Origin of the sequence: Clostridium sp. AF17-21AC (assembly GCF_003461365.1) — a bacterium.
Classification (GTDB): domain Bacteria; phylum Bacillota; class Clostridia; order Lachnospirales; family Lachnospiraceae; genus Coprococcus; species Coprococcus ammoniilyticus.
In genome coordinates this window covers 1-115,343 of the sequence record NZ_QTWY01000006.1, presented here as the reverse complement: position 1 = coordinate 115,343, position 115,343 = coordinate 1, and the positions used below count along the sequence as shown (strand labels likewise).

Genomic DNA, 115,343 nt, shown 5'->3' with positions numbered 1-115,343 from the left:
CGATATCATCATCGCTCATCAGATGCTCTTTTGCTTCTAATGCCTTATCAACACCCATTGCAATATCTGCTGACTGCTCATCAATTGCTGTGATAACACCACAGGTATCACAGTCAAATCCGTATTTTGCTCTGTCGTATCCAATCTCACGGATCGTCTCACGAACGATCTTCTGAATGTCTACATATGCTTTTGTTGTAATCTCACCCATTACAAGTACAAGACCTGTTGTGATCGATGTCTCGCAGGCAACACGGCTCATTGGATCCTGCTCCATCAATGCATCCAATACTGCATCGGAAATCTGGTCACAGATTTTATCCGGATGACCTTCTGTTACTGATTCTGATGTGAATAATAATTTTTCCATCATTTCCTCCTTGTATAAATACTATCTATAGTTACTGCTATGCGTATTCGTTCACATAGCTTTTGATTTTTCTTTTTTCAGACAAGTTATCCCCACCTGGTTTTATGCAAAAGAAAAATCCGCTCTGAGCGGATTGATAAAATCAAACCTCTCATTGTTCGACGTCTGCATATCACAGATTCGCTCAGGAAGGCACCTTCCATACAGGTCTTTCTTTCACCTGTTCCGGGGTTGCCATGGCTTCATAGTCCCTTATGACTCCACCATTCTGAATAAGAGCATTTATAAATATTTATTTGTATTCAAACTGCAATGCAGTTCTGAAACAGCTATACTCTAACTGATATATTTCCATAAGTCAATAGGTAATTTCTGTTTTGCGACAAAAATTCATTAAAGCTATCCTATAAAACCGCCTTGCTGAGCAGGTATAAGATGAGCAAATGTGCCGGATAGAACACATAAAATGTATATTTAAGAATTTTATCCTTCCGACCATACTCTCCGTTGTACAGACTGATTGGCAGGATTGCCAAAACTGCATAGAGCTGCCTTATTCCGTAAAACAGGAAATACAGCACTGCCGATACGATTGCAAACCCCATATTCTGACGCAGCTTCCAGCCAAACGGATAATGTCCGGTCACAAGACCGGCATTTCTGAATACTTGTTCCGCCGTGTCATCCTTGGTCGAATAATAAATTAATACGATCAGAAGAATGCCCGCCATTCCATAATCAAAATGCAGAGCCTCTGAAACTACCATAATGACAACAATTCCGATGACTGCGCCCATCTGATTCCATTTTGCGACTTTTCCAAGATAAAGCACAACCAGCCCCGCCGCAAGTGTAAAGAAAATATTCTGCTTCTGCAGATCAAATACCTGTCCGGTCGATGCCAGATCAAATGGAACTTCCGAAATCAGCGCAAACAAAAAAAGCCGGATAAAATATTTTCTGATATCCGACGTATGCCTGTACCCTTCTACCAACAGGAATGCGAATATAGGAAATGCGAGCCGTCCTACAGCCCGCATTATCCAGTTATTATTCATTAGAACAAGTCCTACATGGTCACATAACATAAATATGCATGCCAGAAGCTTTAACTGATTTGAATTTATCCCTGTCTCTGTCCTTTTATCCATGTTTTCCTTAAATTCTCTTACGAAGTGCCTTTGACAACCGATCCAGTTCCTCATTGTCTGACTGACCCGGAACCCATGTAACTGTAACCGTATCCTTAATGAATCTTGGCACAAGATGCATGTGAAAATGGAATACTGTCTGTCCTGCAGCAGCGCCATTGTTCTGAATAATGTTCAGTCCGTCAGGATTTAATTCCGCTTTCTGAGCCTTGGCAACCTCTGTCGCAATCGTAAAGATCTTTGAAGCAGTATCCGCGTCCATGCTATATATATCATCATAATGTTCTTTTGGTATAATTAAAGCATGACCTTTATTTGCAGGATTTACATCAAGTATTACTCTACATATGCTGTCTTCATAAACTGTTGCTGATGGTATCTCACCATTTGCAATCTTGCAAAAAATGCAATCGTCCTTACCCATAAAAGTTTCCTCCTTAATTGCTTTTTCCATTTTACTCCATTATGTGATATTTTACAAGCTTTATGTGGTTTGGAAGGTTGCATAAGCCTTCAGATCTTCCTCAACCCGTTGTTTGATTTCGTTTATAATCTCCTGACATTGTTTTTTCTTCATTCCTGCCTGCACTCCTACTATCAAAAGCTCCGTTTCTCCCGGATCTTGTCCATTTCCATCAACAGATGTTGTATGCTCACCATAATAGGTTGTGCTATACGTCAGATCATATGCCGGACTCAATCTCCATGTTTCTGATTCAGTATCATATACAAACGAAAAATCCTTTAAATGATCATCCCTGTTATGTGCAAATACATTAAAACACATTCTGCGAAACATATTTTCAACATCCATTTTATTATCTCGCGTCACTATTCTTGTTAATTTCATCAGGTCATGGTAGTCCAGACTTGGCTGGTTAAAATCAAGTTCTAACAACGCTGCCGCCGTTGCCATATGAACCTTGCTCCCATCCGTTTTTCTATCAAATCTCCGGGTTCCAAAGTATCCTGCATGTCGCTGCGATGGAAACAACCTTGTCTCACTCATAACGATTCCACATTTTTTTGCACAGACCGAATAATCATATTCCATTTGTCCAATATCTGCCCTGTCAACATGTGCTGGAAATTTTATGATCCAATCTTCCCCACGCATCTGGAAGACTATCTGCAAATATTCCAAACAGCCCGCCGAAATAATCTTTTTTCGGCACAAATACCTGCTTTTTCAACGGCAGCGAAAAAGGGCTGATTGAAAATCCATCTTCCAGCCATTCATCACTATATTCAAAAGCAGCTTTTCGGTCTGCTGTTAACACCATCGTTCCCACTAATCGATTCCCATAGCAAACCTGAAGCATCCTATCTTCTATTTGTCTCATTCATAACCTCCTGAATATCCTTGTACGGAACCCGTGTAAACAATTCCCGAAGCTCATCTGCTATATCCAGTGCAACCGCAATCCGCGTCAATCCCAACAGAGAGATCTGTCCGGTTTGCTCAAATCGTTTGATTGATCCATAGCTTACGCCACTTTGTTCCGCTAACTGCTGCTGTGACAACGATCTACGCTTCCGTATATTGCGAACTCTTTCTGCCAATTTCTTATCTAATTCATCCGGTGTCTCCCATACAAAAGGTTCCATGTATCTTTACCCCGCAAATTATTTATATAGATAATATTTTATCTATATATCCGTCATTTTTATTATAATTGATAATATATTATCCATATTTATTATATACTATTATCTTATCACTTTCAATTTATCTTTATTCAAAAAATGAAATGTACTTATAACCAGTCGAATAAAAATGAAACATATCATGTATTTTTCATGCCGATCCAACTGTCTATAAGCACATTTCATTAATAAATCATCTTATAAAATGTATTCTTTCTGTCATTTGTCTGTGGAAATTCTGTCCTTGCATGTCTGACTGCCCCGGGATCAATATCTGCGACACGCAGCTTCTCACTAACCCGGATCGATACATCCCGCCCAAGCCAGTCATATACATGAGAGCCCGGAATATAGTGAAGCCCATCTCCATCTCCAACCCGGTTGACTGCGATCACATATGCCTGATTCTCAATCGCCCTCGCCTTCAAGAGTGTTTCCCATTGTTCCGCCCTCGTTTCCGGCCAGTTTGCGATCACCATGATAACTTCATACTGATCTCTCATTGCAGAGAAAATCTCCGGGAAACGAAGGTCATAGCAGATATATCCGCCTATCCGGATATCCTTTACCTGTGCCTGTACAAGCTTTTCTCCTGCCCGATATACCTTATCCTCACCGCTATATGAAAATGGATGGATCTTCGCATAATCAAGCAACACATTTTCTCCATCCACAAGCACCAGCCGGTTCTCATAAACCGGTTCTTTCGTTTCATCATCCATCTTGTCGCTATCTGCCATAACCGCACGAATATACCCAAATGCCATCTGCATCTTATATTTTCTGCTGTTCTCCATAAAAAATGAAACACTGTCCGGGATGTTATCCGCATCCCAGCTTTCCGCATACAACCATGGCCGCATCGTGAATCCTGTCAGTGTCATCTCCGGAAATACCAGAAGCTCTACTCCATTTGCACTTGCTTCTTCCATAACTTCAAGGCAGCATTTCTTTGCTTCTTCCCTATTCTCAAATCCAATATCCAGTTCTGTAACGCCAACTCTAAGCATAGCCGCTGCCTCCTACCTGTTTTTCTTTATTATATTCTTATATAGTATATTTATATCTGCTTTTTTTCAACCCTTAAGCCTCCCATTCCAATTGTCAACCTTAATGTTTATTCTGTGGTTGACATTTGAGAATATACCATCTATAATGTTATCCAGTGGGTGCCATTTAATAGTTGACATTCAATTTGTTATCGGGAAGCGGATAGCTTAGCCCTGCTATCCGCTTCATATTTTTGTCAATCCCCCTTAACCTCATCCAATCAAGGGATGGCATCCATTGTACTTATATTATTTATTCAACAAGGAGAACACACATGAAAAACAAATTCACAACCGTGGAGATCACAATGATGGCTGTATTTGCAGCAATCTTATGCGTATCCGCATATTTAAGTATCCCAACTCCACTCCCAAATGCAGCACACATTACGTTACTGAACTTTATGATCATGCTCATTGCACTGGTATTTGAAGTTCGCGACTCAACGATCATCGTTGCTTTATGGATGATCCTCGGTGCAGTCGGCGTTCCGGTATTTATCGGCGGTGGCTCCGGTATCGGTTATCTGACAGGAGTATTCGGTGGATATACATTCTCATTTATTATCGTTACTATCTTTGCAGGTCTGACAAAGGGTAAGAAATATAATCGTATCCGTTATACGATCGTTGCTATTTTAACAGCAGCTCTCATTGATATCATCGGAATGTTATGGTGGAAATTCAACGGAAACTTAACCTGGAAAGTTGCTTTCCTTTCAGGCTTTGTTGCATTTATTCCATTAGATCTTGTAAAAGCTATCATCGCTGCACAGATTGTTCCATTATTCAAGAAGCTGATGCCGGAAGCAAATGCAAATACAGGTGCAAAGAAAGAAGCAGCATAAAAAAATATTATATAGTTATAAAACAAGCAGGAATCTTTAAAAGATTTCCTGCTTGTTTTTATTTTATAATAACTTAACCGCTGCCTCTGCAACTTCACGTTCAGTACCTGCTGCTAACAATTCATCCACGGTTGTATATTGCTTCTCTCTGGCAAGAAGAATCGCATTCGATAATGCATTGATTCCCCTTACTTCACCACGTTTTTCACCCTTTTTCGTTTCTTCCGCTGCCTTTTCTGTTACTTCCGCCACCGCTTCGGCTACCGCTTCTGCTACCGCTTCCCGTTTTATCTCTTCAATATCATCTGCCATTATCTCCCGTAATGTATCCTTCCAGTACATACCAACACGCTCCTTCCAGTTTTCTATCCTTTCTACATTCGCATTCGTCATCACCTGTATAACGGCCTCCGCAAGCTGCCTCTCCCGTTCCGGTAATTGTTCTGACTGCTTTACAACATTCTTGTATTGAGCTGGTGTCAGGCGTTTTGTCAAAGACCGCAGCCACACCTGTTCATTTTCAACCAATTGATCTGCAGCTATGATCTGCGTGTCAAACAGGCTTCTACTTATATAGTATATTCCTGCCTGCTTTTTTTCAACCTTAAAGCCGGATTTTTCACAAGATCGGATATAGCATAAATATCACAATTTACTTTCATTTGTGCTTATTTGTAACATTGATTTTCTTTCTTTTATTTGCTTGATAAATGGTTTGAACACCAGTTTTTTCTAACCCAAAATGCCTGTATATCATTTAGGAAATTCACTTTGTACTTTTTTTAATCAAATAATATTATCCTTAACAATTCTATGTCATTACAGAAAAACGATCCTCCGGAATAAATGGATTCTAGAAGATCGTTTCAATTACAGTATTCATATAGTCTGCATTTCTGCATAATATACAGATACTCAGGCTGTATAATTTTGGGTATATTATATTGCTCTTTCCGGCTTTTAGATTGCCTTGATCTTTACATTCTTGCTCAGTCCGCATTTACGGAAAAGCTTCTCATATGTACTAAGCTTGCTCTTTGGTACTTTGACTGTTGTCTTTGACGTAATACCGGCAAATGCATTCTTGTTCAGCGTTTTGGATGTAAGCTTCGTGGATTTGATCTTTAAAACCTTTAAATCCTTGCTGTTGGCAAAAGCATATGATCCAATTTCTTCAACCGATTCATCAAGGATAATGTACTTTAAATCCTCTGTACCAGCAAATGCCTTGGAGCCAATTGTTTTCACAGAATTACCAATTGTAATGGATTCACAAATATTTTCATCTTCACAATAGGAGTTCAACTCCTTAAATGCATTTTCCCCGATTGCTGTTACCTTATATGTTGTATTTCCAAATTTAAAACTTTTTTTAACTTTTTTTGATAACTCATCATAAGGTACGAATATATCCAATTTATAGTATACACATGTTACGGTTTCTTTCCCTTTCTTGCTTCCAGTGATGCGAAATACATAATATTCATATTTCCCATTATCAAATAAAGTAATATACTCGCCGATTTTCATCGGTTTTGTCTTCTTATTTTTTATTTTTATTGAACGATCTATCTCCTGATCATAATAAACACTAGTTTTTTTTACGCCCTCTGCTATAATAACTTCTGTTAGTTTATTTGAACTGCAATCAATACGATCACATAAAGGACTTGCACCAAAATCCAATTTTGTTAATTTATTGTGATAACAATCCACATTGCGTAATGACTTATTATAACTGGTATCCAGACTTGTCAGTTTGTTATATGAACACAACAGGTTAGAAAGCCATTCATTATATCTCAAATTCAGTTGTTTCAGATTATTGCGACTACAATCCAATTCAATCAGTCTTGTATTCTTGGTAACATCCAGCTTTGTCAGTTTATTATCGCTACATTTTAATAAACTTAATTTTTTATTTTTTGTCACATCTAATTTTGAAAGCTTATTAAACGAACAATTTAATACTATTAAATTTTGATTTTTGCTTATATTCAAGTCTGTAAGTTTATTGTCATAACAATCCAAATATTTTAACTTGGAATTTCTGCTAACATCCAGCTTCGTCAATTTATTGTCCCTACAAGACAAATATTCTAATTTGGAATTCTTGCTAACATCTAGCTTCGTTAGTTTATTGACGTCGCAATCTAATTTTACTAACTTCGTATTTTTGCTGACATCCAGCTTCGTTAGTTTATTGACAGCGCAATCTAATTTTACTAACTTTGTATTTTTGCTGACATCCAACGTCGTCAGTTTATTACCAGCACACTTCAATGTCTGTAACTCTGTAAATATATTGATACCGGTCAGACTTTTACATGTATAGCCATCTTCTTCACTCTCACTCAGATATATTGTCTTTACGCTCTTAATCTCTGACTTTGACAATACACCATCCTTATTCAAGTCGATATTCTCAGAAACATATTTCCGAAATCCTTTATCCGGGAAATTTGTTGAATTGATCTTCACATCCCCCTGAGCTGCATCAACTTTCCTCATTCCTGCATTACTAAATAACAGCGGTACTGCCACCAAGGTTGCCAGTCCTCCGGCAACCATCAGACGTTTTAATTTTGTCTGCAATGCCAATTTGTTCATTTGTTTCTTGTTTTTCATATTGTCTCTCCTTCCAATTTCTTCTTACTTCAGGTTGACACAAACGCAGAAAGACCCGGAACGGGATAATCTCCTATTATCCTGTTCCAGGTCTTTGACTGTCGTTCTATATTTATCGCATACAAAAAAGCGCTATTTAAGCGTGCTGTGCTGTGCTGTGCTGTGCTGTGCTGTGCTGTGCTGTGCTGTGCTGTGCTGTGCTGTGCTGTGCTGTGCTGTGCTGTGCTGTGCTTAAGCCTTTTCCTTTCTGCATCCTTTGTCAATCCCTTTCGCAAAAAATTTACGAATTAAGTGTAGCACACCAAATGGTGAATGACAATTGTTAAAAACATAGATTCTATATGACAGGTTTACTCAAAATGCATTTCATCCATATCCCGTTCCAATTTCAGTATATCCGGTTTTTTTAGATTGCCTTAACCTTTACATTCTTGCTTAGTCCGCACTTACGGAAAAGCTTCTTGTATTCGCTAAGTTTGCTCTTTGGTACTTTGACTGTTGTCTTTGAGGTGATACCGGCAAAAGCTTTCTTACTCAGCGTTTTGGATGTCAGTTCGGTGGATTTGACCGTCAGCGTCTTTAAGTTTTTAATACCTGTAAATGCACTTGAACCAATTTCAATAATTGATTTCTCAAGAGTAATGTTCTCTACTCTTGCATTTGCAAATGCATGAGAGCCAATACTCTTCAACTTCTTATTATAACAACCTAACTCAATACTTTCTCCCATATAATTAACACTCATATTCTGAAATGCATATGGTTCAATTGCCGTTATCATATATTTTTTATTTCCATATGTACAACTTGTTGTTCCTCCTTCAACCACATCCGGAGAATTGAGAGCTTTACCAAGCGGTCCTCTCTGATATACTAAGGTTGCTGTCCGGTTTCCGGCTTTTGTACTTGTAATACGACAAACTCTCATAACATCATCACCACAAGCACCAACATAATCTCCAACCTTTGCTTTTTTGAATTTTTTGTAGGTAATCTTTAAATTCTTGTCACCGTAAACGCGACGCAATGCCCCGTTGTTTCTGGCATCCAGCTTTGTAAGTTTATTATCTGTACAGGATAATTTCACAAGCCGTTTATTATTTTTAATATTCAGTTTTGTCAGCTTATTATTGGAACAGTCCAAATATATTAACTTGGCGTTCTTGCTGACATCCAGTTTTGTCAGCTTGTTATCGGAACAATCCAAAACAGCTAACTCGGTAAATACTCCAATACCCGTCAGATTTTTACATTTATAATATTTCGTTTTCCCATAAACGTCCTTAGGACTAATATATAATCTTATCTCAGTTACCTTCTTGATCTCTGCTTTTGACAATACACCATCTTTATTTCGGTCAATGTTCTTAGAAATATACTTCCGAAATTCTGCATCCGGGAAATTCGTTGAATTGATCTTCACATCCCCCTGTGCTGCATCAACTTTCCGCATACCCGGATTTCCCAATAACAGTGGTACTGCTACTAATGCTGCCAGTCCTCCGGCGATCAGCATACGTTTTACTTTTGTCTTTAATGCTGTTTTCTGCATTTGTTTTTTGTTTCTCATATTGTCTCTCCTTCCAATTTCTTCTTTTTACTCCGGGTTGACACAAGCGCAAAAAAGACCCGAAACAGGATAATTTTCCATTATCCTGTTCCAGGTCTTCTCAACTGCAGTTCTATAATTTACGGTATGCAAAAAAGCGCTATTTAAGTGTGCTGTGCTGTGCTGTGCTGTGCTGTGCTGTGCTGTGCTGTGCTGTGCTGTGCTGTGCTGTGCTGTGCTGTGCTGTGCTGTGCTGTGCTGTGCTGTGCTGTGCTGTGCTGTGCTGTGCTGTGCTGTGCTGTGCTGTGCTGTGCTGTGCTGTGCTGTGCTGTGCTGTGCTGTGCTGTGCTGTGCTGTGCTGTGCTGTGCTGTGCTGTGCTGTGCTGTGCTGTGCTGTGCTGTGCTGTGCTGTGCTGTGCTGTGCTGTGCTGTGCTGTGCTGTGCTGTGCTGTGCTGTGCTGTGCTGTGCTGTGCTGTGCTGTGCTGTGCTGTGCTGTGCTGTGCTGTGCTGTGCTGTGCTGTGCTGTGCTGTGCTGTGCTGTGCTGTGCTGTGCTGTGCTGTGCTGTGCTGTGCTGTGCTGTGCTGTGCTGTGCTGTGCTGTGCTGTGCTGTGCTGTGCTGTGCTGTGCTGTGCTGTGCTGTGCTGTGCTGTGCTGTGCTGTGCTGTGCTGTGCTGTGCTGTGCTGTGCTGTGCTGTGCTGTGCTGTGCTGTGCTGTGCTGTGCTGTGCTGTGCTGTGCTGTGCTGTGCTGTGCTGTGCTGTGCTGTGCTGTGCTGTGCTGTGCTGTGCTGTGCTGTGCTGTGCTGTGCTGTGCTGTGCTTAAGCCTTTTCCTTTCTGCATCCTTTGTCAATCCCTTTCGCAAAAAATTTACGAATTAAGTGTAGCACACCAAATGGTGAATGACAATTGTTAAAAATCACAGATTCTATGTGTTACAACAAATTAATACAACTCTACAGATTCCGGTGCAGCAGACGATGTTCTTTTCCGGCAAGAAAATGATCGTACAACTGGCGAACTGCCGGGTTCTCCTCGGAGAAACGGACATTGGAACTTGCGTCTGCATTGTACATACCTTCCATACGGCTCCGTCTGGTTCTTGGCCCTGCACCGGATGGCTGACCACCACCCATGATACATCCTCGTCTGCACGCCATAACCTCAACGAAATCATAGCTTGCTTCGCCGGATCGGATACGGTCAAGCAGCCGTCCTGCATTTGCAAGACCATGTACAACTGCGATCTTCACTTCTCTGCCATCTAACTCGATCGTTGCTTCCTTCGTTCCTTCAAATCCCCGGACACCTGTATAACTGATCTCACGGATCGTGTTATAGGATTTGTCCTCCGCAAGACGACGGAGCACCGCTTCCGTTACACCACCTGTCGTTCCGAAGATCTTGCCTGCACCGGAAGCCACGGAAAATGGTGCATCTGCGGATTCATTTTCCAGTTCGGTAAACTGCAGTCCCATCTGCTTGATCATCCGCACAACCTCTGTCGTTGTGATGACATAATCGGTATCCTGTCTACCATCCGTGAAATTATCCGGTCGGAGGATCTCTCCCTTCTTTGCTGTACAAGGCATGATCGATACAACCATCGTTCTCTTACCATCTTCTTTATCTTTCTCCGCAAAATAATCCTTGATCACTGCTGAGAACATTCCTTGTGGAGAACGGCAGGTTGACAGATTATCTGCAAATTCCGGATATTTTTCTTCACAATATTTGACCCATCCCGGACAGCAGGATGTGAATAACGGAAGCTTCTCATCCGATGCAAGACGCACCGCAAATTCTTTGGATTCCTCCATAACCGTAAGATCGGCGCCAAAACTTGTGTCAAATACCATGTCAAAGCCCATGATACGAAGTGCTGATACCAGCTTACCAAAACAGTTCTCGCCCTTTGGTATACCGAAGTTATCTCCAACTGCCACGCGGACTGCCGGTGCGATCTGTGCAACTACCCGGATGGACGGATCTTCGATCGCATCCCAGATATCGGTTACATTGGTACGGATCGAGATTGCTGCGGTCGGGCAGACAACTGCACATTGTCCGCATCCTACACAGTCTGTCTCTGCAAGCGGCTTGTCAAATGCCGGCTGTACCTTCATTTTCGAACCACGGAATGCAAAATCGATAACACCAAGTCCCTGAATCTCATCGCAGGTACGCACACAGTCACCGCATAGGATACATTTATTTGGATCCCGGACGATAGACGGTGAACTCATATCGATCTTTTCTTCTTTTTTATTATTCAGGAAACGAACCGCATGCACACCAACCTTATAGGCAAGTGACTGGAGCGCACACATGCCATTCTTCTGACAGGTCGTACAGTCTCTGCAATGAGAGGATAACAACAGCTCGATAATAAGCTTTCTGTACTGCTGCACTTTCTTTGTATTCGTATAGATCACCATGCCCGCTCTCGGTGTCTCGGAGCATGCCGCAAATATTTTTCCTCTGTCATCTTCTACCACGCACATACGACATGCGCCATAAATGGATAATTCTGAATGATAACAGAATGTCGGGATATCGATCCCCGCCTTTCGGATCAGAGACAGAACATTCTTCTCGCCCTCGATCGGCACTTTGATTGAATTGATCGTAATATAATCCATGTTCGTCTCCCTCCTTAATTCTCTGTATATACTGCATGGAACGCACAATTATCGATACATGCACCACACTTGATACATTTGGCTGTATCAATGACAAATGGTTTCCGGATCTCGCCTGTGATCGCACCAACCGGACAGTTTCTCGCACATTTGGAACAGCCCTTACATGCTTCCGGATCGATCTTATAGCGAACCAATGCTTTACAGTTTCCGGTTCTGCATCGTTTGTCAACCACATGCTCGATGTATTCCTGACGGAAATTCTTCAGCGTACTAAGTACCGGAAGGGCTGCGCTCTTACCAAGTCCACAAAGGGCTGTGTCGGTGATCGCCTGTCCCAGTTCCTCTAACAGATCCAGATCCTCTAACGTACCATTTCCGGCAACGATCCGCTCCAGGATCTCAAGCATCCGCTTGGTTCCTTCACGGCATGGAACGCATTTGCCGCAGCTCTCGTTCTGTGTAAAGTTCATAAAGAAACGGGCTACCTCAACCAGACAGGTATTCTCATCCATAACAACCAGTCCGCCCGAACCGATCATCGCTCCTTTACTCTTTAATGAATCAAAATCCAGACTGACCTCCAGATCATCCGTCACCAGACAGCCACCGGATGGTCCACCGATCTGAACTGCCTTTAATGGGATGTCATCCTTTAAACCACCGCCGATATCATACACGATCTCACGCAGCTTTGTTCCCATCGGTACCTCGATTAGTCCCGTATTCTTTACACTTCCGGTCAATGCAAATGCCTTTGTTCCCGGACTTTTCTCCGGTCCGATCGACTTGTACCAGTCTGCACCATTTAAAATGATCATGGACACATTTGCATAGGTTTCTACATTATTCAGAACCGTCGGCTTGGCAAATAAGCCCTGCTCTACGGTTCTCGGCGGCTTGGTTCTCGGCATTCCGCGCTGTCCCTCGATCGATGCCGTGAGCGCACTTCCTTCTCCGCAGACAAATGCTCCCGCACCACGATTGATATGTATATGGAAAGAGAAACCGGAGCCTAAGATATTCTCACCAAGGAAGCCAGCTTCCTCTGCCTGTGCGATCGCTGTCTTCAAACGGCTGACTGCCAGCGGATATTCTGCTCTTACATAGACATATCCCTCCTGCGCACCAACCGCATATGCAGCAATGATCATACCCTCTAACATCTTATGCGGATCGCCTTCCATCACGCTTCGATCCATAAACGCACCCGGATCTCCCTCATCACCATTGCAGACAACATATCGGATTTTCTCCGCCTGTCTGGCAACCTGCTGCCATTTGTATCCGGTCGGGAAACCACCGCCTCCACGTCCACGCAGATTGGAGTCACTGATGACCTGAATAACTTCCGGAGGCTCCATGGTAAATAACACCTTACGAAGTGCTTGATATCCACCGACCGCAAGATATTCATTGATATTTTCTGCATCGATATGTCCGCAGTTTTTCAGTACCAGTCTGGTCTGTTTCTTATAAAATGGAATTTCTTCCTGCTGTCTGTAGACAATACCATCCTTGTGATACATCAGACGCTCTACCGGTCTTCCATGCAAGATCGTCTCGTTGAAGATCTCCTCGCAGTCTTCTTCCTTTACTTTTATGTAGATATAATTATATGGCTCGATCCGCACAAGCGGCCCCATCTCGCAGAAACCATGACAGCCGCTTTTCTTCACGCCGACATGACAGGATTCTTTTATAACTGTATCCTCCGCCTCCGGGACAAATTCTACCTTCACGCCCTCCGACTGCTTCGCCATCTCGCAGAACCGATCGTATATTTTCTGAGAGCCACCCGCCAGACATCCGGTTCCTGCACAGACAAGGATCCTGTGCGAATCCGCATGCAACATCTCTTCTGCCTGTTTTACTGCTGCGTCAAGCTCCGATACATTTGTTATTCTATTCATCCGCACCCTCCTTCAATTCTGCTATCAATGCAGTTACCTTCTCCGGTGTCATAGCCGGATGAACAACATCGTTTACCGTCATGACCGGTGCGAGTCCGCATGCGCCAAGACATGATACTGTCTCTAATGTGAACATCATATCATCTGTTGTGTGTTTCTCTTTTGACAATCCAAGTTCTTTATACAATTGATTTAAGATATCCATGGATTTTCTGACATGGCATGCAGTTCCATCGCACACCTTAAGAATGAACTTTCCTTTTGCATCAAATGAAAAGTTCTCATAGAATGTTGCTACGCTATAAGCTTTTGCCTCTGTGATATTCAGTTTATCCGCCACATATCGTAATAATTCCGGCGGAAGATACTTATATTCGCTCTGAATATCCTGAATGATCGGGATCAGAAATCTTGGCTCTGTCCCATATGCAGCAATAATCTTATCAGCTTCATCGTAGTAAGACTGTTCCAACATATATTACCCTCCGTGCTTTGCCCCATTGTTGGGAATTTTTATCAAATACCTCGTATGTAAATGATAACATTTTTCAATAGCATTTGCACGAAGAATTTCTGCAGGTGGGCTGAAAGCTGACTGAAAAGAGGCTGAGTTGGAGGGCGGCTCGATCGCAAATGTCGAGATCCAGAAGATCCCATACGCTTTCCCGGGAGAACGTATGTCCTGCTACTCCTCCGATCTCATGCTGCGTCAGTATACAAGGGTGAAAAGCCTGAAAGGCAGTTCCTTCATCTACAAGGATCTAAAAACCGTTTACACGATCGTGATATATGAAAAAAGTCCGGATGCATGTCTGACTGATGCATTATCCGATATCTACCTGCACCACGGCAGAACTGTTTTTGATACCGGAATCGAACTGAAGCTTTTACAGGAATTCTATGTGGTTGCCCTTGACGTATTTAAAGAAAGTAAGTATGCTAAAGATATCAATGAACTAAATGCATGGCTGTCATTACTGACTGCCCAGTCGGTTGACGACCTTGCTGCACTGGTATCTGACTATCCATGGATGGAAACTATCTGCAAGGATATGTCTGAATATATGTATGATCCGGAGGAGGTGATCACCATGTTTTCAGAAGCACTTCGAATGTTAGATAAGAATACGGTTCACTATATGATCGATGAACTACAAAAGGAACGAGATGAAGCGGTTACGGCTTTGAACGAGAAAGAAAATGAAATGACTTTATTGATATCCGAAAAAGACGCTGAAATTGCTACAGTTCTTTCTGAAAAGAATGCGATGATTTCAACCTTATCTGAAAAGGATGCTGAGATTGCGGCTTTAAAAGCACAGCTTGCCGCCCTCAATAAATAAACTATTTTATAACAATAACACATGAAGCAAAAACGCCTTGCTGGCTATATCCATGGAATATACGATATTCCTTAGGTACAACCAGCAGGCGTTATTCTTTAAGCACACCCACCCATTTCCAGCTCTATGACTGACGACAAAGATAATCGTGCGAACCGATCAGAAAGTGGAACGCGTTTTAAACCACCTTCCACCAGCCATAGAGCCGGATACAGGCTTCCTACTCCTGCGCCAGGATAAAAAAATCACGAACCGTCTCCATTGACAAGTCAATATCTTCATCACTTACATAAGCATCCACGCAATAAAGCTCATCTCCCAGATCAGCTCCTGCATATACATGCTGATATTCTTTGTCTCCGCCGCTGTATTCCTCAACAATATATGACACCGACAACCCCTCTATATCCATCGTCTCAACTTCGGAACTATCCAGATGTCTGTTTGCATCAATATAATCCTCTACGCTGCCATACCATTCCTTACTGTATAAAGCACAGTTTACATCCACTCTTGTATCAACAGAATAAAAGCACTCTACTACATAATCCGTATCATCGTAGCCTTCATTTGCATAGAAACCATCCGGAACCTTATGCGTAACGGAAATGGATCCTAGCTGGATCGTGCTCTTTTCCTTGGTCTCCCCATAACTGGCGGACTTTGATCTGTTCTGAAGCTGGGCTTCAACATCATCCTGTGTAGAATCCGGCAGATCCGTCTTTTCTGCAGTAACGGAAATCGCTGCGAATATGTATAATATTTCCTCGTCTGTCAGTTCTGATGTCTCCAGCACGATCTGACCACCGATCCGGTAACCCACCTCCGGTGCAGCCGTATAAACAACAAACATCGAATCTCCGCTCATTTCACCCTTATAATATGCATAACGGGTTCCAAGAAGTTCCATTTCCTGAACCTCCTGTGTCACTGTGCCGCCTGCATCAACCAAAGCCTGTGACAACTCGTCAGGATTCTCCATCACTGTATCGTATGAACCATCTACGACTGCTATCTTCATCTGAAAGACATCTGTCACATAGATGACCACATCTATAGAATCTGCACATACCATGTCATAGATTCCCGGGACAGTAAACTGATATCCATCTTTTACAAATGTCATATCCGGCCGGTCTGCATCTATATCCTCTTCATCATCCAGTTCTTCACCAAATATATCAGAGGTGTCTTCTTCAGTATCTTCTATATCTTCTTCCGTATCCAGTTCAGAACTTTTTTCTTCAGTATCAACTACTATATCGTTGCGAAATTCATTATTTACCTTGATCTTTTCGTTGTTGCTGCTGTCATCCTGTTTACTCTTATACAGCATTACCCCAAAAACAACTGCTGCTGCAAAAAACAATACCGCCACAATAATCAAAGCAATAATGGGTCCCTTACTATTCTTGTTGTTTCCCATAGATAAACTCCTTATTCCTGTTTTTCCTTATAGTTATGGAACCCAACCCAGAAAATGATCGTAAAGATAAGGAAAAGAATGGATATGAACACCGGAAACAGAATTGTCTTGCTGTCATACTGAAATCTTGGTGAAGCTGCATGTGCATCCTCATACAGATAGCTGACATAATCACCCTCTTTTACACCCTTTGTATCAAGCCAGACTCTCTTTGTATGATAATTCGTATTCTCATCCCATGTAGTCACATCTGCAAGTGTATACTGTTCAATGATCCGATCTACACTCGCTACATCCTGCTGCTTGTCCTTTAGTGAGATAACATTTCTCCTTATCATCGTGATGCTGAATCCGATACATACCAGACATACGATCCCGCTGACCGCCATAGCCAGAAGAAAAAGCATCCGGTGTATGGTCAGGTCTGTGCTGGTTGTCTGTATCTTCTCAGAAACAGCAGCCTGCTCCTCCTCTTTTTCAATTACAGAGGTCTCTGCTTCTTCCTGCTCTGCACCTGCTTCAGCCGGTTCGGACTCCAGTCCCCGCACCAGATGATCCATGCTCACCCCATACAGATCTGCAAGCTGTACCATCTTATCGACATCCGGAAGTGTCTTATTTAACTCCCATTTTGATACCGACTGTCTGCTCACCTTCAGATACTCTGCCAGTTCTTCCTGCGTCATCCCCTTCTGCATTCGAAGCGCAAGCAGTCTCTCTCCTATCGATTCTTTCCAATCTTCTACCATATTTCTTTCCTCCAGATTTGTTCCTCCACCAACCTATCAGATTCTTCCTCTATATACCAGCAATTTAGGTATCCACTTTGGCAACCATGGGTTGCACCCCAGTATTTATCAGGCTTTCAGGCAATGTATCGGTATTTTTATCTTTACCTGTTAACTAACTTTGTTGTAGATGATAACACCTGCCTATGACATTTGCCAAGAAAGATTTACTGGCAAATATAGAATGCCGCCTGCATCACATACCGCTCATACTCCCCAAACCACTGTAAATTCTGGAAGTGCAACCACTGGTTGCCAAAATGGATATCCAAATAGCTGGCACGCAGCAAGATAATCTGATAAACTAATAGGCAAAGCATTATTAATAAGGAAACAGGAGGAGTCTATGAAGAAGTGTAAACATTTTATGGCTTTTGTAGCGGTTATACTTGTCTTTGCCATGACATTTTCAAATGTCAGCATTCAGGCAGACGCTGCAGCAACTGCAAAAGCCAAGAGCATCACGGTAAAAAATCTGCCGTCAAATACTCTTACACTTAAGAAGGGGAAGACATTTACCATCAAAACAAATGTCTCAAAAAAGAAGCTGAAATATGCTACAAGCAACAAGAAGGTTGTAACAGTAACAAAAAACGGAAAAATTAAGGCGATCAAAAAGGGAAAGGCAAATATCACCATTTCCCTGAAGTCAAATCCAAAGGTCAAAAAGGTTATCCATGTTACCGTAGGCAAACCGGTGGCAAAGGTTAAGCTGAATAAGACCAGCCTGATATTAATTAAAGGAAAATCCTCAACGCTCAAAGCAACAGTCACCCCGGCAAAACCAAGCAACAAAAAACTGATCTGGAAAAGCTCCAAGCCAAGTGTTGCAAAGGTCAGCACAACGGGAAAGATCACAGGAATAAAGGCCGGAACAGCAACCATCACAGTGACAGCAGCCGATGGTTCCGGAAAAAAAGCTGCCTGCAAGGTAACTGTTGTAAATCCGACAAATGTAACTTCCATATCCATGTCTGATCCACAGACAGCAAAGGTGGTACTGTCATCTGCGCAGAAGCTTTCCGCATCCAATTTTTCGGCAAAAGCAGGCACTGTTATAAATGGAAGATTTCCGATCAAGGTTCAGATCGAAAGTGTGACAACAAAAGATAATAAAACCTACACACTGAAATTAGGCAAAAAACCTCTGCTGGACGATAAAATGAAAGTCCGCATCACTGTCACCGGTCTGTACGAAACCGGAACCGTATCAAGAGAGGTAAGCAGTCCTTATACACCGAAGAAAAAAGAGGACTTTACGACATATAACTGCAAACAAAATGTGAAAACATACAAGACCCTGAAGTTCGACAGCGACGGCGGCTATTATACTTATACGGTGGCAAATCTTCCAGCAGGTATTACATATACCAAAGACGATGTGCTCCATTATAGTATTCATTTTTCCGGAACTCCGACCAAAACAGGAACAACAATATCAACAGTTACGGCTAAGGATGAAAAAGGCAATATAACTACCATGAAGATCACCTGGAATATCTACAATGATTCCGTGATCGCAGTGGCATATAAAGAAACCTATTATAACCTTCTTACTTCCCCGACTGTAAAGATTTCAAACTATATATCCGGTCCTGCCGGCGGCTCAGGTCAATATACTTATGCGATCGTTGGTAATTCATACGGTTTAACTATTAATTCAAAAGGACTCATTGAGGGCACACTGAACAAGGCAGGAACTTATCGCGTCAATGTAAAAATTACAGATGCAAATAATCCACAGATCAGCCTGACAACCACTTCTGTGACCCATGTATCAAATAATAGTCTGTCTTTATCCGGCACGATCAAATCAAAAGACGGCTCTGTTATATACTGGGCGCACATAGCCCTTATAGATAAAGTAACAGGTGAGACCTACAGTACCCGCTCCGGTTTACAGGGCGAATATTCCATTAACGCTCCGGCTGGAACATACGATATAGAGATAGAAGTCGGATCGGATATTACATATGTATATTCCCTAAAGCTCACCAAAAACATAACCAACAAAACCCTTGTATCTGATACAAGGAAAATAAAGGTCAGACTAAATATCAACAACAATGATATAGATCAGCTTAGCTCATGGACAGATGAATATGGAAATGATGATAACTATGGTACGGGAGATTATGTATTTCTGGCACCGGGAACCTATAAACTCAGTGCAAATGGTATTATTTACCCTGGTATGTCGGATTTTGTTGCAACAATAAATGCAACTGTAACCAGCAAAACAACATCTCTGACTGCAATCGTTCATAATAAGCCCGTTGATCTCACAGAAGGAAAAGGCGTACAGGCAATCAAAGGACAACGATACAAATTTATTCCGAAGAAAACCGGAACCTATTATTTCTATTCCATTTCTACAGATAAAAATCCTACGGCAGTTCTGTATGATGCAAATATGGAAGAGCTTACCAAAAGCCAGTATCTTCGCCACAATCTGACAGATAACGAACTCGATTTCTATCTCAGTTACGAATGTGAAGCCGGTAAGACCTATTATGTGATCGTCAGAGGCGGTTCATGTTCCCTGTATGTATCATCTACAGATCCGGGTACCAAATAAAATGCATATTGATATATTGGAGGAATCTATGAAAAAATATAAACATTTAATGGCATTTATAGCGGTTGTACTTGTCTTTGCCATGACATTTTCAAGTATCAGTATTCCTGCAAATGCTGCAACAACTGCCAAAGCCAAGAGTATCACGGTAAAAAACCTGCCGTCGAATACTCTCACGCTTAAAAAAGGGAAGACATTTACCATCAAAACAAATGTCTCAAAAACAAAACTGAAATATACCACAAGCAACAAGAAGGTTGTAACGGTAACAAAAAACGGAAAAATTAAGGCAATTAAAAAGGGAAAGGCAAATATCACCGTTTCCCTGAAATCAGATCCAAAGGTCAAAAAGGTTATCCATGTTACTGTAGGTAAACCGGTGACAAAGGTAAAGCTGAATAAGACCAGCCTGCTGTTGGTCAAAGGAAAGAACTCAACGCTCAAAGCAAAGATCACACCTGCAAAACCAAGCAATAAAAAACTGATCTGGAAAAGCTCCAAACCAACTGTTGTAAAGGTCAGCTCATCCGGAAAGATCACCGGAATAAAGGCAGGAACAGCAACTATCACAGCGACGGCAGCCGATGGCTCCGGCAAAAAGGCAAGCTGCAAGGTAACGGTAGTAAATCCGACAAAGATAGCTTCTGTATCCATGCCTGATCCACAGACAGCAAAGGTGGTATTATCATCTGCACAGAAGCTGTCTGCATCCAATTTCTCTGCGAAAGCAGGAACTGTCTTAAATGGAACATTTCCGGTCAATGTTCAGATCGAAAGTGTAACAACGACTGACAACAAAACATATATCCTTAAATTCAGCAAAAAACCTCTGTTGGATTTCAATATGAATATCCGGATCACGGTCACCGGTCTGTATGGAACCGGAACAGCAACAACTGAAACCAACAGCTCTTTTGGTGCTTATAAAGTGACACTTTCTGAGACATATAATTGCAAGCAGAATGTCCCGATCGGGAAAAAGATGGAATTCAAATTTGGCTATGGTTACTACAATTATACTGTAAAGGATCTGCCTGCAGGTATTACCTACACAAAAGATACCACCAATTATAACACGATTTACTTTACCGGAACTCCGACCAAAACCGGAACAACGGTATCAACAGTTATCGCAACAGATGAAAAAGGCTGTGTAACTACCATGAAGATCACCTGGAACATCTACAGTGATTCTGTGATCATAGCATCCTACAACGAAAAGAAAAATTATTATACTATTCCTAACTCCAGTACAACGACAGAGACACAGGTTTCATGTAATATATATTATACGTGTGGAGGTTCCGGTACATATACATATGCACTGGTTGATAATCAATACGAATTATTTATAGATAAAAACAATGGACTTGTCTATGGAAATCTGACCAAAGAAGGAACTTACAATATCCGTGTAAAAGTATCAGATGCAAAGAATCCACAGATCAGTACAACGATAATTTGTCCGATCCATATAGTAAGGAAAATATCGGTATCCGGTTATGTCAAATCCAAAGACGGTTCCATTATGACCTACTACGACGGATTGACATTTATCACTTTTTATAATGTTGACACTGGATATGCGTACATGGTAAGTGGAGATGCCTACTCTAACAACGACAAAGATGGTAAATATTATGTTTCCATTCTGCCCGGAACATATAATATAGAGTTATGCACCGGTGATGATCGTACATACCTGTATGCACAGACATTTACACACAGTGTAACGGATAAGACACTTGTATCTGATACACGAAAAATAACGATCCGCCCGGACAAGAACGGCTATGATATGAACCGGCTGGGTAAATGGACAGATACAGAAAATTCCGATTCCCTGGGACTTCGTGACCATGTATTTCTGTCACCGGGAACCTACGATCTCATTTCATCATCGGATGAATATGACGAAATTGCAGTTATACATGCAACTGTAACCAGCAAGACAACAACCCTGACAGCTACAATTAAGAGTAAGACCGCTGCTGTCACGGAAGGAAAAGCAGTAGAGACCATCACTGGTCAGCGATACAAATTCGTTCCAACCAAAACCGGAACCTATTATTTCTACTCTGTTTCCGAATTTCCTTACGATCCTCGCGGATACCTGTATGATGAAAATATGACCCAGCTCGCATCCAATGATAATACACTTCATAAGTTAACAGAAAACAGATTTGATTTCTGTATCAGCTATAACTGTGAAGCTGGCAAGACCTATTACCTGACCAGCAACAAGGGACAATATACCCTGTATATATCCTCTGTAAATCCGGGTACAGGCAAATAATACTGCTGTTACATATATAAAACCCCCGCCCGTCTCCGGCACGATGGTGGGTAGTGTTTCAACTCGTTGCACTTTCTATTCGCTTCATGCAACTATTTGTCAGCAGTCGCCCAAACTTGCCTTATCAGGCTCAGACATGGGCTTGATGCTGACAGTTAGCATGAATCTCATAACGAAAGTTCCACTGATGTTGAAAACACTACCCACCATCGTGCCGGAAACGGGCAGGGATTTTTATATTGCTAACATTTTACAATTAATAATTTCTCACCCGGTGTTACCTCGTCGCTTTCCAGATGGTTGATGGTTCGGATGGAATCCAGGCTGGAAAAATATTCTTTGGCAATAGACCAGATGCTGTCGCCTTCTTTTACAACATATCCAACCATACCCGGCATGGCAGCTTTCTTATTCCAGTCGATCGGCAGGATATTCATATCAGTAATGACATCCACCGACCCAGGTGCAAATACCGTCACATTCATATTGATCACCGCCTTGATCTCCACCTCATCGGAATTCAGCATCTGGGCTGTAATCTGATCAACGGATGGATTGATGCGGATCGAATCCTGATTGACAAATGGTACGGATTCCACCTGATAATTGAATGGTATCGCCGTTTCAATCTGCTGTAACGGCTTGCTATCCTCTGCTGATACATAGAGTATTTCAGCTTTTACCGCACCTGATATATCAATGCTGTCCTCTCCTGCTTTTACCTCATCGATCTCAACCGTTCCGGTTGCATATACGATCTGCAGGATCTTCGGGAAGCTGCTCTTGATCCGCTCTTTATGTACGACCTTTGTCTTGGCATTATTCTTTATCTGGAGATTCTCAAATGGGAACCGTTCACAGATCGTTTCTACATTTGCCGATGGGGAGAACATATCCCCAATGATAGAAAGCTCCATATCTTCGTAAATCTTCATATCTGTATGGAGATTATATTCAACCTGAAGCACGCGGTCTTCTCCGTCATTGTCCGCACGCACACTGACTTCTCCTTTTCCCATCGTAATGCGGTCATCCAGGATCATGCCTTCATTTGCTTCTTCACACGGGATCAGGCCTTCAAATTCCCGGCTCTCATTCAGATACTGCATTGGTACGCCGGGCTCCTCCGCCAGATAGATTACAAACAGGTCCATCTGTCCTTTCATATTTATTCCCCCATCTACAACCTTTGTCTCGATGCCATAGAAGGACACCCGGCTCCAAAGCACCCGACCGATGTTTGGTTTATTGGCAGCGATCTCGAAATCTTCTTTTACCTTCAATATATCTTTTACAGATGCCACATTATTGGTAAATGGAATCTGCTCATTCCTGCATTCGATTCCCGATCCGTTTAACAATCCGGTTGCCCCGGACAGCTCTACGGAATCCATAGCCCACAGTTTCATGCCAACCAGCCCGCGAACTTCAAATTTTCTTGAATTGATCATGGTTATGTACAGATCTTCCAGCACGCAGCTGACATCGACCTTATCACCGGCAAGTATGCCATCCATATTGATGGATTCCTCAAATGGAACATCACCCTCATAGGTTTCAAACCGAACATCTTCACCAACTGTCTGATACAGGACTTTAAATACAACTGTTCCTGATATCCGCACCTTATTCTCCAATGTCTCTACATCATCTAAAAGGACATTTCCTGTACTTGCAATGATCCGTTCCATATCGTCTTTTGCATCCGGTACATTAAAATCATCATTGATCGTAAACTGCGAATACTTAGAAGTCTTTAAAATCGTTGTACTGAGTTTATTTTTTACAAGTTCCATATGATACCCCCATACTATTTTCTAATTTTTAAATACAACCGGTGTCGTTGTCCGTGCGATCCGAAGAACTATATATGGATACGATACCGTATCCTTACTTACTGCATCTGATGGTGTCGCCGTCTGCCTAAGAACCGATTCGATGTAAATAGCATTTTCATCCATATACATCTTATCTACAACCACGCCAACATCATCCCGATTCTGCCTGCCGCTGCAGATCACAATATATGTGTAAGTGTTGTTTGAATATGTCAGATTAAACGGTTCTTCTTTTTTGCTGTTAATGACGCTCAACAACTCCTCCGGCAGCATGGTGTCGTCACAGATATCGTAAGTCAGCGCTTCACCATCTTCTTTCACCTTATAAAAACTGCATCCGGCAAACAAACTCAGCCCAACTACCACAGTCAACACCCCTGCCAGAATACGCAGCCATCTTTGTCCTCTCATCTCACCGCTCCCTTCACAATGTCATTTTTCGGCTCTATCTTTACCCTTGTCAATCTCTATACCATTATTTATATGTCCTGCTTTGCAAGTCTATGCATGGAAATTTTGCCGGAGCTCTTAGCCTGCCTTTTCTCATTTTTTCTTATTAATTTATATTTCAACGAAAAAAGTCCAAATACAGCATTTCTGCCATATCTGGACTTCTACTAAAATATACATGTTATCCGTTCTACTTATGCTCTTATCCTATAATTGCCTTAATTTCCGCTTCACTCATATCGGTTACATCCATGATCTGCTCTAAGGAGTAGCCTTTCTCATGCATTTTCAGGACAATATCAGATCTTTCTTCCGATCTTCCAATGGCCTTGCCTCGTGCTTCACCTATTTTTTCGCCTTCTGCCCTGCCAGCGGCTTCGCCCTTCGCATATCCCATTTCTTCTACGCCTTCACTCAGATTACACATAATATTCACCTCTTTCCTTATACTACGTCTGTCTACCGGTATGTCATACTCCTGTTTCATAAGCTTTAATTTTTGTTCTGCCTTCATTGTCTGTGACAATAGCGTTCCAAGCAATCGATGCAATTCATATTGTTCTTCCTTTGGCGGAATCTCCTTTGCCAGCCCGATCATCACAATGTTAGGGATATCCAGATTGCCTTTCCAGTCCTGTTCGCCAAGTAAATCATCCTTTACCATATGAATATGACTCAGACTATTCTCTTTCATATTCATACAGATCCAGATGGAATACACCTGTTTGATCTCGTTATAATCGGAACCCGTAAATTCCCGCTCTTTCTGGGATGACACCAGTCTTGCAGTGTAAAAGATTGCCCGATTTAAGATATGATATTTTGTCGATTCATTTTTCTGGGCCTCCAGATTGATGATCATTTTTGCCAGTCCATCCCGCATCCGTACATAGAAGACAATATCAAAATATACCTTTCCTTCATCAATCTCAGAATTCTCAGTATTCAACCCGACAATTCGTTCACCGGTTCTGGCATCCACCGTATCTTTGTTCGTTAATCCGGGTTCAACCGGAATCTGGCTGATATACGGTTCCCCTTCGATCAATGATGCAACCGTATCTGCATCCATACCTTTAAATTCATCTACTACCCTGATCAGTATATGCGCCAGTATGATCTTCTGTCCAAGCAGCCGCTTAGCACTAGCATCATACTGTGCTTTCTGATCAGTAGCCTTGGAGGAATATACAATTTCGTTATTCATGTTCCCTCTCCTTTCCCGATAGAACAGAATAACATGCATATTTTAGCTTTGTATATTGCCTCCGTCTCTCCAAGTTTGATTGTAACGGATATCAGAAAGGAAAACAAGTTTATAATTATTTAATCTTCCATGTCTTTACATATCCGATGGATTTCTTTTTCAACTGTTTCTTTAAAGCTGTCTTTGCTTTCTTTGTACCTTTCACTGTAATGGTTACATTCTTATTTATGCCCTTGAATGCATTCTTACCTTCTTCATATGTAAAATCACCATATGTTTTCGTCTTTGCTGCCTGCGATGTCATGCCGATTCCGCCACACAGCAATACACACAGAACCAATCCCAAGCCTGCATAGATCAGGCTTCTTATCTTCTTTTGTATCATTTTCTTTTCTCCTCCTTGTTACTTACGATTTTCTACAGTATCCTTACTTTTTACTTATTGACCCGTCCTTTTTTCTCTCACCCCACATTACATTTTCATATTTATTTTCATCAATATCTCTGCCCTATTTTCACAAGCCGATCTAACCTGAAAAAATGGCATAAACATTATAAAAAAAAAAGAGTCGTCAATATGCCAGGGGAAATTAATAAAAGAATTTTCCTATAAACATATGTCTGAGAGTTTGGGCGACTGCTGGTTCATAAATGTGCGAACCGAATAGAAATATTGCAAGTCTTGTTATGTACCCCTATCAGCCATAGTGTCGGTAACACAGCAAAAACTTAATTAAGGCACGTCTATTGTGCGTATCCCACACTGGACAGTCACAGGCAAACTGTTTATAATGGATTGTGTATGCGTATTTGTGCATTTAAGATGGAGAAAATGATATGAATTTAAGGACTTTAAGACTTTTAGAATATAATAAAATTGTAGAAATGCTGACCTCCTACGCGGCATCCCCGATGGCAAAACGAAAATGTGAACGCCTGAAGCCCCGCAAGGATCCGGTACTGATCCAGACCTTACAGCAGGAAACAAGAGATGCGCTGATCCGGCTGAATACACAGGGCAACCTGTCATTTGCCGGTCTCCGTGATATCGGCGCTTCGATCAAGCGACTGGAGGTGCAGGGAGCACTCGGCATCAAGGAACTGTTAGATATCGGAAGTGTCCTTGATATGGCACTATCCGCCAGACAATATGGCAGCGGCGATGACAACGAGGAAAAGGCACATGACAGCCTCTACTCCCGCTTCATGGAGCTTGTTCCGCTGGAACATTTAAGTCAGGAGATCCACCGCTGTATCCTGTCAGAATCCGAGATCGCAGACGATGCATCGTCCGGTCTGAAGGCAGTCAGGCGGAACAAAAAACTGACAAATGAAAAGTTACATAACCAGTTGAACAAACTTGTAACTGACCAGAGCAAGCAGACGATGTTTCAGGATAACCTGATCACGATGCGTAACGGAAGATACTGTATCCCGGTCAAGCAGGAATACAAGAACAGTTTCCCGGGTATGATCCATGACCAATCTTCCAGTGGAAATACTGTATTTATCGAACCTCTGGCGGTAGTTAATCTGAACAACCAGTTAAAAGAGCTGGATAATCAGGAGCTGGCAGAGATCGAAAAGATTCTTGAGAACCTGTCGGCACAGGCAGCATCTGAATACGAAAATATAAAATTTGACTTTGAGACATTGACCGATCTGGACTTTATATTTGCCAGAGCGAATTTTGCAAGATCCTATAAGGGAACCGAACCGATCTTTAATACGGACGGTATCGTGGACATTAAACAGGGGCGCCACCCACTTTTAGACAAACACACCGTTGTTCCGGTCGACATCAAGCTGGGCGAGGACTATAATCTGCTGATCATTACCGGTCCGAATACCGGTGGTAAGACCGTATCCTTAAAAACACTAGGTCTGTTTACTCTGATGGGACAGTCCGGTCTTCATATTCCGGCACTGGATGGTTCCAGGTTGAATGTATTTGATGATGTATTTGCTGATATCGGAGATGAACAGAGCATCGAGCAGAGTCTCTCGACCTTCTCCTCCCACATGAGCAATGTCGTATATATTATGAACCATGTGACACCGAACACACTGTGCCTTTTCGATGAGCTTGGCGGTGGAACCGATCCGGTCGAGGGTGCAGCACTTGCGATTGCGATCTTAAGCAGCTTAAACGATCAGGGCATCCGCTGCATGGCTACCACGCACTACAGTGAACTGAAATTATTTGCCATGTCGACTCCGGGCGTTCAGAATGCAAGCTGTGAATTCGATGTAGCGACATTGATGCCGACCTACCGGCTCATCATCGGTATTCCCGGCAAATCAAATGCATTTGCAATATCTAAGAAATTAGGCTTATCCGACGATATCATCGAACGGGCAAAGACAAATATCGACAGCAACAAGGTTGATTTTGAAACACTGCTGTCCGATCTGGAAAACAGCCGAAAAGAAATCGAACGCGACAAAGCGGAGATTGCTCGGTTCAAGGAAGAAGCCAGACAGCTTAAGGAACGGGCAAAGGCAAAGGATGACGAACTCTCTGCCAAGAAAGCCCAGATCCTTGCAGATGCAAGAGAGGAAGCGGCGGATATTCTGGAAGAAGCAAAGGAAATGGCGGATTCAGCCATTAAAAAATATAATAAATGGACAACAAATCCTCATAAAGCAGATGCGAGCACGATGGAGAATGAGCGGAAAAAACTCCGCACCAAGATGGACGATTACCGGAAGATGACGCCGGAAAAACGCAAATCCATGACCTCCCATCATACGGCAAAGGATTTCAAAGCCGGAGACACCGTGCATGTTATCAGCATGGATACAACAGGAACGGTTACTGCTCCTGCTGATTCAAAGGGAAATATCAAGGTTCAGATGGGCATCTTAAGCTCTCTGCTTCCTGCTTCTGATCTTGTGATCATCGAGACACCAAAGCAGAACAACGCTCAGGTATCGATTAATAATAAACGTGGAATGGGCAAGGCTTTAAACATTCAGCCAGAGATCAATGTACTCGGTATGACTGTAGCCGAAGCTACCTCTTTGGTTGACCGTTATCTCGATGATGCCATGATGGCACACCTGCACAAGGTAAGGATCATCCATGGAAAAGGCACCGGAGCACTCAGAAAAGGCATCCATGACTATCTGCGCAAGCAGTCATACGTCAAATCCTTCCGTCTGGGTGAGTACGGTGAGGGCGAAGCCGGCGTTACGATTGTAGAGTTATAAAATACACAACAACAAGGAGAACTATATGGACAAAGAAAAAATATTGATCGTTGACGATGACGAAAACATCGCCGAACTGATCTCCCTTTATCTGAATAAAGAATGTTATGAAACACAGATTGCCGCAGACGGAGCTTCTGCCTTGGAGGCATTTGTCGAATTTATGCCAAATCTCATCCTATTAGATGTCATGCTTCCGGGCATGGACGGCTATCAGGTATGTACGGAAATCAGAAAGCAGTCCAATGTACCGATCATCATGTTATCCGCAAAAGGTGAGGTATTTGACAAGGTGCTCGGACTTAAGATCGGTGCCGATGATTACATCGTAAAACCCTTTGATTCCAACGAACTGGTTGCCCGTGTCGGTGCATTGCTTCGCCGCTGCAACTCACGGACGGATAATTTCCAGAACTATAATCCGACAAATGCCGATCATATCGGCACCTATGTCGAGTATGATAATCTGGTCGTTAATATTTCAAATTATACCGTTACATTAGAGGGCAAAAATCTGGAAATGCCGCCAAAAGAACTGGAACTGCTGTATTTCCTTGCAAGCCGTCCAAATCAGGTATTTACCAGAGAACAGCTTCTGGACAAATTATGGGGCTACGAATATGTCGGTGACACCCGTACCGTTGATGTACACATCAAACGTCTGCGCGAAAAACTGACCGATAAATATAACTGGTCCATTTTTACAGTATGGGGAATCGGTTACAAATTTGAGGTTAAATGACCATGAAAAAAACGATTTTTGATAAGATTGTTGTCGGCTTTGTCCTGCTGGTCATTGTAATCTTCAGTGTACTTGCTCTGTATACCGTCAATATGACACAGTCAAAGCTGCTAAGCAACACAGAACAAAATCTGAAAACAGAATCCAAGCTTATCATCAGCACCACCGTAACGGATTATATGAACGGCCTGATCGATAAGGATACGTTTTATCAGAAGCTGGATGAACATGCTGCTGATATGAACGCAGAGATCTGGCTTTCTACTGCAAATGGCGAGATCATATACTGTTCAAACAGTGAAAGTCCTGCTGCAAAAGATATGATGATCACTGATTTTTATGACCGGACGGATATATATTCCCAGACAGTAAAAACCGGTACGCTGAACGGCTGCTTTTCAGCCAAAACCTTAAGCCTCAGTACCCCTGTTTATCAGGATAAATCCTATGCAGGACTGCTGTCCATTCACTTGTCACTGCAGTTTATCAAGGATATTGCGCAGAAAACATTTGCATCCACCTATATGCCATTTCTGGTCATTGTGGTGTTGTCTCTGATCGCCTTAATGCTGATCACGAACAGTACATTAAAACCAATCCGTGAAATCATTGCAACCTCCAAGCAGTATGCCGCCGGAAATTTCAATGCGCGAATTGATGTGCATACCGATAACGAATTTGGTGAACTTGCACGATATATGGAGGAAATGGCAGACGAGCTGAGTCGTTCCAATGAATACCGAAAGTCTTTCATTTCCAATATATCCCACGACTTCCGTTCTCCTCTGACCTCGATCAAGGGATATATCGAAGCCATGATCGATGGAACGATTCCACCGGATAAGCATGAGAAATATCTACAGATCGTATTAAATGAGACAAAGCGTCTGACCAAGCTGACACAGGGACTTCTGGAACTGAACAACTTCGACTCCTTTGATCTCCAGCTTGATAAGTCGAATTTTGATATCAAGAGCATTATTCTTCCTACGATCAACACCTTTGAAGGTCGTTGCCAGGACAAAGGCATTTATCTGCATGCAATCTTCCATACCGACAATACCATTGTCTATGCGGATCGTACAAGAATCCAGCAGGTTATCTACAATCTGGTTGACAATGCGATCAAATTCACCCCGGAAGGCAGGCAGATTACGGTTCAGGTCACAGAAAAATCCGATAAAATCTTTGTCAGTGTCAAGGATGAGGGTGTCGGAATTCCACCGGAATCGATCAAGAAAGTATTTGACCGTTTCTATAAAACGGATCCAAGCCGCGGAAAGGATAAGACCGGAACCGGTCTCGGACTTGCCATCACAAAAGAGATCATCAAGGCGCATGGTGAGAATATCACCCTCACCAGTAAGGTTGGCGAAGGAAGTGAATTCATTTTCTCTCTCCCTATGCAGAAGGAAATGCAGGTTCCGATCAAGGCCGTGCATGTGAAAAAAGAAGAAGATACACAATATATCTCCAACGGAAAGTTCCGTATTAAGAAGGACTAACAAAAAGCCCCGTCCGCTCTTGCCTCTATGATGGGTGGGAGTTGAAACTCGCTACACTTTCTATTCGGTTCGCACGCTGATTTGTCAGCAGTCGCCCAAACTCGCCTTATAAGGCTCAAACAAGGGCTTGATGCTGACAGCTAGTGCAAACCTCATAACGAAAGTTTCACTGATGTTTCAATTCCTACCTAGCATAGTGGCAAGAGCGGGTGGGGCTTTATTTTATGTCTTACTCATAATGTCTCCATTAATAGGAGGCATTATTTATATCTCTCTGCCATCTCATTTACAGCATCACGGATACGCTCGCGGAGATCTGCAGGCTCTATGACCTCTACGCTGGTTCCGTACTGCATCGCCCAGTGAAACATGGCATTCTGACTGCAGGTCACACGGATAAACGCCTTATTGGCATCTGTCTCAGGATTAAAGTTATCTGGATAATTGTTCTGAACAAATTTTGGTGACAACACTTCAAAGTTCTTATCAAACCAGTCTACAATATCACCCATATTCCCTTTCTGAACCTTTAATACAATCGTAGCTGCGGGATCACTGAACATGTAGAGATGTTCCGCCATATGCTGTGGCAGATTCAGTCCATGCTCCATCCCTTTTACCAGACTTTTATCCTTGACCTTTTCATCTAATATCTCAATCTCCGTCATACGATCGATCCGGTAATTCGACAGATTGTCATATTTATCATAATTGCAGATCAGATAATATTTGCCCTCATTTGCAACCATCTGATATGGATTTACGATATACTTCGTATCCTTTCTTGGATGAAGCTGTTTATCGATACCATAGGTGTTATAGAGAAATGCAACCTTCTTGCCCTCACTGATCGCATCATCGATCATCTCAACATTTAACATGGTCTGACGGTTATCGGTATGTGATAACCCCGGCAGATTGCACACATGCTGTACCTTCGCACTGAAATACACATTCGAAAGCCCCTTGATCTTCTCGATCAGCTCCTGTGCCTGATTTCTCGGTATCGTCTTTGAAAATAAAATACTGTCGATCAACATTCTAAGCTCAGCATCATCAAATTCATGATTGTAATACCAGTCCTTTGTCAGGATCTCGGTCTCTCCGTTTTTATTTTCACGTTCAATCTCCGTACATTCCAGATTATAACCAAAATCCACCAGATTCATCAGATTGCTCTTGACGGATTTCCGGTCAACCTTCATTCCATATTCGGTTTCCAGCTTCTTTATGATATCCTTCTGATCCATTGTATGTTCGGAATCCGTATATTTCCGAAGAATCTCAAGGATACAGATATTCATCATTTTCTTTCCATCTACCATGTATGTACTCATAAATACTCCTTTTTACCACTCATAATGGTGAAGCTGTCCCTTCGTCTCAAGCTCTGGGAAGCCCTGCTGTCTGAGTGCCTCATATAACACGATTGCTACAGAATTTGCCAGATTCAGGGAACGGATCTCCGGGAACATCGGAATCCTGACTGCTGTTTCCTTATAGTCTAACAGAATCTCCTCCGGAATTCCTGCGCTCTCTTTTCCAAACATGATATAGGCATCTTCCTCATAGTTTACATCTGTATATTTCTGTTTGGATTTGGTCGTTGCCATATAGATCTTTGCGCCCGGATTCTTTTCAAGGAAATCATTGAAATCATCATAGATCGTTACATCTAATTTGTCCCAATAATCCAAACCCGCACGCTTTAACTGCTTCTCGTTGATCTGAAAGCCCAGAGGCTCGATCAAATGAAGTCTTGCACCTGCTGCCACACAGGTACGTCCTATATTTCCTGTATTTGCCGGCATCTCCGGCTCATGAAGTACGATATTTAACATGTTTTTCTCCCTTCGCTCTTATGGTGTCAAAAAGCTTTCCTCTCCGTCATGGATGATCACGCGGTCATGTCCGGTTGTTGTTCTGCCGATCACAGCAGCCTCAAATCCGGCTTCATACAGACGATTACTTAACATTCCACCATCTGCTGTGACAAATAACGCTGCTCCACATCCATCGATCCGGTATGGATCATCCCCTGTAAATTCACAGATCTCAATGGTTTCCTGCATGATCGGTATATGGTCATGGCTGATCCGAAGCCCGACATTTCCAGCCTCTGCCAGTTCCCATAATGCGCCATATACTCCTTCTGTTGAGATGTGGCGTGCATATATACTGCCACATGCCATCGCAATATCTCCCTGATTCTTCATAAGTAATAACCGGTCAAATTGCTCTGCTGTGCGAAGATATTCCTCAGAATATCTGGTCAGAAGCTCTTCTTTTCTTTCCCTTACCCGAAGCAGGGTTCCAAGGATGCCGGTCTGTCCGCACATAACGATATCCATATCCGGCTTGATCTTTGCATTTTTCTCGCCCTGCGATATCTTTCGTCCATACATCGTTACAGTTACCGCAGGCTCCTTGAATATCCCGCTGATCGCGGTATCTCCATACACGACATCTACATGAAGCTCCTTCGCAAGATCAGAAAGCTCCCGCAGGATCTTCTTCATCTTCTTCTCGTCATTTTCCGGCATCATAACCGTATCTGTAAGTGCAAATGGCTGATACCCGCCAAGCCGTAATTTATTATATTGTTTGATAACATCCGAAGTCACCGTACCCAGTGCATTTGCAAGGCAGAGTCCTTCCGTTACTGCAAGCTCACTATCCAACAACACAAGCCGGCTATAGTCATCTCCTATGCCGGCTTGTGTTACGTCAGAATGTTCCTGTTTATTCAACGATCTTAAGATTGACCGCTTCTGCTGTATAAATCGAAACTTTTCTTTATTCATCCCTGATACCTTTTAGAATGCATATGCAAGCATACCGATTACCATAGCTGCTACCAGGATTCCAACTATAATTGCAGATGCTACCTTTTTACCCTTTGAACTGCTTAAATTGATCATTTCCCATTTCTCCTTTATATTTTAAACTTATAATTTTCTGATATTATCCGCCCCACATCAGACCTTTTCCCGTCTTATGCAGCGACATCATGTATAGATTAACGCTGAATTTTCACTTTGTCCAGATATAATAGCATTATTTTATAGCAATTTAGCATTTGTGCCGGATTCTGCCAACTGCTTATTCCGTTACATTTGCCGATGGACATACATGATTCAACGCGCATTCGGCACATTTTGGTCGTCTGGCGATACAGATCGTTCTTCCAAGCGTAATGATCTGAATATTATATAAGATCCACTGTTCCTTTGGAAGCTTTTCCATAAGCTCATGTTCGATCTTCACCGGATCATCACTATCTGTCAGCCCAAGCAGCCTGGAAATACGTTTTACATGTGTATCAACGACGATACTTGGCTCGTGGTAGATATTGCCACGGATCACATTTGCGGTTTTTCTTCCAACACCGTCTAATTTTGTCAGGCTCTCGATATCACTCGGCACTTCCCCGCCATAATCACTGATAAGCTTCTTTGCACAGCCAATTATATTCTTCGCTTTATTCTTATAAAATCCGGTCGAGTAAATATCCTTTTCCAATTCCTTGATATCTGCATCGGCGAATGCCTGCAAGGTAGGATATTTCACGAACAGATCTTTTGTTACAATGTTTACTCTGGCATCTGTACATTGTGCCGACAGCATCGTTGCGATCAGAAGCTGCCATGCATTTTCATGATTCAGATAACACTTGTAATCTGTTCCATATGTCTCATTCAAGATCCGGCAGATCTCCGCGACCTGCTGCTTTTCTTTTTTTGTCATATTGCATTACTCCTGTTTTCCTGCCAGATAGTTGATAAACTGCTGGGCTGTACGACCGGAGATTCCACCATGCGACAGCTCCCATTTGTTTGCTTCTGCGCAGAGTTCCTCCTCTGTCATATGGATGCCATTCTTCTCTGCCAGACCTACAACGATCTGGAAATATTCCTTCTGTGATGGCTTGCTGTAATTGATCGTAACACCAAAACGATTGACCAGTGACAGCTTCTCCTGCATCGTATCACTCTTGTGCATACCATTATTATTCTCAAGATCGGTACGATCTGTCCATGTCTCACGGATCAGATGACGACGGTTCGAGGTTGCATAGATCAAAACATTATCCGGCTTGATCTCCAGGCCACCTTCGATGACTGCCTTCAGATATTTGTATTCTGTCTCAAACTCCTCAAAGGACAGATCATCCATGTAAATGATGAATCGATAGTTACGGTTTTTGATCTGGGAAATAACCTGAGACAGATCCTGAAACTGATGCTTATAGATCTCGATCATACGAAGTCCCTGATCGTAATATTCATTTATGATCGCCTTGATCGTTGTTGACTTTCCGGTTCCGCTGTCACCAAATAACAGCGCATTATTTGCCTTACGTCCTGCAACAAAGGCTTCTGTATTCTCCACGATCTTCTGTTTCTGGATCTCATATCCGATCAGATCATCCAGACGAACATCCTCTGTGTTATTGATCGGAACAAACTGCATATCTCCATTTGTCGGATGAACGATACGGAATGCCTTGTTCAGTCCGAACATTCCAACACCATATGCCTTATAGAAATCCGTCACGATCTTGAAGATATCATTTTCATCCTTTGCCCCTTCGATCGCACGGCTGATATCCTGTACCTTTGTGCTGACATTCTTATTATACATACGTTCTTTCTTGCCGATGGCTTTATAATTATTCACGATCGTGAAGCAGTCAATATCCAACGCTTCCTCGATCTCAGAGAAATCAAAATCAAACAGCTTCTTGAAAATCTTGAAATCATTTTTTGCAAAATAATTAACGGTTCCGTCATTGGCACCCACTTTTTCACTCGTCATAGAGAATGAATTCTCATTTGTGATAAGAATAAATGCCAGATAATTGTGCCACAGATTTGTGTCAAATCCATAATCGGTAGCAAGATCCAGCAACCGCTTGATCTGGTCGTAGATCCTTGCAACCAGCTCCGCATTCGGACAGTCTCCGCGGTCAAAATCCTCAAATATCCCGGACAGCTTCATCAGAATACTGTTCTCACCCAGATTTCTATATAATACCAATTTCGCTATATCTCTGTACATCTTAAATTATCCTTCTTTCTTCATTTGTCTATATAAACAGGCATTTGCCCTGTTTTATCCAGCTCGTTTCTCTCAGGCATTTTCCTTGCTTCTTTTCTCTTTCATGCGTCTGGACTGTCGTCTCTGCTTCCGCTTCCGGGGTTTCTCCCTCCAGCCATCATCCGACGAAGCGTAAGGTTCTCCATACTTTTCCCAGGCGACTCCCTTTTCCCGCAATCTCATAAGTACGAATTCCTTCACCAGTGCATATAAGACAGAGGATAACGGTACAAATATCAACATACCGAGAATTCCCATCAGATCTCCGCCAATGATAACTGCAACCAACACCCATATAGATGGAAGTCCGACGGAACCGCCTACCACATGCGGATAGATCAGATTTCCCTCGACCTGCTGCAGTATGATAAACAGGATCAAAAATACCAGTACCTTTTTCGGATCGTCAACCAGAATGAGAAATGCACCAACACCACATCCAATAAATGCACCAAAGACCGGAATCAATGCCGTTACCACAATCGTAACACTGACCGTCAGTGCATATGGAATACTAAGGACGCTCATGGATACAAAGAACATCAAGCCCAGAATACATGCCTCCAGGCACTGTCCGGTTATGAAATTTGCAAATGTCTCATCTGCCATAACGCAGGTCTTGATGATCTTATCTGCTGTTTTCTCTTTAAATAACGCATATATCAGACCCTTTGTCTGACGCTTCAAGTTCTCCTTCTGTGCCAGAATATAGATTGCGAAAAATAATCCAACCACAAAATCGACTATACCGCTGACAACAGAGGTTGCAAAATTAAATGTTGATGACAACAGGCTTCCGCTTCCATTCTTTATCAGATTGATTGCACTCTCACTCACCTTATCCCATGCAATATCAATCTCCATGATCCGGTCAACGATATCCGGATATCCCGCTGCCAGATTCACCGCCCAATTCTTAATTGCCTCCATCGTAGACGGGAACTGCTGTCCGATCGCTGTAATTGTCCGGCTGACCTCCGGTATCAGCATCGTGATCACAAAAGCAATCACCAGAACGACGCAGATAAGGGAAAGCACCATACAGACCGGTCTCCGGAACCGATACCATCTGCTTTTTTCATTTCGGAATAACAGATTTTCAAATCCCTTCATCGGCACATTCAGAATGAACGCAATCGCAAATCCAATCACGAACGGCATAAGCAACCCGATGATCCATGTACCGCAGGCATAGATTTTATCAAAACGAAATACGCAAAATACGACTAATACAGTTATAATGATCAGTTTTATAAGCTTTTTCATATTCGAATTATTCAGTTCCAAATTCAATTTCCTCTGCTTTCTTTTTACATTTTTTTGAGCAGGCACATAGAACGTGTCTGCTCAATCATGCCAAGACCATTTATTCCGGCAGATTGATGTTTCCAAATACATCTCCTATGGAATAGGTCATATTCTCTTTTGGTTTATAAGCATTCATAATCGGAGCCATGATCTTCTCAAACTTCTCCCTGTTCTTTGAAAGAACGAATACTTCTGCTGTATTTCTGGCATCCCACAATGCATCATGCTCTTTTCCCTGAAAATCTTCTCCCAGATAGAATACCGCATCTGACAGTGCCAGTCTTCTTCTGGTTCCAAGCATACGTGCAAATTCCTTCTGGAAATCCTTCCATTTGGATGCAAGCTTCTGTGCATCCGGATTATTGTAGGATTTTAACTTGCGTTCCCGGTTAAACTGCCGCAGATCATTCTCACTCCATGCATAGATCACATCCGCGCTTAAGCCCCATGCAATGAACCGATCCATCGCAATCGCAAAATCCGGTGCATCGTCTACCATCTCATTTGTGATCCCGGTAAGATTTGTTATTCTGGATGTCACAGGCGTAATTCCCGGCTTAACATAAGTCTTGAATGAATCAATCTCCTTATATGTATCGTCCAGCTTAACAGCTCCTATTTCAATTATTTCATTTTTGCAAATTTTTAATTCATCGGGATGAGAATTATCGATCTGATTCATCTCAAAATCCACAAATATATACTCCATGTGTCACAACCTTCCTACAGCTGTCTTCCGGATGAAAGCCGCCTGTCGAACATGGCTTCCACCGTCACAATCTTACCTTACAGCATACCATTCACGTCCAAAAAAGTCTATCTTTTTCTGCTTGAATCAGATGGAATCAGATGGAATAACCTTATGCTAATGCTTTTATAATATCGCTGTAGCTGACCAAGGTTACATTTCCCAGCTCTTCTGCCTTACCTATGCATCCCTTTGTAAAACCAGTTTTGGAAAACAGATAATACCGTATTTTGGAATAATGAAATAACATACTCCTGTCAACGAGCGTTTCAAGTACATCGAGATCAACATTTTCATTTCTCCATTTACATTCAGCAAAAAGTGCCGTATTCTTATCCTGTTCCCCCATGATATCAATCTCAACCTGCCGCTTATTTACAGCATCATTTCCCCACCAGCGGCCAAGCGATACAAACTCAACCGGAGATTTTCCTTCAAGGAGCTGTTTCCACAAATACTGTGTACAGATTTCTTCAAATATTCGTCCCATATAATCACTAAGCTGCCCTTCTATTTTCTCATATACCAAATCCGTTGCCCCCCTCACAATGATTGAGTTATTATTCAACACAAACCGGTACCAGAAATTAAACATATTATCTTCTATCGAATAAATTGTTTTCTTTGAATTTGTTTCACCATAAGGCATTTCCCTCTTTATAATTCCAAGGCTGATCAGATTCTTCAGATACCGCGCGCATACATTGGTATTTTCCCCGACCTTTGACGATATCTCAGACATACGGGAGTGTCCCGTTGCTATCGCGGTAATGATCGCCGTATAAATTGCCGGTTCTCTTACCTCCTGCTTCAGCAGATTGATCGGTTCTTCATATAGAAAAGACATTGGATTTAAAAAGGTATTCTTAATATTTGCCTCAATGCTCAGATTATCATTCATTTGTAAAAGATACTGTGGGGTTCCTCCCACAATACCATATATAAGCGCCTTATCTTCATCCGACAATTTCTTAAAACATCTGCAGCATTCTCCAAAGTCAAATGGCAGGATCTTCATCTGTGCCGTTCTTCTTCCATAAAGCGGTGCTTTATATGCCAATACATGATCTTCCATATATGACATGGACGATCCGCACAGGATAAGCATTAATCTGGATGTATCTTTGTATTTATCGATCAATAACTGCAATGTGGATGCCAGACTTTTAGATTCTCTTGCTACATAAGGATATTCATCTATTGTTAAGATCACGCGCTCTTTCTCTGATATTTTAAATACATATTCGAGTGCCGCCTGATAGGATGCAAAATATGTATCTTCCGGCATATCGTTGCTATATTCCATGATACTTCTGCTCAGGTTTTCCAGATTCTGCTTTTCGTTGCTTTCTACACCCATAAAGTAAATAGACTTTTTATCATCAATAAAGTGATTGATCAACGCAGTTTTTCCTACACGCCGACGACCATATATAACAACAAACTCAAATTTATCTGATCTATATAAACCTTCTAATGCACTTAATTCTTTTTCTCTTCCTATAAACATAGCTCCACCTCCATCTCCGTCTCTATGCCTTAACTATACCTCCTTTTTTCACTTTTAGTCAAGTATAGTTTAGTCAACTATACTTGACTAAACTATACTTGACTATATTTCTCCGTACTCATTATTTATTTTTTCTGCACATACGAATTGCCACCAGTAAAAACGGCAATGAGAATATCCCCGACAGGATATCCGAGATTCCCTGCGTTACCGCTACACCATTTTTCTGAAAATACATAGGAAGAAGCCAGATCAATGGCAGGAAAAAGATGCCCTGTCTGGTGGAGGATATAAGAATGGCTTTTCCGATCTCCCCTATTGCCTGAAATAACATACCGCTGACCAGACAGACTGCCATAAATGGCAATGATACCGCGTGCATCCGAAGAGAGAGCACACCCAGATCAAGTGCTGCATTTTCACCAAATAACGAGATGATCGGAGATGCAAATATCCACACAAGAACACCTGCGACAGCCGATGCGATGATCTGGCTTAGAAGTGTAAACGTGATTGCTTTTCTTACCCGATCATTTTCCTTTGCCCCATAGTGGTAGCCAACCACCGGCGCAAATCCCTGACCATATCCGACCATAACAGCAAACAATATAGCAAATACTTTATTTGATACCGATATTGCAGCAACCACATCATCCCCATATTCTCTCGCCGCCCGGTTCAACAGGATCGTTGCCACGCAGACCAGCCCCTGACGGAAGAAAGACGGAATACCTGTTCTTGTAATATCGGCTGCCGTCTGCCTAAACGCCTGCCCTTTCTGTCGTTCTTCTGCCTTTATCTTCTCAATTTCAACCCGCATTCCTACCGGTTTATATTTTGAATTTGCAGCTTCATCAGCAATACCGTCCATGCCTGCATTTTTCCGTGAACGATTCACACTATCCATATTTTTATTCAGCCCGATCACACTTTTCCCGCTTAGCATTACGATCAGCATGATAACAAGGCTTACACTCTGCCCACAAAATGTCGCAATTCCAGCTCCTCGGATTCCAAGCTCCAAACCTGACACCAGAATTGGATCTAAGACCGCATTTAAGACAGCACCGCTTCCAATTCCAACTAACGCCCAGACGGGCATTCCTTCCGCCCGCAGAACATTGTTGAGTACATACGACACACACATAACCGGCGCTGTAAGCAGGATCCAGAATCCATAATCTAATGCAAATGTCGCGATCGTATCCGTCGATCCCAGGAACTCAACCAACGGTTTCTGCCACAGAAATCCTGCTCCCATCAGTATAAGTCCGGCAATCAGCGACATTAAGACCGCAACCAGTGCATCTCTGCCTGCTTCCTTTTCTTTCTGTTCACCTAAAAATCGGGATATTCTGCTGCCTGCACCCATGCCAAATGTATACCCTACCGCCTGTATCATGGCAAGTACCGAAAATAAAACCCCAACTGCCGCAACTGCACTGTTTCCAAGGTCCGAAACAAAATACATATCTACGATATTGTACGTCGTTCCGGCAAGCATACTGACAATGGTTGAACACGATAATCGCAAAATAAGAGAAGGCACAGGAGTCTTTGTCATTTTCACATGATTCTCCTGTGCCTTATCCTTCGTATTGTCAGTTTTACCTTGAACATTATCATTTTTCATATGCAGACATCCTGCCTTATAGCCATAGTAAGAAACTGACAAATAAATATTTCTGTATCTATCCAAACTCTGATACCAAAATCATAACAATCTTTTTATATCAGCCAGATATTTATACATTATTTCAGAAATTCAGCCACTTCCTCGATCTTATTCTGTGCATCATACACGCCCAGATCGTACATTGCCTGAATCTTCTTATCATCCTTTTCCGTTCTTGATATGTCGATCTGTACACTCGGACGGATAATAAGAACCTCGCCCTTCTGTTCCAGTTCAGCCAGCTTCTCCAATGTCTTATTATAATACAAATGCCTCATGGCTATTCGTTTCACATACTCCGGATATTCCTTATACCGGATTGCTTCCAGCTTCAACATGCTGTCTTCTTCCTTGACGTAACCTTCCGGTCTGGTCAAAACTACGATATCTTTTCGATATCCCATTCTCCTGAACTGGAAGATCGGAATGCTGTCTGCAGTTCCGCCATCCAATAACTTCTTGCCATCTACTTCTACGGTCTGTGACACGATCGGAAGTGATGCTGATGCACGTAGCTTGTCCATATCCTTTCGAAGATCCGTACATTCCAGATACTCCGGCTGCCCGGTCTCTACATTTGTACAGCATACATAAAATCTCGTTGGATTCTCCTCAAATGCATCATAGTCGAATTTGTATAATTCATTCGGCAGTCGATCATAGCAAAAATCAACTCCAAATAAATTTCCCGTTTTCAACAATGACTTCAAACTCATATATTCCTTATTGTTTCGGTATTCCAAGCTATATGCAATATTTCTTCCACGCTGTTTGGATACGAAAGAGGCTCCATGAATAGCTCCCGCCGATACACCGATCACGCCATCCACAGTAATATTATGATCTAAAAATACATCCAGTACGCCGGCAGTATAGATGCCACGCATGCCACCGCCTTCTAAAACCAATCCTGTCTTTGTCATATATCTTCAACTTCCTTTCAAAACGAATTTACTATCTTTTGTTTTTACTATGATAACGCAAATCTGGATTTTGGCAAGGGGAATTTTGGAGGTGGGGTGATGGATAATAAATTGTTATACAGTGCTTATCAAGGAGAGATTTAATGAAACCAATATATTTTAATGATTTAATAAACCTATGTACAGAACTTTCAATACAAGAAAATAAATTATTACCCCTATGTGCTGCAGAAAACGTGCTTTCTCCTTTTAGTAAGATTCCTCTAGATACGTTTTTACAGGAAAAGTATATTATGGGTGGAGTAATGAATTATCAACAAGAAAGTAATTTTGTTGGTAGCAAAAAATTATATAAACTATATGAGTTATTATCGCTTCAATGTAATAATTTATATGGATGTAAATATGCTGATGCACGTACTTTATCCGGTGTTAATGCTGTTATGACTTTATTAATGAGTTTATTTTCTGCTGGTGATACAATTCTGATTTCTTCGGAAGATTGTGGTGGACATGGATCAATGCCTAAAATTTGCCATAGGTTAGGAATTAATACTATAGAGTTACCTTATAATTATGATACATATGATTTTAATTATGAAGAAATAAATAAACTATTAAGAACGCAAAGAATAAATGGTATATTAGTATGTCTCTCAGATATCATAATTATGCCACAACTAAAAAAAATTAATCTTCCTGAAAACTGTATTTTAATATTTGATGCCACACAGATACTTGGACTAATTGCAACAAATAATATAGAGAACCCTTTATATTGGTTTAGTGATGAGCAAAAATTTATTTTAATGGGTGCAACACATAAAACATTGCCGGGACCTACTTGTGGTTTAATCATGACAAATAACTTAAAATTAGCTCGTCAATTTGATACATTAATAAATCCTGATTATTTGAGAAACAGCCAATTGCATCATATATTAAGTTTAATATTAACATTAATGGAACTAGAAATATATGGTAAACAGTATAGCTTTTCCATTATAAATAATGCAAATATACTAGCAAAAGCACTCGACATATATCAATTTAATATAATCCAAGTACCACCCAAATATACATATACACATCAAATTTTTATTTCTATGCCTCAAAATAAAGCTGAAATGTTTTATAATAAATGTTTAGATTATGGAGTAAGTATTAATTTTAGAAATAAAAAGATATATAGAACATGCGGATTGCGCATAGGAACACAAGAAATTTCAAGATATGGATGGAATGAAAAAGAAATGTTAATTATAGCTGAAATCTTAAGAGATATCCGGGATAATGTACATTTATCCCAAGATATCTCGCAAAAAATCAATACACTTTCAGCAAACAAAAAAATATTTTATACATTTGATAATAACTTGTATGATATATTATATTCTCGATTACATAACCGTTAACTTAAGATTATATTTCTCAGATTTGCTTTTAGAAGAATATAAAAGCAAATCTGAGTATTGCATTTTCTTCCAATATAAAGATAATTCTCTAGGAATAGCCTCATTTGCAATAATACATTTTATATATATAGCATAATTATAATTAATATTTAAATTCAAATTGTGGGTTTCTATAATAATTGTTCTAAGCATTTCAATATTTATTTCATAACCATATTTCAAATTTAATAACATTATGCCAAGTTGAGAGTTGCTTTGTAAATTATAGTCATGTACTCTCTTTGCAAATTGTTCAGCTTCTGAATAAAATGCAAGACTTTTTTCATAATTATTTAATTTATTATCATATATTCTATATACTTCGGCTAATTCAAAATATATATCATATTTAATGCGCAGCGAAGTTACTTCTAATAAATTTATCGCTTCTCGAAGTGTTTTTTCTGCCATATAAGGATCCTTACAAATTTTGTATTCATAAATTGCTTTATGTCTTATTACATAAGGTTTCCATATTTCGTTTTTATCATCATTACATATAATTTCATTTATTGTTTCAAAAGAGTTTTTGTAATTATAATTCTTATCTCTCTGAAACATTTTAATAGATGCTGCAGAATAAATTGAACGTATTCTTATCTTATCATTTTTATAACTCGTAGATTTTGCTAAATCTGAAAAAACAGTAAAAGCAAGATTTAAATCTTCACCTATATGTCTTAAACAATGTGCATATAAATACTGGCATTTAATTTTCTGATCTATAGTAGAAGATTTTTTCAATAAAGCCTGTGAAAACGAAATTGCATTTTGAAAGTAATTCGTTAAGTGGTCAAGATCAGCTAACAAATATTGATATTCAAAAGTTATATTACTATTGATATTCAAAAGATTAAATTGGTTATCACAATTATCAACTACTTCTCTAGCTTTGTTATATAACCCAAGTTCAAGAAGTGCCTTTAAATAATAATAACGAATATATATCCAACATTCTTTATCTTCATATAAATTTGAATTTATCTGTCCCTTAACTTCTAATTCTCCTAAATCTATTAATAAATAAAAATTATTATTCACATATTGATCATGTAATATCTTTTTAATAAGCGCATAATCATATTTAAAATCAGATTTTAAAGCTGCGAATAAAGCAATATACGAAACACTTGAAAAACTTTTATAATATTGATAAATTTTTTTATAGCTCTCATTTTTGTAGTTTGATAAAAAGTCTAGACATTTGAGAGAAATCAATTTATCAGTATATATTTTATTTCTTTGTACATTAATTAATGAATATATACTTAGTCTTTTTATAATAGGTTGTGTTATTCGATTATCTATTCCATATATAGCTTTTTCTTTTATTCCATCTTGTAAAAATTGACTAAGACAAATTATTAATGATAATGATCTCTTTTCAAGGTCATTTAATGAATATATTAATTTTTCAATATAATTTTCAAGATTTCGATAATCTGTTATTTTAATACCTTTCGTATATGCTTCAACGCTATAACGTGCATATACAGGGTATCCATTTGATAATATTGATATTTTTTTTTGATCTTCTTTTTCTATTTCTGTATTATAACTATTTGCGAGTAACTTTATCTCATTTTCACCGAATTTGCTTGGACAAATGTGAAAATCATCATCATTACTATCTACAGCAATAATCACTTGATTACTCTTTTTGCAATTTATAAATGCTTTGGCAAATTCTGTGCATTCTAATAAATCAATTTCATATATATTATCAATAAACAAAATACAATTTTTTTTAAGAGTAGCATTATTAAGTTGCTGACTAATATCCGTCACGGAGGCATTGGAATGCCCACAAAATTTATCAGATAAAGCCTGTATTATAGTTTTAGTACGATTATTATTATAATAAAAAGCGGCATATGATTTCCATTTTTTCTTATCTGTAAAGTTGATTCTATCACATGACATTTTCATGAACAATGTTTTACCCATTCCAAATCTACCGTTAATATATATTATCCGGTCTGGCTCATTTTGTATCAAATTTAATAATTTTATGTATTCCATTTCTCTATCTACAAAATGTTCATCATTCAAATATTGCTCAATTAAAGTGCTTTTATGAGATTTATCAAATAAATATGTCCAAAACGTTAAAATTAATGTAAGCGGAATACCTATTAATGTAGCAAAAACACCGGCATTTCCAGAATCATTTTTATATAAATAATAAATAGTACCACAAGAAAATAATATACAAATTATAATAAGTCCCACTATAATGCTTATTTGAAAATATAATTTGCATTTTTTCATAAACATGACCTTTCTTTAACCCTTAACTAATAATGGATAACAATTTATTATCCATCACTTATTTTCTTACTTTCCTTCCCCTCCAATCTATCCCCAATCCCATGCAAAATCAACCGTTTTGCATAAAACGACCATATATTGCAGAAAATGACCAAATTTCTCTTATTTTTCGATTGTATTCTTCCATTTTACAAATTCTGGAATATATACTAAGCAAGGCAGAATCCTGCTACGGAGATTCTATGCACAGCAAAAATGACCTTGTTAAAATCCATACCGGACTTATATCGGATCTATCTTGAAGTGCATCTAATAAATAATTTTAAGGAGAACAAATACAAATGACTACGACTCTTTTATCTACACACATTCAAAACTATCTCACCTACTGTAAGAACCAGAAGCGATTGGATGAGAAAACATTAAAAGCATACCGAATTGATCTGGCACAATTTGCACATGCACAAATTCCTTCTGACATCACAGATATCACTCCTGATCTTTTAGAGGAATATGTCGCAGGTCTTCACGAACAATATAAACCAAGAACAGTAAAACGGAAGATTGCTTCCTTAAAAGCCTTCTTTCATTACCTGTTATATAAGGATTTTCTGCCTCAAAATCCATTCGATAAGCTTCAACTGCGTTTTCGCGAACCTATTATTTTACCAAAAACAATCCCATTAGCTACTGTCGAAACGCTTCTGTCTGTAGCACACAGACAGCAAACACTGGCTCCAACAGAATATCAACGAAAAAATGCATTAAGAGATACTGCCGTACTGGAACTACTCTTTGCAACGGGTATTCGAATCTCCGAGCTTTGCTCTCTTCACAATGATTCCATTGATCTGCAAGACGGAACAATTCTAATCTATGGAAAGGGATCAAAGGAACGCCGCATCCAGATTGGGAATGAATCTGTGCTTTGTATTTTGAAAAAATATAAGATAACTTTTCAAAAAGAAATACTCGCCTGCGATTCTTTCTTTGTTAATCAGGCGGCAACCCCCTTATCCGATCAGGCTGTACGGCGCATGATAAATAAATATACAGAGCTTGCATCTATTGATATGCATATTACACCACATATGTTTCGGCATACATTTGCAACCAGCCTTTTGGATGCAGATGTGGATATTCGATATATACAGGAAATGCTTGGTCACAGTTCGATCACCATAACCGAAATATATACTCATGTAGCTGTCGCCAAACAACGTAATATTCTGGCAACCAGACATCCTAGAAATCGGTTCATGCTATAAGCCATATAGTATATATCAAAAAGATGATGCAGAATATATCAAACTTCAATATTAGATTTTCAAATCTAACCTTTGAAGCTGGTATATTCCACACCATCTTTTTACCTTTCTTCCAGACCATCTCTAGTCTTCTGTCGATTCTTCTATAACACAGTCTGGAAATAAGGATAATATATAATCCTGTTCTTCATCAGAAAAAGGATTTCCAATTTCTATGTACTTTAAATCTTTAACATCTTTTAAACAATCAAAATATTTACATCTAACACTGTCATCCAACTGAAGTGAATTCACTTCTGGAAAATTCATAACAATATTCTCTAAACAAACCCCTCTTGATAATCGATTTGCAGTAATAGTTAAAAATTTATCCCCGTCACTATATTGAACCGCAAGCCTCTTGCCTGCATAACTTTCAAAATGGAAGTCTATATCATATCCATCATAGTCTGATCCATAATATCCTCTTATTTCAGGCAAAAGTTCCTTGCATATGAACGCTATTTTCCTCATATTCCAATCAGATTTTTTATTAAAAAAAGACACAACTATATGATTATCAAATACGATACTTGTACTCTCAAGCTTCCATTCTCCTTTACAATTTTTGACGTTTGTTTTCACAAACCTATAAAAAGGACTTGTTGTTGCATAATAAAATATAATTCTTCCAATACATACAACTAACAAACATATCAATACTATATATCTCTTTTTTAATTTATATTTCAATACTAATCTCCCTCCCTACTGTTTCACCGTAATATACACAATATTCGTTGCAATGCTTACCACGGAACCTTTTCTATTTCCCAGTAATTGGATAAGTCACGGATCTCACAATCAGGGAATATGGACCATATATATTCTTTCCAATTTTCCGGCATTGTATCTGAAAAGCACCACCAATCCTGTAAACTATCCAACTGTTCAATAGCTTTTAAATCATCGAATGACATTGCTACACTTCCGTCTGTGCTTATGGATGTCATATCCGGAAATGCCTCTATAATCTCTGCTAATGTGATATAATGCGATCTTTGATGATCAAAAGCAATCATTCTTTTATTTGTATCATAATATATAAATTGGAATATAGCTCCTGCATACCCTTCAAAGCTGATTACCAATGCATACGATTGATATTCTTCTCCCATATAACTTCTTATTTTGGGTGCAAGCGTATAACAGATATGTGCCATATCAGTTAAGTTCCATACATCATTTTCTCCCCAAAAACGTACTTTAATTCTTGCATATTCATAATCCGTTTCAGACGATATACCCACATTATCCAATTCCCAATCCGGCTCATATATATCACTATATTGCCTTACATAAATATTATATGGATTTTTTTCTTCTATCGGTCTGGTATAACGGACAATTCCAATAATGATTGCTATTATTATCGCACCCGCTATACAGACAGGAATGATCCATTTTATTCTTTTTTTCATCAGAATCTCCTCCCGATCATTCTATAGTAATATGTAAAATATTTGTCGCAACACTTCCCATAGAGGCATATACCTGCATGTAATTCATATATTCTGCATAATCAAGGTAATACTTTTCTCCCCATGACGATACCTGTAGCCAGATCCTATCTTCTATAGAATTTTTAATTACCCCTGTAACCGTAACATAATGATTATTAAATGTTGATCTGACCATATTGTAATTCTTCTCTCTTGGAATTTCAGAATCATTTTTATACATCGCTATATATAATCCATCTTCCTCCGCTTGTGCCTTATACTCTTTCTTTATTGCATTAGCGGACAAAGTCACAGGAATATCACATTCCAGCATTTTTTCTATCCGATTTAGTATTTTATCTGTCCAACTCCCCCAGTTTCCATGTATGCCAACATTATAAAACCAGTTATATTTATTAACACCATTTGCAATCGATATTCCATTAATTCCACTTACTACTTTTTCTCCAGCAAAATCAATATCTCTTACATGAAAAAAATTCTTTTCCATATAACTTATATACTCAATATAAGAATTATATTCTATTGCTCCATTATCAGTCCTGATAAGATCTGTCATATCCGTCGAATACTTACTATCTACACTCGCTAAATACAACAAGATATCACTTATAGAAATCAAACCACACCCATAGCTTCTAATTGTTGAATATTTCTCAATATTATTTTGTTTATATTCCTCTCCAAACCATCCCTGATTTCCACCATATGAAATTTGACTATTACCATCTTCGTCTATATAATTTACCGCTATATAATCGTGCTTCAACTCATAAATATGGACATCACTGAATAATGGATTGGAATGATATGTTCTTACCTCTTCATAATCTGTATAACCATCATTATCAGTATCCGGATTATTTGGGCTGGATTTCATGTAATAAAAATCAGCATTTTTAGGAACATTCAGTGTCATTATATTCGAAAACTGCTTATTTCGTCTTGTCGGATCCATCTCCTCTCCATCTGTCAATTTATCCCCATCAGTATCCTTTTTCTCTGGATCAGTATATACGATCATACCATACTGATTTCTCATTCCTTCTCGTTCTACTACATCAGGAATACCATCTTCATCCGTATCTATTTTAAATTCATCTGGAAGTTCACTACTGCCTCCGGCTAATCCAGACTCATTTTCCGGAAGTTCACCAATTTTCATTTTTGAAATCAACTCATCTACATTGTCACGGTTAACCTCTTCTACTTTATAAAATTGTCCACCTGTTGCCTGTGATGCTTTAATAAGTGGTGCCGCATACGCATAATCTCCTATCATCAGCGTATCAATTCGAATATTTTCTTTTTTTGCTAATGCTAGTGTATTCTCTGAAATATTCCCTATATTGCCACCACAAACCAATATAATTCTTCGATCCGGAATGACAGTATTGCCGAGTTTGGCATCTTCCCTTGCCGTTACTATATAATCCCATACCATTATATTAACATTATCATTTCCACTCATCTGTGCGTCTGCATCATCATATCCCCAGTCAGCCCTCAGATAAACTCCAAGTTCATTTCCATTTATTTTATCTCTAAGATATTTCTTAGGATTCTCCTTCAATTCATTATTAAGAAGATAATCATACATGCCAGATCCCCACTGCTTATTTGAATGGTAAAGACCACAATCACACACATATCCCACCCGATCGTTTTCATGCATGGTGTTAATTGCTGCATTTATAATCTGTCTGGTTTGAGATATATAACTCACATGATACTCTGTTAATTGCTTTCCCTTTATATCTTCTGTATTTCCTGCTGTGTCTTTCAGCACTGTTGGAACCGCACCAAAAAAATACATATATGTATAACATGCATCTGCCCTACTTTGTTGTCTTTCCTCATAGGGGAACTTATGCTTCCATATCTCCGCCCATTTTTTTGCATCTACCAACATATATTTGCTAAAATGTGTTGTCTCCGTACTAACAATCCCCGTCTCAGCGTCATGCTCTGTCTCCAACTCAACCATCTGTTTATTATCCTCATCATACCATAAAAACAGAAGATCATTAAACTCCGTTTCTCCAAGTTTTGTCTGATCAACCTTATAAGAAAGTGTTGCGGTTTCAAATGTACATGTTGTTGTTATCTCAAATGGTTCACCCACCAGACCTGCTACATTTGAACATCCATAATCTGTATCCATTATACTTTCAATTGTTGTTGATGCCGTAAGGCTGCCGGATGTCACCATATCCACCTGAATCTCTGTAACAGCACACTCCTTATTCTCAACCTCATATGTAACACTCTGTTCAATCCGTTCTTTTCCATCAGGGATTCCATTTTCATCGGTATCCGGCTTTGTAGGATCAAATCCCATTGCCGGTTCATCCCCATCGATCAAACCATCTCCATCCGTATCCGGTTTTAATGGATCTGTTCCATATACCAGAACTTCCTCTCCATCGGACAGCCCATCCTGGTCGGTATCCGACTCCCATGGAAGCGTTCCATACATATATTCCTGCGCATTATTCAAACCATCACCATCAAAATCCTCCTCCGCATCGCTAATGCCATTTTCATCGGTATCCGGTTCAGTTAATGATGTTCCAAGCTGTAAAAACTCGTAATAATCATCTAAACCATCGCCATCGGTATCCGGAAGATTTTTGTCACTGCCCAGTAAGTCTTCCATTTCATCCGGTAACCCATCCTCATCAGTATCCAGATAAGAGTTCCAATTATCAAAATCACTCATCAATTCCTCATATCTTTTCTGTTTCGCATCCCAATCCTCTGTTGTCGTTTCCGTACTACTATCTTCTGTTGTATTTTCTTCGGTACTGTTGTCCTCTGTTGTTTCTTCTGAATTATTTTCTTCAGTAGTAACATCTGGGAGCTCTCTTCCCTCCAGATATTTTTTCTCATCATCCGGTATGTCTGGTAATTCAGACTCTGTGCCTATAAACTCTGCCATTTGACTACTATAATTTACATTTACACTACTACTTATGATCGTAACTGTTTCCGCTATTACAATAATGTTATTTAATCCCAGATTCTGTGCCTGTATCTTCACATGTCCAAATGGTGCGTAGATCAAGCCACTCAGATTCACATTTGTACTGTCAATAATGATATCTCCATATTTGGAATAGATAACAGAATTATTTGTATTTTTCACCTCTCCGGTAAGCGTTATGGTTTCCAATGCCTTAATTGCCGTATTCAGGTTAATATTTCCCTCCAGATTCATCTCTCCGGATGCCGCAACCGGAGTACTGATATTGATATTCGTCTCCTCTAAAACATAGTCTCCTTCACATGCCACATAATCGGTATCAGTAAAATATGCATCATCTATTGCATGAAACAAATACATCATAGATTCCTCTGCTGATTCTTTTTTTGTTCCATTAATTTGAAGATTTCCCGATGCTGATATCGTTCCATTCGTCACCATATCACCATTCAAGCAGAAATTATCTGCATTTATCGTAATGGCTCCTTCTTTCTGTGCTGATGCAAATATAGTATATGGATACCTGGTCTTCTCCTCAGCCTTTGCTGGCAATATCGTCATGCTGCCTGCCACCATTGCTCCAGCAGCAATAACCGCTGTTATCTGTTTCCATTTTCTTCTCCAATTCATAATAAATACCCTCCCATGTATTGATCCTTTTTCTTTTGTTACTTAATTATTTTTTACTTCCTCCTTTTCATGCACTATACTGTTTTATCCCCCTCCAAACAACCCACTTTGCAGAAAACGACAATATATTGCAGAAAATGACCAAACTTCTATAAATCAATATGAAATTTCTTCGTTTAAACCCCGGATAGTGTAACAAACCAAAAAAACAACATCCATGCGGTAACCACTTAAGACTTTCTTACAAAACCTTAAGGTTGCTGCATGGATGTTGTTTTTTTTAATCCCTGTTCACTTATCAATATTTATATGCTGTAAATGCTTCCTCTACTTCCTTATATCTGGCTTTCGGTATCGAAATAATATCACCATTATGAAGCGTAACTTCATATCTTGATACCTGCCTGATATGCTGCAAATTTACCAGATAACTTTGATGCACTCGGATAAAATGATATGACTTCAGCTCTGCTTCCAGATCATTCATGGTGCCATACCTGGTATATATCCGAACTTTCCCATTTTCTATAATATGAAACTCCAGTTTATGTAACTTGCTTTCAATATATAAAATGTGATTGAATAAAACCTCTGTCTGCCCTTCTTTAAATGTAAATTTCTTTCTGGCAGTATGCGGTTCCCGTTTATCCAGAACAGCACCCAGACATTCTTCCACACAAGTTGTATTTATATCAAGGAATATAATAGAATTTTCGGGAAGGGATCCTCCCTCACACAGGAACATCTCCCCTGAATCGAATGTATCAATTGTATATAAGATCTCTTTTGTATCCAAATAATTCTCTATGGATGTCCGCATCTGATCGCGGCATTTCTTTTCACCATTACATATGGCAATCTTCATCATATGTCCCCCTCTTTTTCGCATAATGCATTATGTCTGTAAACAATATAATATAAGATTTTCGCCCATAAATCAATCGTCTGCTCTTTTTATTCAACAAAAAACAACATCAACATGCCAGCCATAAGACTACCTTCTGATAATCTTATTTTTAACATATTGATGTTGCTTTTATATGTCCTCTATTCGATTATTTATTACTTATTCTTCACCCAGATATTTGTCGATGCTGACCAGCTTTACGCAAAGAACAAAGATCTTTGAAGCTGCTTCCATCTCCTCAACAGATGGGAAGGATGGGGCGATACGGATATTGCTGTCTTTTGGATCCTTACCGTATGGATATGTTGCACCTGCGCCTGTCAGAACAACTCCTGCATCCTTACACATTGCTACGATCTTCTTTGCACAGCCCTCTAATGCATCAAATGAAATGAAATATCCACCAACCGGTCTAACCCATGAACCGATCTCAAGTCCTGCAAGCTCCTTATCGAATTCATTCAGAACTGCTTCAAACTTTGGTCTTAAGATATCTGCATGCTTCTCCATATGAGCCTTCATGCCATCGATATTCTTAAAGAATCTTGTATGACGAAGCTGGTTGATCTTATCATGTCCGATTGTCTGAACGGTAAGCTGCTTCTTGATAAATTCAACATTTCTTGGAGATGTTGCAATTGCTGCTACACCGGAGCCAGGGAATGTGATCTTGGAAGTAGAGCCAAACATGTATACCATATCCGGATTTCCGGCTTTCTCACATTCATCTATGATATTTAAAATCTCTGCCTGCTTGTCCTTATATAAATGATGGATGCAGTATGCGTTATCCCAGAAGATTCTGAAGTCTTCTGCTGCAGGCTTCAATGCCGCAAAGCGTCTTACAACTTCATCTGAATATACGATTCCGGTTGGATTGGAATACTTTGGTACACACCAGATTCCCTTTACCGCAGGATCGTTATTTACATATTTCTCTACGAGATCCATGTCCGGACCATCCTCTAATAAAGGAATATTGATCATTTCAATTCCGAAGAATTCTGTGATCTTGAAATGTCTGTCATATCCCGGTACAGGACAAAGGAACTTCACCTTGTCCAGCTTACACCATGGAGTAGAACCATTTACACCATGTGTCATGGAACGTGATACTGTATCGTACATTACATTTAAGCTGGAGTTACCATATACGATGATATTCTCCTTCTTAACTTCCATCATATCTGCCATAAGCTGACGGCACTCACCGATACCATCCAGATCACCATAGTTTCTGGTATCGTTTCCTAACAAAGTTCTCATATCCGAAGAACTATTGATCTCATCCAACATTCCCATCGACAATGCAAGCTGTGAGAATCCAGGCTTACCTCTTGCCATGTTCAGACTCAGACCTTTTGCCTGTTCTTCCTTATACTCCTCCAAAAGAGCGGCTTTTAAAGTCAATAATTCATCTTTACTCATATCTTTGTATTTCTTCATTCTACATACCTGTGCCTTTCACTTATTCTATTCCGGTTAAATCAGTTATGTCCTGTAAAATTCCTATTAGCTATTTTAAAACATTTTTCAAAAAAGGCAAGCCTATAATTGAAAGTTCTTGTCTATTTCGTTTCAAATATCAACTATTTTATTGAATTTTCTTTATTTTATTCTGTTTTTTCTGCAAAAATCGTATTTTTCTCCATTTTTTTCATATATGACTTGTTTTCATAAAGTAATATGCAAACAAAATGACACCGGTCAGACTCTCTCCAACCGGTGCCATCTTATATGTATTTACGAATTGATACTTTTATAAGCGTTTATCTTAGTATACGGAACTAAAATCCAGATACCATTTTCCGCCTCTCTTATAGACATACATCGTGAAATCTTCTTCAATATCATCATCCTTACCCTTTACCTTGATCGTACCTTCGACACGAGCAACCTGGCTGACCTTGATATCATACTCATCTTCATAGTCTTCCTGCTTATCCTCAAGCTTGCTGCCCTTCAGCTTCTTGACCTTCTTGAATTTGACCTTCATGCTCTTTACTTTACCAACTTCATCTTCAAGATAGTCACCTGACAATTCCAGAATCTGATCTAACTTATCGATCATTTCATCTTTATCCATATCTTCTTCGTCCTTCGTATATTTAAGGACTTTCTTATCAATCAGCTTATACAGCTTCTTACCGCTCTGCTTTTCTACTGCATTTACATAAGCCTTAACAACTGCCTTTGGGCTCTGTTTACCGTGACCAGCAATTCCACCGATAATGTTAAAGATCAGAATCAATGCAACAACTGCTGCCGCCGCAATAATAACGATCTTCTTATTATTCACAATCGCATTCTTTACTTTATCAAATCCGCTGCCTGCCGGCTTATTACCCTGTGGCTGCTGTCCATACTGTCCACCATATGCCTGCTGGTTTGGATCATAATACTGCTGTCCGCCGTATGCCTGCTGGTTCGGATCGTAATACTGCTGTCCGCCGTATGCCTGCTGGTTCGGATCATAATACTGCTGTCCGCCGTATGCCTGCTGGTTCGGATCATAATACTGCTGTCCGCCATATGCCTGCTGATTCGGATCATAATACTGCTGTCCGCCGTATGCCTGCTGATTTGGATTCATATTCTGAGCTGCTCCATCCGGCTGTCCGGCATTTGTGCCATTTTGCTGATTTCCATTCATATTCTCGTCCATGTTACTCTCCTTTATAATTCAGACTATATTTTATCTGACAGCCTCATCTGCCAGATAGCCCATCGATAACACAATATATTCATTATCGACAAAATTTATTCTACCATCTAAAATCTCAACAGACAATATATTTCTAAAATTTTTGCTAAGGAAATGCTACACTTGTATATGCTCCAACCCCAAAATTCAGATACAACATTTCTGCTCTGTCTGGATTTCCACGAAAAAAAAGAGATAACATAACTGCTATCTCTCTTTTCTTCGGCAATCTCCTACCAGTCATTCAGGCTCTCCATCTTGTCGAGCTGGTTCTGGATCAGTGAAACTACCATATCTCTTATCTCATAGGTCTTCATATCTGCAAATGTCTCATATGGGATTGGGGGCAGAAAATGAAGCTGTGTAATAACCTTTCGGAAGGATTTTCCTTCGAATGGTTTAAATGAATCATATAATACAACCGGCACGATCGGGCATTTTGCCTTCTGTGCGATCTTGAAGCTTCCCGGCAGGAAGCCTCTCAGAGAATTATGGTTATGGTCATATCCGCCTTCCGGGAAAAGAATATATCGTCTTCCCGCTTTGATCTCTGTCGCAACGTCATTAATTACCTGAACCTGCTGCCTGAGATCGGTTTTATCCAGACGCTTTGCCTTCAACAGATCACACAACTGTGTGACGATAAACAAATGCGACCGCTTTGCATCCATAACAAATGTACAAGGCTGTTCATGCACACTCATAACACCGAGTGCATCGTACTTACCCTGATGATTGGCAAACATGATATATCCGCCTTCTGTCGGCAGATTCTCCATGCCTGATGCAACTGTCTCGATACGCCCTCTTTTCTTTACATGCTCGATCATAACCTGTGCCATTCTGTAACATGTCTCCTCATCATATTTCTCACCATGTCTGGCATAATATGACATCTTCGGAACATAATACAAAATCAGAAAAAAACAGGAAATGATCACTATAAAAAATCTAATCATCCACCTAAATCCCCTGAATTTACAACTCTCTGTCCAAAAGTACTGCAATATCCAACAACTGCTTTTTTGATCCGGTGCGATCCGCACCGGATCCGGTCATTTATAAATCTCTACCCGTTACCTTTAATCGCATTAACGCTCTGGAAAGAGATGCTTCTGTCTGTTTGTACTCTTTCAGACTTTCCTTCTGTCTCAAACGCTCTTTCGCACGTTCAAGTGCCTGTTCAGCACGGACTCTGTCGATATCCTCCGGACGCTCTGCAGAATCCACCAGCATCGTTACACGGTTATTTACGATCTGGGCAAATCCTTCCCCGACAACACCAAGGATCTTCTTTCCATCCGGTGTATCAATTCGGATCTCCCCGATACTGGTTGCAATGATCATATTCTCATGGTGAGGAAGGACTGCCATCTCACCATCTTCCAAAGGCAATACAAACTTCGTAACCTTATCATCAAAAAATACTTTATTACTTGATATGACTCTCAGGTAAAATGTATTCATGTCTGTCTGCCTCCTTTATCCTACTGTCCCTTTGCGGCTTTTTCTTTGACTTCTTCGATTCCGCCTACGTTAAAGAATGCCCACTCAGGATATTCATCCATCTCACCGTCTAAGATAGCCTTAAAGCCCTTTACTGTTTCTTTAAGAGGTACATATTTTCCCGGAACACCTGTAAAGTTCTCTGCTACATGGAATGGCTGTGATAAGAACTTCTGCACCTTACGTGCTCTTGTAACCGTAATCTTATCTTCCTCTGATAATTCTTCCATACCAAGAATTGCGATGATATCCTGTAATTCTCTGTATTTCTGAAGAATCTCCTGAACGCCTCTGGCTACATTATAATGTTCTTCACCGACAACGTCCACCTCCAGAATACGGGAATTGGATTCCAGAGGATCAACAGCAGGATAGATACCCTGTTCTACGATCTTTCTGGAAAGAACGGTTGTCGCATCCAGATGCGCAAATGTAGTTGCCGGAGCCGGGTCTGTTAAGTCATCGGCAGGCACATAAACTGCCTGTACGGATGTAACGGATCCTGACTTTGTAGAAGCGATTCGCTCCTGCAACTCACCAAGCTCATTTGCCAGAGTTGGCTGATAACCAACTGCGGATGGCATACGTCCAAGCAGGGAAGAAACCTCTGATCCTGCCTGTACAAAACGAAAGATATTATCTATAAATAATAACACATCCTGATGATTTACGTCACGGAAATATTCTGCCATCGTAAGTCCTGTTTCCGCAACACGCATTCTTGCTCCAGGTGGCTCGTTCATCTGTCCAAACACTAAGGCTGTCTTGGACAATACCCCTGACTCTTTCATCTCTGTCCAGAGGTCATTACCCTCTCTGGAACGCTCACCGACACCGGTGAAGATAGAATATCCGCCATGCTCTGTTGCTACATTCTGGATCAGCTCCTGGATCAGAACGGTCTTACCTACACCGGCACCACCGAACAGACCGATCTTACCACCTTTGGCATATGGGGCAAGAAGATCGATAACCTTGATACCTGTTTCGAGAATCTCAACAACAGGGCTCTGATCCTCAAATGACGGAGGATCTCTGTGGATGACCCAGTGCTCTGTATCTGCCAGATTCGGTCCACCGTCCAGAGTGTCACCGGTTACATTAAATAATCTGCCAAGGGTATCTGTACCAACCGGAACCTTGATTCCTGATCCTGTCGGAACAACCTCCATATCTCTGGATAAGCCCTCGCTTGCTGCCAGCATGATGCATCTGACGGTATTATTTCCGATGTGCTGTGCAGCTTCCATTATGCATTTCTTTCCATGATTATCAACTTCCAGAGCATCCTTGATGTTTGGTAAATCATTATCCGGAAATTCTACGTCTACAACAGGTCCCATGACCTGTACTATTTTACCGTTTTTCAAAACATCAGACCTCCTATTTCTTATTCTGCAGAGCCTTCGCACCACCAACTACCTCGGTGATCTCCTGCGTGATCGCAGCCTGTCTGGCTCTGTTGTATTTAATACTGAGATCAGCTAACATATCTTTCGCACTTCTGGTTGCAGAATCCATTGCCATCATTCGGGAATTCTGTTCACTACAGAAGGATTCAACCAGTGCTCCATATATGAAACCTGTAATATAATTCGGAACAATTCGATCCATGACCGCTCTCGGAGAAGGTTCAATGATGATCTCCTCATGATAGACATCCGCCTGTGAGATCTTGAAATCCATCTTTCTGAACGGAAGAAGCTGGATCATCTCCGGCTCTGCCGTTACACTGTTTATCATCTTCGTATAAATGATATAGACTTCATCGATCTTACCGCTTTCGTAATTCTCCAGCATCTTATCCGCAATAACCCTCGCTCTGTGAAGACTTGGGTTCTGGGCTGTATACTGGAAATGGATATCAACCGGCACATTCTTCCTTGCAAAATAATGTCTTCCCACCTGTCCGACAACGTATAATTCGCTGTCCGGGTGATTTGCCAGTTCTTCTTCTGCGATCTTAATGATATTATGGTTATATGCACCTGCCATGCCCTTATCGGCTGTAACTACAATATAACCTCTTTTCGGATTTTCCTTCTTTTCATCGTCTTCATTTTCGAAATAAAGATGATCCATATCAGGAAGATGTCGTAACAGTCGTGCCAGAGAAACCTGTAAAGTATAGAAATACGGTTCCGTATTCTCCAGATCCTTCTTCGCTTTTTTCAGTTTGGAAGAAGAGATCATGTACATGGCATTTGTGATCTTCATTGTATCCTTAATGCTTTTTATTCTGTTTTGGATTTCTTTGGTACTTGCCAATTACTCCACCCTCTTCATAAACTCTTTTCCTGCTTCAAGAATATGCTCTTTCAGATCATCTGTCAGAACCTTTCCTTCTTCAATCTCTTTGATAACATCCGGTTCTGCATCCTTGAAATATGCAAGCATATCCATCTGTGTCTGCTTTACTTTCTTGATATCTACATTTAAGAACAGCTTATTTGTTGCTGCAACCAGTGTAATAACCTGCTCTGCCATACTAAGCGGATGACATAGCGGCTGCTTTAACAGCTCCATCAGTCCCTTACCATAAGTAAGCTGCTCCTTTGTATTCTCATCCAGATCGGAACTGAACTGGGTGAATACTTCCATCTCACGGAACTGTGCAAGGTCGATACGGACGGTACCGGTTGCTTTCTTCATAGCCTTGGTCTGCGCTGCACCACCGACACGGGATACGGACAATCCTACATTTACCGCAGGACGCATACCTGAGAAGAACAGATCACTCTCAAGGAAGATCTGACCATCCGTGATGGAGATAACATTTGTTGGGATGTATGCAGATACATCACCTGCCTGTGTCTCTATAATAGGAAGGGCTGTGATCGAACCACCGCCTAATGAATCCTTTAACTTACTGGAACGCTCAAGCAGTCTGGAATGCAGATAGAATACATCACCGGGATATGCCTCACGTCCAGGGGAACGTCCAAGTAACAAGGACAGTGTTCTGTATGCTACTGCATGCTTTGACAGATCATCGTATACGATGAGCACGTCTTTTCCCTTATGCATAAAATATTCTGCCATCGATGTTCCTGCATATGGTGCTATATACTGAAGCGGTGCAGGATCACTGGCTGTTGATGCTACAATGATCGTATAGTCCATTGCATCATTCTTCTCAAGTGTGGAAACAATCTTTGCAACGGTGGATGCTTTCTGACCGATCGCTACATAGATGCAGACAACATCCTTTCCACGCTGGTTGATGATCGTATCAAGTGCGATCGAAGTCTTACCGGTCTGACGATCACCGATGATCAGCTCACGCTGTCCTTTACCGATTGGGAACATGGAATCGATCGACAGAATACCGGTCTGAAGTGGTTCATTGACCGACTGTCTGTCTGCGATACTTGGTGCTTCCTGCTCAACCGGCATATAATCTGCCTCTTTGATCGCTCCCTTACCATCAATTGGTGCACCCAATGCATTGATGATTCTTCCAAGGAATTCTTCACCTACCGGTACGCCGGCTCTCTTACCTGTTCTGGTAACCTTTGTACCTTCTTTTATTCCGGTATCTTTTCCGAACAGGATACATCCGATCTCGGTTCTTCTGATATCCTGTACCATACCCTTGATACCATTTTCAAATACTACAATCTCACCATACATGGCATTATCAATACCATATATCGTTACTATTCCATCTCCTACCCAGATGACAGTTCCTACTTCTTTGTCCCGGGTGTCGAAGTCAAAATTCTCTATCTCACTTTTCAGTATGGAGATAATATCTCCTGAACTTATTGAACTCAAATCTTATCACCTCGTAACCAATCTTTGTGTAAGCCGCTTACATCTGCCTGCCAGACTCCAGTCATATTCCTTATTTCCGACCTTAATAATAAAGCCGCCGATCAGACTGTCTTTCTTCTCCAATGTCAGTTCCACATCTGAGGTCTTATATTCCTTTTTCAGAAAATCTTCAATTCCCTTCTTCTGTGTCTCCGTTGGAGGTGTCACATAATAAAGGGTTGCAAGAAGGACATCTGCCTTCTTCTTTATAAGAACTCTGTATTCCCTGCATATCTCAAAGAACTGATCAAAATCAGAATTGTTGCAAAGTACCTTTAAGAATTTTACCGTAGTCTTTGAACCGTCGAATATCTTATCGATAACTTCTGACTTTTTTTCTCTGCTGACAACCGGACACGTAAGTGCCTCCTGTAATTCAGGATTCTCCCTGACAACTGCTTCCATATCTGAAAGCTCAGCCGCATCAATATTCAGCTCGCACAAAACTTCAGCATAATTAATTGCTTTCTGTGTCATGGGCCTCACCTGCTTTTTCTATAAACTCATCATATAGTGACTGATTTTTCGCGTCATTTGAGTCTTCACCCAGAATCTTAGCCGCTGCCGACATTGCAAGCTCTGCAACCTGAGATTCCATATCGCTCAAAGCCTTTTCACGCTGTACTTCTATAGTTTTTTCCGCATCCTTGATCATACGGTTTGATTTCTCGCCTGCATCTGCCACAATCCTGTTATATTCATTCTGTGCAGCCTGTCTGGATTTATCCCGCATGGTATCACATTCATCCTGAACACCTGCGAGAGTATCTTCATATTGCTGCTTCAGTTTCATGGCATCATCCTTCGTCTGATTGGCATTCGCGATCGAGGATTTGATCATCTCTTCACGTTCTGCCATGATCTTATTGATCGGACCGATCAGGAATTTCTTTAACAGAAGAAACAAAACTATAATATTAATTATGGTTATGGCTATGGACGAGACACTTAAATTTATCATTTAATGACCTCCTGCCTTTCTGTCTGTTTTCGTTATCCGACAATTACGATTCCTTCATATCTATTATGATATAGTGCCGCAATCATCATATTCTTATAAATATTATTTCAGAAGAAGAATGATCAAAAGACCAATTACCAGACCGTAAACGGCTGTTGCCTCTGCAAGTGCTCCACCGATGATCAGAAGCTTTGTGATCTTACTGTCTGCTTCCGGCTGTCTTGCTACTGCTTCTACTGCCTTTGATGTTGCGATTCCAAGTCCGATACCTGCACCAATACCTGTTAATACTGCTATAGCAGCTCCAATTGCGATTACTGTGTTCATAATTATTATCTCCTTTTCATTTTCCTTATGTTAATCTTAGTCTTCTCCCAATCCTTCCTGCATGTAGAGTGCAGTTAAGAATGTGAATACAAATGCCTGAAGTAAGCCATCAAAGATATCAAAATAAAGGCTTAACGGAATAGGCACAATGGCAGGCGCTACCGCCTCAATTAATTTCATTACAACAAATGCACCTAAAACATTGCCGAACAATCGCATACATAACGACAATGGTTTTATTACAAGCTCCATTACATTTATAGGTGCTACTATTGCTACCGGCTCTGCAAAGCTCTTAAGCCAGCCTTTCGGTCCCCTGCTTCTAATACAGACAACCTGAACCATGACTATACTCATGATCGCCAGTGCTGCTGTTACGTTCAGATCCTTGGTTGGTGGTTTAAATCCAAATATACCTGCGATATTTGCCATTCCGATATACAAAATGACAGTGATCAGATACGGTATATATGCCTTACCTTTTTCTCCCAAAACGTCACTAAACAGATTATTAAATGTCGTAATGATCGACTCCAGAGCAAGCTGTTTCTTTCCCGGATTTTCAACTTTCAGATTCCGGACAAGTATAACGGACAACAGAACAAGTACCGCCATAATGATCCATGTTACCACGATTGATTCCGAGATCGGGATTCCACCAAAAATTGGAATGGTAAAGAGAGTCTCGCAATTCAGCTCCTCTGTTAACTTTTCTGCAAGGTCACCCGTAGGTCTTCACTTCCTCTCATGTAATTTTTTCAAAGGGCATACTAACTGTTAAGGATATTTATTACTTCTCTTGCATCACTCTCGGAAAATCCTTTTACTGTATTCTCCGTATTGATCCAGTAATCAGCAAGTCCAACTCTGTCCCAGTCTGAATCCATGTCATCTAAGATCACCAGCCTGTCCACATCGTGTTGGTCTACATAGTCCTTAACCTCAAAGCACCGTCCATAATCCTCATACTTGCCGGATATATGTTCCTGCGGCGGAGTTACATCGGATATAACGAGACCTTCCTCCTTAAGCTTCAGGATCAGCTCCTGTGCTCTCTCGTCACATACCGGATCTTTCATAACCTCTTTCCGCCAGTTAAAGATCGCTACCAGCTTCGCATCTGTTGCCTTTACAACATCTGCAAGGTTTTTTACATTTTTTCTGTCAACGGTTTCACCCGGATTGTTACAGATGAATTTGTTTGAATTTAACACACCGTCAATGTCGAAAAAAATGGCTTTCATTTGAATTTCCTCCTGCATTCTTCCATGTGCTTCCAGTTGTCCTTTAAACAACAACGTATTATAGCACACCATTTTTTATTTTTCACCTTTTATTAATTTATTAATAAAAAATATATTTCTAAACTTTTTATAAAAAAATCATAACTAATTCTACTCTGTAAAGTAAAATAGCCCCATCCTTTTCAGGCTTTCTTCTGTTTTTTACGTTGTCTATAAAACAGAAGAAAACTCTTACCGGAGAATGGGGCTTTATTTCTGAATATCTATGTTCTATTCAGCCCCACCTGTAATGATCCATGGTGCCGGCTGAGCAACAAATACATTTTCTTTATTTGTTTTGGATACGTTGATCTGTAACGCTTCCATATTCTGAATACCGAATTTGTCAAAAATCAGCTTGGTCTCTGCAAGGATACCAAGATCTAATGTGTAGATAACAAACTGCATCTGCGGATTGATCGCAAGCAGACGTTCAATATCAGATTCCAGATAATGATTCGCAACGATAAATGCAAGTCTTGGTACCGGAATCTTACTTAAGGATTCTTCGCTCATATCCGGAATGATCTGCACGTTATGAACTCCAAACTTCTCAACATTTTCCTCCATAGATCTTCTGGAACCACTGTCCGGCTCTACTGCAATGATCTGACCTTCGCTCGCTGTGATCGCAGCTTCGATAACGATACTCTCTGCCATCAGAGCAAGAATCGTGTCATGAGTATCTACACCGAGAATACTCATGATAACCGCGCGGATCTCATTGCATACATAATGAACCGATCCCTTTGTAAACAAATCATTCTTCATACCGTACCGTACGGATTCTCTGGTCTTCTCGTTTACGATAAATATAACCGTCGGTTCGGATATCTTCTTATTAATAACATTCTTGAGCTTTGCATTTGTAAGTTCACTTCCCGGCTCTGTTCCTTCGCCGATCCAGATATCATATTCGCCAAATCCCGCTTCCCATAATGTATAGAAGAGATCTTCATGACTGGCATCAGTATAGATCAGAACCCGCTTATGTGTATCAATCGTTGGCACGACATTTTTCTGTCTGCCGCAGATATTAAGCATCTTTATCTTCTCCGGGCTGACATCCATCTTATTTGCAAAGAAGCCAAGCCAGTTCAACATGCCTGAATTACTGAACGTATTTTTCATTGTTTTCTACCCCACTTTTCTATCGTATTTTCCAATCAGATAACCTTCTCCAATCGGATTGTCGTTTTCTAAAACAGTCTTTATAATTATACAATTTTTCTCGTTAACTGTAAATTCTTTTGTGCGTTTTTCACACATCTATCCACGAAGTGTTTCATCAATTCCGAGTGCGATCGCATTCACGATATCTTCAAACCGGTAATCAAACAGATAATTATCCTTATCACTGTCAATAAATCCGGTCTCGATCAGAATTGCCGGCATCGTTGTCCGGCGCAGAACAGCCAGATTCTTCCGTTCCTCAACTCCCAGATTCTCAAATCCGATCTTTGCAAGCTCTGCATCCACATTTTCTGCCATTTCATATGCAATCCCTGATGTATTATAAACCAAGGTTTCCACTCCGTTATATTTGTTCGGATACGGTGCAGCATTCCTGTGCAGGGAAATAAAATAATCCGCACCGCTCTCATTTCCGATCTGTGCTTTTCTTGTCGGCGAATCATAGACATCTGTCGTTCTCGTAAATTCCACGTCATAACCAAGCTCTGACAACGCATCACCGAGTGCCAAAGCCAAATTCAGGTTGTCATTCTTCTCCGTTCTTCCATTATAAGATGCCCCATTGTCAAATCCACCATGTCCGGCATCGATCATTATTTTTATAGCCATAAAAAACCTGCATACTCTGTTTGCTACAGTATATGCAGGTTCTCTGTTATATGTACTTAATTTTCACGACTTCAGTATGCCTGTCTCACATACTGCATACATTTTTATATGAAAGGATTGATCTTAAGCCAGCACTTTCTTGATGGCTGCAAGCAGCTCATCATATGTCTCATAAGCCGGAAGATCAGGATTGTCTGCTTTGATCTGATCGGTACTCTTAAAGAGGAATCCGGCCTTGCTTGCACGGATCATTCCAAGATCGTTGTGGCTGTCACCACTTGCGATTGTATCATAACCGATAGACTGAAGTGCTTTTACGGTTGTGTATTTGGATTTCTCACAACGCATCTTAAAGCCTGTGATCTCTCCACTTTCTGCTACCTCTAATGAATTACAGAAAATTGTCGGCCAGCCAAGCTTCTTCATAAGCGGGCTTGCAAACTGTGTAAATGTATCACTGATAATGATAACCTGTGTCATAGAACGAAGCTCATCTAAGAATTCCTTTGCACCGGGAATCGGATCGATCTTTGCGATCGTTTCCTGAATCTCTTTTAAGCCAAGTCCATGTTCTTTTAATATACCAAGACGCCAGTTCATTAATTTATCGTAATCCGGCTCATCTCTTGTTGTTCTCTTTAACTCCGGGATACCGCTTGCCTCTGCAAATGCGATCCAAATCTCCGGTACTAATACACCTTCCAAATCCAAACATACAATGTCCATTTCGGGTTCCTCCTGTTATCTACATTCTCGCTTCATTATAATATACCACCTGCCATTCTGCAATACCCTTGGGCTAACAGAATAGCTGGGGTGGGTTATGAATGGGCTATCCGTATTTATATAAAAGATCCGTTTCGTTCCCTGTGAACTACATATGCCTAATTCGCTCATGCTTCTGTGCAAACTCGCCCTACGGGCTCAGACATGCACCCGCATTCGCTGGCAATATGTAGCTCCCTACGGAAACTCCACTATATATCTTTTATATAAATACGGATAGCCCATCTACAACCCACCCCAGCTATTCTTTCCACTTATGTACATTTCTCTCCCTCTGCCTTGTATCTGCTACAGATACAAGGTGATGTCTATATATCAGAAATGTTGCACAGAGAATCCTTCCTATATCAAAAGCTTTGCTCCGTTATCGTTATAAGATACATATGGCTGACGTCAGGGCTGCGCCGGGCATTGCAATAACATTGTGAGGATTTCGTTATGAGGTTTGCACTAGCTGTCAGCACAAAGCCCTTGTCTGAGTCCGTAAGGACGAGTTTGGGCGACTGCTGACAAATAAGCGTGCGAACCGAATAGAAACCCGGAACTCGTTATTGCAATGCCCGGTGTAGCCCTGACGTCAGCCATATGTATCGAAGATGGATCAGAAGAATAAAATCTTGTGGCCCTGGTCGATCTGGTAGTAGGAGATTTTGTGCTGTCTGGCAAATTCCTTCTCTGTTTCCATCTCGCCATGGAGATTGGAACGAAGCATCCACGACAGCAACAGACCTGCCGCAAACAGTCCGCCACAGACAATGCCCTGTATGATCGGCAACAATTTAAATCCTGTAAGTAAAATATTTATCGAATCCATGTCTTATCCTGCCTTTCTTTTACATAATCAGTCGTTGTTGAAGATGCAAGTCGTTCTTTGTCGTGCTTATACCTGTTGTATTTACTGAGATTTCTGGTAAAAAGTCCCGCCGCCAGCATAAAAAGGAATACAATGATCGACCCTCCATATTCATGGAAAAAGCCATACCCTTTTGCAATTCCCTGATTGATTTCATAAAATACAACCGCTCCGATCGTGCAGCATACAACTCCGGTCATCACCGCATCCGAAATAAAACTCCTTTTATTCACCGGAATATTGCCAACAACCTTTCCGGTCTGTCCATTGACCAGTATCGTATAAAGCTCATGCCTATACCAGAAGGTCATGAACCATGCGGGCAGGAGCGCATACTCAATCTTATCCACACTGTACTGTTCAATGCTCTTCTCTATGTAAGTCGTTCCTGTATCTTCTATCATTGCTTTATCCATAGCATCACTTATCCTCTGATGGATGTCCGGCGCAGCCTCTCTGGACGGCACATCATACCGATCTGCATAGAATCCGGACAGATACGATGGATCAAATGGCTTTAATGCTTCCATATGATATGGTTCCAGACGACTGGATAGCCGATCATCTAATTTTCTGGATGCATCAAAGGTAACCTGTTCAAAATTTCCATATGCATCTGCAAACATATCTGTCTTCTCATTTATACCTACAGAGACACTTCTCGTTTCCGCATCATATTTCTGATTCTGAAATGATCCCGGATACAATCCCATCTTCTTCGATGACTGCAGCATCGTATAAAAGGATTGGTTTCTGTTCATTCCGGCATTAAAGATATTTTCCGGTTCTTTCTTCTCAGCTTCATTACTCGTCACCAGATGCAGATTTGCTTTTTTCCGCATATATACTGTATACAGCCAATATGGAATATAGATTCCACGGATCTTGTCAATCTTCGGATGCTTGATCTCTCTTGGCACATATCTGCCTGTACCGAATTTCTCTTTGATCGCATCCACTGCCTGCTGTTCCGTTATGGAAAATGGAATGATATAATCCGGCCATACTTCCTTCGATTCACGGTCAAATATAACCGTCGGCTGTCCACAAAACGAACAAAAAGTTGCCCGCTCATTTCCATGGATCATAATCTGTGCTCCGCAGGAAGTACAGCGGAATATCTGAACCGACATCAGTCGTTCTCCCTGCATCTCTCTCCGGTCACCTGTATAAGCAGTGTCTTGTGCCTGCTGTTCTGATTTTTCTGATATATCTTCTGCTTCCGTCTGTTTTGATGCAGCCGATATATCTTCCGGTCTGTTATTCCGCATCTCAAATGCCAACAGATCCGCATCCCAGTCAGGATTGATCTGGATTTCCTTCTCTCCATGCCACTTCTGATCTTTATCAAGGCCAAACCACAGATTATCAAATGATCGTTTTCCGTCTTCTTTTTCCTCTGTATCCGGATCTACTTCCTTTAACTTCATATGGAATCTGCGTTCGCTTGTCTGACCACATTGTGTACATTTCATTTTCCCGAGATCCGGATCATATACCAGCACACCCCCACATGCCTCACACTTATAGATCATATGTTTCTCCCCTTGAAATTCATCAAATTTTATTATGATATTTTTTCGATACTGGACTCGTTGCCTGCTCCAGCCATATGCGTTCTTCCTCCGTCAGATATGGAGCGATCTTCTCATACACATTCTTGTGATATTCATTCAATCGTTGGAGCTCACGATCTGTCATCAGTTCCGGTATCAAAGCTTCTGTGTCAAACGGAACCCAGGTCAGAGTTTCAAATTCCAGAAATGTTCCATTTGCTTCCGTTTCTTTCAAGAATACCTCCGGAAGCTTGCCTGCCGGTTTTCCTGCTTTCTTACAAAGAACCAGATTCTCATGACGGATGCCAAACCTTCCTTCTATATATATACCCGGTTCATCTGACGTGATCATTCCGTCTTCGAATACTGCTGTCGGTCTGCGTTCTTCCATGATTCGGAAGTGGATCCTGTTTGGTCCTTCGTGTACATTTAACAGATATCCGACTCCATGACCGGTGCCGTGATTGAAATCCAGGCCATACCGCCACAGTGGTTCACGCGCCAGATAATCGAGATTCTCACCACGCGTTCCATGTTTAAATCTTGCTGCTGCCAGATTCAGATGTCCGATCAACACCAGTGTATACGCCCATTTTTCTTCCTCTGTCAAAGCCCCCAGTGTGATTGTTCTGGTGATGTCAGTTGTTCCCTCCATGTAATGACCGCCACTGTCCACTAATAAGAAGCTCTCCGGTTTTAGTTCGACATTTGTCTCCTCTGTCGGTTCATAATGTACGATCGCGCCATGTGGACCATATGCAGATATCGTATCAAAGCTCGGCTCGATATACCCCTTTTGCTCTTTTCGAAAAGACTCCAGCTTCTCTGCTGCCGAAAGCTCTGTGATCGTTTCTGTTCCGATATGATGCTTAAGCCAGTAGATAAATTTCGTTACAGCAACTCCATCCTTGATATGCGCATTCCGTTCATTTTCGCACTCTACAGAATTCTTCTGTGCCTTCATCAACTGAATAGCAGACGGTTCATCGACTACGGATACAGTCTCCGGTATACAGCTTCTCAATCTGTAATTGGCCTGACAACCATCCAGCAATATCGTTACCTGCTCTGTCTTTTTATGTGTTTGAATGACCTCCGGCAACCTCCTGAGATCCGTATAGATCTCATTATACGGATGAAGTGTAATCCCATCAACGGCAAGTTCTCTGGTGATTTCATCGTTTAAGATCGCATCATTGATATATAAACGACAGTCTTCATCTGCGATCAGCATATATGACAGGAATACCGGATTACAGTCTATATCATTTCCTCGCAGATTCAGAAGCCATGCGATCTCGTCCAGCGCAGAGATCACCCGGGCATCCGCACCTGCAGATCTTATTGACGCTCTGACACGCACAAGCTTATCCGCACGGGTTTCGCCTGTGTATGAAAATGGTAATTCAAATACCGGCTCATGTGACAGCTCCGGTCTGTCCGCCCAGAGTTCATCGACCAGATCCAGTTCACCATTTAAAGTGACCTTTTTATCGCCCAGTTTGCCAAGCATCCTATCAGCAAAATCCAAGCTGACGGTTCTTCCATCAAAGCCTACAACCTTTTCCGGTTCCAGATGGTCATACAAATATTCTTCGATCGTTGGAACGCCCGGCTGTCCACTCTTCATCAGTTCGATCGTACTGCCTGCAAGCTGTGCTTCCGCCTGAATGAAATACCGCCCATCTGTAAACAATGCCGCCGTATCAGGGAGCACAACCAGTGTTCCGGCAGATCCTGTAAACCCGGACATATATTCTCTTTCCCTGAAATATGCTCCAACATATTCGGATGCATGAAAGTCATCCGTAGTAATCACATAAGCATCTACACCTGTTCCCTTCATTTTCTCACGCAGCTCTGCCAGCTTCTCTATTGTCGTCATCATATTCACCTTCTCATGTTCTAATCGACCGGTTTCAGGTAAATTCCGGAAAATGCCGGAAGGTCAAATCCAAAATCTCCATTTACACCCTTAATCGTTTTCTCTGTATCTTTTGTGCTTCCGCCAAATTTATTCCAGTCGCTGTTGATCAGTACCTTCATTGTATCACCATTTTCATAATTAAAGTGATAATTTTTATATACAAGTCCCGACAGGTTTAATACAACGATCACCTTATCTTCATTTACTTCACGCTGAAAGATATAGACAACATCATTTTCCTTACCGCAAAGGATCCATGCAAATCCATTCGGATCATCATCCCATGCAGATAATGCCGGCTCTTTCATATAAATCTTATTCAGTGCTTTCATATACTGGTGGAAAGAATCATGGTTCGGATATTTCAAAAGATCCCAGTCCTGCTCGCGCTTCTCATCCCACTCGCGGAACTGTCCGATCTCATTTCCCATAAAGTTCAGCTTCTTGCCCGGATGCGCATACATATAAGCATATAATGCCTTTGCCTGCGGGAACTTTTCTTCATACATACCCGCCATCTTCTGAATGATCGTTGCCTTTCCATGTACAACCTCATCGTGTGACAAAGGAAGCAGATACCGTTCATTATAGTTATACATCATCGAGAATGTCAGGTCATGATAATGCTCGCCGCGGACAAATGGAAGTGTACGGAAGAAATTCAGTGTATCATTCATCCAGCCCATATCCCATTTGTAATCAAAGCCCAGTCCACCATATTTTGTTTCCTTCGTTGTACCCTTAAAGTCTGTCGAGTCTTCGGCACACAGGATGATCGAAGGATGACGATCCTTTAACCCCTGATTCATATTCCGGATAAAATCAACCGCCCGGTCATTTACACCACGGCTCTCATCGCCCATCCAGTAGATGATACGGCTGATCGCATCCATACGAAGTCCGTCAAAATGATACTCTGACAGCCAGTAATTCGCCGCAGACTGTAAGAAGCTCCGCACTTCTCCTTTGGAATGAATGAAGTTCATGCTTCCCCACTCACTGTATCCCACATCGTTGCTTGGATATTCATACAATGCCGTGCCATCATATCTGGCAAGTCCATAGCCATCAAGTGCGAAATGAACCGGAACAAAATCAAGAATTGTGCCAATATTATGCTGATGCAGAATATCAATCATTTCCTTCAGGTCATCTGCTGTTCCATATCTGGATGTCGGACTGAAAAATCCGGTATTCTGATAGCCCCAGGACTGATCGGACGGATGCTCGGAGAGCGGCATGAACTCTACATAATTATATCCCTGCTTTTTCACATATTCCGCAAGCATCGGAGCGATCTCCTTATAGGTATACCAGCTCTCCGCTACCCGGTTGCTCTCTGCGATCTCCTCCGGTGTCAGCGGATTTCCCTGTTCATCAAAGACCGGTTTTGTGCGCCAGGAACCCAGATGAACTTCATAGATGTTAAGTGGACTGCCCTGACATACACTACGGTTCTTCATCCATTTGGCATCATGGAAACGATATGTATCCATATCCCGGATAATGGATGCAAATGCCGGACGCAGCTCCATGCCGAAGCCATACGGATCACAATGCTCCATGCTGCTGCCGTCTCTGTGATAGATCTTATATTTGTACATCATGCCCGGTCTTGCTTCCGGCACAAATACCTTGAAAAAGCTGCCGTCATAACAGCGTTCCATGACCGTCTCGTTCCAGTCGTTGAATTCACCGATCACATTTACCCCCAGAGCATTCGGTGCATATGTGACAAATTCCACACCACTGACAACCGTCTTCTTTCCTGTGACCTCTTTCTTCACATGCGCCCCCAATTCTCTATATGCATCAAAGCTTCTTCCGGAATAAAATTCGTAAATATCCATGTCATTCTCCTTTGTATTTGTACAGATGATTCTTTATTGACTATAGTAAATTTATAGATTAAAATAGACATGTTTATTATATGAGATTACAAAAGCTGACACCATAGCCAATAATTGAATAACGTCAATTTATTGACCATAGTCAACAAATAGTAAATCAGGAGATTGCAATGGATTTAAGAATACAGAAAACCAAGAACAGCATTTTCAGTGCTTTTATAGAATTACGTGCGGCAAAACCGCTCGAAAAGATTACGATCCGGGAGCTGACCCAGAAAGCAAATATCAGCAAACAGACATTTTATCTTCATTTTAAAGATATCTACGATCTGTCGGAATATCTGGAAAATGACGCGATCACGTCACTGGTTGCAGACATTCCAAATCCGGATCTTATTATCACAGATCCGGCTGCCGCAGCCAGACTGCTCTGTACCGCATTTATCACACAGGGACATCTGTTCAACATTCTTTTCCCGGATGATGACAGAAGCTGTGGCGTGCTCACCAACAAACTGGAAGCCCGCATTAAGGAACTGATCTTTATCACGCATCCGGAATTCAAAGACAATCTGGAGAAAAATATCACAATTTCTCTGCTGATTCAAGGAAGCGTACATACTTTCTTAAAATATAAGGAAGAAGATACCGAGCAGGTGATCGAGATTCTTGCCGATACCATCGGAAGGATTGCCGACCATTCCTAGTCATTCCTCGAACATTTCTCTGCATCAATGGCCAGAACAAACATAAGTGCAATAAGTGCGTTTTGTGGATCATATACATCGATCACATATTGATCTGTCATATGAAACAGTTCCTTTGATATGGATGCAACCATACCACCTGCAGCATCTATGATCTTGTAATCCCATTCCATAAAGCTTCCATCAATATGCCATCCATTATAATCAATATCATATCGGGGCTTAAGAAAGGAAAACTCTTTCTTAATGCATCCCAGATATTGATTTCCCTGATAGATCTCAAATTTTGGAAGAAATGTGAATATCTGCTCCTTTACTGTACCGACTTCATTCCCATATGGATCGAAAATCTTCAGACAATGTCCCCAGGATATCTGTCCCTTTACCACATATATCGGATTCCCCTGTTCATTATAAATATCATAACTGTCAAACCACGAAAACAGTCTCTGTTTAAAATACATTCTCATACTGCCACCTCCGCTCATTCTGCTGTACTTACTTATATTATCGCTTCATTGCCTTGAGTGCAGCTTTTTCCTCCGGTGTGATACGGAAGGATTCCTGCATCTTCTGGATTGCTTTGTTAAATGTGAAATCATCCAGATGATTATTATTCAAAAATACCTTCGTCGGCTCCGGACATTTTACATAGGCTTCTGCAAGTCCCCATGCAACACCCATTTTCAGATAATAGCCATCATTCTTCATATGATCGTATGCATATAACACCTTATCAATATAGGCATCATTCAGATAATAATTCAACATCATAACTGCTACAAACCGCAGTTCAAACTCACGATTTCTCTCGTTAGCAGGCTTGCCATCGATTACTCCCTGCTCGTCCAGATATGGCATCAGGAAATCCCACACTTCCTGCTGATACTGGTTTGCGATCTTAAAGGTATTACAACAGGTATCGCAGATCGACCAGTCATCGATCTTTGGTATGAACCGTCCCATGTATGTGAGAATGTCGTCGATCTTTCCTCTGGCATAGCCAAGCACGATGCCCTGTAGCATGACTTCTTCAAAGGTATCATCCCTTGCACCATCCAGATACTCCTTCCAGTTTACAGACGCAATCTCTTTCGCCATTTTGCGCAGCACCGGAATCCGAACGCCGATGATATTTCCTGCTCCCGGTGACAGACTCGCTGTAAATTTTCCATATTCAACATCCATATTTTTATACAACTCATCCCGTACCAGATCGTGAACTGTATATTCATTCGTATCTCCCATTTTTCCTCCTGCACCTGCACCCATATCGTTTAAAATTTAAACACCTTGCCAACCTCCGGTGTATAGCCATCCAGATAAGAAAGGATCTCATCTGTATCTGTCATCACCTGATAGATCTCGTTTGTTACATGATTCATAAAACCCTTCTCGACACATTCATCCATCATCTGAAACAGGGAATTAAAGAATCCATCCTGGTTGTAGACAATGATCGCCTTGCCATGTCGTCCAAGTTGCTTTAAAGTCAGCACCTCAAAAAATTCCTCAAATGTTCCGATTCCACCCGGCACCATGATAAATGCATCACTCCGATCCTCCATGATCTGTTTCCGCTCACGCATCGTCTCTGTCCGGATCAGCTCTGTACATTTGTCATATATGATGCCGTCCACATTAAAAAATGTCGGTGCAACGCCAACGATCTCACCGTTTCCGGCACTTGCTCCTCTGGCGGCAGCCCCCATAAGTCCTCTTGCACCCGCGCCAAATACTAATGTATGTCCTCTCTCTGCCAGCTTTTTTCCAAGATTAAAAACCGCATCCATGTATGCCTGATCAATGTCATTACTGGATGCACCAAATATACATATATTCATACTGCTACTCCATTTTCCTTTTATCACTGTTCATCGCTCTGTAAGCAACCTTATCCTATAGTATGCTATAGAGTTCACTGAAATTCAAATTATATTCTTATAAACCAGTCCAGTTCTTCCACCCGGTCGAGATTCTCATCCGAATGTTCGATCTCTCTGGAATACCGGTACACCAGTTCGATCAGATCAGCCATCTCTAACTTCTCACTGCACTTTATCCATCTGGCGAGAAGCAGCAGGAAGATTACTGTCACATGACCCACCGCGGAATCTATTTTACCAAGAATATTCCCATCATAGACCGCACCTAACAAATAGATCGAGATAAAATAAACAACGATCTGCTCCAGCACGATTTCAAGTGAAGGCAGGCTGCTGTTTCCCCACCATGACAGAAATCGTTTCTTATTCGCTGTGAAACCGGCTTCCCCCAGATCAAACAAAAGCACTTCGGATTCCACCAGCACATCGTCCCAGTCCTGATATAACAGCTCCAGCTCCTCTGACAGGAATCTCATATGCTTCCGGAACAGTTCATATTCATCTTTCACGCAGACTTTATCTGTATCCTCACATTCATCCCAGTCGATCAGATCCCCTTCTTCATAATGTCTCTGTGCGGAAGCACCGATCTGCAATACCTTTCTGATCCTTGCTTTCAGACTTTCTTCCCGGTTCTGGGTAATCTTCAAAATCTCCTCCCGGATATCCTCAAGATTGGAAAACAGGAAATAATCATAATCCTCAAATACTTCTTCCTCATCGTCTTCTTCACAGACAAATGTTACCGGTTCTGTCTTCTGCATCAATATCCTTGCCACCTCCGGGCAGGAAAGCGATAATGAAATCTCTCTTATATTTTCAAATTCTTCCGTATGTCTTGGATATTCCCGACAGGTCGTGCATAAGCTGTCTTTTCCCATATGCTTATACATGTCGCACAGTCCATCATCCCGCAAAAATGCACATTTGCCCTTCCGGTTATGTCCGAATACGCCTTCTTCCCACTGTATATTCCGGTGAAGTGTCTGCCTGTATTCTCCTGCGTAATTCCGATATTTTTCCAGTGATTCATCATCGATCACGATCTGCCAGTCAGAACAGCAAGTGTCCGGGCATTTGTCCGCTATACATCTAAACTTTTTATAATAATCCGGATAAGAATAAATCATATCTCTGCCTCACAAACATTTATATATCGTCACTGAGAATATTGCTCTCCCATTTTCCCTTATGCCGGTGCCGAAATGCCAACGATCATTTTATCCTTCAATCAAATGATACGAAATCTGAACACGGCAATTTCTATTATATTAGACCTGCATAAATGAATCAAGCTCGCAATCCATAGAAATTATTGACAAACGATAATTTTAATGATATTTTGAAACTGTAATTATTGTTTTTCGATAATTTTTAGATAAAATCAGCTATCAGAAAGGATATAACCATGAATCAGATTTTTACAACTCCGTTTGAATGGATCGCAGTATGGCTTCGAAAGCTTTCATTATCCGGAAACTCCGGTAACTGTATCGCGGTCATACTTTATATCATTATCTGCTGTCTCCCGGCAATCGCATTTCTGCTTCTTTGTCTGAGGAAAAAGAAGATCCGTGCAGACTATCTGTTACTCGTATGCTCTGCTGCCCTCTTTATCGGCATTTACCTGATGATAAATCCGGGGCTTATGACCCCCTATTTTCGTTATTCGATACCTATGATCAATCTGGCAATATCGACAACCCTGTGGTCCATCTTTATCTGTTACATCATTCTCCGGGTTCTTGCCATAATCCGGTATGCAAATGAGATCAATCTGGCAAAGATCGCACAGGTTTTCATCATTCTTGTAATGATCATATCAATCATTAATATCTGTTTCATAAAGCTTCCAAAACTATGGGCTTCTGCAAATCAAACAGGTCCTGACCTGTATTCCCGGATCATATCATCAGAAGATGGTGCTGTTATGCTTGATAATGGCAGCATGAGATCATTTCAGCCTGACCGCATTCCGTTACTCCTCTGCGACCTGGTTCCATCCCTGTTATTCATCTGGGTATTGATCGCATCCTTCCGGCTGTGTCGTTCTCTGAAAGACAATCATTTCACCGATCAGACGATCCAGGATGCAGGGGCACTCTCCCATCTGTGTGTAAGAGTTCTCTGCATTACGGCAGTACTTGAAGTTGTTCGAAATATCCTGCAGCTTCTTATGCTTCCGTCACTTTCAGATACGACCTTTACCGTATCTCTTCCTATTATAGAGATACTTCTGACCGTAACGGCATTTATCCTTGCAAAGAAATTCGAGACAGCACACACGCTGGAAGAAGAAAATGAAGCATTCATTTAACACGGAGGTTTCATATGGCAATTAAGATCAATCTGGAAAAAGTCTTAAAAGAAAATAATATGACTTCTAAAGAATTATGCAAAAAGATCGGCATAACCGAAGCAAATCTTTCCATTTTGCGAAGCGGAAAAGCAAAAGGTGTCCGATTTACAACCATCAATAAAATATGTTACTACCTGCACTGTGATGTAGGCGATATTCTGTCATTTGACGGAAATCTTGATGAGGAGGAAGAAGCATGAAGAAATTTTTATCTATAAGTATACTGACCATTTTAGGTCTGACTGTCCTTTCCGGCTGTCAGCTTGCAAAGAAAGAAAATACCCCATCTGCAGTTACCAGGCATCTGATTGGTATCTATTGTACAGCAACACCTCTGGATGATCAGGAAGAACCGATTTCCTGCACATATGATCAGAAAACAGATACTTTCAAACCGGATAATCCCGATATCTCCGGCTGCTATCTTGCTGCAATTAAAGTTGATGTATCCGAAGAAGAAGGAGGTTTCTATTATTCGTTCTGTTCCGATATGATGGCTGAACCATCTATAAACATTTCCGGTTCCGATGGAACGAGCACTACCTCCTATGAGTCTTCATCCCATACACTAACCGGTCAAAGCAATTATATATATCCGCCTGATGGTACCACAGAAGCTTCCTTATCCCTTTCCGGCACTCTCTATGTTGATCCGGACAAAACAGATTATTCCACAGATTCAGATCTTTATTATATCTATCTGAATCTAATCTATCAGAAAGAAAATGGTGATCTCTTTATAACACCCGGCTCTCCTGTTTCAATCATGAACGAAGGCGAATCAACGACTCAAACCTTCTCTGAAAGCTACACAGAATCAGGCATCGATTCCAATGCCACTACAACGAATACGATCTCCCTTACGGTACGATCCATTTCAGATCCTGTAGACAGCTACACCTTCTATGGTATGTCCGATGACAATACCATACTTTGGAGCGACACACAAAAAGCAGCCACCCTCACCGATGAACCGATATCCTTAAAAGGTGCTTCCTATCTGCTCATAAAAGAAGTGTCCACCAAAGGCACTGTTTCCTACGACGTCCTTACCCATACAGATGATGACGCAGAAACCACAGATCCTGACTACCACAACCGCTATATCGCAACCGACAGCTTTTACTATCAGCCTTCAGAGATCCATATTGTAAAGTAACCGGACGAAAAATATAGCCGGCTGTCCGGCACAGATACTTTTCATTCCGCAAGACGCTCTCGCTCTATTCTCATGTAGCGGTACTAAGCTCCCACTTCCGTGGATCGCTAAGAACCGACATTCGAACAGGCTTGCTTCATGAAAATATCTGTTGCAGAACAGCCGGCTATATTTTTCTGTCTTTGGTTCTTCCTCAAACAGAAAACACCACGGTATATATTCAAGGAACAGAACTCGGGCCGGGCTTATACTATTATGAAGCAAACCTTTCCGAGCGTCGGTACTTAGGCTGCGTCTTGCGCAGCCTTATGTACCGCTACGCCGAGGAATAGAGCGAAAGCGTTTTGCGTAATAATAGATATAAGCCCGGCCCGAATTCGTCACTTGACCATACACCGTGGTGTTTTCGTCTGCTACTTTAAAGTCTCTCGACAACCTTGTTGAGGACTTCAATCTCTTTGGCCTTTGCGGTCATGATATACTTCTCAAAACGATCAAGGCAGTTCACATTTCCTGTGATGGATGTCTTGATCAGAAGGTTTCTTGCTGTCAGCATATTGTTGACAACCTCCATGTACTCGTCAAGAATCTCATTATCATAAGCCAGCACACCTTTTGCCATCATATACTTCAGACGTTCATTCATCAGAACTTTATGATCGTATAACAGGTGAAGTGCACGGATATCAAAATCAGGTTCATCTCCTGAAAGCTGCTTTTCGATCTGCTTATATACTGCATCGTATACATTTACACCGAATACTGTATCTGAGAAACGGTTTCTCATCATACGGAAATGATTCTTGGAATCCTTTGCTTCCAGATATTCAACCAATGTATCCTTGATATATGCCACATCCAGATCATAATACATCTCAGCGGTATTCTTCTGGATCACATATAAACCACGTCTGCCTTTATAATCATCCTTAAACATATGATCTTCGGATGCTGTTATGATATCGTAACCCCGCTTAACATCCTCAAAAGATACAGTTGAATAAGAATAATGCTCACCAAATGTGAAATCACCAACATGGAATTCTTCCTTATCCTTATCATAGCCAAAAATAAATAACTCATGTGGGAATTTGTAATCTGCACCGGAATCGCACAGGATCTTTGCCTCGTCAAATACACCATAGACATATCCGTTCAGGTCGATCGTTTTAATAATGAAGTTAATGATATCTCCACAGTAGCTCTCTACCTGCTCTTTTGTCATCAGTGAGAACAGAAGATATGGACACTCCTTCAAAGAACTGCTTCCCGGCATCATATCTGCCAGAAGCATCTCATCTCCTGTGAAAATCTCCTCAATATTATAACATCTAAGCTGGATGTAATTGCTGAAGATCCAGTTCTTAGCTTTTTCGTCATCCCCCAGAATTGAGAATAATGTTGCATGCCACTGCCATGATGTAATCATCGGGTAGCTGACTGGCAATATCTTTTTATTGCTCATGATTATACCTCCCTTGTCTTCTTTAATTCAACTTGGCTGCAACAGCGGCAACCACATCATTCATATCATAATACAAGCCCAATGCAAGTTCTGAATCCTGAAATTCAATATTGAAATCATTTTCAAGCTCTACGATCAACTGAATAATTGATACAGAATTAACCCCATATTCTTTTGTCAACTCGGCTGTCATGTCAAGCTTGCTGATGTCGATCTCCGGCATAACACAAGCTACAGCCTGTAAAACCTTTGCTTCCAAATCCTTTCTGTCCATTACTGACCTCCTATCTGATATTTTAGAACCCGACATATTATATCGTCAGGTTCTTTTTGTTAATATTTACCAAATACTGTTATTAACATTGTATATGTTTTAACACTTTTTTTCAATAACTTCTTACTATATTAATAGCTTTTATTCTTTCCCCGCATCCAAAATCATCTGCCGGACTGCCTCAACTGCGGTCTTTACTGCCATGTCCGTATCGTATGCCAGTGGATTCTCAAGCCCTGCTGCCTTCCGCTCCTGATTTCCAACCACCAGATAACAGGCTCCGACCTTCACGCCCAGATAAGCACCTACGATAAATAACGCCGCGGACTCCATCTCGGACGCCAGACAGCCCATCCGCTTCCATGCCTCCCATTTGGCTTCCAGTTCATAGGACACCGGCTTGGTTCCCGGTTCATGCTGTCCATAGAAGGAATCCTTGCTCTGAACAACTCCGGTATGGTATCGGACTCCCGTCGTCTCGCAGGCTTTTGTCAGTGCCTGAATGACCGGATAGCTTGCAACAGCCGGATATTCGATCGGAGCATATTCCTTTGATGTACCCTCCATCCGGACAGCACCGGTTGCCACCACGATATCCCCTCCCATGATATCTAACTGCATCGCGCCACAGGTTCCAACCCTTATAAATGTATCTGCGCCACAATGCACCAGTTCCTCCAATGCAATCGCTGCTGATGGTCCGCCGATACCGGTCGATGTTACACTGACCTTCTCGCCCTCCAGATATCCGGTATATGTCACGAATTCCCGGTTGTCCGCAACCAGCTTTGCATCATCCAGATAAGCTGCGATCTTCGCTGACCGCTTCGGATCCCCCGGCAGGATTACATATTTTCCGATCTCGTTCTTCCCTGTCTTTATGTGATATTCCCGTCCTGATTCTTCCTGATAGATCATACTGCCACCTCCGTTTCTGTCTGCTTTTGTTCCGGTCAATCCCTGTTTTTTTACAGCTATTTGTACAAAAGCAGATACATATCAACTGCTATTTACCTGTATTATACCGAAAATATACACCAAAATCACCAATTTCTCCTATTTTGTACAAATTTTTCATAGCAATTTGTAACACCATTACAGTTTTACTACATATAAATGAATATCCTTAACTAAAAAATGCCGATTTTTGAATTCCTTTAAGCTGAAATTTCTATTTATTTTAAAAAATTTTAGAAATTGGTAATAATTTTGCTTTTTGTTCACACTTTCATAATTTGACTTTAGCAAAAAAAAGGATTATAAATTGTTCAACAAATCAAGGAGGCGAGTTTTATGGCTAAATCAACTGACATTAAAGTAAAATTAAGCAGCGTTGATGAAGTAAAACAGTTTGTAGATGTAATGAGAGGATATCATGGCGATGTCGATATATCAGCTACAAACAAAAACTATATGGTAGATGCAAAATCTATTCTTGGTGTTATCAGTCTCGATCTGAGAGATGAATTAACCGTAAAATTCTATGATGGTATTTCCGATTCATACATGTCAACACTGAAGCCTTTCATTGCTGAACCAGCAGTCGCATAAGGCAACTTATATTTAATAAAAGGAATATACGACAAACAGAAGCTATAAGAGCAGTCGTAAAAAAGGATATCCGGTCATGATTACCGGGTATCCTTTTTTCATTGTAAGGAAAAGGGTTATTGACGTAGCTGGAAAACCATCATAAAATGGATAAGTAAATTTGAATAATGATTTGAGGAACACAAATGAACTTATTAACAATGAAAAATATTCATAAAGCCTATACAGACAAGGTTCTCTTTCAGGGAGCCGATTTTTCTGTCAACACCGGTGATAAGATTGGTGTGATTGGTATAAATGGCACGGGGAAATCCTCCTTGTTAAAAATGATCGCCGGTATCGATACCTGCGATGCCGGATTGATCGTGAAAGGCAATAATGTTGTTGTCAATTATCTTCCACAGAGTCCGACTTTCCATGATGATGAAACAATCTACGAACATGTTATCACGGCAAACAGCACAGAAGAAAACAAGTGGAGCATTGAAGGAGATGCACGGGCACTTCTGGATAAGCTTGGATTCACAGATACCAGCATCTCGGTTTCCAGTCTGTCCGGCGGTCAGAAGAAAAAGGTAGCCCTTGCCGCTGCCCTTCTTTCAAGCTGTGATATTCTGGTTCTTGATGAACCAACTAACCATCTGGATAATGATATGACCGAATATCTAGAGGACTATCTGAACAACTACAGGGGTGCACTGGTCATGGTCACACATGACCGTTATTTTCTCGATCGTGTAACAAACCGGATCGTTGAGATCGACAAAGGATACATCTACAACTATGATGCCAATTATGAAGGCTATCTCATGTTGAAAGCCGAACGTGAAAATATTGCGCTTGCCACCGAACGCAAGCACCAGAATATTCTCCGGAAAGAGATCGCATGGATCCGCCGTGGTGCGCGCGCAAGAAGCACCAAACAAAAGGCTCATATCAAGCGCTATGAAGCCCTTGCAGCCGAAGAAATGATGGAAGCTGATAAGACAGTAAATCTCAGCTCAATTGCCAGCAGACTTGGAAATAAAACGATAGAACTTCATAATATTTCAAAAAGCTTTCCGGGACTTACTCACCCACTCATCGAGAACTTCTCTTATAATTTTCTGCGTAATGACAGAATCGGTATTACCGGACCAAATGGCTGTGGTAAATCAACCCTTATGAAGCTGATCACCGGCAAGCTGGAACCCGACTCCGGTATCATAGAGATCGGTGAAACCGTAAATATCGGATATTTCTCACAGGAAAATGAAATGCTGGACGATAACAAGATTGTACTGGACTATGTGAAGGAAACCGCAGAATATATCCGAACCGTCGATGGATATATGTCGGCATCTACCCTTTGTGAGGAATTCCTGTTTGACTCCACCCTGCAGCACCAACGGATCGGCAAGCTGTCCGGCGGGGAAAAGCGCCGCCTGTATCTGCTTAAGATCCTTGCCGGCTCGCCGAATGTTCTGATCCTGGATGAACCAACCAATGATCTGGATATATCAACACTCTGTATTCTGGAAGATTATCTGGATACCTTTCAGGGCATTCTGATCGTAGTTTCCCACGACCGGTATTTCCTTGACCGTGTTGTAAAACGGCTGTTTGTCTATGACGGCTATGGACAGATCAGGCAGTTTGAAGGAAGCTATACCGACTATTATCTGGAATATGGAACATTTGCAAATTCTGTAAAGTCCGGTTCCGGTTCTGCAAAGCCTGCTCCGGCTTCCAAGGGAAAACCTGCAGCAGATATTTCAAAATCAGAAACAGTAGAAAAGGATACCGCACCGAAACGTGCAAAAACCAAATTCACTTTTAATGAACAGCGTGAATACGATACCATTGAAGACGACATTGCTGCCTGTGAAGAAACCATTGATGGACTGGACAGGGAAATCGCAGCTTCCACAACAGATTTTACAAAGCTGAATCACCTGATGGCAGAAAAGGAAAATGCCGAACTGAAGCTGGAACATCTGATGGAACGGTATGTTTACCTTACAGATCTTCTGGAATCCTTTAAAAAATAGGTATAATCATAATAAATAAGAAAATGAGGAGACAGGCTTACATCTGTTTCCTCACTACTTTATACTCATCATCTAACTGAAAATATGGACAGCTTTCATATGAGCTCGTTATAAATCTGGCATAATCATCTTCATCCATATTCACCATGCATTCCGAAAAATCATCTTCTTCATCATACACATAGTGTGCGCACAAATCACAACTCGCTGCTCCCATAAGCAACCTCCTTCTTATCATTTTCCCAAATTAATTGCCTGTTTTCAGTAAATATTACACATATTATTTCCAATTTGCAAGTCCTATCCCATAATATATTGTTCATGCCTACAGAAAAGAGTTTTTGACTGGCAATACTTTCCATATTGTGATATTATTAAGAAAGTATAATTTTATAACTTTTCTGATATAGAAAAGAAACTGGGGTGCGTAATTATGAGGAAAAAACTACTATTATTTATAATAGCTGCTATTTTTACTTTTTCAAGTATGACAGTCCTCGCCGCAGAGGATACCGCAGACAAAGATGCAAAAGATAAAAAGTCTGCCGCAGCTACCATCGATACTTCTTTATACTATTATAACAATTTCGATAACGATGCTTACCGGGATGCTTATAACCAGTTAAAAGAAGCAGCAGATGCATTTCACAATTCAAACCAGAATGCGGAATACGAAAATGCGAATACCGAAAACAGCTACTATAAAGCATTTTCGATCAATGTTACAAGCAAAACATGGGAAGTTATCGGTCCGACAGGTATGCAGGCAGTTATCAATGCCTTTCTGGCAGATAATCCTACATACTTCTGGATGTCTCCTTCCTTTAATTACAGTACCAAGTCTTTAGATGGCGGTGCTGTATGCTATAATGTCGAGATTGTCTGTTATAATGATTATGCAAATGGAAGTTCCAGACAGGTCATTAAGAATAACATTGATATCTCCGTATCAAATCTTGCTGGCAATCTGGAAAAAGATCTTCCTGATTACCAGAAGGAATATCTGATCCATAATGCGATCATTGAAGATACTTACTTCCAGGTCAGCAATGAAAACTCACATTCCGGATTAAGCTGGTCCTATACAGTAGATGGTATTTTCAACGCAAAGCATAAGACAGCAACTTCATTTGGATATGCCAAAGCATTCAAGGCAGTTATGGATGCCACCGGTGTAAAATGTATTTATGTAGAAGGAAATACCAAAGAAAACGATGATTCTACCTATAATTCACATGCATGGAACATGGTTTATCTGGATGATGGCTGGTATATTGTAGATCTTGCGTATGATCATCCGGAAACAACCTCCGGCAAAAATGTTCTGATCTATGATTATTTTAACATTACCAGTGATGAAGCATCCGATCTGAATCCTGCATCTGACTGGCTGCCTGGTATTCCAACCTGTACCGGTACGGCTCACAGTATCGACAGCATCCAGTCTACACTGGAAGCTGAAAACATCTGGCAGGAAGACAATTACAATTTTTTCGATAAAATACTGGATAAATACGGTGTGTCCGTTGTCCTGATCAGCCTTGGTGTTATCATAATCCTGATCGTCACTTTGGTTAAACGGATTCACAAAAGACGGAAAGCAAGACGTGTCGAAAAGATTAAGAATACAAAGACCGTAACGATCGATCATTCCGAACTGGATGAGGAACTTCGTCGTCCACCACTGTCATAATAAAAAAGTGGAACTATACCTATGATAACAAAGGTACAGTTCCACTTTTTTTCTTATTAATTTCCTATGATCAGCCAGGAGGTCAGGATTCCCAACAGGCGTTCATCCGGGTGTCCTGTCTCTGTTAAAAAGATCAGGCCAATCCTTTCATGATCTCTTCTGCTTTCTTCATAGTATTTCTTAACATTCATAACTTTTTCATCATATGCAACAAAGCGGAAACGTTCAGACGGATGTTTCTCCAGCTCAATATATTCCTGAAGATCCCGAAACCGGGTTTTCTCATCAATATGACAATTTGTGTCTCCCAATAAATACGGAAAAATACAGTTGTCACTGAAATCTCCCACTACCCTTTTATCTTTCAGGATTGGCACATGAGAAATATTTCTGTCATTCATGATCCGGATAACCGGCATAACCGGATCATCCAACGAACGCCATACCAGATTATTAAAGGGTACTGCAATATCCATACACCGCACCGGATTCTTAATACGATCCAGCACCATTTCCAGAAGCTCGATCATCTTCTTGCCCGGCTGTACAGCAAATTCCTCATCCAGCCGTTGATTATGCTGCAGCAGATTTCTCACTTCTCTGCAATAATTCAGTTCAAACCGGATATCCTTGAATTCACTCCGTTTTTCCAGCTTGGCAACCGCCGAACCATCCGGCGGAAGTTTGAATTCATTGATTGCTGCATTTTCCAGCTCCTTGTATTTATCAAGGAAAATTTCCGTATTATCCATAATGACATCCTCCCAATTTCTGATCTGATATCAGCCAGCAAGCTACACCCGAAAGTGTTTATTTTAAATAATTAAAATCACCCAGATTATCAATGGATATCCAGGTTCCTTCGTTTATGATCGTCTGAACCAGTTCATCATTTTCATCCATTTCCTTACTGCTGCAATCATCAGAAACTTCATATAGTATACTGTTATTGATCAATACATTTGCTGTTTTCTTATCTTTATCCGGATAGTATACATATACTCCATTATCCGATACCGCATATCCCTTATCCCGGTTATATGCACGGATTGCCAGCGCCGCATTCTTCATATCCCCTTCAAAGCCATATACGGTAACTGTAATATCCTTTGATGATGAATTATTGCTCCAGTCTGTAACACGAAGTGTACAGTCCAGATCTCCGGTCTTTGTTGTATCGATCTGACGGTTGATCGTAAGTTCATTGGTCAGATCCGGCTGTGAATCCTCTACTGAATAGTAATCCAGCAGATCGACCTGCTCATTTATGAAAACGCCCAGATTATCCGGTCCGATAATTTCCGGGAAATCTCTGTCAACTACTTCAAGCGTAAGTTTTTTCTTCTTTTTCAGCTTTCCGCATTTTACTATATAGCTCACTTTATAGGAACCAATCTTCTCCGGTGCAAAATCCGCTGTATCGCAGGTAACAACCGCCTTACTGTTCACCGGCTCTACATATGCCGTGATATCAAATTTCGAACCCAATACATATTCGCTTGAAATCTGCTTTACCTTGAGATAGCGGCCACGCATAATGCCATTTACCATAAAAAGCAGAATAATGCCTACAACAACTGCAAGCAGCAATGTAAACTGATTTGCCGTTATTCTCCTGCGTCTTCTTTTTTGTGGCTGTGTCTTTCTTCCTGATGTATTGTTTGAACGTACGCTGCCAGTGTTGGCACTCTTTGTTCCGTTACCTGAATGTGCGCTGGTGTTTCTTGCGCTGCCTCCATTGCTTCTGGCTGCGATATTTTTTACACCACTGCCTGTTCTATTTGAATGCGCACTACCAGCACCTGTACCACTACCCGGACGTGTACTGCCAGTGCTTTTTGTCCCGTTACCCGGACGTGTGCCGCCAGTGCTCTTTGTTCCAGTTCCCGCCGATCTTTTCTTCACTACTGCATTTGATACTGCGGGCTTCTTTACATTTTTATTTTCCTCACCCATTTTATTACCTGCTCCTTTTCTTTTATATATCAATATCCCTTTGTTTTTAAATCATGAACCAGCTTCACATAAAATTCCCGGACATCAAATCCCGGAATATTTTCCCGGTTTAGATCGATCACATCTCCATGCGAGATTCCGCGCTTCCCCTCCACTGTCAGGTATTTGAAATCTGCTCCCCATGGGAATGATTTTTCGCCTACCAGTCCATCATTTGCTCCATCAAAATATTTTACCAATCGATATGTATAATTCAGCGGAAATCTGCCATTTCCTGCCACATTCTGCCTCGAACCAACGCTCTGATATAACACGCCCTGTGCATCATGTAATTTATCATTTAGGGCTTTACATGCCGAAGCTGTCAGATCTTTTACTCCCAACAGAAAATCCGGCGAATCATCGCCCAATTTTTTAAATACTGCATTATACGCTTTTGCCACGCTCTGCTGCTCTTTTTCCGGAACAATATTTAACAGATAATCTGCAAATTCACATCCCCGGTGCGGTGTATTTATCGTTGTTAGTGATGCAACATACCGATCTGTACCAAGTTCTGATAAGGCATAGCGCATATCCAGACCACCTTTTGAATGTGCGATCACATTTACTTTTTCACAGCCCGTTTCAGCTACGATCTCCCGGATTCTTGCATCCAGCTCCTGTGCACATGCCGGAACCGATGCTGCCGACTGGTGATTGCCATAAAAAAGAACTGCACCATTTGTCTCCAGTTCCTTTGGAATTCTTCCCCAGTAATTTAACAATTTGAAATCCCGGAAGAAGATACCATGCACCAGCAGAATCGGGTATTTTGTTTTGCAGATCTGCTCTTTATTCCGTTCCCGATTCAATCGAACCTTATCATTTTCAAATGAAACCTCTCCTATCGTCAAGCGAAGTATCTTCCCAAGTACGACCAGATTTACAACCGGTATCATGCCACATACAGCTCCGATCCCTCTCCATTTGATACCAAGCTGTTCTGACGTCAGATATATCCGGATCATTCCATTCCAGAACACAACTGCTTCCACAAGAATCGCTGTCAATATATGAAATACCCACATTTTCCCATTTGTCGGTATATATTCAGCCGGAAGAACTTTTGCCATACATAAAACGGTATATATAATTGTAAGCACTGTGGATACACAGAATACAAATAGCTGCATACAACCGTTTCTGCATTTGCTAAGTCTTGGTGTTTCCAGTTTTCCGCACAATACCGTCGGTATTACACAGACCATCCCCGTAACAAGCCATGGAACAATATCGTACAACACGCTATTATAAACTCTGCCTGACAATACCGTACAGGCAGCAAGCCCAACTGCAAGGCTTCCAAAGACTGTAACAACCGCCAATCTCCCTTTTCTCATGTATATCCTCCGTTTTATACACTCTCCTTTTTTGTAACCATACTAATTATACCAAAGCATGTGCTGCCATGCTACAATTATTTCATTGCATTCTCTATAAAAAAATGCGATAATGACTTTTAGTATTATCCTATTCACAGGAGGAAATTGAAATGTCAATTAATAATATCGGCCCTTTCACAAAGAGCCATCTGGATATGTGTATCAAAAACAACAGCATTGATGATGCCTTATATGAAAAATATGGTGTAAAACGTAGTCTCCGTGATTTAAATGGTATCGGTATCAATGCCGGAATCACGAATGTCTCTCTTAGTAAATCATTTACAACAGATGAAAAAGGCAATCGTGTTCCATGTGCCGGAGAGCTCTACTATCGTGGCTACGAAATTCATGATCTGATCAAAGGATTTTTCCTGGATAATCGTTTTGGTTTTGAGGAATGTACATATCTCTTGTTATTCGGCGTTTTGCCGGATGAAAAGGAGCTTCAGAACTTCAAGCAGGTTTTAAATATCAGTTATGATCTGCCGCATCATTTCATTCAGGATGTGATCATGAAGAGTCCGACTGCCGATATTATTGCAAATATGACAAAGAGTACACTGGCTCTTGGTTCATACGATAAAAAGATGGGTGACAACTCTCTGGAAAATGTATTACAGCAGTGTATCCAGTTGATCAGTATGTTCCCTCGTCTGGCTGTTTATTCCTATCAGGGATACCGCCATTACGAGCTTGGCAAGAGTTGTTATATCCATAAGCCGCTTCCTGAATTGTCATTTGCCGAAAATATATTAAGTACCCTACGTTCCAATCGGAAATACACCCGTCTGGAAGCCCGTGTACTGGATCTGGCACTGGTACTTCATATGGAACACGGTGGCGGAAGCAACTCAACCTTTACAACACGTGTTGTAACCTCTTCCGGTTCCGATACATATGCAACAATGGCTGCTGCCCTCTGTTCCTTAAAGGGACCTTTAAACGGTGGCGGCGACTATCAGGTTATGGGTATGATGAAAAATATCCGTGACAATGTATCAGATATCACAGATGAGGAAGAAGTTGGCGAGTATATCCGTAAGATTGTCAACCGGGAAGCATATGACAAAACCGGTATCGTATATGGTATGGGGCATCCATTCTATTCCATATCCGATCCCCGTGCTCTGGAATTCAAAAAATATGTAAAGCTTCTGGCAGCCGAAAAGGGTATGGACGAAGAATATGCGCTTTATGAGATGATCGAGCGCATTGCACCTAAGATCATTGCCGAAGAACGTAAGATTTACAAAGGTGTTTGTATCAATATTGATTATTACAGCGGACTTCTCTACAAAATGTTAAAGATTCCTGCTGAGATGTTTACTCCGTTATTTGCAATCGCACGAGTAGTCGGCTGGAGCGCACACCGTATGGAAGAGCTTGTTAATTCCTACAAGATCATCCGTCCTGCCTACACCAGCATTGCAGAGATCAAAGAGTATGTTCCTATTAATGAGCGATAAAACAACTACAGCTACAGCCTTTTCTCCCTGTCTCCAGCCATCTCGATCCTATACTTATTATTCCGCAAAACGCTTTCGCTCTATTCCTCGACGCAGCGGTACATAAGGTTGCAGAAAACGCAACCTAAGTACCGGCGCTCGGAAAGGTTTGCTTCATAACAAGTATAGAACCAAGATAACTGAATGACAGGAAGAAAAGGCTGTAGCTGTTTATAACTTACAAAACTAACGCCCTTGTCTCAAGACATCAGCAAGGATTCCGTTATGAATTGCATATACCAGCAAATATGAGTGCTTGTCTGAGCCGTCGGGCGAATTGGCACGAGAACATTTGCGAATCGGGTATATGCAGTTTATAGGAACCGCAGGGAGTCTTGGCACAAGGTCGAATCTGGTATCGCACAGGTGACCGTCGTTTAGACATTTTCTACCACTCAAGTACGATCGCACCATAGGTTAAGCCGGCGCCAAATGCTGACATTGCAACCTTGTCGCCACGTTTTAAGCCGCCATCACGCACCAGACTGTCGAGCATGACAGGTACACTGGCAGCACTCATATTTCCGGTATATCCGAGTGTCATCGGGAACTTCTCGATCGGCGCTTTTAACCGCTTTGCTACTGATTCGATGATACGGACATTTGCCTGATGAAGAACGAAATAATCAATATCATCGGCTGTCATATCTGCCTTTTCCAGTGCCTCGAGCAAGCACTTCGGGCACTGTCTGACTGCGAATTTGTATACTTCCTGTCCATCCATATGCAGATAATCATGTTCGATCCCAGCTTCCGTAAATATATTGTGAGTACGTCTGCTCTCGCAGTTCAGAACCATTCCCTTCTTACCGATCGATCCCTGTACTACACTGATAATTCCCTTGTCGGATTCTTCCAGATACGCTGCACCTGCTCCATCTCCAAACAACACGCAGGTTCCACGATCGTTCCAGTCGAGGATCTTGGATAATGTCTCCGCACCAATTACCAGTGCATTCTTAACAAAGCCTGTCTCGATGTACATTTTTGCCACATTAAGTGCAAATACAAATCCTGAACATGCGGCATTTACATCAAATGCAATGGCATTGTCTGCACCAAGTTCCGCCTGAACCTGACATGCGGCACTCGGTGTATAATAATCCGGTGTTACTGTTGCAAGCACGATCAGTTCTACATCGATTGCTTCTTTTCCTGCCATCTCCAAGGCTTTCTTTGCAGCCTCTGCTGCCATTCCTGCAGTTGTCTCATGTACCGCGATTCTTCTATTCTTAATTCCGGTACGACTGGAGATCCACTCGTCCGAAGTGTCTACATATTTCTCGAGGTCTGTATTTGACACATTTTTTTCCGGTAAAAAGCTTCCGGTTCCCATTATTCTTATTGGCATAGGTTTTCCCCTTTGTATTTTTTAGTTGCACTCATTATAGCATACATTATTAATTCCAGCAATTTCCTTGTGAGCCTTCCATTTTATAAGCCACCGGCACGAAGGTTTTGAGCAAACACATTTTCAGGCATGCCACCCACTACAAGATAACTATAAAAGAGCTTGCTTAATGTTTCATGAACCGTATCCGAAACCCTTGAAGCATTATCATAACATTCTTTTAAATAATCAAATGTTGACTGCTGTATTCCATTTGCCCACATATATTCCTCAAAATCAAGCGGATACACTGCCACGAAAAAAAGGGCTGCTGCCCTACGAATGATTTTTCGTAAAGCAACAGCCCCATTTATGATTATTCATATCTGACATTTCTATCAGAAGGAGACAAAATGATTTACTTTAATAATTTTCATACAGGAAGTGAAAGAATTATCCTTCAATTGAGATATATTTGCTTTCCTCAACCTTTGGCTTCTCTTCTTTCTTTGGTACGCTGATCTTTAAAACACCATCTTCAAATTTCGCCTTGATGTCTTCCTTTTCAACTGCCTTACCAACATAGAAGCTACGGCTGCAAGAACCACAATATCTTTCACGGCGGACATATTTGCCTTTCTTGTCCTGATCGCCTGTTTCTTTCTTCGTTGTACCTGTGATGGTCAGGTAACCATCCTTCAACTCTGCCTTTACATCTTCTTTCTTGTAACCGGGCATATCAATATCCAGTTCAAATGAACCTTCGGTCTCTTTTACATCTGTCTTCATAATATTAGCAGGCTGTGTATAACCTGTTGTCACTTTATAAGGACGTGCAAAATCATCAAATAAATCATCAAATAAATTTTCTCCAAAAATACTAGGCATCAACATAAGTCATTCCTCCATTCAAATACATACATTTTATTCTTTTGTGTGCTGACCATTGTCAGAACACGTAATTGTTATTTTTCCGGAACTCCGGAACCTCCATCAGTCTCTATCTGATGTCCTCTCCTTCGTTCTGATTATGTTATACCACTTGTATTAGCACTCGTCAATAGCGAGTGCTAATAATTTTTGTGAAAAATCTGTGAAGTCTTGTAGATTATTCTCCTGCACACATTCCCCGCTCTGCCTTAAGCTTTTCATTTGCCGCTTCCACATTCATTCTGGAAAGTATAAGCAGGATTAGTATATCAAATATCAACGGCAGCCACAGATACATGAACTGCATCATATCAAGAGCCGATTGTGGCTGAACCGCCATCGTTCCTTTATAACCGGACAGTTCAAGGAGCCAGCCGACAACCGCCGTTCCGATTCCTCCTCCGATCTTTACACCAAGCGAAGTACAGGAGTACATAGTTCCGTCAACCCGCTTTCCCTGTGTCAGGTAGGTATATTCGGAACAGGAAGCAATAACCGCATTCATATCTCCCTGCCAAGGTCCCTGGCCTAGCGCTGCAAGAGCTGTAAATGCCAGCATAAGCGGGATGTTTCCAATATAGCCGGCAACAACAACCAAGGCTCTGCCAATAACCGCTATGATATATCCTCTAAGGTTCAGCTTATACATGCCCTTCCATTTGCCAACCAGCGTCGGTGTAAATATCAGTGCTATAATGAGGGGAATATTTACTGCCCAGGCAAACTGCCCGAACAGATTCTTATTCTTAAGAACCCATCTGAACCCGTTCTTTGCTGTTCTTTGTGATCAGTGAGGTAAGTGCCGAATACGCAATATTATTTGCCGTGTAAAACACACCATTTAACAATGTGTATGCAATGAAAAACCATGTATACTGTGCAGCCTTACCCATACCGGCTGGAACTGCAAAACATGCAACCAGCGTGATTGCACAGCCAATATATCCATAGATCATCCATGGTCTTGCCTTTCCCAGTCTGCTGTGTGTCTTATCAATCAGGGATCCGAAAAATACATCCGTAAATCCATCAAATAATTTGGATACCGCGATCAGTGTGCCGACAATGCCTGAAGCAAGTCCGACCGTATCCGTCAGGTATACCATGACAAAGGATGTCAGAAACGCATATACCACATTTCCAGCGATATCTCCCGAACCATAACCTACTTTATTATACCATTTTAAATATTTCTTCTCTTCCATCCGTATCTCCTCCTAATTAACCCCTCACAAACGGTACCAGCGTGAAATCAAACCGGAACTCATTTTCACTGAACCTGTATTCATCCGAAACAACCGGGCCACAGCTGTTCGAACCGATTCCATTCTGTGCATGATCAATACAGAGCACCGTACTGTCGGCTTCCGTAAGCTCATAATTGTGTTTCGTCTGCGTAAGCACTTCCTGAGTGTAATAAGAGGCATTAAATGAAAATGTATGTTCTGCTGCAACAGCCATTCCATATCGTTGATTTGTCAGTTCCACATAATCACAGTCATAGTGGCTTCCATTCTCCTGCGGCATGATATAGTCCTCATGAAGCTCCTGCACAGAACTTCTGAACAAGCCGTGGCTGGCAGCTCTGTGCTTGTCGCGGTAGCTTTCCTGTGGCCCCATGCCATAATAGGCAGCCTCAGAAAGCTTCTTATCCAGAAACATTCTTATACCAAATCTTGGAAGATCCGGGAGTTCTTCATCTTTTACTGCTGTTATTCCCGCAGCAATTCTGCCTGCACCATCTATTTTCCACATAATCTCTACATCGATCAGCTTTTGAACGGTTGGAGCTACCACACCTGCATGGCACATGATCATTACTCCGAATTTGTTCTGAAGGATCTGTTCACTATATGCTCTTGTGTATGCCTCATCATAATGAGCCTTCTCCCATTCTGCCCGGATATACATATCGTTATCTGTAGGCGCACGCCAGATGTTAAGCTCCATTGGATGATTCAGATATTCCCTGCCTGCATACTGAAGTCCGCTGAACAAGCCGGTACGCTTATCCAGCCGATATGTGAAGCCATCACCATTTAACACGATCCATGCATCGTCTTCCTCTACCCTGATATCGGATACTTCCACATCCGAAGCCGTCCATTTGGCAGCTGTCTGGTTTCTTCCATCTTTATTCTCAAGCAGAAGTTCATCAAAGCCCAATACATGACCCGCAGAAACTAACGGAAGCTCTTTCTTTAACTGATAAGAAAGCTTCAGATATACTCTGCCTGCCGTAGGAACATCGATATCAAGCCCCACGGTGCAATCACTGTGCGGAGCAGCCGAAGCACCCACTACCTTGCCCTTCTGAACACTTAAGCCATCCTGAGTTACCTCATAACAGATATCCACAAAATCCTGAATATCATCAAAATCCATATAGTTATGAAGGGTAAGCGTTCCTCTCTCCTGATCAAATGACCGAACTCTGACCGGGCGGTAGACATTTTTGTATTCGAGCAGTCCGGTATGCGGGGTTCTGTCCGGATACACAAGACCATCCATACAGAAATTACCATCATGTATCGCCTCTCCATGATCTCCGCCATAGTAATACTTCGTCTTTCCGTTTTCCGCTTGATCATGCGCAACTGCATGGTCGCACCATTCCCATACAAATCCACCGCACATACGGTCATCACTGTGGATCATTTGGAAATAATCTTCAAAATCTCCGGGACCATTTCCCATGCTGTGGCAGTATTCAACCAGCAGAAATGGTTTGCTTCCGTCCTTTTCCAGATATTCCTCGATCTCTGACAGCGCTGGGTACATACGGCTGTACAGATCCAGATTCTCATAATTATAGGTCACATCATAATTTCTGTATCTTGCACTTTCATACTGGGTAATACGGGATGGATCATACTGCTTCGTCCATGCAAGTGCCTTTTCAAAATTGCAGCCATATGCACTTTCATTTCCCATCGACCACATCACGATACAGAAACGGTTCTTATCTCTCTCGACCATCCGCTTCACCCGGTCAAGAATAGCCGCCTCCCATTCCGGATTGTCTGCAATCTTCTCATTCCACTTTTTGAACCGGTTGTAGTCAGTATCCTCTTTGCGATATAACATATATGGGCCATGTGCTTCTATATCCGCCTCGTCGCATACCATGAAGCCATATTTGTCACACATCTGATAAAAATACGGTGCATTTGGATAATGACTGGAACGGATCGCATTGAAGTTGTGCTGTTTCATAAGGGTAAGATCCTTTTTTATCTTCTCCACATCCACTGTAAAGCCGGTTACCGGATCAGAATCGTGCCGGTTGACACCGCGGAATTTGATCTTCTGTCCATTGAAGTAAATAACTTTATCCTTTATCTCTATCGTTCTGACAGCGATATGATCAACGATCGTCTCATTTTCACTCTGCAAAATGAGGGTATACAGATATGGATTCTCGGTGTTCCAAAGTGTCGGCTGTATAATCTCAAATATGAAAGCTCCGTCATGCTCTGCCTGTCCTTCCGCTACAACCACACCATTCCTGTCTTCGATCGTAACCTTAACCGCTGTCTCCTGATAAAAGCTCAGATCGAGCTTCACCTCAGCCTTTTCCTTTAAAACAGAGGTCGTGATACGGTAGTCGCGAATGGTGCACTCCGGTCTTTTCAGAATATAGACATCACGAAAAATTCCACTCATCCGAAATTTATCCTGATCCTCCAGATAAGAACCATCACACCATTTCATGACAAGGACAGCGATCGTATTTTCTCCCTCTTTTAAAATGTCTGTCACATCATACTCACTGGTCATATGGGATACCTGACTGTATCCGACATATTCCCCATTTATCCACACATAGAAGCAGCTATCCACACCTTCAAAATTCAGAAATGCCTTTGCCGCATCCACATCCTTTGCATAAGAAAAGGTATGCACATAAGCTCCACACGGTATATCCTGTGGGACATATGGTGGGTCAAATGGAAATGGATAGCGGATATTTGTATACTGGTGTGTATCATATCCTGCCATCTGCCATACGCCCGGAACCTCGATCTCGTCAAATGCTCCGGTGTCATATCCCATCTCATAAAAAGCATCCTTCACATCATAAATACTTTTAAAATATTGGAATTTCCATTTTCCATTTAATAACTGTAACCGATCTGATCCTTCTCTGTGCTCGACCAGATCATCCATCCTACAGGAAGCCGGTACATAGTATGCTCTTGCAGGCTGTGTATTTTCATGTAATACATTCAAATTCTCATAATAACGTGGCACTATCATAAGTCATCCTCCCTTATATGTACTTTTTTGTTTTCGACTATTCTTATGTTTTTGATATTATTTGCAAATATTATCTTGTTATTTCGTTTTATCTGTATTTATCATACACTTTAACAGCATTTCTGTCTATGAACCGGAATGGACAGAATATGGACAAAATGATACAATATCAATAAATCTTTTTATATTACAATCCTACAAATAAAGGAGAGCTTCATCATGTATATAAATACCGGATACCTGAATCATTCCTATCTTGACTTCAAGGACAAGCGCAGGCCGCTTATTGTCGGAAGCTGCGGAACATACCGCTTAAGTGGCGACCCGAAGATGCCTACCTATCGTCCTAAGGGCAGACAGGACTACCAGATCATCTATATCGCATCCGGGCTTGGACATTTTCATTTTGATAAAGCTGAGAATGAGACGATCGTTCCTGCCGGCAATATGGTACTCTACCGCCCGAAGGAACTACAGAAATATGAATATTACGGTGCAGATAAAACAGAGGTTTACTGGATTCATTTCACCGGCTCCGATGTGAAGAATCTTCTGAGGAAATATGGATTTAAAGATAACCGGAGAGTATTCCCTGTCGGTTCCTCTCTGGAATATGAACATATATTTAAACAGATCATCCTGGAGCTGCAGCGTTGTCAGGATGATTATGAAGAAATGCTGGCTTTACTGCTAACACGCCTTTTAATCGTATTCAAACGGGAGCTGTCACGCGAGCATATCCTGAAAAATGAATATCTGGATCGTGAAATGGACTATGCAGTTTCCTACTTTAATGAAAACTATAATAAAGACATCAGCATAGAACAATATGCCGAATCAAGAGGAATGAGCGTGAGCTGGTTCATACGGAATTTCAAGAAATACACAGGCATGACCCCGATGCAGTTCATCGTATCCCGCCGGATCAACAACGCCCAGCTTCTCTTAGAACAGACGAACTATTCTATAAATGAAATAGCCAAGGTCGTAGGATATGATAACCAGTTATATTTCAGCCGGCTGTTCCGGAAACAGAAGGGCTTCTCCCCCTCTCAATATCGGAAAAGAGAGATAGAAGCTATTAAATAAAAAACAAATATTTCTCTACTTCCGTCAGTGAATCCAGAATGACATCCGACAGCTCCTGCATTTCTTCCGTGACCGGTGCAAGATCCGGCACCATGATCGGATGCAGTCTCGCCGCATGTGCAGAACGGATACCATTATAAGAATCCTCTATGGCATATGCCTGCTCCGGCATCACATGGATCTGTCTGCATGCTTCCAGATAGATATCCGGTTCCGGTTTGCTCCGCTTTACCATATCTCCGCAGATTACCCGATCGAAATACGGAAGGATACCTGCATCCCGAAGCTCCTGTTCGACAACTGCTTTCCTGGTAGAAGATGCCAGCGCAACCTTTCTTCCATTCTTTTTTAATGTCTGCAACAGACCGGTAACTCCCGGTTTCATCGGAAGCTTTCCTCCTGCCGCCTGTTCATGGAACAGTGCCGACATCTCCGCCTTATACTCATCATAAGGGAAATCTGCTCCATACACCCCAAGCATCAGTTCTTTTGTCGCATCCTTATTCAGTCCCAAACATTTGTGACAGGTGTCTTCTATATTTTTGATTTCATATTTATCTGCAACGACCTGCCAGCACTTTATAACCAGCAGCTCCGAGTCGAATATAACCCCATCCATATCAAATATAACCGCTTCAAATCGTTTCATTGTTTCAATCATGCACCTCCTTTGCTTCAACATATCACAGCTTTTATCACCCGTCAATGCATTGTCATTATGTATTAATTCTAATAACACACAGCATAAACATTCCTGTAACACAACGAAAAAACAGACAAATATGTAAATCCTACATACTTGTCTGTTTTTCATTCTATCGACGACAGCTAATTACTGCGCCTTTGCTGTTTTCTTCTTCTCTACCGCTTTCTTGCTGTTCTTGCCATTTGCAGCAGCATCCTTCTTCTTACCAAATCCGGTCTTAAAGTAGTACCACAACGGGCCTGTTACGCAGATAGATGAATATGCACCGATTACAACACCTGCCATCAGAGTAAATGCAAACTCTTTGATTGCTGCTACACCCATTACGTATAATACAAAAATCGTAACAAATGTTGTTAAGGATGTATAGATATTTCTGGTGATCGTCTGGTTAATGCTTAAATTAACGATATGCTTGTAATCTTTCTTTGTTCCTGCATTTGCGATATTCTCACGGATACGGTCGAATACGATGATCGTCGCATTGATCGAGTAACCGAAGATTGTCAGCATACATGCGATACAGGTATTACCAACGGATAACCGAAGTAAGATATACAGAACAAATACCATAGCTACATCGTGGCAAAGGGCTAATACCGCACTTACACCAAACTTCACATCCTTGAAACGGATAACAATGTAGATCAGCATCAGAACTGCTGCAAGTGCTACAGAAAGGAATGCATCCCTTGTCATATCGTTGCTGGCTGAACCACTGATATTATCGGAATTTGTTACTGTCGCACCGAGCTTCTCGCTGAGTGCAGCTGTTACCTTTGTCAACTGAGAATCATCACCCTGAGTCGTAAGCTCTGTGGTCTTGAATACGATCTCATTTGTACCGGAAACAGTCTGAACGGAGATATCAGCCTCACTGATGCCTGCTGCTTCTGCGATAACAGGAACGATCTCCTTCTCTGCCTCAGATAATGAATATGCTTTGTCAAATTCTGCTGTGATTGATGTACCACCTGCAAAATCAATACTTAAGTTCAATGCGCTTCCCTTTGTCTTTGCAAAGATCGGCATGAAACAGAAGCCGATCACGATGACAAGAACAGAAGCGATAATACAATATTTACCACCCTTTACAAAATTAACCTTACCAGGCTCTTTTGCTTTTCCAAAATATTTTACATCTGTTACGCCAAGTGTTACAAGTGCATTCAGTACCATCTGAGAGATAACAAGTGCTGTGAATACGGATAATACAATACCGATTGCCAGTGTGATTGCAAATCCCTTGATCGTACCGGTTCCGAAGATACCAAGCACAAGTGCTGCGATCAGCGTTGTCACGTTACCATCGATGATCGCTGATAACGCATTATGAAATCCGGCTTTTACAGACTGCTTAACAGAAGCACCTGTTGCCAGTTCTTCTTTGATACGTGTAAAGATAACGACGTTCGCATCGACTGCCATACCTACGGAAAGGATGATACCTGCAAGACCCGGAAGTGTCAATGTAACATTGAACAGGTTCATAACAAGTAGGATCATAAATGTATAAAGTGTCAATGATAACGATGCGATCAGACCCGGAATTCTGAATACGCAGATCATGATAATGAAGATACAGATAATACCAATGATACCTGCTTTGATCGTTGTTGATACTGCTTCTGAACCAAGAGTTGCTCCGACGATGTTAGAACGTACCTGCTTCAATGTCAGCGGAAGTGCTCCGATACGGATCGTGGTAGCAAGGCTTTCTGCTTCTTCATAGGTTGAGATGCTGTTGATAACAGCATTTCCGTCTGTGATTGCCTGCTGTACAGTTGGTGCACTTACAACCTTACCATCGTATACGATATATACGATCTTACCAACATTTGCTGATGTTACATCTGCGAACTTCTGAGCACCATCTGTGGTGAATGCTAACTGTACTTCATTGTCCTCACCAGTCTCGGTAGAATTAATTCTTGAGGTTGCACCCTTGATATCATCACCGGTCAGTGCTGGTGTATAATCTTTTCCCTGTGACCATAATTCATAATTCTCAGGGTCTAAGAACTCTAACTTACCTTCGATACTCAGATCCTCCAGAATGGCATCTGCATCTGTTACACCCGGAATCTCGGCTGTGATCTTACCATTTCCTTCTGAATATACGTTATGCTCTGTTGTATGGGAATCGATACGCTTCTGTAATTTATAGATCGTATCCTGAACATCTTCATCGCTATAATCCCCATCCTGAATCTCATACGTTACACTTAAGCCACCCTTCAGATCAAGTCCAAGGCTGATATACTTTGCTTTTCCTCTGTCGCCTACACCAAACAATGCAACGTAGATGGAACCCGCAAGCACAAGCAGGAACAGGATCAATACCCATATGGCTTTTTTTCTTGCTTTCTTCATCTTATTTACCTTTGTCCTCCTTATTGATTTTCTTCTTCATCTGCTAATGCGGCTTTGATCATGATCGCACATTCGATACGCTTCTTCTGAAGTTCACATCCGATATCATACGCATCTAATATATTTCCATGGAATTTATATGAGTTCGCCGCACAGCCACCGCTACAATAGAATCTTGCAAAACAGTCCTTACACTTGTCCTTTGCATAGACATTGCAGAGCTTAAACTCATCAACAAGTTCCGGCTTCGTAATACCTTCATTTACATTTCCGATGCAGAACCCATCCTCACCGACAAACTGATGGCACGGATAAAGGTCGCCCCATGGTGTAACTGACAGATATTCTGTACCTGAACCACACCCCGACAGACGTTTGGCCACGCATGGTCCCCCTGTCAAATCTATCATAAAGTGGAAGAAATTGAAGCCCCTTCCTTCTTTATGTCTTTTGATCATCTCTTTTGCAAGGATATCATACTGATCTAACAGATATGGGATATCCTCTTCCTTTATCGCATAAGGCTCGTCCGGCAGAGATACAACCGGCTCAATGGAGATCTGGTCAAATCCAAGATCTGCCATGTGTAATACATCCTTTGAAAAATCCAGATTGTTATGCGTATAAGTGCCTCTTACATAATAACTCTTTCCGGCACGCTTCTTTGCAAATTCCTGAAACTTTGGAAGTAACAGATCATAGCTTCCCTTTCCATTTCTGGTCGGACGCATGTAATCATGAATCTCTTTTCTTCCGTCGATGGATAATACGACATTTGCCATCTCTTTATTGGCAAATTCCATTACCTCATCATTTAACAACACACCGTTTGTTGTCAGTGTGAAACGGAATTTCTTATTATGCTTCTCCTCCAGGCTTCTTCCATATCGAACGGTCTCTTTTACGACATCCCAGTTCATAAGTGGCTCACCGCCGAAGAAATCGACCTCAAGATTTACACGGTTACCGGAATTGGCAACGAGGAAATCCAGAGATTTCTTTGCTATGTCAAGTGGCATCAGACCTCTGTCACCCTTGTACTCACCTTCTCCTGCAAAACAATATCTGCATGCAAGATTACAGTCATGTGCAATATTGATACACAGAGCCTTTACCACTGTTTTTCTCTTTTTAAAATCAATGATATAATCTTTGAATATGTCTTCTGTAAATAGTGTTCCGTCTTCTACCAGGCCGGTTACCTCGTCATAGGCTTCCGATACTTCATCCTTATCATAGGATGGCAGCAATTCTATTACCTGTTCTTTTGTATGATTTTCGTAATTTGCAATAATATCATACACAAGGTCATCCACTACGTGAACAGACCCACTACATACATCGAGTACGATATTATATCCATTACTTTTGTACTGATGTACCATACAAATTCTCCCATCTTGTGAATTAATTTTTCTGACACGCAACGAAAGAGGACTGTCATTTGTTTGACGGTCCCCTTTGTGGTTGTCTGTCTACAATGATCTCTTACTTGTTCTCAGCATTCTCACAGCTCTGATTTCCGACTGTGCATGATGTCTTACAAGCTGACTGACATGATGTCTGGCATTCGCCGCATCCGCCCTTAACCATTGTGTTCTTCATTGTTCTGTTTGTGAGTGTCTTTATTCTCTTCATAGGTACACTTCTCCTTTTTATGTCATATAGCGAAATTATAACACAACATGCTTTAAAGTCAAAGTATTTTTACGAAAAACTTGTCTCTAACCTAGCATTCCGCCAAGCATTCCGGCCGCCAGACACAGGATCACATTCGTCAATGTCCCTCCGGCAGAGATATGGATCGTACCATTCATAATGAAAGATACAATACCGATCACCAAAACATAACACACTCCAAGCATTAATCCCCAGATATATTTTTGCTCCTTTACCATCTTGCCGGTAAGAAAACCACCAAGGAATACAGAGATGCCATGAATGATGATAATACTCAGATGAATCACCGTATCACCCAGTCCCAGCTTGTACATGAGGAATGCCGTTATAAGCAGCAGGATTGCCGTTATTATGTAAGATACCGCAAGTGCCTTTAAAAGGCTGAAAATTTTCTGTCCTGTAATCATAGAAAAACCTCCTGACACTACTATATGCCGGAAGGTTTTCTTTCATTCCAGAGATCATTCTCTATTCTGCTATATCAATCATTTTCAGATGTCATTTTCGAAGTCAAACTGCTTCATCAGTCTTCAAATAATTCCGTCAGCTCAAATATATCGTTGCTGATACGGTCTGCTTTCTTCTTCGTTTCTTCATCCGGTTGGATCAGATCGATCACCATAAGGGTATACAGCCCTGCATCGTGGGAGGCTGTCACACCATTAATGGAATCCTCTACTCCAACTGTCTCCTCCGGCTTCGTACCAAGCTTCTCACAGGCTTTCAGATAGATGTCCGGGTATGGTTTTCCTCGCTCGACCTCATCCCCACAGATCACATCATCAAAATACGGAAGCAGTCCGCTTCGAACCAGTTTATCCTCTGCCCGTTCCCGATCCGTCGAGGTTGCAACCGCCATCTTGATCCCTCTTGCCTTTAAAGTCTTTAGTGTCTCGATCACGCCATGCTTTAATTCAACGCCATGCTCATTCATATATGCTTCGACCATATCCACCGTACGTTGTCTGAATGCAAGATAATCAAAATCTTCGCCCATCTTTTCTTTCATCACATGTGCATTTGTCTTCTTGGTTCCACCTGCCATCCGGTCACAGATCTTCGACATCTCATTCTCCGGGATACCGATGGACAATCCATTCTTCAACCAGCACATTCTGTATACCTTCTCGGAATCGATCAGGACTCCATCCATATCAAATGCTACCGCTCTTAATGCCATTTATGTCACCTCATTGAAAGACCACGCCTGTTCGGGCGTGGTCCCTTTCTTTCTATAGTCATGTTTTATTTACTACTGTGGCTGTTTCTTCTTTTTTTCATGATCAGAAGAAGGATCACTGCCACAACTGCAAGAATTGCAAGAATAATGATAACGATCAGGATCGGTGATGTCTTTTCCTTTAACTGGAAGGAGAATACCTCATCTGTTGCACTGTCATAGGTCGATGTAACATTTCCCGCTGTATCTCTTGCAGATACCCGAACCTTATAATTACCATAGTTCTCAACCTGGAACTCATACGAATTCGTATCCTCATACAGTGCCGGATCAATAGTATCTCCGTTGATCACGATCTCTGTCAGCATATCATCTGCATCTTCCAGACCGATCTTCATGGTAAACGGATTTCTTACAACGCTCTTATCATCAACGCCTGTGATAATGATACGAGGTGCTGTTCCATCATAGGTAAAGTCAAATATTTCAGTTGTCACATGACCAACCTCATCGGTAACGGAAATCGTCATTGTATGATATCCATCTGTCAGATCTGAGAAATCTACAAAATCAATACCATCCAGCTTTACACTTGCCTTAAATACAGATGTATCATTAACTGACCAGAGTGCATCATATCCCTTTTCCTTGATATCCGCAAAATCCTGACTGTTCAGAAGAAGTTCTCCATCTTCTGATCTTCTCTCAGTAAATTCAGCCATCTTTGCAGTCTTGTCAATTGTTGGCGGTGTATTATCTACCGTAAATACCATGTTGTAATCATCTGCCTTGTTGCCAAGTGCATCTTCTGCTGTAACTGCTATGGTATATACACCATCCTCATCAAATCTCTGGCTTCCACGGCTGACTGCCGCATTACTGCCAAAGTTTGTAAAGTAAGAGGAAGATACGTCCTCGCCATCCTTCTGTACAGATATATTTACCTTATTCGAAGCAAAGAAGGACTCTGTTACTTCTATGTTCATATCTACATAATCTGTGTTGTTTACAGAGCTTCCACCAACTGTCTCATACTCATTTACGACACTGTTCTTGCTGTTCACTGCTGATACCTTAAGCTCTGGTGCTGTCTTATCTACCTTGAATGTCTTAGTAACAGCCGTTGCAACATTACCTGTCATGTCCTTTGCATTAAAAGTGATTGTATATTCACCATCTTCATCAAAGGTATAGGTCGCAGTATGCGGATTACCGGATGAAAAATTACCGGTATTTAAGGTTGCAACTGTTGATGCTCCTGTTCCATCCGTCTTTTTGGTGATCGTTGCCGTAATGTCAGCACTGTTCATTGCTTCTCCATCATAAGAGAATGCAAATGCCTCATTTACTGTCAGTGTCGCCGTACAGGATGTATTCTGTGAATCCGCAACGCCTGTTATCGATAATACAGGTGCTGTCTTATCAATCCGGAAGGATACATTCTCTGCGATCTGTTCATTACCAGCCTTATCATCCGCAGAAACAGTGATCTCATAATCGCCCTCATCTGAGAATACGATCTCCGGATTTACAGAAGTGTTATTCCATTCTACTGTTCTGTAATCTCCGTCATATGCAACTGCACCGGAAGCATCCTTCCGTTTTACATGTACGGTATAGGACTTTCCTTTATAATTATCTGCAAGGTTCACATTAAGTGCTACATTTCCATTATTCAGCTTATTCACAGTTGCAATTCCGATCGTAGGCTTTGTCTTATCAATTACAAATGCAGCCTCATCCTCTGTTACATTTCCAAATGCATCCGTAACTGTAACCTTCAGATTATAAATTCCCTGTGCATTCCGTTTCACTGTATAGGTTCCACTCGTTCCCTTCATTGTGAAAGTGTCATCCGCATCACCATTTGTATCTTTATTCTTATCGGAAACCACGATCTTGTGTGTTTCGGCAAACTGTTCTTCTACTGCTATGTCAAATGCGATATCTTTATTGTAATAACCGTCATTTGTCTGCTCCAGCCGTGGTGTGATCGTTACCTTCGGCTTTGTTGCATCTACCTTGAAGCGGGAACCTGCTACATCGTATGAAACCTTATTGCCTGCCTTATCCGTTCCTGTTACCTTGAAGTAATAGGAGCAGGCCTTTCCCTTCTTCTGACCGCAATATGCAGAAGCCTCCAGTGTCTTGCCATCCACCTTCTTGATCGCCAGCTTCTTCTGTGTATATTTGCTTTCATCAAAGCATTTGTAATACTCTGTGATCTGGAAATCCTTCAACAACAGCTTCTGATTATCTGTAACTGTGATCTTCACATTTGTACCCTGTGTCAGACCATTCTCCGGTACACCTTCAATTGTCGCTACCGGGCTTTCCTTATCGATCACAAACTTAATATCTCTTACATAGTTTACATTTCCAAATGCATCCACTGCCTTGATCGTCAGGTTATATACACCAGGTGTTTTTCTCTTTACTGTGTAAGTTCCGGTTGTCTCATTCAGAACGTATGTCTCATCTTCGTCTCCATTCACGTCCTTGTTCTTATCACTTACTGTGATCTTCGTTTTTAATGGAAACTGCTCTGTTACTGTGAACTTGAAGCTTACGTTCTTGTTGTAGTAACCATCATTCTCAGAATCCGGATAGCGATCCAGCACGATATCCGGAAGTGTGGAATCGACCTTGAATCTGGAATCATTGATTTCATATTCCACATCATTTCCGGCTCTGTCTTTACCGGTTACCTTAAATACATAAGAACATGCCTTGCCGCTCTTCTGTCCGCAGTATGCAGATGCCTCTAATTCCTTTGCACCTACCTGCTTGATCTTGAGTTCCTTCTCAATGTATTCTGTACCATCAAAATATTTATAACACTCAACGACTTTAAAGCTTTCCGGATCCAGTCTCTCATTATCTGTGATCACAACACGGATCGTTGTACCGGTTGACTTCTTGTCATCCGGAACACCTTCAATCTCGACCAGAGGCTTCTCTGTATCGATCGTGAACCGGATATCGGATACTGTTGCTGCATTTCCGGATGCATCTACTGCTACAACCGTCCATTTATACCGGTCAGCCTTTGATACAGTGAAACCAAATGTTTTCTGCTTTACATCTTTATAAGAAAATGTCTTATATGCTTTTGCAGCATAATCGGCTTCTGATTTACAGTTCTTATAGTCGTCTGTATTTAACACATATACATTTGCGCCAAGTTCAAACTGCTCTGCCACTGTAATATTGAATCTGACCTTGTCATTATAATACTTTGTTCCGGTACCCGCGATTGCCGGTTCTACCGTTACTTCCGGTTTATATGGATCATAATAGAAGGTCTTGCTTCTCTTTTCTGAGCTGTTGCCGGATCTATCAGTTGCACTTACCGCAATGTAATATTTCATTGGCTTTCCATCAATAACCTTACAGTTTTTGATCGTAGCTGTAACTGTCTGATCCGAGCTGTTCTTTGCTGTGATGATCTCTTCACCCTTTACTCCGGCACCTGTCGTTGCATCATAGTCGTAAGTTTCATACACTACCTTCACAACCACATCGGAAGCTGCAATGCCATAATCATCTGCTGCCTTAACTGTAATCGTCTGTGTACCATCATTTTTATAAACACCACTTACCGGAATACCGGAGAAGCTGATATCTGCCAGTTCATTGTCGATAACAAAGGTACATTTTGCAGTCTTTGTGTTGCCAACCTCATCATATGCTGTTACTGTAACTTCATATACACCGGCTTTTTTGTAAATAAAGGATGCATTCATGGTCTGACCGATCGTTTCAGTCTCCAGATCCATCTTCTGCTCCTGATCTGCAACAGCCTTGCCGTCACAGGTTGCTGATGCAGTAATCCTGCTGATCAGAAAATTATCAGATGCAGACGCCTTTACTGTTACATCTGAACCATTCCAGTACTGCGTAAGCTTCAGACTGTTTGTGGATTCTTTATCTGCAATATCAACCGCTGGCTTTTCAGTATCAACCGCAAACCGGTATGCAACCCCATTTTCATTGGATTTTGTTGCAATATTTCCTGATTTATCACTGATATAGAATATGATCGTATAAATCTTATTCTCTTCAATTCCATTTGTTAATACAAGTGTTTTATCAAATGTTTTATCCCCATTCGCAGCTATATTTCCTGTAAGAATGGTATTTCCCACCTGATCTGTGACCTTGTAATCACCCAGTGAAAACGCATCCTCAGCCGTTATATGAATGGAAGGATCTTTACTGAAATAATAAATACCATCTGCTGATGCCTTTGCTCCGGCAAATTCCATTGCTGCTATTGATGGAGCTGTCTTGTCATATAACACCTGAATGGATGCATCCGTTGTGTTTGCATCTTCATTCGCAGCCACATAATGATGCTTTGATGTAAAGTGAAATGCATACACTCCCTCTGTTGTCAGATCATAGGTCAGTGTAACGGTTTTCAGATTTCCATTTGCTGATATATCTGTTCTGGACGGTGCTACATCAATACCGACAGCAGACGCTGCGGCATCCGGAGCCTTTCTTGTTACCGTCTTTACAATATCATCGGCATCCAAATCCAGACCTGTTACTTTATATGTAACCGTTGTTGCACTTCCATTATGTCCGGCATATACCAGTGCCTGATCCTTTGCATCTATTGTTTTCCCCTCAGAGGAAACTGTCAAAGAATCCTGTAATGTTTCTTTATTCACATAAACGGTTACAGTTTTCTTTGTTATATTTCCCGCACAGTCATATGCGTCAAGTGTTACTTTATATACACCAGCATCCGGCAGTGACAGCTCATCTCCGGTCAATGTAACTTCCTCATCATTTACATAGACCTTTGTTTTAGCCGTATCGATCTGACTGTCAGCATCAGAAATCCGGAATATCAAAGTCTCTCCTGTCTTGGCTGTTACAGTATATTCTGCCTGATCCTGCAGTGATACACCACCATTTACCTGACTCAGGATAAGTGCCTGTGGTGCTTTTGGATCCAGATTAAATGTAATCTCTTTGGTACCGATCTGACCAAGGCGGTTTACTGCCTCATATAAGACTGTATGTTTTCCTGCTTTATCTGTCAGTTCGGAGATCGTAATATCATCATATATATAAGAATACTGATTTGCATCTGCTGATATATCTGTTACAGTTTCAATGATCTCACCATCAAGGCTGATCCTTGCCGTATCGATCGGTGCATAATCCTCAACTGCCGCTACTCCTGTCAGTTCTGCACCACTGAACCATGTATCTGCATCATATGTATAATTCTGGATCGAAATCGTTGCACTATCGTTTCCCTTTATGCCACGGAAAGAGCCCTTTGTAATTTCTGGTGCTTTTTCATCGATATATACAAATGATCCATTTTCATCAAATTTGTAAGTACCGATAGATTCATATATATGATCTGTGACTCTGAAGATTACTTTATAATCCGCACCTGCTACAGACGATTTCGGAATCAATACCGTTTTACTGCAGATACCGGTATCTTCATCTTTATCCATACATACCGACTGCCAGTTATTCATGGTCGTTCCATTCACAAAACAATATTCCAGATCCAGATCTGCAAAATTACTGTCGCCTATATCCTCAAGCGCCGATACCGTTACACGAATACCATCACCCTTTTTATTCAGGAACTCACCAAGTATCCCTTCCGTAATCTTTAATTCAGAATCTTCATCTACCGTTACATCCTGAATCCGGATATCTGAAGTATACCGGATCGTCACCGGAATAAATACCTTTTTTCCTTCCCTGCTATATGCTGTAAATACATATGATCCGGATTCCGGAACCTTTACATCAAAGGCTCCACCATCTTTACCGATTGGTATTTCTTTCTCATTTCCACCATTTAATGTATATGTAAGTTTAACAATATCCGCCGGATCTTCCGGTGTCTGTTTTATATATCCGTCAACCTGTTCCGTTCCATCTGACACATACCCCTTTACAGACACAACATCCCCTTTTTCAGCATAATAAAAACTATCTCCATTTTTATCATTTATCTGTGGAATGCTTTTATTTCCCGCCTCTGCTGAAATATGCATAGTTGGTCCAGCAACAGATAGATTATCCCCATTTTCAGCATTTTCTCCATATACACGTATTATCCCCGCAAATTCATAAGTATCCTTCTCATCTGCTGCTTTATACACTGCATACTGATATTCATCCTCTGAATCTGTGATCCGGATCTTCTCGATCTCCGAAGCCTGCTTTGTGGTCTTCTTATCAGATGCATCACAGGATGTTGCTATAATCTGCTTCTTATCAGATGCATCCAGTTCCTGCATCAGGTAGTCACCCTTAAATGTGACAGCAGTCTCTTCCGGAACAGAAATCTCAACCTCTTCTACACTGCCTGTCTTTACGCTTCCATCTTTATTTTTCTTATATGTAACTTTTTTGGGAATATACGTTTCAAGATCGATCACTTCTTTTGTATATTCGTCTTCTGCTTTCATTCCGATTCTGTTATCAATTACCACCAGTGATAACAGCATAACCGCCGTCATGACCAAAGCCACAAAACGATGTAAATATTTGTTTTTCTTCATTTTGGTCACTCCCTTCTATATCGATTCATCCGTATGAACTACAACAACATCAACTAACAGTGGGAATTTCTCAGCTTCTTCACCCTGTATATCGGTCTCACTACTGTCAGAAACTTCTGTATCCATAGTGAGAACATCAGTTGCATCATCATCGGTACTTAATACGTCTGTTGCATCACTGTCTGTACTTAAGACATCCGTTGCCGCATCTGCTTCGTCCTCTGATGTCAGAATATCAGTCTCACGCTCATATTCATCATCCGCCCGAAGAACATCGGTCTCTTTTTCATAATCCTCCTCTGATCTCAGGACATCAGTTTCTTTCTCATAATCCTCTTCCGGTCTCAGGATGTCGGTTTCTTTTTCGTAATCCTCTTCCGGTCTCAGGATGTCGGTTTCTTTTTCGTAATCCTCTTCCGGTCTCAGGATATCGGTTTCTTTCTCAGAATCTGCTTCTTCCGGTCTGGTATGATGATGGCTTCTGCTCTTATTCAACTCATCCACAGCCTTCTTATATCTCTCATTTCCTTTCCTGGAAACTTCTTCGGATGCTGACTTGCCCTTGATATCACGCACCTCGATCTTACTGGTACTGCCCTTTGATTTGATCGCATCTTTTTTGGAAGCACCGCTTCCCTGTAAGCTTTCATAACCCTTTTCGCGAATCTCTTTGATCTGTTTTCTGGCTGTGCTTCCGGAAAGATCTCCGATCACCTTCGGAATATCCAGTTTTACAAATAATATAACTGCTATCACTGCAAAGACAACTGCAAGAGCTATACCGCCGAATAACATTACATTACATATCGTTTCATTCATTGTTATCACTCCTCACTCCCTGTCACTGCAGTATTTCCATTTATAATATCAGAAATTGCAGAGTTTACGATCAACGAGTTCCATTCATTATTACCACGGGAGGCAAGAATATTGATCTTACTGCCCGCATCGTATACCGCTTTGATCTTCTGGATGCCATCCTGCTTCCAGCGTTTCGGATTGGATCCGTATTCTCCGGAATACCGATCATACAGATATGTCAGATGACTGACATAAATATCGGCTGCATTATCAACCGTTCCCATGCTGCTCTCTGCGGAACTGTATACCTTTTCAGCCTGATCATAATAATCCTTATTGTCGCTGATCTTTTCAAGCGCTATGTAAGTTTCCGCTTCTTCCTTCATATATTTTACATACGATTTCTTTGTTGTATCCGGAAGATTTGGATCCGTGATATCGATACTTGCCAGATAACGGTTAAGTGAGTCGATTGCACTCAGATAATAGGTTTCCTTCTCTGCATCTACATTTGTATTCTTTGCCTGATAGGAATATACGGAGTACAGGATTCTCGCATACTGTGCCGTGTAATATTTTACATTACGATCCTCCGGAAGTGCATTGGAAAGCGCTGTACTGTTTTCATCCAGCTTTTCGTTTGCCTCCGTCAGCAATGCAATCGTTCTCTGCGGCATATCTGCCGTATCACTTCCCAGATTATCAACATAGATAGAAGCGATATTCAGATAATTTACATATTTGCTTGGATTTGTATCTTCCAGTTCCTCACTGTTATAGGTTTCAAAATTAACCAGATTCTCTTTACTGTTTGCAAAATTGGAATTCTTCTTGATCTTATTCTCGCAAATTGCCGAATAGTATGCAGCCTGTGCTGTCTCATCCGGGAAGTTTGCCGAATCATTTACCTGATTAAAATACTGCATTGCAGCTTTGTAATCCTGGATTTCGTTGTAATAAATGATCGCAACCTCATAGACAACATCTGCATTTACCTTGTCAATATACTTGGTGACGTAACGTACACCTAATTTTGCTCCACTGTCCACGTTCTCGGACACAGTGTCAGTGTTCTGATCCATATCATAATAATATGCATACGTATCAAGAAGTCCCAGATAGGCATCTGAGGATGATTCATCCAGAGCAATTGCTTCTTTATAGATCTTGATTGCTCCATTTATATCATTATCCTGCAGCGCATCTTCTGCCTCCAGTATCTTGTTGCTGTAGTTCTTCTCCTTGATCTCATTCTTCTTTACCCCGCCAAAAATGGCACAGCCAACAGACAGAAGGGATAATCCTGCCATCACGCCAAATGTGACCAGCTTTTTCTTTGCCTTTGCTCTGTACTCATTGTCCAACTCATTGTAATGATCCAACGCATACAGAAGTTCTGAACAGGACTGATATCTGTCATTTGGATTTGACTGGCAGCACTTGATAATGATCTGCTCCAGACCAGATGAAAGCATTGGATTCCACTGACGGATCGGTTTAATCTCATATGGTGGCTCACATGGATTCTTTCCGGTTACCAGATGATACAGCGTCGCTCCCAGATTATAAATATCCGTTCTGGCATCAGTATTATAGATACCACGTCCCTGCGCATCACCGAACTGCTCCGGTGCTGCATATCCTCTGGTACCCAGTGCTGTCGTATCTGCGTTATTTTCAATTATGTACTCTTTTGCTGTTCCAAAATCGATCAGCTTTACTGAACCATCCGGCTTTAACATAACATTGGATGGTTTCATATCTCTGTATATGATCGGTGGATTCATGGAGTGCAGATAATCAAGTGCACTGGCAAGCGCACGACCCCATTCAATTACATCAGACTGCTTCTGTGCACCCTCTGCCTTCAGAACTTCATTTAACGGCTTACCTTCTACGAAATCCATGATTACATAAATCGTTCCATTCTCATTTATGATATCAACGATTCGAGGCAATACCGGATGGTCCACATTTTTCAGGATATTTGCTTCGCGCTCCAAGCCTTTTAAAAGTGTTTCTACACTCTTGGAACCATCATTCTTTATCTCTTTTACAGCCCACTGTTTATTCAGACGGTTATCCATCGCCAGATAAACAATTGACATTCCACCCTGACCAACTTTTTTCAGTATTTCATATTTTCCATCTAATACTGTTCCTAATTCTGTCATCTTATCTCCCCACTACTCAGCCTTGACCAGCAATACTGTTATATTGTCTGTTTCCTTCCTGTACTTTACAAGATCTGTTAAAAAAATACAGCCCTCTTTCATCTTATCTTCATCTGGTGCTGCCAGCGGACTGAGTTTCGCCATAATCTCATCTCCGCTTATCTTATGTCTGAATCCATCTGAACATAACAAATACGATGCATTTTGTGTAATATAACCTCTGATGAAATCAGGTTCCACTACCGGTGATGCGCCTACACACTGTAACAGTATGCTTCGTCTGCTATCTGTTTCTGCCTGCTCCGGGGTCAGTCTTCCTGCTGCAATCTCCCTTGCAACCAATGTCTGATCCTGTGTAAGCTGCTCCATTTTATCTGTCAACTCATATACCCGGCTGTCGCCCACATGTATAATATAATATCTGTCCTCATACATAAGAATGGCTGACAACGTGGTTCCGATCATAATTCCCCGGCTTTCACCATATGCTTTCAGCTTTTCATTCTCTGTTACAGCTATGCGATCCCACTGCTCCTTCAAGATCGCTGTATTAAATGTTCCTGTTCTGACCAGTTTTACAAAATCATGTTCAAACCAGCCACAATATGCATTTATGACCTCTTTGCTTGCAAGCTCTCCTTTTGCCAGTCCGCCCATGCCATCACAGATAATCGCAAAGGCTGCCTGTCCATTCGGAGTCTCTGCAATCTTGATCGCAAGAGAGTCCTGATTATTTTTCTTTTTTATACCCACATCTGTGTGATATGCCGCTCTATATTTCATACGCTTCTCCTGATTATTATCCCCATATCCTTATCTGACAAAATAAATGAAACCTTCATCACCCAGAGAAACCTTTGCATTATTTGTCAAAAATACATTTTTCTGTCCAGCTATGTTCTGTCCATTCACAAATGTACCATTTGTAGAAGCATTATCTCTGATATAGCTGACACCATTCTTTCTCTCAATGATGCAGTGGATCCGGCTGACATCTGAATTGTCTGTTACTGTATAATCTGCTTTGGTTGCAGATCTTCCGATTGAAAATTCCGGTTTATTTATATATATTTTTTCATTTGTTGCTATTCTTAACAGATACGGCACTGGCACCTGAGGCTTCTTCTCCTCAACCGGCGGTACCGGTGCTGCCTCCGGCTTCTTCTCCGGCATCGGTGGTACCGGTGCTGCTTCCGGTTTCTTCTCCGGCATTGGCGGTACCGGTGCTGCTTCCGGTTTCTTCTCCGGCATCGGTGGTACCGGTGCTGCCTCCGGTTTCTTTTCCGGCATTGATGATGCCGGACGATTTGGGATTGGCGGCACAATTGGTTTGCCATCCGGTCCCATCTGCATTGGCATTGGTCGTCCCGGCATTGGCCGACCGTTCATTGGCTTGCCATCCGGTCCCATCTGCATTGGCAT

General features: G+C 41.2%; 97 protein-coding genes, 2 pseudogenes and 1 riboswitch (1 of these 100 running past the window's edge). Of the genes and pseudogenes, 18 read left to right on the top strand and 81 right to left on the bottom strand.

What is annotated here, in order from left to right; all coding sequences use genetic code 11:
• From metK to DWW85_RS10095, 7 genes are all read right to left on the bottom strand, one after another.
• A protein-coding gene (gene metK / locus DWW85_RS10120) for a methionine adenosyltransferase (RefSeq protein ID WP_117808553.1) crosses the window boundary here: on the bottom strand, window positions 1–370 show its 5' end (the start). Its footprint begins 818 nt before the window's first position; the window shows 370 of its 1,188 coding nt (coding positions 1–370); the start codon lies at window positions 368–370; its stop codon lies off the left edge, out of view.
• 148 nt (window positions 371–518) lie between these two features.
• Window positions 519–649, bottom strand: a riboswitch (SAM riboswitch).
• A 125-nt stretch (window positions 650–774) separates the two neighbouring features.
• Window positions 775–1,521, bottom strand: a complete 747-nt coding sequence (locus DWW85_RS10115) for a TraX family protein (RefSeq protein ID WP_117808552.1) — start codon at window positions 1,519–1,521, stop codon at window positions 775–777.
• A 7-nt stretch (window positions 1,522–1,528) separates the two neighbouring features.
• Window positions 1,529–1,945 (bottom strand): HIT family protein, encoded by a 417-nt coding sequence (locus DWW85_RS10110; protein WP_021944027.1) that lies wholly within the window; start codon window positions 1,943–1,945, stop codon window positions 1,529–1,531.
• Between the two features lie 60 nt (window positions 1,946–2,005).
• Window positions 2,006–2,638, bottom strand: a complete 633-nt coding sequence (locus DWW85_RS10105; RefSeq protein WP_347470681.1) for a HipA domain-containing protein — start codon at window positions 2,636–2,638, stop codon at window positions 2,006–2,008.
• Window positions 2,595–2,864, bottom strand: a complete 270-nt coding sequence (locus DWW85_RS13125) for a HipA N-terminal domain-containing protein (protein WP_347470680.1) — start codon at window positions 2,862–2,864, stop codon at window positions 2,595–2,597. The genes DWW85_RS10105 and DWW85_RS13125 overlap by 44 nt, the downstream gene beginning before the upstream one ends.
• Window positions 2,845–3,129 carry a helix-turn-helix domain-containing protein gene (locus tag DWW85_RS10100; RefSeq protein WP_021944029.1) on the bottom strand — a complete coding sequence of 95 codons (285 nt, stop codon included), beginning with the start codon at window positions 3,127–3,129 and terminating at the stop codon, window positions 2,845–2,847. Before DWW85_RS10100 ends, DWW85_RS13125 begins: the two co-directional genes overlap by 20 nt.
• Window positions 3,130–3,353: 224 nt before the next feature.
• The gene (locus tag DWW85_RS10095) at window positions 3,354–4,178 is read right to left on the bottom strand and encodes a nitrilase-related carbon-nitrogen hydrolase (protein WP_117808551.1); all 825 of its coding nucleotides are present in this window, start codon (window positions 4,176–4,178) and stop codon (window positions 3,354–3,356) included.
• A 314-nt stretch (window positions 4,179–4,492) separates the two neighbouring features.
• Here DWW85_RS10095 and DWW85_RS10090 point away from each other — a divergent pair, with 314 nt between their 5' ends.
• Window positions 4,493–5,065, top strand: a complete 573-nt coding sequence (locus DWW85_RS10090; RefSeq protein WP_117808550.1) for a biotin transporter BioY — start codon at window positions 4,493–4,495, stop codon at window positions 5,063–5,065.
• A gap of 63 nt (window positions 5,066–5,128) precedes the next feature.
• Here DWW85_RS10090 and DWW85_RS10085 read toward each other — a convergent pair whose 3' ends face one another.
• From DWW85_RS10085 to DWW85_RS10045, 7 genes are all read right to left on the bottom strand, one after another.
• Window positions 5,129–5,593: a hypothetical protein gene (locus DWW85_RS10085; RefSeq protein WP_117808549.1), complete on the bottom strand. Its 465-nt coding sequence runs from the start codon at window positions 5,591–5,593 to the stop codon at window positions 5,129–5,131.
• 432 nt (window positions 5,594–6,025) lie between these two features.
• On the bottom strand, window positions 6,026–7,693 hold the full coding sequence (locus tag DWW85_RS10080; protein ID WP_117808548.1) for a leucine-rich repeat protein: 1,668 nt from the start codon (window positions 7,691–7,693) through the stop codon (window positions 6,026–6,028).
• A gap of 406 nt (window positions 7,694–8,099) precedes the next feature.
• The gene (locus DWW85_RS10075) at window positions 8,100–9,263 is read right to left on the bottom strand and encodes a leucine-rich repeat domain-containing protein (RefSeq protein WP_117808547.1); all 1,164 of its coding nucleotides are present in this window, start codon (window positions 9,261–9,263) and stop codon (window positions 8,100–8,102) included.
• Between the two features lie 139 nt (window positions 9,264–9,402).
• Window positions 9,403–10,083 carry a hypothetical protein gene (locus DWW85_RS12725; RefSeq protein WP_181986557.1) on the bottom strand — a complete coding sequence of 227 codons (681 nt, stop codon included), beginning with the start codon at window positions 10,081–10,083 and terminating at the stop codon, window positions 9,403–9,405.
• Window positions 10,084–10,196: 113 nt separating this feature from the next.
• Entirely contained in the window at window positions 10,197–11,882 is a 1,686-nt protein-coding gene (locus tag DWW85_RS10055; protein ID WP_117808546.1) for a [FeFe] hydrogenase, group A, read from the bottom strand.
• A gap of 14 nt (window positions 11,883–11,896) precedes the next feature.
• Window positions 11,897–13,738 carry an NADH-quinone oxidoreductase subunit NuoF gene (locus tag DWW85_RS10050; protein ID WP_242996166.1) on the bottom strand — a complete coding sequence of 614 codons (1,842 nt, stop codon included), beginning with the start codon at window positions 13,736–13,738 and terminating at the stop codon, window positions 11,897–11,899.
• Between the two features lie 49 nt (window positions 13,739–13,787).
• The gene (locus DWW85_RS10045) at window positions 13,788–14,270 is read right to left on the bottom strand and encodes an NAD(P)H-dependent oxidoreductase subunit E (RefSeq protein WP_008400480.1); all 483 of its coding nucleotides are present in this window, start codon (window positions 14,268–14,270) and stop codon (window positions 13,788–13,790) included.
• A 136-nt stretch (window positions 14,271–14,406) separates the two neighbouring features.
• Between DWW85_RS10045 and DWW85_RS10040 the strand changes: the two genes are divergently transcribed.
• Window positions 14,407–15,138 (top strand): PD-(D/E)XK nuclease family transposase, encoded by a 732-nt coding sequence (locus tag DWW85_RS10040; RefSeq protein WP_242996162.1) that lies wholly within the window; start codon window positions 14,407–14,409, stop codon window positions 15,136–15,138.
• Window positions 15,139–15,358: 220 nt separating this feature from the next.
• On the opposite strand, the gene DWW85_RS10035 is transcribed toward DWW85_RS10040, so the two are convergent.
• Both DWW85_RS10035 and DWW85_RS10030 read right to left on the bottom strand, forming a co-directional pair.
• Window positions 15,359–16,564 carry a hypothetical protein gene (locus tag DWW85_RS10035; RefSeq protein WP_117808544.1) on the bottom strand — a complete coding sequence of 402 codons (1,206 nt, stop codon included), beginning with the start codon at window positions 16,562–16,564 and terminating at the stop codon, window positions 15,359–15,361.
• Window positions 16,565–16,575: 11 nt separating this feature from the next.
• On the bottom strand, window positions 16,576–17,313 hold the full coding sequence (locus tag DWW85_RS10030) for a helix-turn-helix transcriptional regulator (RefSeq protein ID WP_117808543.1): 738 nt from the start codon (window positions 17,311–17,313) through the stop codon (window positions 16,576–16,578).
• 385 nt (window positions 17,314–17,698) lie between these two features.
• Between DWW85_RS10030 and DWW85_RS10025 the strand changes: the two genes are divergently transcribed.
• Window positions 17,699–19,930, top strand: coding sequence for an Ig-like domain-containing protein (locus DWW85_RS10025; protein WP_117808542.1), 2,232 nt, complete (start codon window positions 17,699–17,701; stop codon window positions 19,928–19,930).
• A 28-nt stretch (window positions 19,931–19,958) separates the two neighbouring features.
• Window positions 19,959–22,226 carry an Ig-like domain-containing protein gene (locus DWW85_RS10020; RefSeq protein ID WP_181986556.1) on the top strand — a complete coding sequence of 756 codons (2,268 nt, stop codon included), beginning with the start codon at window positions 19,959–19,961 and terminating at the stop codon, window positions 22,224–22,226.
• Window positions 22,227–22,468: 242 nt separating this feature from the next.
• Here the strand turns inward: DWW85_RS10020 and DWW85_RS10015 are convergent, their stop codons facing one another.
• The 4 genes from DWW85_RS10015 to DWW85_RS12980 form a co-directional block, all read right to left on the bottom strand.
• Complete coding sequence (locus tag DWW85_RS10015) at window positions 22,469–24,022, bottom strand: SPOCS domain-containing protein (RefSeq protein WP_117808540.1); 1,554 nt, start codon at window positions 24,020–24,022, stop codon at window positions 22,469–22,471.
• Between the two features lie 21 nt (window positions 24,023–24,043).
• On the bottom strand, window positions 24,044–24,475 hold the full coding sequence (locus DWW85_RS10010; protein ID WP_008400482.1) for a protease complex subunit PrcB family protein: 432 nt from the start codon (window positions 24,473–24,475) through the stop codon (window positions 24,044–24,046).
• A 241-nt stretch (window positions 24,476–24,716) separates the two neighbouring features.
• A complete protein-coding gene (locus DWW85_RS10005) occupies window positions 24,717–25,721 on the bottom strand; it encodes a PD-(D/E)XK nuclease family transposase (protein WP_117808539.1) in 1,005 nt (334 codons plus the stop codon).
• A 115-nt stretch (window positions 25,722–25,836) separates the two neighbouring features.
• On the bottom strand, window positions 25,837–26,106 hold the full coding sequence (locus tag DWW85_RS12980; RefSeq protein WP_242996160.1) for a hypothetical protein: 270 nt from the start codon (window positions 26,104–26,106) through the stop codon (window positions 25,837–25,839).
• Between the two features lie 452 nt (window positions 26,107–26,558).
• Between DWW85_RS12980 and DWW85_RS09995 the strand changes: the two genes are divergently transcribed.
• Genes DWW85_RS09995 through DWW85_RS09985 form a run of 3 tightly spaced genes read left to right on the top strand, consistent with a single transcriptional unit; the run spans window position 26,559 to window position 31,181 of the window.
• Window positions 26,559–28,934: an endonuclease MutS2 gene (locus DWW85_RS09995; protein ID WP_117808538.1), complete on the top strand. Its 2,376-nt coding sequence runs from the start codon at window positions 26,559–26,561 to the stop codon at window positions 28,932–28,934.
• Between the two features lie 25 nt (window positions 28,935–28,959).
• Window positions 28,960–29,676, top strand: coding sequence for a response regulator transcription factor (locus DWW85_RS09990; protein ID WP_117808537.1), 717 nt, complete (start codon window positions 28,960–28,962; stop codon window positions 29,674–29,676).
• A 2-nt stretch (window positions 29,677–29,678) separates the two neighbouring features.
• Window positions 29,679–31,181, top strand: a complete 1,503-nt coding sequence (locus DWW85_RS09985; RefSeq protein WP_117808536.1) for a HAMP domain-containing sensor histidine kinase — start codon at window positions 29,679–29,681, stop codon at window positions 31,179–31,181.
• A gap of 260 nt (window positions 31,182–31,441) precedes the next feature.
• On the opposite strand, the gene DWW85_RS09980 is transcribed toward DWW85_RS09985, so the two are convergent.
• From DWW85_RS09980 to DWW85_RS13055, 10 genes are all read right to left on the bottom strand, one after another.
• Window positions 31,442–32,518, bottom strand: a complete 1,077-nt coding sequence (locus tag DWW85_RS09980; RefSeq protein WP_242996158.1) for a WYL domain-containing protein — start codon at window positions 32,516–32,518, stop codon at window positions 31,442–31,444.
• A 12-nt stretch (window positions 32,519–32,530) separates the two neighbouring features.
• Window positions 32,531–33,022: a tRNA (uridine(34)/cytosine(34)/5-carboxymethylaminomethyluridine(34)-2'-O)-methyltransferase TrmL gene (gene trmL / locus DWW85_RS09975; protein WP_117808535.1), complete on the bottom strand. Its 492-nt coding sequence runs from the start codon at window positions 33,020–33,022 to the stop codon at window positions 32,531–32,533.
• Window positions 33,023–33,040: 18 nt separating this feature from the next.
• Entirely contained in the window at window positions 33,041–33,985 is a 945-nt protein-coding gene (locus DWW85_RS09970) for an AIR synthase family protein (protein WP_117808534.1), read from the bottom strand.
• 298 nt (window positions 33,986–34,283) lie between these two features.
• Window positions 34,284–34,928, bottom strand: a complete 645-nt coding sequence (gene nth / locus DWW85_RS09965; protein ID WP_117808533.1) for an endonuclease III — start codon at window positions 34,926–34,928, stop codon at window positions 34,284–34,286.
• 6 nt (window positions 34,929–34,934) lie between these two features.
• Window positions 34,935–36,242: an ATP-binding protein gene (locus DWW85_RS09960; RefSeq protein WP_008400495.1), complete on the bottom strand. Its 1,308-nt coding sequence runs from the start codon at window positions 36,240–36,242 to the stop codon at window positions 34,935–34,937.
• 72 nt (window positions 36,243–36,314) lie between these two features.
• Complete coding sequence (locus DWW85_RS09955; RefSeq protein ID WP_242996157.1) at window positions 36,315–37,568, bottom strand: AI-2E family transporter; 1,254 nt, start codon at window positions 37,566–37,568, stop codon at window positions 36,315–36,317.
• Window positions 37,569–37,647: 79 nt separating this feature from the next.
• Window positions 37,648–38,298, bottom strand: a complete 651-nt coding sequence (locus tag DWW85_RS09950) for a 3'-5' exonuclease (protein ID WP_117784669.1) — start codon at window positions 38,296–38,298, stop codon at window positions 37,648–37,650.
• 151 nt (window positions 38,299–38,449) lie between these two features.
• Window positions 38,450–39,847, bottom strand: a complete 1,398-nt coding sequence (locus tag DWW85_RS09945; protein WP_117808531.1) for an ATP-binding protein — start codon at window positions 39,845–39,847, stop codon at window positions 38,450–38,452.
• A 121-nt stretch (window positions 39,848–39,968) separates the two neighbouring features.
• Window positions 39,969–41,480: an MATE family efflux transporter gene (locus DWW85_RS12975; protein ID WP_242996155.1), complete on the bottom strand. Its 1,512-nt coding sequence runs from the start codon at window positions 41,478–41,480 to the stop codon at window positions 39,969–39,971.
• Between the two features lie 119 nt (window positions 41,481–41,599).
• The gene (locus tag DWW85_RS13055) at window positions 41,600–42,445 is read right to left on the bottom strand and encodes a patatin family protein (protein ID WP_117808530.1); all 846 of its coding nucleotides are present in this window, start codon (window positions 42,443–42,445) and stop codon (window positions 41,600–41,602) included.
• 143 nt (window positions 42,446–42,588) lie between these two features.
• Between DWW85_RS13055 and DWW85_RS09925 the strand changes: the two genes are divergently transcribed.
• Window positions 42,589–43,860 (top strand): hydoxy methyltransferase, encoded by a 1,272-nt coding sequence (locus DWW85_RS09925; RefSeq protein ID WP_117808529.1) that lies wholly within the window; start codon window positions 42,589–42,591, stop codon window positions 43,858–43,860.
• Here the strand turns inward: DWW85_RS09925 and DWW85_RS09920 are convergent.
• On the bottom strand, window positions 43,846–46,170 hold the full coding sequence (locus DWW85_RS09920) for an ATP-binding protein (protein WP_181986555.1): 2,325 nt from the start codon (window positions 46,168–46,170) through the stop codon (window positions 43,846–43,848). The two genes, DWW85_RS09925 and DWW85_RS09920, sit on opposite strands and share 15 nt — an antisense overlap.
• A gap of 341 nt (window positions 46,171–46,511) precedes the next feature.
• Between DWW85_RS09920 and DWW85_RS09915 the strand changes: the two genes are divergently transcribed.
• A complete protein-coding gene (locus DWW85_RS09915) occupies window positions 46,512–47,438 on the top strand; it encodes a tyrosine-type recombinase/integrase (protein WP_117808527.1) in 927 nt (308 codons plus the stop codon).
• 123 nt (window positions 47,439–47,561) lie between these two features.
• On the opposite strand, the gene DWW85_RS09910 is transcribed toward DWW85_RS09915, so the two are convergent.
• The 23 genes and pseudogenes from DWW85_RS09910 to glgB form a co-directional block, all read right to left on the bottom strand.
• Window positions 47,562–48,170 (bottom strand): hypothetical protein, encoded by a 609-nt coding sequence (locus DWW85_RS09910; RefSeq protein WP_117808526.1) that lies wholly within the window; start codon window positions 48,168–48,170, stop codon window positions 47,562–47,564.
• A 56-nt stretch (window positions 48,171–48,226) separates the two neighbouring features.
• The gene (locus tag DWW85_RS09905; protein WP_117808525.1) at window positions 48,227–48,898 is read right to left on the bottom strand and encodes a hypothetical protein; all 672 of its coding nucleotides are present in this window, start codon (window positions 48,896–48,898) and stop codon (window positions 48,227–48,229) included.
• 16 nt (window positions 48,899–48,914) lie between these two features.
• The gene (locus tag DWW85_RS09900) at window positions 48,915–52,556 is read right to left on the bottom strand and encodes a hypothetical protein (protein WP_117808524.1); all 3,642 of its coding nucleotides are present in this window, start codon (window positions 52,554–52,556) and stop codon (window positions 48,915–48,917) included.
• 298 nt (window positions 52,557–52,854) lie between these two features.
• Window positions 52,855–53,421, bottom strand: coding sequence for a LytTR family transcriptional regulator DNA-binding domain-containing protein (locus DWW85_RS09895; protein ID WP_242996153.1), 567 nt, complete (start codon window positions 53,419–53,421; stop codon window positions 52,855–52,857).
• Between the two features lie 201 nt (window positions 53,422–53,622).
• The gene (locus DWW85_RS09890) at window positions 53,623–54,909 is read right to left on the bottom strand and encodes an aminotransferase class I/II-fold pyridoxal phosphate-dependent enzyme (RefSeq protein WP_117808522.1); all 1,287 of its coding nucleotides are present in this window, start codon (window positions 54,907–54,909) and stop codon (window positions 53,623–53,625) included.
• A 328-nt stretch (window positions 54,910–55,237) separates the two neighbouring features.
• Window positions 55,238–56,128, bottom strand: a complete 891-nt coding sequence (locus tag DWW85_RS12965; protein ID WP_117808521.1) for a hypothetical protein — start codon at window positions 56,126–56,128, stop codon at window positions 55,238–55,240.
• Between the two features lie 272 nt (window positions 56,129–56,400).
• Window positions 56,401–57,126: a lysophospholipid acyltransferase family protein gene (locus DWW85_RS09880; RefSeq protein ID WP_117808520.1), complete on the bottom strand. Its 726-nt coding sequence runs from the start codon at window positions 57,124–57,126 to the stop codon at window positions 56,401–56,403.
• Between the two features lie 100 nt (window positions 57,127–57,226).
• Complete coding sequence (atpC, locus tag DWW85_RS09875) at window positions 57,227–57,634, bottom strand: ATP synthase F1 subunit epsilon (protein WP_008400505.1); 408 nt, start codon at window positions 57,632–57,634, stop codon at window positions 57,227–57,229.
• A gap of 20 nt (window positions 57,635–57,654) precedes the next feature.
• Window positions 57,655–59,043 (bottom strand): F0F1 ATP synthase subunit beta, encoded by a 1,389-nt coding sequence (gene atpD / locus DWW85_RS09870; RefSeq protein ID WP_044944676.1) that lies wholly within the window; start codon window positions 59,041–59,043, stop codon window positions 57,655–57,657.
• Window positions 59,044–59,056: 13 nt separating this feature from the next.
• Window positions 59,057–59,941 (bottom strand): ATP synthase F1 subunit gamma, encoded by an 885-nt coding sequence (gene atpG / locus DWW85_RS09865; protein ID WP_021944440.1) that lies wholly within the window; start codon window positions 59,939–59,941, stop codon window positions 59,057–59,059.
• Window positions 59,942–61,450, bottom strand: coding sequence for a F0F1 ATP synthase subunit alpha (atpA, locus tag DWW85_RS09860; protein ID WP_008400508.1), 1,509 nt, complete (start codon window positions 61,448–61,450; stop codon window positions 59,942–59,944).
• A gap of 6 nt (window positions 61,451–61,456) precedes the next feature.
• Window positions 61,457–61,966 carry an ATP synthase F1 subunit delta gene (atpH, locus tag DWW85_RS09855; protein WP_021944441.1) on the bottom strand — a complete coding sequence of 170 codons (510 nt, stop codon included), beginning with the start codon at window positions 61,964–61,966 and terminating at the stop codon, window positions 61,457–61,459.
• Window positions 61,947–62,450, bottom strand: a complete 504-nt coding sequence (gene atpF / locus DWW85_RS09850; RefSeq protein ID WP_008400510.1) for a F0F1 ATP synthase subunit B — start codon at window positions 62,448–62,450, stop codon at window positions 61,947–61,949. Before atpF ends, atpH begins: the two co-directional genes overlap by 20 nt.
• A gap of 102 nt (window positions 62,451–62,552) precedes the next feature.
• Window positions 62,553–62,777 carry an ATP synthase F0 subunit C gene (atpE, locus tag DWW85_RS09845; RefSeq protein WP_008400511.1) on the bottom strand — a complete coding sequence of 75 codons (225 nt, stop codon included), beginning with the start codon at window positions 62,775–62,777 and terminating at the stop codon, window positions 62,553–62,555.
• 36 nt (window positions 62,778–62,813) lie between these two features.
• A pseudogene (locus DWW85_RS09840) lies at window positions 62,814–63,485 on the bottom strand (F0F1 ATP synthase subunit A); the annotation flags it as partial.
• Between the two features lie 62 nt (window positions 63,486–63,547).
• Entirely contained in the window at window positions 63,548–64,021 is a 474-nt protein-coding gene (locus tag DWW85_RS09835; RefSeq protein ID WP_044944682.1) for an HAD domain-containing protein, read from the bottom strand.
• A gap of 270 nt (window positions 64,022–64,291) precedes the next feature.
• The gene (locus DWW85_RS09830; protein ID WP_008400514.1) at window positions 64,292–65,191 is read right to left on the bottom strand and encodes a hypothetical protein; all 900 of its coding nucleotides are present in this window, start codon (window positions 65,189–65,191) and stop codon (window positions 64,292–64,294) included.
• Between the two features lie 138 nt (window positions 65,192–65,329).
• Window positions 65,330–65,863 carry an N-acetylmuramoyl-L-alanine amidase gene (locus DWW85_RS09825; RefSeq protein ID WP_021944445.1) on the bottom strand — a complete coding sequence of 178 codons (534 nt, stop codon included), beginning with the start codon at window positions 65,861–65,863 and terminating at the stop codon, window positions 65,330–65,332.
• 123 nt (window positions 65,864–65,986) lie between these two features.
• On the bottom strand, window positions 65,987–66,589 hold the full coding sequence (gene thrH, locus DWW85_RS09820; protein ID WP_021944446.1) for a bifunctional phosphoserine phosphatase/homoserine phosphotransferase ThrH: 603 nt from the start codon (window positions 66,587–66,589) through the stop codon (window positions 65,987–65,989).
• Window positions 66,590–67,250: 661 nt separating this feature from the next.
• Window positions 67,251–67,463: a hypothetical protein gene (locus tag DWW85_RS09815; RefSeq protein WP_021944447.1), complete on the bottom strand. Its 213-nt coding sequence runs from the start codon at window positions 67,461–67,463 to the stop codon at window positions 67,251–67,253.
• Window positions 67,451–69,037 (bottom strand): zinc ribbon domain-containing protein, encoded by a 1,587-nt coding sequence (locus DWW85_RS09810; RefSeq protein ID WP_117784654.1) that lies wholly within the window; start codon window positions 69,035–69,037, stop codon window positions 67,451–67,453. The genes DWW85_RS09815 and DWW85_RS09810 overlap by 13 nt, the downstream gene beginning before the upstream one ends.
• A 22-nt stretch (window positions 69,038–69,059) precedes the next feature.
• Complete coding sequence (locus DWW85_RS09805) at window positions 69,060–70,946, bottom strand: aminopeptidase P family protein (protein ID WP_117808519.1); 1,887 nt, start codon at window positions 70,944–70,946, stop codon at window positions 69,060–69,062.
• Window positions 70,947–70,963: 17 nt separating this feature from the next.
• Window positions 70,964–72,862, bottom strand: a complete 1,899-nt coding sequence (glgB, locus tag DWW85_RS09800) for a 1,4-alpha-glucan branching protein GlgB (RefSeq protein ID WP_278286979.1) — start codon at window positions 72,860–72,862, stop codon at window positions 70,964–70,966.
• 143 nt (window positions 72,863–73,005) lie between these two features.
• Between glgB and DWW85_RS09795 the strand changes: the two genes are divergently transcribed.
• On the top strand, window positions 73,006–73,542 hold the full coding sequence (locus tag DWW85_RS09795; protein ID WP_008400525.1) for a TetR/AcrR family transcriptional regulator: 537 nt from the start codon (window positions 73,006–73,008) through the stop codon (window positions 73,540–73,542).
• Here DWW85_RS09795 and DWW85_RS09790 read toward each other — a convergent pair.
• From DWW85_RS09790 to fliB, 4 genes are all read right to left on the bottom strand, one after another.
• Window positions 73,539–74,012: an LURP-one-related family protein gene (locus DWW85_RS09790; RefSeq protein ID WP_021944451.1), complete on the bottom strand. Its 474-nt coding sequence runs from the start codon at window positions 74,010–74,012 to the stop codon at window positions 73,539–73,541. The genes DWW85_RS09795 and DWW85_RS09790 overlap by 4 nt on opposite strands.
• Window positions 74,013–74,049: 37 nt before the next feature.
• Complete coding sequence (locus DWW85_RS09785) at window positions 74,050–74,790, bottom strand: DNA alkylation repair protein (RefSeq protein ID WP_021944452.1); 741 nt, start codon at window positions 74,788–74,790, stop codon at window positions 74,050–74,052.
• 29 nt (window positions 74,791–74,819) lie between these two features.
• Window positions 74,820–75,386, bottom strand: a complete 567-nt coding sequence (locus DWW85_RS09780) for a TIGR00730 family Rossman fold protein (RefSeq protein WP_021944453.1) — start codon at window positions 75,384–75,386, stop codon at window positions 74,820–74,822.
• A gap of 89 nt (window positions 75,387–75,475) precedes the next feature.
• A complete protein-coding gene (gene fliB, locus DWW85_RS09775) occupies window positions 75,476–76,558 on the bottom strand; it encodes a flagellin lysine-N-methylase (protein WP_021944454.1) in 1,083 nt (360 codons plus the stop codon).
• Window positions 76,559–76,836: 278 nt separating this feature from the next.
• On the opposite strand from fliB, the gene DWW85_RS09770 reads away from it, so the two are divergent.
• The 3 genes from DWW85_RS09770 to DWW85_RS09760 are packed head-to-tail and all read left to right on the top strand — an operon-like array spanning window position 76,837 to window position 78,946.
• On the top strand, window positions 76,837–77,745 hold the full coding sequence (locus DWW85_RS09770; RefSeq protein ID WP_117808516.1) for a DUF2975 domain-containing protein: 909 nt from the start codon (window positions 76,837–76,839) through the stop codon (window positions 77,743–77,745).
• Between the two features lie 14 nt (window positions 77,746–77,759).
• Window positions 77,760–77,987, top strand: coding sequence for a helix-turn-helix transcriptional regulator (locus DWW85_RS09765; protein WP_008400533.1), 228 nt, complete (start codon window positions 77,760–77,762; stop codon window positions 77,985–77,987).
• Entirely contained in the window at window positions 77,984–78,946 is a 963-nt protein-coding gene (locus DWW85_RS09760; protein WP_117808515.1) for a hypothetical protein, read from the top strand. The genes DWW85_RS09765 and DWW85_RS09760 overlap by 4 nt, the downstream gene beginning before the upstream one ends.
• A 418-nt stretch (window positions 78,947–79,364) precedes the next feature.
• On the opposite strand, the gene DWW85_RS09755 is transcribed toward DWW85_RS09760, so the two are convergent.
• From DWW85_RS09755 to udp, 3 genes are all read right to left on the bottom strand, one after another.
• On the bottom strand, window positions 79,365–80,411 hold the full coding sequence (locus tag DWW85_RS09755; protein WP_117808514.1) for a hypothetical protein: 1,047 nt from the start codon (window positions 80,409–80,411) through the stop codon (window positions 79,365–79,367).
• Between the two features lie 22 nt (window positions 80,412–80,433).
• The gene (locus tag DWW85_RS09750; protein ID WP_008400537.1) at window positions 80,434–80,685 is read right to left on the bottom strand and encodes an acyl carrier protein; all 252 of its coding nucleotides are present in this window, start codon (window positions 80,683–80,685) and stop codon (window positions 80,434–80,436) included.
• Window positions 80,686–80,826: 141 nt separating this feature from the next.
• Window positions 80,827–81,603, bottom strand: a complete 777-nt coding sequence (gene udp / locus DWW85_RS09745) for a uridine phosphorylase (RefSeq protein ID WP_117808513.1) — start codon at window positions 81,601–81,603, stop codon at window positions 80,827–80,829.
• Between the two features lie 375 nt (window positions 81,604–81,978).
• Here udp and DWW85_RS09740 point away from each other — a divergent pair, with 375 nt between their 5' ends.
• Together DWW85_RS09740 and DWW85_RS09735 are read left to right on the top strand one after the other, a co-directional pair.
• Window positions 81,979–82,236, top strand: coding sequence for an HPr family phosphocarrier protein (locus tag DWW85_RS09740; RefSeq protein WP_008400539.1), 258 nt, complete (start codon window positions 81,979–81,981; stop codon window positions 82,234–82,236).
• A gap of 185 nt (window positions 82,237–82,421) precedes the next feature.
• Entirely contained in the window at window positions 82,422–84,266 is a 1,845-nt protein-coding gene (locus DWW85_RS09735) for an ABC-F family ATP-binding cassette domain-containing protein (RefSeq protein ID WP_117808512.1), read from the top strand.
• Window positions 84,267–84,303: 37 nt separating this feature from the next.
• On the opposite strand, the gene DWW85_RS09730 is transcribed toward DWW85_RS09735, so the two are convergent.
• A complete protein-coding gene (locus tag DWW85_RS09730; protein ID WP_021944461.1) occupies window positions 84,304–84,483 on the bottom strand; it encodes a DUF6472 family protein in 180 nt (59 codons plus the stop codon).
• 216 nt (window positions 84,484–84,699) lie between these two features.
• Here DWW85_RS09730 and DWW85_RS09725 point away from each other — a divergent pair, with 216 nt between their 5' ends.
• On the top strand, window positions 84,700–85,959 hold the full coding sequence (locus DWW85_RS09725; protein ID WP_021944462.1) for a transglutaminase domain-containing protein: 1,260 nt from the start codon (window positions 84,700–84,702) through the stop codon (window positions 85,957–85,959).
• 56 nt (window positions 85,960–86,015) lie between these two features.
• Here the strand turns inward: DWW85_RS09725 and DWW85_RS09720 are convergent, their stop codons facing one another.
• The 3 genes from DWW85_RS09720 to DWW85_RS09710 are packed head-to-tail and all read right to left on the bottom strand — an operon-like array spanning window position 86,016 to window position 89,297.
• Window positions 86,016–86,711, bottom strand: a complete 696-nt coding sequence (locus DWW85_RS09720; RefSeq protein ID WP_021944463.1) for a hypothetical protein — start codon at window positions 86,709–86,711, stop codon at window positions 86,016–86,018.
• A 58-nt stretch (window positions 86,712–86,769) separates the two neighbouring features.
• On the bottom strand, window positions 86,770–87,915 hold the full coding sequence (locus DWW85_RS09715) for a hypothetical protein (protein WP_117808511.1): 1,146 nt from the start codon (window positions 87,913–87,915) through the stop codon (window positions 86,770–86,772).
• A 29-nt stretch (window positions 87,916–87,944) separates the two neighbouring features.
• Window positions 87,945–89,297: a triacylglycerol lipase gene (locus DWW85_RS09710; RefSeq protein WP_117808510.1), complete on the bottom strand. Its 1,353-nt coding sequence runs from the start codon at window positions 89,295–89,297 to the stop codon at window positions 87,945–87,947.
• 152 nt (window positions 89,298–89,449) lie between these two features.
• On the opposite strand from DWW85_RS09710, the gene DWW85_RS09705 reads away from it, so the two are divergent.
• Window positions 89,450–90,808: a citrate synthase gene (locus DWW85_RS09705; protein WP_117808509.1), complete on the top strand. Its 1,359-nt coding sequence runs from the start codon at window positions 89,450–89,452 to the stop codon at window positions 90,806–90,808.
• 427 nt (window positions 90,809–91,235) lie between these two features.
• Here the strand turns inward: DWW85_RS09705 and DWW85_RS09700 are convergent, their stop codons facing one another.
• The 5 genes and pseudogenes from DWW85_RS09700 to DWW85_RS09680 all read right to left on the bottom strand — a co-directional run bounded on the left by DWW85_RS09700 (window position 91,236) and on the right by DWW85_RS09680 (window position 97,367).
• Window positions 91,236–92,198, bottom strand: a complete 963-nt coding sequence (locus DWW85_RS09700) for a beta-ketoacyl-ACP synthase III (RefSeq protein ID WP_008401620.1) — start codon at window positions 92,196–92,198, stop codon at window positions 91,236–91,238.
• An 83-nt stretch (window positions 92,199–92,281) separates the two neighbouring features.
• Entirely contained in the window at window positions 92,282–92,461 is a 180-nt protein-coding gene (locus DWW85_RS09695; protein WP_242996151.1) for a hypothetical protein, read from the bottom strand.
• 169 nt (window positions 92,462–92,630) lie between these two features.
• Entirely contained in the window at window positions 92,631–93,071 is a 441-nt protein-coding gene (locus tag DWW85_RS09690; RefSeq protein WP_008401623.1) for an Hsp20/alpha crystallin family protein, read from the bottom strand.
• A gap of 214 nt (window positions 93,072–93,285) precedes the next feature.
• Window positions 93,286–94,312, bottom strand: a pseudogene (locus DWW85_RS09685) (MFS transporter).
• A gap of 16 nt (window positions 94,313–94,328) precedes the next feature.
• Window positions 94,329–97,367: a glycoside hydrolase family 2 TIM barrel-domain containing protein gene (locus tag DWW85_RS09680; protein WP_117808508.1), complete on the bottom strand. Its 3,039-nt coding sequence runs from the start codon at window positions 97,365–97,367 to the stop codon at window positions 94,329–94,331.
• 219 nt (window positions 97,368–97,586) lie between these two features.
• Between DWW85_RS09680 and DWW85_RS09675 the strand changes: the two genes are divergently transcribed.
• Window positions 97,587–98,456 (top strand): AraC family transcriptional regulator, encoded by an 870-nt coding sequence (locus DWW85_RS09675; protein WP_117808507.1) that lies wholly within the window; start codon window positions 97,587–97,589, stop codon window positions 98,454–98,456.
• Here the strand turns inward: DWW85_RS09675 and DWW85_RS09670 are convergent.
• The 11 genes from DWW85_RS09670 to DWW85_RS09620 form a co-directional block, all read right to left on the bottom strand.
• Entirely contained in the window at window positions 98,449–99,195 is a 747-nt protein-coding gene (locus DWW85_RS09670; protein WP_242996149.1) for an HAD family phosphatase, read from the bottom strand. The genes DWW85_RS09675 and DWW85_RS09670 overlap by 8 nt on opposite strands.
• A gap of 93 nt (window positions 99,196–99,288) precedes the next feature.
• On the bottom strand, window positions 99,289–101,535 hold the full coding sequence (secD, locus tag DWW85_RS09665; protein WP_117808506.1) for a protein translocase subunit SecD: 2,247 nt from the start codon (window positions 101,533–101,535) through the stop codon (window positions 99,289–99,291).
• Between the two features lie 20 nt (window positions 101,536–101,555).
• Complete coding sequence (scfB, locus tag DWW85_RS09660) at window positions 101,556–102,920, bottom strand: thioether cross-link-forming SCIFF peptide maturase (RefSeq protein ID WP_117808505.1); 1,365 nt, start codon at window positions 102,918–102,920, stop codon at window positions 101,556–101,558.
• Between the two features lie 103 nt (window positions 102,921–103,023).
• Window positions 103,024–103,173, bottom strand: a complete 150-nt coding sequence (gene scfA / locus DWW85_RS09655; RefSeq protein WP_008401634.1) for a six-cysteine ranthipeptide SCIFF — start codon at window positions 103,171–103,173, stop codon at window positions 103,024–103,026.
• Window positions 103,174–103,259: 86 nt separating this feature from the next.
• Window positions 103,260–103,622, bottom strand: coding sequence for a TIGR04086 family membrane protein (locus tag DWW85_RS09650; RefSeq protein ID WP_117808504.1), 363 nt, complete (start codon window positions 103,620–103,622; stop codon window positions 103,260–103,262).
• 116 nt (window positions 103,623–103,738) lie between these two features.
• On the bottom strand, window positions 103,739–104,395 hold the full coding sequence (locus DWW85_RS09645; protein ID WP_117808503.1) for an HAD family phosphatase: 657 nt from the start codon (window positions 104,393–104,395) through the stop codon (window positions 103,739–103,741).
• 65 nt (window positions 104,396–104,460) lie between these two features.
• A complete protein-coding gene (locus tag DWW85_RS09640; protein WP_117808502.1) occupies window positions 104,461–110,946 on the bottom strand; it encodes an Ig-like domain-containing protein in 6,486 nt (2,161 codons plus the stop codon).
• 15 nt (window positions 110,947–110,961) lie between these two features.
• Window positions 110,962–111,765, bottom strand: coding sequence for a hypothetical protein (locus DWW85_RS09635; protein ID WP_117808501.1), 804 nt, complete (start codon window positions 111,763–111,765; stop codon window positions 110,962–110,964).
• 5 nt (window positions 111,766–111,770) lie between these two features.
• Window positions 111,771–113,921 carry a protein kinase gene (locus DWW85_RS09630; protein ID WP_021944562.1) on the bottom strand — a complete coding sequence of 717 codons (2,151 nt, stop codon included), beginning with the start codon at window positions 113,919–113,921 and terminating at the stop codon, window positions 111,771–111,773.
• Window positions 113,922–113,933: 12 nt separating this feature from the next.
• Window positions 113,934–114,704, bottom strand: coding sequence for a PP2C family serine/threonine-protein phosphatase (locus tag DWW85_RS09625; RefSeq protein ID WP_021944561.1), 771 nt, complete (start codon window positions 114,702–114,704; stop codon window positions 113,934–113,936).
• A 30-nt stretch (window positions 114,705–114,734) separates the two neighbouring features.
• Window positions 114,735–115,343, bottom strand: a 609-nt coding sequence (locus DWW85_RS09620; RefSeq protein WP_117808500.1) for an FHA domain-containing protein, incomplete at its 5' end; no start/stop codon positions are given.

What these genes read in the sequence shown, in the direction of transcription:
- DWW85_RS10095 (WP_117808551.1), bottom strand. Translation starts at nt 4,178, where the DNA reads ATGCTTAGAGTTGGCGTTACAGAACTGGATATTGGATTTGAGAATAGG.
- DWW85_RS09650 (WP_117808504.1), bottom strand. Translation starts at nt 103,622, where the DNA reads ATGATTACAGGACAGAAAATTTTCAGCCTTTTAAAGGCACTTGCGGTA.
- DWW85_RS09625 (WP_021944561.1), bottom strand. Translation starts at nt 114,704, where the DNA reads ATGAAATATAGAGCGGCATATCACACAGATGTGGGTATAAAAAAGAAA.
- DWW85_RS10115 (WP_117808552.1), bottom strand. Translation starts at nt 1,521, where the DNA reads ATGGATAAAAGGACAGAGACAGGGATAAATTCAAATCAGTTAAAGCTT.
- DWW85_RS12965 (WP_117808521.1), bottom strand. Translation starts at nt 56,128, where the DNA reads ATGGACGAGAATATGAATGGAAATCAGCAAAATGGCACAAATGCCGGA.
- DWW85_RS09735 (WP_117808512.1), top strand. Translation starts at nt 82,422, where the DNA reads ATGAACTTATTAACAATGAAAAATATTCATAAAGCCTATACAGACAAG.
- fliB (WP_021944454.1), bottom strand. Translation starts at nt 76,558, where the DNA reads ATGATTTATTCTTATCCGGATTATTATAAAAAGTTTAGATGTATAGCG.
- DWW85_RS09695 (WP_242996151.1), bottom strand. Translation starts at nt 92,461, where the DNA reads ATGTGGGCAAATGGAATACAGCAGTCAACATTTGATTATTTAAAAGAA.
- DWW85_RS09815 (WP_021944447.1), bottom strand. Translation starts at nt 67,463, where the DNA reads ATGGATTCGATAAATATTTTACTTACAGGATTTAAATTGTTGCCGATC.
- atpH (WP_021944441.1), bottom strand. Translation starts at nt 61,966, where the DNA reads ATGACACAGAAAGCAATTAATTATGCTGAAGTTTTGTGCGAGCTGAAT.
- DWW85_RS09830 (WP_008400514.1), bottom strand. Translation starts at nt 65,191, where the DNA reads ATGAAAAATACGTTCAGTAATTCAGGCATGTTGAACTGGCTTGGCTTC.
- DWW85_RS09700 (WP_008401620.1), bottom strand. Translation starts at nt 92,198, where the DNA reads ATGCCAATAAGAATAATGGGAACCGGAAGCTTTTTACCGGAAAAAAAT.
- DWW85_RS10105 (WP_347470681.1), bottom strand. Translation starts at nt 2,638, where the DNA reads ATGCGTGGGGAAGATTGGATCATAAAATTTCCAGCACATGTTGACAGG.
- DWW85_RS12975 (WP_242996155.1), bottom strand. Translation starts at nt 41,480, where the DNA reads ATGAAAAATGATAATGTTCAAGGTAAAACTGACAATACGAAGGATAAG.
- DWW85_RS09995 (WP_117808538.1), top strand. Translation starts at nt 26,559, where the DNA reads ATGAATTTAAGGACTTTAAGACTTTTAGAATATAATAAAATTGTAGAA.
- DWW85_RS09960 (WP_008400495.1), bottom strand. Translation starts at nt 36,242, where the DNA reads ATGTACAGAGATATAGCGAAATTGGTATTATATAGAAATCTGGGTGAG.
- DWW85_RS10110 (WP_021944027.1), bottom strand. Translation starts at nt 1,945, where the DNA reads ATGGGTAAGGACGATTGCATTTTTTGCAAGATTGCAAATGGTGAGATA.
- atpE (WP_008400511.1), bottom strand. Translation starts at nt 62,777, where the DNA reads ATGAACACAGTAATCGCAATTGGAGCTGCTATAGCAGTATTAACAGGT.
- DWW85_RS09795 (WP_008400525.1), top strand. Translation starts at nt 73,006, where the DNA reads ATGGATTTAAGAATACAGAAAACCAAGAACAGCATTTTCAGTGCTTTT.
- DWW85_RS09925 (WP_117808529.1), top strand. Translation starts at nt 42,589, where the DNA reads ATGAAACCAATATATTTTAATGATTTAATAAACCTATGTACAGAACTT.
- DWW85_RS09645 (WP_117808503.1), bottom strand. Translation starts at nt 104,395, where the DNA reads ATGGCATTAAGAGCGGTAGCATTTGATATGGATGGAGTCCTGATCGAT.
- DWW85_RS09920 (WP_181986555.1), bottom strand. Translation starts at nt 46,170, where the DNA reads ATGAAAAAATGCAAATTATATTTTCAAATAAGCATTATAGTGGGACTT.
- atpC (WP_008400505.1), bottom strand. Translation starts at nt 57,634, where the DNA reads ATGAATACATTTTACCTGAGAGTCATATCAAGTAATAAAGTATTTTTT.
- nth (WP_117808533.1), bottom strand. Translation starts at nt 34,928, where the DNA reads ATGACAAAAAAAGAAAAGCAGCAGGTCGCGGAGATCTGCCGGATCTTG.
- DWW85_RS09915 (WP_117808527.1), top strand. Translation starts at nt 46,512, where the DNA reads ATGACTACGACTCTTTTATCTACACACATTCAAAACTATCTCACCTAC.
- DWW85_RS10080 (WP_117808548.1), bottom strand. Translation starts at nt 7,693, where the DNA reads ATGAAAAACAAGAAACAAATGAACAAATTGGCATTGCAGACAAAATTA.
- DWW85_RS09895 (WP_242996153.1), bottom strand. Translation starts at nt 53,421, where the DNA reads ATGAAGATTGCCATATGTAATGGTGAAAAGAAATGCCGCGATCAGATG.
- DWW85_RS09705 (WP_117808509.1), top strand. Translation starts at nt 89,450, where the DNA reads ATGTCAATTAATAATATCGGCCCTTTCACAAAGAGCCATCTGGATATG.
- secD (WP_117808506.1), bottom strand. Translation starts at nt 101,535, where the DNA reads ATGAAGAAAGCAAGAAAAAAAGCCATATGGGTATTGATCCTGTTCCTG.
- DWW85_RS10005 (WP_117808539.1), bottom strand. Translation starts at nt 25,721, where the DNA reads ATGAATAACGAAATTGTATATTCCTCCAAGGCTACTGATCAGAAAGCA.
- DWW85_RS09890 (WP_117808522.1), bottom strand. Translation starts at nt 54,909, where the DNA reads ATGAAGAAATACAAAGATATGAGTAAAGATGAATTATTGACTTTAAAA.
- DWW85_RS10045 (WP_008400480.1), bottom strand. Translation starts at nt 14,270, where the DNA reads ATGTTGGAACAGTCTTACTACGATGAAGCTGATAAGATTATTGCTGCA.
- DWW85_RS09725 (WP_021944462.1), top strand. Translation starts at nt 84,700, where the DNA reads ATGAGGAAAAAACTACTATTATTTATAATAGCTGCTATTTTTACTTTT.
- DWW85_RS09785 (WP_021944452.1), bottom strand. Translation starts at nt 74,790, where the DNA reads ATGGGAGATACGAATGAATATACAGTTCACGATCTGGTACGGGATGAG.
- DWW85_RS10025 (WP_117808542.1), top strand. Translation starts at nt 17,699, where the DNA reads ATGAAGAAGTGTAAACATTTTATGGCTTTTGTAGCGGTTATACTTGTC.
- DWW85_RS10050 (WP_242996166.1), bottom strand. Translation starts at nt 13,738, where the DNA reads ATGTTGCATGCGGATTCGCACAGGATCCTTGTCTGTGCAGGAACCGGA.
- DWW85_RS12980 (WP_242996160.1), bottom strand. Translation starts at nt 26,106, where the DNA reads ATGATACAAAAGAAGATAAGAAGCCTGATCTATGCAGGCTTGGGATTG.
- DWW85_RS09835 (WP_044944682.1), bottom strand. Translation starts at nt 64,021, where the DNA reads ATGAAAGCCATTTTTTTCGACATTGACGGTGTGTTAAATTCAAACAAA.
- DWW85_RS09730 (WP_021944461.1), bottom strand. Translation starts at nt 84,483, where the DNA reads ATGGGAGCAGCGAGTTGTGATTTGTGCGCACACTATGTGTATGATGAA.
- DWW85_RS09750 (WP_008400537.1), bottom strand. Translation starts at nt 80,685, where the DNA reads ATGGACAGAAAGGATTTGGAAGCAAAGGTTTTACAGGCTGTAGCTTGT.
- DWW85_RS09805 (WP_117808519.1), bottom strand. Translation starts at nt 70,946, where the DNA reads ATGATGACGACAATAGAGAAGCTGGCAGAGCTGCGTGAGAAAATGAAG.
- DWW85_RS10010 (WP_008400482.1), bottom strand. Translation starts at nt 24,475, where the DNA reads ATGAGAGGACAAAGATGGCTGCGTATTCTGGCAGGGGTGTTGACTGTG.
- DWW85_RS09980 (WP_242996158.1), bottom strand. Translation starts at nt 32,518, where the DNA reads ATGAGTACATACATGGTAGATGGAAAGAAAATGATGAATATCTGTATC.
- atpF (WP_008400510.1), bottom strand. Translation starts at nt 62,450, where the DNA reads ATGATAAATTTAAGTGTCTCGTCCATAGCCATAACCATAATTAATATT.
- DWW85_RS09825 (WP_021944445.1), bottom strand. Translation starts at nt 65,863, where the DNA reads ATGGCTATAAAAATAATGATCGATGCCGGACATGGTGGATTTGACAAT.
- DWW85_RS09880 (WP_117808520.1), bottom strand. Translation starts at nt 57,126, where the DNA reads ATGATTAGATTTTTTATAGTGATCATTTCCTGTTTTTTTCTGATTTTG.
- DWW85_RS09990 (WP_117808537.1), top strand. Translation starts at nt 28,960, where the DNA reads ATGGACAAAGAAAAAATATTGATCGTTGACGATGACGAAAACATCGCC.
- DWW85_RS10020 (WP_181986556.1), top strand. Translation starts at nt 19,959, where the DNA reads ATGAAAAAATATAAACATTTAATGGCATTTATAGCGGTTGTACTTGTC.
- DWW85_RS09710 (WP_117808510.1), bottom strand. Translation starts at nt 89,297, where the DNA reads ATGAGAAAAGGGAGATTGGCGGTTGTTACAGTCTTTGGAAGCCTTGCA.
- DWW85_RS09740 (WP_008400539.1), top strand. Translation starts at nt 81,979, where the DNA reads ATGGCTAAATCAACTGACATTAAAGTAAAATTAAGCAGCGTTGATGAA.
- DWW85_RS09780 (WP_021944453.1), bottom strand. Translation starts at nt 75,386, where the DNA reads ATGAATATATGTATATTTGGTGCATCCAGTAATGACATTGATCAGGCA.
- udp (WP_117808513.1), bottom strand. Translation starts at nt 81,603, where the DNA reads ATGATCTATCAGGAAGAATCAGGACGGGAATATCACATAAAGACAGGG.
- scfB (WP_117808505.1), bottom strand. Translation starts at nt 102,920, where the DNA reads ATGGTACATCAGTACAAAAGTAATGGATATAATATCGTACTCGATGTA.
- DWW85_RS09950 (WP_117784669.1), bottom strand. Translation starts at nt 38,298, where the DNA reads ATGGAGTATATATTTGTGGATTTTGAGATGAATCAGATCGATAATTCT.
- DWW85_RS10055 (WP_117808546.1), bottom strand. Translation starts at nt 11,882, where the DNA reads ATGGATTATATTACGATCAATTCAATCAAAGTGCCGATCGAGGGCGAG.
- thrH (WP_021944446.1), bottom strand. Translation starts at nt 66,589, where the DNA reads ATGGACATTGTATGTTTGGATTTGGAAGGTGTATTAGTACCGGAGATT.
- DWW85_RS09900 (WP_117808524.1), bottom strand. Translation starts at nt 52,556, where the DNA reads ATGAATTGGAGAAGAAAATGGAAACAGATAACAGCGGTTATTGCTGCT.
- DWW85_RS09630 (WP_021944562.1), bottom strand. Translation starts at nt 113,921, where the DNA reads ATGACAGAATTAGGAACAGTATTAGATGGAAAATATGAAATACTGAAA.
- DWW85_RS09945 (WP_117808531.1), bottom strand. Translation starts at nt 39,847, where the DNA reads ATGTTTATAGGAAGAGAAAAAGAATTAAGTGCATTAGAAGGTTTATAT.
- DWW85_RS10075 (WP_117808547.1), bottom strand. Translation starts at nt 9,263, where the DNA reads ATGAGAAACAAAAAACAAATGCAGAAAACAGCATTAAAGACAAAAGTA.
- DWW85_RS09770 (WP_117808516.1), top strand. Translation starts at nt 76,837, where the DNA reads ATGAATCAGATTTTTACAACTCCGTTTGAATGGATCGCAGTATGGCTT.
- DWW85_RS13055 (WP_117808530.1), bottom strand. Translation starts at nt 42,445, where the DNA reads ATGACAAAGACAGGATTGGTTTTAGAAGGCGGTGGCATGCGTGGCATC.
- DWW85_RS09810 (WP_117784654.1), bottom strand. Translation starts at nt 69,037, where the DNA reads ATGATCTATAAGTGTGAGGCATGTGGGGGTGTGCTGGTATATGATCCG.
- DWW85_RS13125 (WP_347470680.1), bottom strand. Translation starts at nt 2,864, where the DNA reads ATGAGACAAATAGAAGATAGGATGCTTCAGGTTTGCTATGGGAATCGA.
- scfA (WP_008401634.1), bottom strand. Translation starts at nt 103,173, where the DNA reads ATGAAGAGAATAAAGACACTCACAAACAGAACAATGAAGAACACAATG.
- DWW85_RS09790 (WP_021944451.1), bottom strand. Translation starts at nt 74,012, where the DNA reads ATGAGAATGTATTTTAAACAGAGACTGTTTTCGTGGTTTGACAGTTAT.
- DWW85_RS09675 (WP_117808507.1), top strand. Translation starts at nt 97,587, where the DNA reads ATGTATATAAATACCGGATACCTGAATCATTCCTATCTTGACTTCAAG.
- DWW85_RS09970 (WP_117808534.1), bottom strand. Translation starts at nt 33,985, where the DNA reads ATGAATAAAGAAAAGTTTCGATTTATACAGCAGAAGCGGTCAATCTTA.
- DWW85_RS09715 (WP_117808511.1), bottom strand. Translation starts at nt 87,915, where the DNA reads ATGGGTGAGGAAAATAAAAATGTAAAGAAGCCCGCAGTATCAAATGCA.
- DWW85_RS10030 (WP_117808543.1), bottom strand. Translation starts at nt 17,313, where the DNA reads ATGGTAGAAGATTGGAAAGAATCGATAGGAGAGAGACTGCTTGCGCTT.
- DWW85_RS09690 (WP_008401623.1), bottom strand. Translation starts at nt 93,071, where the DNA reads ATGTTGATGCCTAGTATTTTTGGAGAAAATTTATTTGATGATTTATTT.
- DWW85_RS09905 (WP_117808525.1), bottom strand. Translation starts at nt 48,898, where the DNA reads ATGAAAAAAAGAATAAAATGGATCATTCCTGTCTGTATAGCGGGTGCG.
- DWW85_RS10100 (WP_021944029.1), bottom strand. Translation starts at nt 3,129, where the DNA reads ATGGAACCTTTTGTATGGGAGACACCGGATGAATTAGATAAGAAATTG.
- DWW85_RS09640 (WP_117808502.1), bottom strand. Translation starts at nt 110,946, where the DNA reads ATGAAGAAAAACAAATATTTACATCGTTTTGTGGCTTTGGTCATGACG.
- DWW85_RS09755 (WP_117808514.1), bottom strand. Translation starts at nt 80,411, where the DNA reads ATGAGCAATAAAAAGATATTGCCAGTCAGCTACCCGATGATTACATCA.
- DWW85_RS09765 (WP_008400533.1), top strand. Translation starts at nt 77,760, where the DNA reads ATGGCAATTAAGATCAATCTGGAAAAAGTCTTAAAAGAAAATAATATG.
- trmL (WP_117808535.1), bottom strand. Translation starts at nt 33,022, where the DNA reads ATGTTAAATATCGTACTTCATGAGCCGGAGATGCCGGCAAATACAGGA.
- DWW85_RS09635 (WP_117808501.1), bottom strand. Translation starts at nt 111,765, where the DNA reads ATGAATGAAACGATATGTAATGTAATGTTATTCGGCGGTATAGCTCTT.
- DWW85_RS10035 (WP_117808544.1), bottom strand. Translation starts at nt 16,564, where the DNA reads ATGGGAAACAACAAGAATAGTAAGGGACCCATTATTGCTTTGATTATT.
- DWW85_RS09680 (WP_117808508.1), bottom strand. Translation starts at nt 97,367, where the DNA reads ATGATAGTGCCACGTTATTATGAGAATTTGAATGTATTACATGAAAAT.
- DWW85_RS10090 (WP_117808550.1), top strand. Translation starts at nt 4,493, where the DNA reads ATGAAAAACAAATTCACAACCGTGGAGATCACAATGATGGCTGTATTT.
- DWW85_RS09760 (WP_117808515.1), top strand. Translation starts at nt 77,984, where the DNA reads ATGAAGAAATTTTTATCTATAAGTATACTGACCATTTTAGGTCTGACT.
- DWW85_RS10015 (WP_117808540.1), bottom strand. Translation starts at nt 24,022, where the DNA reads ATGGAACTTGTAAAAAATAAACTCAGTACAACGATTTTAAAGACTTCT.
- DWW85_RS12725 (WP_181986557.1), bottom strand. Translation starts at nt 10,083, where the DNA reads ATGCAGAAAGGAAAAGGCTTAAGCACAGCACAGCACAGCACAGCACAG.
- DWW85_RS09985 (WP_117808536.1), top strand. Translation starts at nt 29,679, where the DNA reads ATGAAAAAAACGATTTTTGATAAGATTGTTGTCGGCTTTGTCCTGCTG.
- DWW85_RS09720 (WP_021944463.1), bottom strand. Translation starts at nt 86,711, where the DNA reads ATGGATAATACGGAAATTTTCCTTGATAAATACAAGGAGCTGGAAAAT.